Consider the following 115,343-nt stretch of genomic DNA (forward strand, 5'->3'; position numbering starts at 1 on the left):
CTTGGCTTCGTTGCGGTTTTCAGGGCCCATCTGCGGGATCGCCACCATAATCACCGTATGGTAGGCGCGCGCGATCGCCAGATAGTCCGCTGAACCAAGCGGGTTGGCGCACAGCCGCTTGAAGGAAAACACCGCCACGCCGCGCGCGGCTTTGGGCACGAAAAGCTTGCGGCCCTGAACGGTCAGCTCATCCGACGGTACCTTGTCACGGTTCTCGACATCACGGTCGGTCAGGCGGAAAAAGGCTTCCGACAGCAGGTCCGTCGTCTCGTCATTGATCGGCGTATAATAGGTAGCCACCCCCTTCAGCCGGTCATAGCGGTAGTCGGTCGGGCCATCCAGCGGCACCACATCGAACTGGTTTTTGATCATCTCAATGAACGGCAGGAACAGCTGCCTGTTGAGGCCGCCCTTATAAAGGTCATCCGGCACGCGGTTGGATGTGGCCACAATCACCACGCCGCGCTCCAAAAGCTCCTTATAAAGCCGCCCCAGCACCATGGCGTCAGCAATGTCCGTGACCTGCATTTCGTCAAAACACAGAAGCGTGGCTTCCATGGCGATCTGCCGGGCCACCGGCGGGATCGGGTCATCGGCGGTTGCGCGGCCACCGCGTGCCGCGCGTTCCTTCGCCGACAGACCGCGCCATTCCTTCAGCCGCGCGTGGATATCCAGCATGAATTCATGGAAGTGCACGCGTTTCTTGGCCTTCACCGGCGCCAGCTCGTAAAACAGGTCCATCAGCATGGACTTGCCGCGCCCCACGCCGCCATAGACATATAGCCCCTTCGGCACGCCCTTTTCATTGTTGCCCCATTTGAACAGGGTTGAAAGTCGCCAGCTTTTGATCGACAGGCTGCGGGCCTTCCCCGCCACTTCCGGATAGTCCAGAAGGTCATGATACAGCCGCTCGAAATGCTTCAGCACCCTGAGCTGGTCATCGTCTGCGCGCACCTCGCCCTCGCGCTCCAGGCGGCGATAGGCTTCCAGCGGTGTCTCGGTTGTGGCCACAAGTGTCTCCAGCCAATGGATGGTGTTTCTTCTTCCCTAGCACGGCAGGGAAAATCCTCAAGCCAAAATCCCACCATGGCCCACCGCCAAGAAAAAAGGCCCATCGACGGATCGGCAGGCCCCTTTTCAGTCTTTTGGTCGCGGCCTTAGAAGGCGGCGTTCACACCAATGATGATACCAGTGCTGTTGGCATCGATATCACTATGGGTCGTACCCGGTGCCTGGTTGCCACCGCTGATGAAGTTAAGCGGCGCATAACCGTTGGTGCGCACCAGTTCGGCAAAGCCCTTGATGCTTGGGCTCAGGAAATGTGCCAGACCAAGAACCCACTGGTCCTGACGCCTCCATGGTGAACCCTCCGGGCCAGAGATAAAGCTGCTGAACTCCAGCGACAGATCGGTCGGCTTGTCGTTCATGGCAAAGGAATATTTGCCGCCGATGCCGAAGCTCGTGACCTTGCTTGCTGCAAAGACGTCCAGTGGCGGGGTTGGGTTGAAGGTGCCCGGCCATTCCTTCGTGGTTTTGGCAAATTCACCCATCACAAGGAACGGACCTGACTTGAACTGGCCATAGGCAGCCCAGGCTGGATTGACCTCGTTACAGGCGGTGAAATGCACCACAGGGAATGGCTGGCAGTAAGCCGTGCCGCGCTGGTAGGAGCCACCAACCATGGCGAAACCGTCCGTGCCGAATTCATGCGTATAGTTGGCATCAATCACATAGTTGTTCAGCTTGCTTGGGACAGTTGTGCCATTGTTATGCACATTCGCACTGCGGAACTGCGCGCCACCCTGAACTGCTTCGAACGACATGTTCAGGCCATTGTCAGCGTAAGTAACCTTGGCACCATAGGCGAGACCGCCGAACGCGTGCCACACAGTTGAAGCCGTGAATGGGTTCACCGTGTCTGTCAGGCCAAATGGTGTCGCCATTTTACCGAGCGTCAGATAAACAGGTGACTTCTCAAGGTTACCGACAATCACATACCCCTTGCGGAGCTGAACCTGGTTGCGGCCAAGGGCAGTGATGGTACCGGCACCGAAGCTTTGCTCTGGGTCATAGAGCATTTCGGCGTAGGTGGTGATCCAGTCACCGAGTGTGGCGGTCACGCTCAGCTGGGCGCTGTGAATCACAGCTTCGCTCACGTCTTTTTGCTGCTGGTTGTTTGGTGTTGGATGGCGCATCAGATAACCGAATTTGTTCTCGGTGTTGCTGTGCCAATAATCAGCAATAGCCGTTACCGCGCCGCCAAGCGTAACCGTGTTGTCAGCCAGCTCACCAGAGCGGCGGGCTTCCAGAAGCAGCTCCTGCTTGCGGTTGATGTTGGTTGTTGGGTCCAGCATCTTGTAGGACAGATTGCTGTTGATGCTGACCACATCAACGTCAAGGATGTCGCCGGCGTCTTTGGACGCAGACTTTCTTTCACTTGCGTCGGCCACCACGACTTCCTGCGTGCCAGCAGCGTCACCGCCCTGTTTCAGCGCATTCACTTCACGCTTCAGCGCTGCGTTTTCCTGCTCCAGGCGCTCAAGGCGCGCCAGGATCTGGCCCAACTTGTCATCATCGGTTGCTTGAACCGATACCGTCGCCGTCATGGCGGTTGTTGCCATCAGGCCAGCCGCGAACATGCGACGGGCTATACCGGCAGAGGAGCTTAGGGGCTTCCTATCATTCGTAAATTTCATCAATTCTTGCCTTTTAGGATGCGCCATCAGACCAAGTCTTGAAAGCGCATTTATTTTCGCTTTTTTTGGGGAATACTCGAACTCGTGCCTAGTAAAGGCAAGTTGTACCTATTCCATCGCCCCTGTAAATTAAACCCTTATTTTTTATAATAAATTTAGGCGAATTGTATTTTGTCACCTATCCGAAAAAACGCGAATGCGACGCAACTTTATCAGGCTCTTTAGTGGGCAATAAAATTGGCCTTTTGCTTGACCGGGCGCCACTTCGCCTTATTCAACAAAGGGAAGGCCCAGCCGCTGAATACACTCTCTGCAGAATTGACAAAAGCTGGGCCGCACGACCAGTAAAGGACCGACCCGATGCCAGCAGCCTCCCGTATCATCCCCATGCCCGGCGTGAAGAATTTCCGCGACATGGGCGGCTACATAGGGGCGGACGGACGGACCATGCGCTGGGGCAAGCTGTACCGGTCAGGGCACTGGGCTGAATTCACCGGCAACAGGGAAACTGCTGCACCGGCTTATGGCATCACCACCGTTGTGGATTTCCGGTCTGACGCCGAAAAGAAACGCCACCCGGTGGGCTGGCCAGACGGCTGGGCGCCCACCTACCACGCCACGCCCATTGGCGGAAACGCTGCCGCCTGGGTTCAGGAACTGTATGAACGCCTGTCCACCAGCCCCTTCCCAGCGAAGGAGCTTCGGGACCAGTTCATTCTGGCGTTTGAAACCATCCCGGTCGCGAACGCGGACGGGCTGAAGCGCTTCTTCGACATCCTGGTTGAGGGAGAGACGAATGACAGCGTGCTGTTTCACTGCACAGCAGGCAAAGACCGCACAGGCATCGCAGGCGCCCTTCTGATGCGGGTACTGGGAGTAGCAGAAGCGGACATCACAGCAGACTTCCTGATGACCAACGACGCGGTTGATCTGCCTGCAGCAAGCGCCGTGATTGCACAGCGCCTTTCGGAAAAAGCGGGCCGCACCATCAATCCGGCTGACGTTCACCCACTTGTGGGGGTCGAGCCTGCGTTTCTGGACGCGGCACACAAAAGCATCGACAAGGCTTTCGGGTCGGTAGACGCCTATCTGGTAGATCGCCTGGGCCTGACGCCTGACCGCCAGGGCCGGCTGCGAGACCTATTTCTTGAAGGGTGAGCGGCTCTCGGCAGCCACTTCCTGGACAATCTCCTCAATCCGCCCCTCTGCCTTCAGGCGCGCAATCGCCTCATTGATTCGTGGTAACAGATGGGCTGCATTCCGATGCGCCCGAACACTCAAGCCCACTTCCACCCGCACGGGGCCACGCTCAAAAACGTCAGAGTCTTTCCCGATACGCACCTCATAATCGAGCGAGCCAAGAATGGCCGCATCTGCCCGTCCAGCCGCCAAGAGACGCAGCGTATCGTCAATATCCTGCCCTGGCACCCGAATCCCGAAGCTTTCCTGGTCATGAAAATCAAATCCCTGCACGGCGGCCACCCGCAACCGTGACCGGTCCTCGGGTGTCGCCACAGGCACGGCTTCGCCTTTCCTGAACACCCAAACCTCGCGCGACATATAGAAAACATCGCTCCAGCTTTGCACTGCCACTTCCTCGTCGCGCATTCGCCAGATTGGGGCGGCGCAACAGTCCAACAGGACACGGCCGCTTGCGAACATGCGGCGCTTTCGCGCCTGGGGTGCGTTCACGAACACGGCCTTGATACCAGCTTCGGCCAGAATTTCCCGCCACATGCGCTGAGTGCCAATCGTATCGCTGCGGCCCACCATCAGGACACCCGCGTATTCGCCTTTGCCCGCCTTTTCCACATCCGTTTCTTTCAGGATGTCTTCAATTCGGCCAGCATCTTTCAGTGCAGCAATGGCGCGGTTGATGCGCGGCAGAAGATCTGCCCGGGACCGGTGAACGCGCACCCGCAGGTCAGCAACAGTATGCACAGGTCCCAGCACAAGCGGCCGAGGTTTAAGGCGCATCCGGCGCTCAAAATCCTGCCGGTTGACGATAGCAACATCGGCTTCACCCGACGCAACATGGTCCAGGACTTCTTCAATGTCATGGACCTCAATAGCCGTGCCAAATGGTGCCTCAAGATCATAAACGAAGCCCTTCACCCGAACGAACCTGAGCTTCAACGCATTCTCAACCGGTGCGACCGCATGACCGCGCCTGAATACATAATGTTCGGTTGATCGGAAAAAGGCATCTGAGAACAATTGGCTGGCCTTCTCCTCCGGGCGCTGGCGCCAAGCCGGTATTGAACAGCAATCGAGCACAATGTCACCGCGAACAAACATCCCCCGCTTGCGCTCATGCGGGGCGCTGACGATTTCAGCGTCCAACCCAGCTTCATCCAGAATTGCGGACCAGACCCTGTCAAACTCAATGGAATCGCTTTGGCCTGCCCTGACAAGATCACTCGCCAGCGCGGGCGCTGCAAGCAGAGCCATCACAGCCAGCGCTGCTATGAACCGCCGGGCGAGACTTTCACCGAGCCCCGATTTCAGGCCTGACATCCTTGAAAGCTTTGACACTGCTGTCCCCTTCCCTAATTTCTCACCCCCAGTTTTTCCGCCTCAATTTCTGGACTTAATTTACAGACCGCAACCGGGCGCCCGTTAGCGCGGCAATCCGCCCCGAAGCCTGAAGGCGTTCGATCGCAGCATCTATCTTCACCAATAGATCCGGGCGGCTGTTGTGCACGCGCGCCCGAAGGATAAGTTCATAGTGCTCCGGCCCCAACACCAGCGGCCTGCGTTTCATTTTCTGAAGGCGCCTGAATTCCTGGCTGTTTACGATCGTTACATCGGCCTGCCCGGCTGCCACCGCATCCAGCACCTGGCTAATTGTCTCATACTCGACCCTGGGCCCGAACAGTTCTTCGCGCTGGTAACTGAACCCCCTCACTACTGCGACACGGTATGCCTTCAGGTTCATGGGGTCCGGCAAGTCATAAGTCCTGCCGCCCTGCAGTACCAGATGATCGATGGTATAGAAGATCGGCCGGCTCCAGAGCTGAACCGATATCTCTTCTTGCCTGTCGCGCCACGCTTTTATCGAACAGCAGTCCAGCAGCAGCTGGCCGGATGCGAAACTGCGTCGGCGATCTTCATGGTTGGCAACTTCGACAAGCTGCACGTCAATGCCCGAATCCTCAAGAATGGCGTGCCAGACATCCCGGAACACGCTGGCCTCCAGCCTGCTGGCCAGCACAGCATCGTCCGCTGCGCAGGCAACACCAGGCACAAAGGCGCCCAGCCAAAATGCCAGCGAAAGACGAACAAGGCTTTGATCGGAAAACCAGCGCCTCATTCGTTTTGCCCCTTGAGTAGGAGCAACATGTTCAATCTTTCATCCGCCTTCATGGCCGCGATAGCCGCATTGATGCGCGGCAACAGGTCAGGCCGCGACACATGAACACTGGCATGCAGATAGCCCTCCGCGCTGATGCCGCCAAGCTCAAGCGGCAGCGGATTGGTTGCCTGCTCAATTCGGTACTGGAGGCCGGTGATAATACCGATATCCGCGCGGTTCTTGGTCACCAGGTTAAGCACATCCCGGTGATCCCTGCCGTCCAGCCGTACACCGAAATGATCCTGCCAGCGGTAATCGAACCCCCGAATACCGGCAACCCTGTATGGCTCAAGATCTGCCGGTTTGTTGATAGGTACCACTTCACCCTTGCGGAACACATAATGTGCACGCGCGTAATAGATGGGATCGGAAAACAAATGGGTGGCGCGCTCTTCTGGAGTATCGCGATAGATTTTCGGATGGCAGCAATCAAGCACAAGATAACCGTCAACAAAGGACCGGCGCTTGCGCTTGGGCGGCAGCGAAGCGTAGCTCACATCAATCCCCGCCTCCGCTACAATGGCCTCCCAGACTGGCCCCAGCCCGCTGGTATAGGTGCGCCCTGCGCGCACCGGCTCATCAGCCCCGGATGCCGCACCAACTGAGGTGCCGGCAACAGCCACCAGCAAGAGACCGACAATGATTGCGATGGCGTCTTTCAAAGAATGCCCCTGGTTACCTGTTCCTCAGGACCATATTGTGCACCATAAGACCTTGCCCAAAAGTGAATATTTCCCGTTCCCGCAAAAAACGGTCGGTTTTCACCCTGTTCTCGGCCGTAAATATCACCCTCAAGTGGCCACCCGGTCTTTGCCTCGGTCAGGATGCCTGGATCGCCAAATGCAGGAAGCGCTTGACCCGTACGGCAAGGCGGGACGGACGCGAAGAAGGGGCAGGCCCCGCTCTTTTTACGGTCGGTGAAATCTCCAGCGGCGGCAGGCTTTCAAGCCGCCTGTCCCAGTCTTCATCACCGGCTTTTTTGAGCGCGCCTTCAAGGCCAATCAAGTCATCGGCAATTTCCAGCATCCGCCGCTGCGGCACGATACGAGGGCAAGCCTTCAGCATCGCGGCAAAATGTTCTGCCGGGCTTTTGTCCGGCTCCAGCGCGCAGGCTGCGATAATCGCCGCCGCCGCAGACCGGGTCATGCCCGATGCGCAGTGAATGAAAAGCCGGGCCTCTGCCGGTAACGCATAGACAAAATCAAGCAGCATCGAGATGTGCCTGGGATCAACGCGCTTACTGCTTTCGATATCCAGAAGCAGAATGTTTTCTGCCGGAAGGCGCCAAAATTTGAGCGCCCCTGTTGTTGTTGGCCCAATGCGAACAGCATGTGTCGCCCCAAACCCAGCCGCCATACGGGCAGCACCGATCTTGGATCCAATTCTGATTAGCATGTGTCTCTCTTGCTAGCTGAAGTCCCCACATTTCTGCGTAGCAGAACCCAAGAAATAGCAGTATATGCCGCCGCAACATAGCAAAAACGGCCCAAAACCACTCCCACAATGGAAAACGGGCCCCAAATTTGAGGCCCGCCCACCTTTGGCAATGAATTGCCTGACTGTATCAGTTCGCGCCGCGCAGAACCGGATAGGTCTTCTTCTCGTTTGGCGTATCGTCTTCGCCCGGCTTGTTGCCTGCGTTGTCGCTACTGTACCAATATTCGTAGGCAAACAGCCCGTCTTCCCTGTTGGTCAGCGCCGTCATATAGTTGTTGATGCCCTGCGACAGCTGAAGACTGTAATCAAGCGAAACGGCTTCACCCGGATTGAACGGCGTGGTGCACTGCACGTTGCGGAACCACAGCATCCAGTCATCCGGCGCTTCGGTGCCCACCGCAGGGATGGATACAGGCGGTTCATTCAGGAACGGCATGATCGCCGACACAGTCGGATACTGCGACGTGGAATGGCACGACATGCAGCTTGAATTGGGGTTATCCACCGGACCGTTCAGGCGCCCGCCCCAACCAAGATGGCTTGGCGGCAGCTCTGGTTTGCCGTCCACCATACGCTGGTTGATCACGGTTTCCTTCAGTTCCGGATTGATGATGGTTTTGGTTGGCGTCGCATTGTTGGAGCTCATGCGGTAGTCCGGGTCATTGCCCCACATCATGCCAACCGGGATCATATTATCCCACTTATTGTCGTTGCCGAGCGTGCCGTTATAGACAAACGTACCGAACACCCAGCCGCCGGTATCGTCCGCCCGCGGGTCGCGCACCATAATATCCATCTGGATCAGGTTAACAGTGGTAACGGATTGGCATTCAGGCTGGTTCTGGTTGCACTGTTTGCCCGTATTGCCTGGGATATCGCCATTATAAATATAGGCATTCCAGCTGACGGGATCTTCAAGATAAGGCACTTCGTCTGCGCCCAGCGTTGTAAACAGCACCTTCCCCACGACAGTGCCAATGGGGAAGCCGTTCCCCGCCTTCATGTAGGAAAGGTCGGGATAAGCGGGTGTCGGCCACACCTGCCCAATGGTGTAACCACCGGGCTCGTTATAGAAACCCACGGCATAGGCATAGCTTGGCGTTACCTGTTCAGGCGCCAGCATCTGCTTCAGGATCGGGCCCTCTTTTGTCAGGCCATGGAAGCCTTCGCGGCCGTTCGGGCCATAATGCTGCCAGGGAATGTGATACCAGTTCCGGACCTTGTTATCTTCGAGATTGAAGCTGTTTTCGATATCGTTCGCGTGGGCATTGCCTTCAAATACATAATCGCGCACCGCCATGGCATAGGCATACCAGTCTTCCTTGAAGTCGATCTTCAAAATCTTCTGGATCGCCTTGTCTTTCTTCATGTTCGGCTTTTTGCGCGGATAGTCCTGGCTCAGCCTGAAAACACGGCCATCATACACGCCGGGCGACGGCATCCGACCAAAATCCGGGAACTGCTGCCCCAGCCGGTCCGGGACATTCAGCCCCTCATAGCGTTTCGCGGTTTTACCGTGGTCATCTGCCACGCTGGCACCAAGGGACGCCCCCAAAAGCGCCAGTGCGCCCATGCCCAGCCCCAAGCTTTTCCTGAAATTTTGCATCATGCTCCCCTTCTTCGCAAAATCGATACAACCTTTATAAATGACTAACACAATTTCTGATATTGATTTTTCGCCAATTAGTATCTCAAATGGTTGTAAATGCCATTTATGGGAGACGCCTTATGGACACCAACCGCCATTCGAAAACCGGTTCAGAACCAACCCTGAACTTGCCAGACCTGCCCGCTGTGCCCTGGTCCAAATTTGGCGGTGAAGCGCCCAAATTGCTCGCAAGCGAAGCCGGCACGCTGCCGTCCGCCGATGTGGTGGTCATCACCTGGGCGGAAGCCGAATGGGCCGCCATGCAGCAGGTGTTTGTGGAAAGCGGCACAGCCATGCCCTATAGCGCCAGGAATACCAGCAAGTGGGACGACTGGTACCGGTACGACTGGGACATGCCGTCGGGCACCTGGCCGCAATATTGGGATTATTGGGGCGAATACCGCCTGGTGGAGGTGCGCGGCAAAAAGGTGCTGCTGTTCAAGTCGAACACCCACCTGGACTGGCCGGGCCAGAGTTATCTGGAGCAGATGACCAGCCAGCTTCTCTCCGCCACGGGCGCATCGCTTCTGCTGTCCATCGGCACGGCGGGCGGCGCGGAACTTGAAGATCATGAAGGCACGGTGCGCGTGGTCACAAGCGGACAGATTTATGACCCGAAATACCCTACCGACCCATCGAAGTGGGCCACCTATTACTGTGACTGGAGCGCAAACGACAGCTTCATCGGCAAGGCCGATTTTACAGACAGTCTGTTCCCGATCCCGACAACGAAAAGCGACCTTGAAAGCCTGGCAGGCGCGTTCGAAGGCGGTAAATACAGCCTGGGCGAGCTGGACGCAAACGGCCTGTGTTTCGGTGATGACAAGGTGAAGGTGTATGACATGACACCGGACAAACAGTCCCTTGTCACCACAGCCACATTCGTCGTGGCCACAAACGCCACGGATTCGCCCTTCAAGGACAAGGCCTGCGTGGAAATGGACGATGCCATCCTTGGCAAGGTCTGCTTTGAGAAGGGCGCCAAATTCGGCTTCGTGAGAAACGTGTCCGATCCGGTCCAGAATGCGGCCCTGCCGGTGAGCGTGCAAGGTGACTGGGGCGGCGTGATCTACCGCACCTACGGCCTATACACCAGCTACAACGGCGCGCTGGTGGCCTGGGCCGCGATCTAAACCTCTTGTGCTAAATAAGCCGGAGCCTATGCCCCGGCTAGACCATTAGGGTTTCGCCGTGAACAGGTCGAACATCTGCTGGCAGGTCAGTTCTCGGGTCTGTTCCGCAAAGCTATAATAGTCGGGTTTGTCGTCGATGCAGACCTGCGCGATCATGGTGAAACCTGTCATGTCATCCACCAGTCCGGCGGCAATCCCGGTACTGCCGCTTTCCTTGATCCGGTAAAACAGGTTCGAGCCGCATTTGGCGCAGAAGCCACGTTCGCCCCATTCCGAAGAGCTGAAAACAGAGATATTTTCTTCGCCCTTGAACTGGACGCTGGTGCCGCATTCAATTTCCATAAAAGGGCCACTACCCCACTTGCGGCACATGCCGAAGTGGCACACACCACAATGCCGGGATGCCGTTTGTGCCGTGAAGCTTACAGCACCGCACAAGCATTTGCCGGATATATCAACTGCTTCTGTCATGATGCTCCCCCACCAGAATTCATACGCACACCATACAATAAAAAAGGCCGGGGAAAACCCGACCTTTTCAGAGATTATTTTCGCGGCTTTTAACCCTTGCGCTCGACCATCATTTTCTTGATCTCTGCAATCGCTTTCGCAGGGTTCAAGCCCTTCGGACATGCGTTCGCACAGTTCATGATGGTATGACAGCGATAAAGCCGGAACGGGTCCTCGAGGTGATCGAGGCGGTCGCCCGTTGCTTCGTCCCGGCTGTCGATCAGCCAGCGGTAAGCCTGCAGCAGAATAGCAGGGCCCAGATACTTGTCGCCGTTCCACCAATAGCTTGGGCAGGAGGTGGAGCAACAAGCACACAGGATACATTCATAAAGGCCATCGAGCTTCGCACGGTCTTCGTGAGACTGAAGGCGCTCTTTCTCAGGCGTTGTAGACTGTGTCTGCATCCATGGTTTGATCGAGGCGTATTGCGCATAGAAGTTGGAAAGGTCTGGTACTAGATCTTTCACCACTTCCTGGTGCGGCAGCGGCGTGATCGCCACATCGCCCTTGGCGTCTTCAATCGCGGTCGTGCACGCCAGACCGTTCTTGCCGTTGATGTTCATGGCGCAGGAGCCACAAACGCCCTCACGGCAGGACCGGCGGAACGTAACCGTGCTGTCCATCTCGTTCTTGATCTTGATCAGAGCGTCGAGAACCATCGGGCCGCAGTTGTCCATGTCCACTTCGAATGTGTCCATGCGCGGGTTTTCGCCATCATCCGGGTTCCAGCGGTACACGTGGAAAGCCCTAGTGTTGGTTGCCCCTTCCGCCTTGACGGTCTTACCCTTGCCAACGCGGGAGTTTTTGGGAAGTGAAAATTCAGCCATTTGTCGTCTCCCTTCCCTTAATAAACCCGAGCCTTAGGCTTGATATATTCGACTTCCTTGGTCAGCGTGTACTCATGTACAGGGCGTTCGCCCAGCTTGACCTTCTGGCCGTCGAACCAGCCTACGGTGTGTTTCATCCAGTTTTTGTCGTCACGGTCCGGATAGTCCTCATGCATGTGGGCACCACGGCTTTCTTTCCGTGCTGCGGCACCGTGCATGGTCAGGACAGCCTGGCCGATCAGGTTCTGCAGTTCCAGCGTCTCGATAAGATCACTGTTCCAGACGAGCGAACGGTCGTTCGTCTTCAGGTCATCAAAGCCGGACGCTACTTCGTCGATCAGCTTCACGCCTTCGTCCAATACTTCCTCTGTCCGGAACACTGCACAGTTGTTCTGCATCACGCGCTGCATCTTCAGGCGCATGTCAGCGGTTGGCGTGGAGCCGTTCGCGTAGCGCGCCCCGTCAAGGCGGCCAAGGGCCATTTCCTCATAACCCTTCGGCAGCGGTGCCTGGGTCGCACCCGGTTTGGAGATCTCAGCGATCCGGTGCGCGGTTGCGCGGCCGAACACGACAAGGTCGATAAGCGAGTTGGAACCAAGGCGGTTCGCACCGTGAACGGATACGCACGCAGCCTCACCCACTGCAAACAGGCCTGGCACAACAGCATCAGGATCGCTCTTGCTCGGGTTGATCACTTCACCATGATAGTTGGTTGGAATACCGCCCATGTTATAGTGCACGGTTGGGATGATCGGAATTGGTTCCTTCGTCACGTCCACGCCCGCAAATACCTTCGCGGATTCGGAAATACCTGGCAGGCGCTCTGCCAAGAGCGCTGGATCAAGGTGATCCAGGTGCAGGAACATATGGTCCTTGTTCGCGCCAACGCCGCGGCCTTCGCGGATCTCGTTCGAGATGGAGCGCGATACCACGTCACGGGATGCCAGGTCCTTGGCAGATGGCGCGTAACGCTCCATGAAGCGCTCGCCCTCACTGTTGATCAGGATACCGCCTTCACCCCTAGCACCTTCGGTGATCAGAACGCCCGCACCGTAAATACCGGTTGGGTGGAACTGAACGAACTCAAGGTCCTGCAACCCAATGCCCGCCCGAAGCGCCATGCCGCCACCGTCACCCGTGCAGGTGTGGGCGGATGTGCAGGAGAAGTAAGCCCGGCCGTAACCACCCGTTGCCAGCACCACAGACTGGCTGCGGAATGCGTGGATGGAGCCGTCTTCCATATTCATCGCGATCACGCCGCGACACTCACCATTTTCCATGATCAGGTCGATGGCGAAATATTCGATGTAGAAGTCGCTATCATACTTCAGCGACTGCTGGTAAAGGCCGTGCAGCATGGCGTGGCCTGTCCGGTCAGCGGCTGCGCAGGTGCGCTGTGCTGGCGGGCCTTCGCCGAATTCGGTGGTCATGCCGCCGAACGCGCGCTGGTAGATCTTGCCTTCTTCCGTCCGGCTGAACGGCACACCATAGTGCTCCAGCTCATAAACGGCAGCAGGTGCTTCGCGCACCATATATTCGATCGCGTCCTGGTCACCGAGCCAGTCGGAACCCTTCACGGTGTCATACATATGCCAGGTCCAGTGGTCTGGGCCCATGTTGCCGAGACTTGCCGCAATACCGCCCTGCGCCGCAACGGTGTGCGAGCGGGTCGGGAATACCTTGGTGATGCACGCCGTCTTCAGGCCCGCTTCCGCGAGGCCCATGGTCGCGCGGAGGCCGGAGCCACCAGCGCCGACAACAACGGCATCATAAGTGTGTGTTGTAATGGGATATGCGCCCGTCATGTTTTATCCCCCAAACGCTATACGAAGAACGGAGAAGATGCTGAGCGCCGCAATGAGCACACAGGCGAAGGTGATCAGGACCATGGTCGCAACCTTGGTGCCCTTGTCGTGCACATAGTCTTCAACAATCACCTGCAGCCCTAGGCGCATATGATATACGAAGTTTGCAACGAACAGGATCACCAGAACGGAGACCAGCGGCTGCTTCAGCCAGGCCACCCATTCGGCGTGCCCCTTGCCGGCATTGCCGACGAATGAGACAACCATGAAGATCACCAGCGGGATGTTGGCAAGCGCGGTCAGGCGCTGAACCCACCAGTGGTGCGTGCCGTCCTTGGCAGAACCAAGGCCATGCACTTTGGCAAGTGGTGTTTTCATATCAGTCATGGCTTACATCACCCCCATTACTTTGTAGGCGGCAACCCAGATCACGATTGTCATGATGATCGAGAACACAAAGGTCAGCCGGGCCGATGAGGTATTGGCCTTCAGCTCATAGAGCTTGCCAGCGTCCATGAACAGGTGGCGGATGCCGCCTGCCAGATGCTGCATCAGAGCGAAGGTGATGCCAAACAGGACGATACGCCCGATGATAGAGCCTGCATAGCCCTGTACTTGATCGAAATAGTCGTGCCCTGTCGCCATAGCCACCAGCCACCAGGTAAGGAGGATAGAGCCAAAAGCAAGCGCCACACCGGTTGCCCGGTTGATAATCGACGCTGCCATGTGCCATCCCCAGCGGTATACCTGCAGGTGGGGAGAGAGCGGGCGTTTCACTTGCGCCATGTATAAATCCCCTGACAAATTATTCTTCCGGAAAATAGGCCCGGCAGAATGAACTTCGTTGGCCTCGCACGTGCCGGATGCTGCAGTGCGAAAGAATCAGGCATTGTTTTTAACGCCCCAGCCCCCGGTTTCGCAAGGAAGGAATTGGAGGAAAAGGGACATTTTTCCTGTTTCACGGCAATAAATAGGGTAACCCGCGCCCACGTCCAGCGCTGTCATCACCATCAGTGCGGAAGTTGAATGTAAAAAATGCCAAACCAGTTTTCTCCCACAAAGGCTTGTAGAAGACATCGCCCCTTGCTAACGTATAGGTGTAAAAAATACACCTATATCACTTTTATTGGGGGAAAACGTGATTTCATCTTCAAGTCTGATCAGGGCATGGTCCGCCATAGCCATCGCCTGCCTCGCCGCTACCGGCATGTGCATGGCCTCGCCAGCACACGCCAAGACATCGATAGAAACATTCGCTGCACTCCCGGACTTCTCTGGCGCCAAATTATCGCCTGGTGGCGGGTCTGTTGCCTACAGCATCCAATATGAAGGCCGCAAGGCCGTGATCTATCAGAATCTAGATGGCTCGGATCGTGGCCTTATTCCTGCACCCAAAGATTCCGAGATATCAAGTTTCTATTGGGCGAACGACCAGGTGTTGCTGGTAAAGGTAGGTGGCCTGGTGCGTCGGAGCGAGTTTCGCGACCAAACTTTCAACACCCGAATCTTTTCCTTTGATCGGGAGACCCAAAAATTCCTCTGGCTTGGCAAGCCGAAACGAAGCCTGATGGCCACCAAGTCTGGAAACGATCATGTATCCGTGCATGAGCGACTTGTCGATTTCCTATGGGAAGACCCGGACAATATCCTGATGGCGATGGATTTCGACCTCAACGGCGAAAGCGAAGTCTACAGGGTTAACGTAAGATCGGGCAGCCGAAGGCCCGTCAGGCGCGAACGCAATAATATACACAGCTGGTATGCTGACCATAATTCGGAAATCAGGCTTGGCATCGGTTTCCGGTCTGATGAATGGTTTACCATCTACAAGACCGAGAAGGATGGCTGGATCAACCTGGACAAGACAGACTGGGGCAAGAAATATGATTTCGAGGGCTTCTCACCAGACCCCCAGATCATTTATGTCAGTGGCCAGACAGACAGCGGCACCAAAGGCCTGTTTTCCATTGATGTGAAAACCGGCGAAATTGTCGAAAAGCTCTTCTCGCACCCGGAATATGATATTTCCGGTGTCACCGAGCACCCCATTACTGGCCATGTATCCGGCGTGGCCTATGTCGACGACCACTACAGGATCAACTATTTCGACAAGGATCTTGCGCTGATCAAACGCAGCATTGACAAAGTCCTGCCAGACACCATCAACTATATTGCCGGTCAGGCCAAAGAGAAGCGCCTGTATCTTATCTACAGCGCCTCTGACACCGTTCCCGGTGCTTATTATCTGTTTGACCGCGACCAGGGGCAATTGCACTTTATCACCAGCGCTTACCCCAATATCGACGTCGCCAAATCTGCGACAACGCGTCGGGTCGATATTCCTGTCCGGGATGGCAGCACCATTCCCGCTTATCTGACCATCCCACACGACACCGATACGCCAAGGAATATGCCAACAGTGGTGCTTCCACATGGCGGCCCGCACGCCCGTGACACGGCAGACTGGGACTATTGGGCCCAGTTCCTCGCAGACCGGGGCTATCTGGTCGTCAAGCCGAACTTCCGTGGTTCAACTGGCTTTGGGCAAGCTTTCCAGGAAGCCGGCGAAAACCAATGGGGAGGCCTGATGCAGGATGACGTCACAGATGCCACGCACTGGATCGTGGCAAAAGGATATGCTGATCCGAACCGCATCTGCATTGTGGGGGCATCCTACGGCGGCTATGCGTCACTCATGGGCGCAATCAAGGAGCCGGACCTGTATCAATGCGCAATATCCGTGAACGGCGTAACGGACATCCCAGCCATGAAAGCAAATGACCGCAACTTTATCGGCGGCAAGACCTGGGGCAAAAAATGGGGCCTCGAAGGCAGGAGAGACGAAGACATTTCACCCTATGATCGCGCCGAAGAAATCAACACACCTGTCCTGATCATGGCATCTCGGGATGACCGCCGGGTTCCCTATGACCAGTCGGCAAAAATGCATGACCGACTGGAAACACTGGGAAAGGAAACGCGGTATGTGAAAATCGAAAGCGGGGATCACTACATGTTGACTGCAGCATCAAGGGGAACCCTGCTGTCGGAGACCGAAAAATTCCTGAAAGCGCATATCGGCGGCGATTAAGTGTCTGACGGACATAAATATTACTTCAATCCGTTGCCGACAGCAAAAAAGGCCGCTATAGCTAACCTTTGGTTTATCAATGGTCTTTGGGGGACTTCATGAAAATCTTTTCGCGCCGCCTGTTAGGTGGCTTCGCGGCAATGGTGCTGTGCTGCTTTGTCGGCACCGCACAAGCGCAGCAGTCTTCTGTCGCGGAAACAGCTGAAAAATTTGCCAAACTGCCTGTTTACGATCAGCTGCAAATGTCGCCAAACGGTGCCTTTATCGCCTACCTTACGCCTTACCAGGGTCGCAAGGTTCTGATGATCCAGCACCGGCTTGGCGGCAGCAAAGTTGCCATTCCCTTTTACAAGAAGGCTGACATTTCCTGGTTTCGCTGGGCCAGCGACAGCTTTCTGATCATGGGCTATGCCCAGACGCAGATCGACCGCCGCTACGTTCGGTCAAAAAAGGAAAAATACATGCTGGCCGCAGTCCGTCGCGACGGCGAGAATTTTCATGTTCTGAAAGAAAGCGGTTTTGGCTTCTATGATCTTCTGCCGGATGATCCAAATCATATCCTGGCACCGTTTGATGGTGATGTCGTAAAGTTTGACCTTGCAACAGGCGACTATCGGGTGGTCCAGCATTCCCTCATGGACATCTATGCCTGGCAAGTGGACCAGCAGGCCGAACCCAGATACGGCATCGCTGAGAAGGACGGGGACATCATCCCCTATTACCGAATGCCGGACGGGGAATGGACTAACGTCTCAGGCCATGACTGGACAAACAAAGGCTTTGGCATCCTGGGCTTTTATGAAGACCCACAATTTGCCTTTGGGCGCGGACCCAGCCAACATGGCACACTCGGGCTTTTCAAGATCGATATGGTTTCGGGGCAGGTTCTGGAAGAAATCTTCTCTCATCCGAAAGTGGATATCGATGACCTGGTTTACGCACCCCATTCTCAGGCCCCTGTGGGCGTGTCCTATACGCTTGACCGTCGGGAAGTTCATTACTGGGACGATTACTTCCGCAAGTTCCATGCCTTCATCAACCGCATGATCCCCGACCGAACCAATGTCATTCTGGACAAAGCGGAAAATAAGAAAGCCTATCTGATCCTGTCAAAGAGCGACCAGGAGCCCGGCGTCTATTACTATTTTGACCTGGAAGCCAAGAAGTTAAGCCAGATCGCGGCAAAACGTCCAGGCATGGACCCTACAGCCCTTGCCGCAGTGAAACCTGTCACTTTCAAAGCGCAGGACGGCCTGGAAATCCCAGGTTATCTCACGTTACCGCCAGGCGCGGAGCCCAAAAACCTTCCCATGGTCATCCTGCCTCATGGCGGGCCAAGCTCCCGCAGTGACGCTGACTATCACTATATTGTACAGGCGATTGCTGCACGCGGGTTCGCGGTCTATCAACCGAACTTCCGGGGATCAACCGGCTATGGTCCGGCTTTCCGCCGTAAAGGCGACAACCAGTGGGGCGGCGATATGCAGCGCGATGTGACCGATGCCACCCATTGGCTGATTGACGAGGGCATCGCTGATCCGAACCGTATCTGTATCCTCGGGCTTTCCTATGGTGGCTATGCTGCCCTGATGGGAGCCGCGCAAAACCCTGATCTCTACAAGTGTGCTGTCAGCGGCAACGGCGTGGCCGACCTGCCCTTCTTCGCCGGCGACAAGAAATACGGTTACACTAATGGCGACGAATGGGCCGAGGACATGGAACCGAAAGAGGGTGACATTGAGGATGTCTCGCCGAAGCATCTGGCTGAAAAATTCAAGGCAGCGGTTCTGCTGGTGCACGCCAAGGATGATGCACGGGTCAACATCAACCAATCCTCGCGCATGTACGATGCTTTAAGAAGCGAGAAAAAAGATGTTGAATTCGTGAAAATTGACCAGGGAACCCATTGGTTGGTGACAGAGGAAAGCCGCCTGGAATTCCTGCAGGCATCCTTGTCTTTCCTGGAAAAGCACCTGAATACACGCGTGGCCGCCAACTAGGCGCGGCCCACCTATCCCGTGATGGCTTCGGCCACAGAGACTATCCAGCGATGGCTTCGGCCACAGAGACTATCCAGCGATGGCTTCGGCCACAGAGACTATCCAGCGATGGCTTCGGCCATCGCCACCATGCGCCGCGCCTCTTCAAGGTGCAGCTCTTCAACCATCCGGCCATCAAGCACTGCAACCCCCTTGCCTTCTGCCTTGGCTTCCTCAAACGCTGCCAGCATACGCCGCGCGAGCGTGAGCTCCTCTTCGCTCGGGGCGAAAATCCTGTTCGCCACATCAACCTGCGCGGGGTGGATGAGCGTTTTGCCGTCGAAGCCCATTTCCTTGGCCTGACCGCATTCGAACGCAAAGCCTTCCTCATCGCTGAAATTACCGTAGACACTGTCCAAAATCGTCAGGCCGTTCGCCCGCGCATGCAAAAGCGCAAGGCCAAGTGCTGTGATCACCGGCAGGCGGTCACGTGTGTGCTTGGCGCGCAGGTCCTTCACCAGGTCGTTTGCGCCCACAATCCACGTGGTTAGCCGGTCACTGGCGCCAGCTATCTCGCCAGCGTTCAGGAAGCCTTTTGGCGTCTCGATCATGGCCCAGATTTCCATGTCCGGGTTGGCAGCGTGCCAGGTGATTTCTTCCTCTACCCGGTGGATGGCATCCGGGCTTTCCACCTTCGGGATCAGGATGGCGAATGGATGGTTTGGCACCACGGCCTTCAGGTCGTCGCGCCACCAGTCGGTATCCAGCCCATTGATCCGCACCACAAGATCACGCCCACCATAGTCACCGGACGCCACAGCGGCTGCGGCCTGCATGCGCGCCTCCGCCTTTGCTGTCGGCGCCACTGCGTCCTCCAGATCAAAGATCAAGCCGTCAGCGGGCAGGCTTTTGGCTTTCTCCAGTGCGCGGGCGTTCGAGGCCGGCATGAAAAGTATGCTTCTGCGGGGGCGGGCATTTGCCATGTCATGGTCTCCAGATACAAAAGGCCCGGCATGATACCACACCGGGCCCGTTGGTCAGCTTGTTACCAACCGCAGGTGCGGTTCGCGTTCTGCTCGTCCAGCCAAGCCTTCAGCGGCTCGAAGTAGGCGATGATAGCCTCGCCGCTCATCTCGCGGCTGCCGGTGAAGGCTTCAAGCGCCTCCGGCCAAGGCTTGGATGCACCCATTTCCATCATGGCGTTGAACTTCTTGCCCACTTCCTTGTTGCCATAGATCGAGCATTCGTGCAGCGGCCCTGTCCAGCCTGCCTGGTCGCAGGCGGCCTTGTAGAACTGGAACTGCAGGATGCGGGCAAGGAAATAACGCATGTAAGGCGTGTTGCCCGGAATATGGTATTTCGCACCTGGGTCAAACGCGTCTGCCGGGCGATCGTTCGGGGCCTTGAGGCCCTGGTATTCCTCGCGCAGCTTCCACCAGACGTCGTTATACTGGTCTGGACCGACCTCGCCGGAGAAGACCTGCCAGCGCCATTTGTCCACCATCAGGCCGAACGGTAGGAAAGCAACCTTGTCAAGCGCCTGGCGCATCAGGGCCGGCACAGGATCGCTGCTTTCAGGCACTTCATCAATCAGGCCGATCTGCTTCAGGTAATCCGGCGTCATAGAGAGGGCAACCATATCGCCAATGGCTTCATGGAAGCCGTCGTTGGCGCCGTTCATATGCAGCGGGTCCTGCTTGTTGTAGGCGCGCTGGTAGAAATTATGGCCGAGCTCATGGTGTACGGTCACGAAGTCTTCCGCATTCACCTTGGTGCACATCTTGATGCGCACGTCTTCCTTGCCGTCAACATTCCAGGCAGAGGCGTGGCACTGCACCTCGCGGTCAGCGGGTTTCACGAACAGCGACCGGTCCCAGAAAGTGTCCGGCAGCGGGTCGAAACCAAGCGACGTGAAGAAGCCTTCAGCCTTTTCAACCATCTTGATGGCGTCATAGCCATTGTCTTTCAGAAGGCTGGTCACATCGATGCTGGCGTCAGAACCCGCGCCCTGCTGAACCACATCATTGATGTTGCCCCATTCCTGTGCCCACATGTTGCCCAGAAGATGCGCCGGGATCGGCCCCGTGTCAGAGACAACCCGGTCGCCATAAAAGTCAGACAGCTTCGACCGCACATGGCAGTGCAGCGCGTCATAAAGCGGCTTCACCTCACCCCACAGGCCGTCAACCATGGTGGCGAACTCATCCGGGTCCATATCGTAGCCAGACCGCCACATGGCGCCCACGTCCTTGTAGCCAAGCTCGCGTGCGCCCTCATTGGCGATATCCACCATACGGGCATAGTCGTCTTTCATCGGCTTCGAAATCTTGTGCCAGCCGTCCCACGCGGCAAGAAGGCGCTCGGGCGTGCGGTCAGACGCGATAATGTCGGAAACCGCACCAAGCGACAGCGTTTCGCCTTCCATCTCGACCTTGCCGGTCGCATAAGTGGCATCAAGGTTCGCCTTGATCTTGGCAAGCTCAGCCGTCTTCGCCGCATCATCCGGCGCGGGCAAAGTGAGTGCGCCCTTCAGGATATTCATCTTGCGGCGCAGTTCAGCGGGCAGCTCCAGGTCCTGGAAACGCTTGGTCTCGTTCGCAAGCTTAACACCCAGAAGCGTAAACTCTTCGTCTGCTTCAGCCACGATGGCGCTTGTGTCTACGGTAACAAAGTTGGCCTGCACCCAAGCCTTGCGTTCAAGGCTCGTGCCTGCCTCAAAAAGCTGCTTTTCCGCGTCCGCCATGAAGGCAGCCGCTTCTTCCACCGTTGGCGCTTTCGTCTCCTCGACAGATGTGTCGTTGCAAGCTGCCAACCCGAACGCCATCGCCGTTACCATCGCGACGGTCGAAATTCCTGATTTAAACTGTGACATGATATCCCCTTTCATGGCCCTGTCGGCGTCCCCACGCCAATAGGCCTTATCGGTCTGGCAAATCGCCAGTTGGAAGTCAACACGATTGGATCCAATCACTGACGATTCATTAACCATCTTGCCGCTATGATCAAAGCGCTACAGGTGCCTGCTTTAAGGAGGGTTGTTTTCGCATAAAGTGCCTAGCCACCTGGATGGGGGTCTGTTGGACATGACATGACCAAAAAGGCAGAAAAATCAATGCAGCCCGCAGGGGCAACCCTACTGGACAAGATCGCCATTCTGTCCGGCAAGGCCTATTTTGCGGCCCTCACCAAGCTCCTGTGCGAAGACCTTGGCGCAGACATCGCCTATGTCGGCCTCCTGTCCGACGACCGCAAAAGCATGCAAACCATCTCCCTCTATTGGGACGGCGGCCATATGGATGACCAGAACTGGCCGGTAGACGACACCCCCTGCTTTGAAGCCGTCAATCAGGATTTCTGCCTTCACAGGTCCGCAGTGCGGGACCGCTACCCCGCTGACAGTTTCCTGAAGAATGAGCAGATTGAAGCCTTTGTCGGGGTGCCGCTTCTGGACGAACAGAGCAAACCGATTGGCGCACTGGTGGCAATGAGCCGGATGGCACTGGAAGACGAGCGACTGGCCGAAGGTTTGCGCGCCGCGCAAAGCCGTACGCAGGTAGAGCTCAGGCACCATAAAACTATGGACACAATGCGTGAGACACTGAGCCAGGCGCTGCTTCTCAATTATTCCAAATCCATGTTCATGGCCAACATCACCCATGAGCTCAGGACACCGCTGGGGGCCATCCTTGGATACGCTTCGCTGATCCGTGACCGCCAGGTTGAAGGCCCGCAGATCGAAGAATATGCCGCTGAAATCTGCGCCTCCGGTGAAGGATTGCTGGCACTCATAGGCGACATCATGTCGCTCGCCATGCTCGAAATCTCTGACGAGACGGCAAAATCGGAAAAGTTTGACCTGACCGACCTTTCGCGCACTGGCAAGCGGATGATCCAGCATCAGGCGGCGCAGAAGCACTTGAAAGTGGTGGCTACCACGCGCACCGACCCGCTTTATGTCAAAGGCGATGCCGGCCACACCAAGAAAGCCCTGATGAACATGCTTACGAACGCTGTGAAATACACCAGCATCGGGCACGTAGCGATGGAAGTGGCCCAGCGCGAAGACGGCAGCGCGGTTTTGAGCGTGATCGATACCGGCATCGGCATGTCTGACGATGTGCTGACAAAAGCCTGCGAGCCGCTGACCAACTTCAAGAACGCCTATGACATGCATCAGGAAGGCTCAGGCCTTGGCCTGCCCACTACCATGGTATTGATGGACCGGCAGGGCGCGCGCCTGGAGATTGAAAGCGAGCTCGGCAAAGGCACCAAGGCCCATCTGGTATTCCCGCCCGAGCTGGTGGTTGAGGACAACGAAGGCTATATCTAAGCCCAGAAAACAAAAATGCCGGAGCGGATGCCCCGGCATTCGAACTTCTCGGTTCCCCGAAGGACCGCTTAGTCAGCCTTCAGAATGCCCTGATTGAGAAGCGATTCCGCGATCTGGACTGCGTTCAAAGCCGCGCCCTTCCGAAGGTTATCGGAAACCACCCAGATATTCAGGCCGTGCTTCACCGTCTTGTCTTCGCGGATACGGCTGATAAATGTGGCGAAATCACCCACGCATTCAACCGGCGTGATGTAACCGCCATCTTCCTGCTTGTCGATCACCAGGCAACCGGGTGCTTCGCGCAGAATAGCGCGCGCCTGCTTTTCCGTGATCTCTTTCTTGAATTCGATGTTGATCGATTCCGCGTGGCCCACAAACACCGGCACGCGCACGGCCGTTGCCGTCAGCTTGATGTCCGGATCCAGCATCTTGTGGGTTTCGGCCACCATCTTCCATTCTTCTTTCGTGTAACCGTCATCCATGAAGACATCGATGTGCGGGATCACGTTGAAGGCGATCTGCTTGGTGAAATTCTCCGGCTTGATCGGGTCATTCACGAAAATCGCACGGGTCTGGCTGAAGAGCTCATCCATCGCGGCGTTACCGGCACCCGATACGGACTGGTAGGTGGAAACCACCACGCGTTTGATCACCGCCGCGTCATGCAGCGGCTTCAGGGCCACAAGCATCTGCGCGGTCGAACAGTTCGGGTTGGCGATGATATTCTTCTTGATCTTCTTCAGGTGATGCGGGTTCACCTCCGGCACCACCAGCGGCACGTCCGGGTCCATGCGGTAGAAGCTTGAGTTGTCGATGACCATCGCACCCGCGTCGGCAGCCTTCGGGCCATATTCCTTCGATACACCGGAACCGGCAGCGAACAGCGCGATATCAACGCCCTTGAAATCGAATGTATCAAGCGCCTGGATCGTCAGTTCCTTATCGCCATAGTCCACCTTCTGGCCCATGGATTTTCGGGACGCGATGGCAATAATTTCTGTGGCAGGAAACTCCCGCTCATTCAGAATATTCAGCATCTCACGACCGACGTTACCGGTCGCACCAACTACAGCGACACGAAAACCCATGTTCTTACTCCTTGTGGGTCAAAAATTCGGGGATGGTTTCACACGTTCCCCGGTCAAAAAGCAAACGCTATTCGTTTGCGCAAATGGTTAGTATTTCTAGCGTTTCAAGATGAATCAGCCAAGCGCTGCCAATATGGCGTCGCCCATGCCAGTGGTGCCCACGCGCTCAAAACCTTCAGCCCAGATATCGCCCGTGCGCGCGCTATCGAGCGCCTTGGACACCGCAGCCTCTACCGCGTCAGCCGCGTCACCCATATCAAGCGAATAGCGAAGCGCCATGGCTAAACTGAGGATCGCCGCGATCGGGTTGGCAATGCCCTGCCCCGCGATATCGGGGGCGGAGCCGTGCACCGGCTCATAGAGGCCCGGCCCGCCGGAACCAAGGCTGGCGGAAGGCAGCATGCCCAGCGACCCCGTCAGCATCGCTGCCGCGTCACTGAGCAGGTCACCGAACAGATTGTCTGTCAGGATCACGTCGAACTGCTTCGGGTTTTTCACCAACTGCATGGCGCAGTTATCCGCCAGGATATGCTCAAGCTGGACATCAGAATATTCCGCCGCGTGAAGCTTGGTCACTTCCTCGCGCCACAACAGGCCCGATTCCATCACATTGGCTTTTTCAGCCGAATGCACCTTGTTGCCGCGCTTGCGGGCCATTTCAAACGCAACGCGCGCGATGCGGATGATCTCAGCGTCCGTATAGCGCTGGGTATTGATGCCCACGCGCCCGCCGCCCGGCAAGTCTTCAATGCCGCGTGGTTCACCGAAATAGACACCGCCCGCCAACTCGCGCACGAACAGGATATCAAGCCCGGCGACATATTCGCGCTTCAGGCTTGAAGCATCCGCCAGCGCATCAAAGCACATGGCTGGCCTGAGGTTTGCGAACAGGTCGAGTTCCTTACGTATCCGTAACAAGCCAGCTTCCGGGCGCTTGTCATAGTCTGTCTTGCCGTCCCACTGCGGCCCGCCCACGCAGCCCATCACGATAGCATCAGACGCTTTCGCTCGCGCCAGGGTCTCATCCGTTAGTGGATGGCCAAACTCTTCATAAGAGCAACCACCGATCAGGCCTTCGCTCACGTCAAAGGACACACCATAGGCACCCTCAATCCAGGTCATCACGCGTTTCACTTCCGCCATGATTTCAGGGCCAATACCGTCACCGGGCAGGAGCATTACTTTATGCGTCGTGGTCATAGTCGAACTCTCAATTTGTCTCAGCCGCGGAACAGCCACGGGGTCATGATTTTTTGCTTGTCTTCATAAGACTTGATCGTGCCTTGGGCTTGCAGCGTCTGGCCAATCTCATCAAGCCCGTTAAGCAGCATTTCCTTATGCGCCGGATTGAAATCAAACTCATACTTGGCGTTCTGGCATGTCACCGTCTGGTCATTCAGGTTCACATGAATCTCATGCCCGGCCTCAGCCGCCAGCACCAGTGCGTCCACCTCTTCCTGCTTCAGGGCGACCGTGAGGATGCCGTTCTTCACGCAGTTGCCCGCGAAAATGTCTGCAAACGATGGCGCGATGATACAGCGGTAACCCAGCTCGGCGATTGCCCAGGGGGCATGCTCACGGCTTGACCCGCAGCCGAAGTTGTCGCCCGCGATCAGGATCTTCGCGCCCTTGTAGCGCTCCCCGTCGAACACATTGTCCGGGATCAGCTTGCCGTCCACGTCATAGCGCACGGTCTCGAACGCATGCTCGCCAAAGCCAGTGCGTTTGATCGACTTCAGGTGCTTCGCCGGAATGATGATATCGGTGTCCACATTCACGCGCGGGAAGGGCGTGGCGATGGAGGTGACGCTGATGAATTTTTCCATGGGTCTTCTTCTCGCTTAAAAGTCACGCACGTCGACAAAGTGGCCGGCGATGGCCGCTGCTGCCGCCATGGCGGGGCTCACCAGATGCGTGCGCGCACCGGGGCCCTGGCGGCCCACGAAGTTGCGGTTCGATGTGGACGCCACATGCTCGCCCGGGCCTGCCTTGTCCGGGTTCATGGCAAGGCACATGCTGCAGCCCGGGTCGCGCCACTCGAAGCCCGCGTCGGTGAATATCTTGTCGAGGCCCTCTTCTTCCGCCTGCAGTTTCACAAGACCTGAGCCCGGCACGATCATCGCCTCAATGATATTGTCCGCCACCTTGCGGCCCTTGATGACGCTGGCGGCCTCGCGCATATCCTCGATCCGGCTGTTGGTGCAGCTGCCGATAAACACGCGGTCAATTTTGAAGCCTGTCATCGGCGTGCCGGCCGCGTATCCCATATAATCCAGCGCCTTCTCGACCGCCTCGCGTTTGGCCGGGTCCTTGAAGTCATCCGGGCTTGGGACATTCGCGGTTACCGGCACCACGTCCTCAGGGCTGGTGCCCCAGGTCACAAGTGGCACGATGGCGCTGCCGTCGATTACGATCTCTTTGTCGAAATGGGCGCCCTCATCGGACTTCAGCGACTTCCAATAATTCACCGCCGCGTCCCACTGCCCGCCTTTTGGCGCATAGGGGCGGCCCTTCAGATAGTTGAAGGTCTTCTCATCCGGCGCCACAAGCCCTGCGCGCGCGCCCGCCTCGATGGACATGTTACAGAGCGTCATTCGCCCTTCCATCGAAAGCGCCTCGATCACCGGGCCCGCATACTCGATCACATGCGCTGTACCGCCGCCGGTGCCGATGGCGCCGATGATGGCCATGGTCACATCCTTGGCGGAACAGCCCTTCGGCAGCTCGCCCGTCACTGTCACGCGCATGTTCTTGGATTTCTTCAGCTCAAGCGTCTGGGTTGCCAGCACATGTTCAACCTCCGACGTCCCGATCCCGAACGCGAGCGCGCCAAAAGCCCCGTGGGTGGAGGTGTGGCTGTCGCCGCACACCAGCGTCACGCCTGGCTGGGTAAAGCCCTGCTCGGGGCCCACCACATGCACGATGCCCTGCCGGTCATCCGTCATATCGATATAATCAAGGCCGAATTCCTTGGCGTTCTGTTCAAGCGCCGTCAGTTGCGCTGCGGACATCGGGTCAGGGTTCGGCTGGTCGCGGTCTTTTGTCGGCACGTTATGGTCCGGCACCGCGATGATGCTGTCCACACGGTGGACCGGGCGCCCGGCCGCACGAAGGCCATCGAACGCCTGCGGGCTGGTCACTTCATGCACAAGATGCCGGTCGATATATAGAAGGGCCACACCATTGCCGCGGTCTTCCACAACATGATGGTCCCAAATCTTGTCGTACATCGTACGTGGCATCGTTTTTGGCATCGTCAACTCCAGTCAGCATCCGCCGGTGAAAGAACCCTTCGCGCGCAAAGCCTTTTCAGCCATCGGCGCCAGTAAGTTCAGACCGGCCAAAATGAAAAACGGGGGCAAGACCCGCGTCCCGCCCCCGTTCTTTATATCCACCCTCAGCGCTTCGCAACAAATAATAAGCGAAGCGCCGAAAGTTTGAAATATTATTTCGCGTTCTTGCCGCGATTGAAGTCTTTCTTCTCGGCGATACGAGCAGACTTACCAGTACGGCCACGCAGGTAGTAGAGCTTCGCACGACGTACTTTACCGCGACGAACAACAGTGATGCTGTCAACAACTGGGCCATAGAGCGGGAATACACGCTCAACGCCTTCGCCGTAAGAAATCTTACGTACGGTGAAGTTGGAGTTCACACCTTTGTTGGAACGGGCGATACACACGCCTTCATAAGCCTGGATACGCTCACGCTCGCCTTCGCGAACCTTCACGTTAACACGCAGGGTGTCACCAGCACCGAATGCAGGGATTTCTTTGCCTTCGGTCAGCTTTTCAATCTGCTCTTGCTCGAGCTTCTGAATAATGTTCATCGGTCTTCAACCTTTTTTCTTGTTTGCCTGCTCATAGGTCGACCAGAGATCCGGCCGGCGTAAACGGGTCAACTCTTCTGCTTTTTCACGGCGCCACTGGGCGACGCGTTTGTGGTGCCCACTTGTGAGCACCTCGGGAATTTCCCGACCTTCCCAGACCGCTGGCCTGGTGTATTGCGGATACTCAAGTAACCCGCTTTCGAAGCTCTCTTCGTCGAGCGTCTCGGTCTTGCCCATGATACCCGGCAGCAAACGAACCACCGCATCCAGCATCACAAGCGCCGCGGGCTCACCACCCGAGAGGATAAAATCCCCAACGCTCACTTCTTCCACGCCCCGGGCTTCAAGAACGCGTTCATCAACGCCTTCGAAGCGACCACACAGTAGCGTGACACCCCCTGCTTCCTGCCAGCGCTTCGCTTCGGATTGATCGAAGCGTTTGCCGCGTGGGCTCATGTAAACCAGGGGCCATTCAGGCTTGGCATCCGCGCGTGCAGCATCGATTGCCTTGCCCAAAATATCGGCGCGCATCACCATCCCCGGGCCACCGCCCGCGGGGGTATCGTCCACCGAGCGGTGCTTATCGCTCGAAAAATCGCGGATGTCCAGCGTTTTTAGCGCCCACCGGCCCTCATCAAGGCCTTTTCCTGCGAGCGACTGCCCAAGGCACCCCGGGAACATGTCCGGGAAGATGGTCAGTATCTGTGCGGTGAAAAGCGGGTCCATTATTTGCCCCCCTTTTCAGCGTCATCCGAATCGCGTTCGCTGACCTGGGTTTTGACCCAGTCATCAAACAGGATTTCCACATAGCCCGCCTTCACATCCACCACCGGCACAAAGGCCTTGCGGAACGGGATGAAGGCGTGGCGGCCAAGACCCTTGAGCGGGGTCACAAGCACCAGTTCCAGCAGGTCTTCCGCGCCAAAGTTTTCAACCGCGCGCACAAGCCCAACCACATCGCCCGACGGATCACGCGCCTCAAGGCCAATGAGGTCTGCCAGATAGAACTCGTCTTCATCCTCGGCCTGCAGCGCATCGCGGGGGACATATATCTTGGTGCCTTTCAGCGCCTGCGCATCCTCGCGGTTCATAACGCCCTCAACCCGCACAATGAAGCCGTCTTTTGCTTCGCGCAGCAGCTTGAGCTTGAGGGCAGGGCCGCCCGCGCCTTTATGAAGGGCGGGATATGAAAACAGGGCTTGAGGCACATCGGTGAAAGACTTCAGGCGCACGTCGCCCCTTACCCCGTGTGAGCCCGCAAAGGCACCAACAGAGATCCAGCCGTCTTCCACGCCGCGCTGGCGGCGTTCTTCCGATGCGTTTGTCATGTCTATCGTCCTGACAACAAAAGTCAGCCGCGTGTCTATGTGGCATGGGGACGCGAGTCAAGAAATAGAAGCCTTGCCCACGCCTCCGGCTACTGCTCCGTGCCGTAGCCGTCGGCGCTATAGTCGCTCCTGAAATCAGGCTTGATGGCAAGCGCCTTGAGGAACTGCGCCTGCGCTTCTTCAAGCTGCCCCATGCGGCTGTAGGCGAAAGCGAGGCTGTCATAGACCTGCGGCGCACTTGGGAATGTGGCTTCAAGCGCCCGGAAAACATCAAGCGCCTGATCCCATTCCTTGTCAGCCAACAGCGACATACCAAGCTCATTCAGCGTGCGGCCGATGAACTGGCCATAGCCCGCTTCATCATAAATATCCCTGAAGCGTTCGCTGAAGGCCTGCGGCCCGAGCTTCTGATACTGGCGATAGGCAAAGACATGCGGCGGCAGCGTGACGGGCGCATGGCTGCCTTCGCGGATAACAGAAAGCACCCGGCCAGAGATCAGCTCTGCTACCAGGTTATCTGTGTTGGCCAGCACCACAATCTGATAGTCGCTCCCAAAGTCCAGCTCGACAGCTGTGCTGAGGCCCGCGCCACCACCGAAAGAGGCCCAATGGTCCCGCGCGCCACCGAAATAGCTTTTGAAGGCATCGCCTTTGCGCGACAGCAACTTGTCCGAATAAAACAGCCCCCGAAAGAAGGTGAGCACGTCACCCGCCGTCGCTTCAATGCCGCCATCCGGGCCGTGATGTTCCGTCACACCAACAAAGGCCTGTTCGCCCGCATAATTGAAGCTGTAGCGCAGGGACTGGCCAGGGTGGCCAGGTGCGTAAGGATAGACCGAATTTTTCAAGGAGAGCGGCTTAAAGATATTGTCGTGCAAAAGCACTTCAAAGCGCTTGCCTGTCACCTTCTGAAGCACGGCCCCAAGAACGGTATAGCCATAATTGGAATAACGGCTATCGCTGCCTGGATCGAACAGGAGCGGCGCGGTGCGCAGAAGCTCAAGCCGTTTCTCGATCGTGTCGAAAGCCAGCTGATTTTCCCTATATGCAGCGGTGAAGATATCCGGAAAGCCAGACCGGTGGTGCAGTAACTGGCTGATGGTGATACCCGCGGCCCGTGGGTCCGCAAATCCAAGGTCAAACTGGTCGAGTGTATCATCCAGGCTAAGCCTGCCCTTTTCCACCTGCTGCAGCACCAGCACAGCAGTGAAGTGCTTCATGATGGAGCCAAGGTTGAAGCGGGTCTGCAGGCTGTTGGGCACGTTCGCTTCCCGGTTTGCAAGGCCATAGGCGCGTTCAAACACAGGCGTGCCCGAGTGTGCCAGCACCACTACACCGTTGAACCAGCCAAGATCGGCATAGGCATCGGCGATTTCATCAACCTTGCTGGCAAGCTGCACTTGCGTGATTTCCGCGCTGCCTTCGGCAGCTTCAGCCGCAGCGAAGACACCCGCCACCGCCATGGACACTAGCATCGCTGCCGTCATCACCATCAGACCAAGTCTTTTCATACACCACCTTCGCAATTAGCCGTTTAAATTAGGGTATAGTCATAAAAAACAGCGCGCGAAACTTTTCGAAAATCGAAGTGACTAAAGCTCAATAAAAAACGGCGTGCAGGTTGCCCGGCACGCCGTCTTCTATTCGCAAGTAGCAGTTAAGCTTACTCAGCAGCAGCTTCTTCTGCGGCAGCTTCTTCAGCTGGAGCTTCTTCTGCAGGTGCTTCAGCAGCAGCCTTTGCAGCTTCTTCAGCTTCCTTCGCAGCTTCAGCAGCAGCTTCAGCTTTGGCTTTTTTCTCTTCGATCAGGTCGAGAGCTTTCTGGCCAGGCTTCGCTTTGTTCGGGTTGTTGCGAACTTTCTTTTCAAGAACGCCAGCAGCTTCCAGGAAGCGAGCAACACGGTCAGAAGGCTTCGCGCCTTTGCCCATCCACTCTTTAACGCGGTCCATGTCGATGTTCACACGGTTCTCGTCGTCTTTTGCGAGCATTGGGTTGTAGGTGCCAACTTTTTCGATGAATTTACCATCGCGAGCGGAGCGGCTGTCAGCCACAACGATGCGGTAGTAAGGACGTTTCTTCGCGCCACCACGGGCCAGACGAATTGCAAGTGCCATTTTATTTTCCTTTCAGATTCCCCGCCAACTGTGGCCGGGGAGTATTCTCAAGTTTCAGTGCGTTCTTGTTTAAGAGAACAGTTTGTCAAATCCTGGTGGAAGGCCACCGGGCATACCGCCGCCCATTCCACCTGGCATCATTGGCATCCGGCCCTTTTTGCCCATAGCGGACATCTTCTTCATCATTTTGGCCATCTGCATATGCATTTTCAGGAGCTTGTTAACCTCTGGCACGCTGGTGCCTGACCCCGCCGCGATCCGCTTCTTGCGGCTGGCGTTGATCATTTTTGGTTGTTTGCGCTCCTTCTGCGTCATGGAAGAAATGATCGCTTCCTGACGCTTGAATACCTTGTCGTCCATGCCTGCATTCATGGCGCCCTTCAGCTTGCCCATACCGGGCAGCATGCCAAGCACACCTTTCATGCCGCCCATCTTCGCCATTTGCTGAAGCTGGGTGCGCAGGTCATCAAGGTCGAATTCGCCTTTGGCCATTTTCTTGGCCATTTTTTCAGCGTCTTCTTTTTCAATGGTTTCGGCGGCCTTTTCCACGAGGCTGACAACGTCGCCCATGCCGAGGATCCGGCTTGCCACACGCTCGGGATGGAAATCCTCCAGCGCGTCCATCTTTTCACCGGTACCCGCAAGCTTGATCGGCTTGCCGGTAACAGCCCGCATGGAAAGCGCCGCACCGCCACGCCCGTCACCATCCATACGCGTGAGCGCCACGCCGGTAATCCCGACCTGCGCATCAAATTCTTTCGCCACATTGACGGCGTCCTGGCCCGTCAGGCTGTCTGCCACCAGAAGCGTTTCAAGCGGCATCGCTGTGTTGCGAACGGCGACAACCTCAGCCATCAGGCTCTGGTCGATATGCAGGCGGCCCGCAGTATCGAGCATGACAACGTCATAGCCCTGCAGCTTGGCGGCATCCATGGCGCGGCGGGTGATATCCACCGGCATCTGGCCCTCAATGATCGGCAGCGTCTTGACGCCGATCTGCTCGCCCAAAATCTTCAGCTGCTCTTGCGCGGCCGGGCGGCGTACGTCGAGGGACGCCATGAGAACCTTCTTGTTCTCTTTTTCCGTCAGGCGCTTCGCGATCTTCGCGGTCGTCGTGGTTTTACCGGAACCCTGCAGGCCCACCATCAGGATCGCCACCGGCGGCACACCCGCCGTGTTGATCGCGCTAGTCTCACTGCCGAGCATGGCGACCAGTTCGTCATTGACGATCTTGACAACCTGCTGGCCTGGCGTGACCGACTTCAGCACCTGCTGGCCAATAGCCTTTTCTTTCACGCGGGAGACGAAATCCTTGACGACCGGCAGCGCAACATCGGCCTCCAGAAGTGCCACACGCACTTCCCGGAGCGCCTCAGAGACGTCCGATTCCTTCAGCGCACCACGGCGCTTCAGGCCATCAAAAATACCACTCAGCCGGTCAGACAGGCTATCAAACATATGCAAAACCACCTTTGCAACGGTTCATAATTCACTTTTCCCAACAAAGACTTAGCCAAATGACTATCGCACCAGTGGGCGAAACTCGCTGACTGGTGGGCACCCCAAAGCTCGGGTCTTCGTAGGCGCATCTGGTTTGTCTCTTCCTGTGGGAAGCGCGCCTTTCTTATGAAGAACGGTGCTTTAAGTCAAGTAAAACAGGCATCTAATGGCTGCCGTTCGCGCCATCTGGTTTCAACACCGCCTGAATGGTTTCCAGCAGTTCATCGATTATGATGGGCTTGCCCACGCAGGCATCCATCCCGGCCTTGAGATAGCTTTCCACGTCCGCCTTCATCGTGTTGGCTGTCAGGGCAACCACCGGTGGCGGCGCTTTCATCTTTTCCTTGATGAGCCTGGTGGCCGTTGGCCCGTCCATGACCGGCATGCGTACATCCATCAGCACCAGATCAAAAACACCCCCTGTCTCTGTCGCTGCAGCCACCGCATCTTCGCCATTTTCCACCACCGTTATGTCCCAGCCACGCTGCTCCAGAAGTTTGCAGACCAGAAGCTGGTTGATCAGATTGTCCTCTGCCACCAAAACCTTCAGCGGCCCCAACGCGGCCAGACCATCGCCGGCAGACTGGACAGAGGCTTCCCGCAGCACCTTCTTCGCCCGTGGTAGGGTTACGGTCACACGGAACTCAGACCCCGCACCAAGCTCGCTTTTCACGTCGATATCGCCATCCATCAGCTCGATCAGCTCCTTGATGATGGCAAGCCCCAGCCCGGTTCCCGTCTGGCGGCGGGTATTGTCGTCCCCCAGTTGTTCAAAACGTTCAAACAGATTTGAAATGCGTTCCTTGGGAATGCCCGACCCGGTATCGCACACACGCCAGGTCAGGCGCGCGGCTTCGGCTTCCTGCTTGATCTCGAGATAAATATCGGCGCCACCCTTGTCGGTAAATTTGATGGCATTCCCCAGCAAATTGAACAGAACCTGGCCAAGCCGCACGCTGTCGGCTTCCACCCACAGCTCCTTCTGCTCGGGCACATGCACCGTAACCGATATGCCTTTTGCCTCGGCCTGCCCGCGCAGCATTCCCGCAATATCGCGGGTCATGGCGACGGCATCCATCGGGCCGACAACAAGTTCGAACTTGCCGGATTCAAGCTTTGAGTAATCAAGAATATCGCTAATGATGGCCAGCAGATATCCGGCGCTTGTTTTCGCCGTTTTCAATAGCTGCTTCTGCTCTTTCGTCAGCCTTGTGTCGCGCAACAGGTCCATCATGCCCAGCACGCCAGTCAGGGGCGTTCTAAGCTCATGGGTCATATTGGCCAGAAAGCGGTCCTTCGCCTTGATTGCATCTTCAAGTGACTGGGCCTTGTCTTCCAGTTGGAGCTGCAGCTCCACCCTATGCCGGATGGCCGGCGCCCGGGAAAGAAAGGCGCCAACCGATATTATGGTACAGGCACCCAGAACGGCAAAGGCATCCACGCCCACATCTGGCAGATAAAACAGAGAAATAACAAAGCAGGTAACACAAACGCCTACGAGCACAATCCAAACACGCAACTGAGCGGTGATCAGACCGAATACAATGATTGCCAGCCCAGCGCTGAGAAGTTGGTTCTTGTTTCCGGTAAAATACATATTGAAAAATATGTTGAACACCAACAGGAGACCGACCGAGATTGTCATCGACTCCACATACAGGGGCTTTAAATGCTCTCGACGGCACAACAGGAAGAAAACAGTGCAGACAGCCACAGCGCCCAGTGCGCCCGAGACAAGATAAGGAGCTGTTTCCGGCGGGAGCTTTACCAAGTAAGCCACACTGCGCAGCAGGTAATAAAGCGCAACGCCAATGGAGGCCACTTTCAGATAATTCTGGGCAACACCATTCATCTCCGCCTGAACACGTTCAGCCGTATAGCGTTGGTCCACCCCAATACCACCTGGCGGAATATTGTTGCTCACGGAAACCCAACCCCAATGTTGCGATGCAAGCATTTACCCACAGTCAGAGCAAATAGGCAAGCCGGGTCAGGCACTTTCTCCGCTTGCCTTTTTGTCGCGTGTCGTCAACACTCTAGCGATGGCACTTGTTAGGTCAGCCATATTGATCGGCTTGCCCACGTGGGCGTCCATTCCGGCTTCCAGATACCGCTCGACATCCTCTTTCATGGTGTTTGCCGTCAGAGCAATCACCGGCGGTGGGTTGACCATCTTGTCCTTGATGATACGGGTGGCGCTGAGGCCATCCATCACCGGCATCTGGACATCCATGAGCACCAGATCATAGGGCTGGTCTGTCTTGGTTACCGCTGCAACCGCCGCTTCGCCATTTTCCACGATCTGCACTTGCCACCCCTGTTTGGTCAACAGGCGTTGGATCAGCGTTTGGTTCACCATATTGTCTTCGGCCACAAGGATCCTGAGCGGCAACGACAACACGGCTTCCGGCTCTGACACAGTCGGTGCAGTTGCCAGCTGATCCGCATTCACTCGCTCAAGCGGCACTGTAAAACTGAATTCAGTACCCTTACCCACCTCGCTTGCAACTTCCACAAATCCGCCCATCAGCGCCAGAAGTTCACGAATGATGGCAAGACCAAGCCCCGTACCGTGCTGTTGCTGACGTGTTGCGGAAGCGTCCATCTGCTCGAATCGGTCGAACAGCTTCTCAATCCGGTCCTGCGGGATACCGGCGCCGGTATCAGCAACAATCCATTCAACGGACAGCCCGCTCGCATGATCATGCAGCTTCAAACTTACGGTCACACCGCCCTTTTCGGTAAATTTAATGGCATTGCCCACAAGATTGAAAAGCACTTGCCCGATGCGAAGGCCATCGCCTTTTACGGCGACCGGTTCTTCCTCAGGCAAATCAAGTGTCAGGGAAATATTCTTCACCTGCGCCTGCGCCCTGAGCATCTCAATAACATCACGGGTGAGGGCCACAGCGTCCATCGGGGCAGGCTTCAGCTCAAACTTGCCGGACTCAAGCTTCGAAAAATCCAGGATGTCATTGATGATGGACAAGAGATACCCAGCGCTTGTTTTCGCGGTATCCAGAAGGCGGGTCTGCTCTTTTGTCAGCCTGGTATCCCGCAGCAGGTCCATCATGCCCAATACGCCGGTCATCGGTGTGCGAAGATCGTGCGTCATATTGGCCATGAAGCGGTCCTTGGCCTTGTGCGCGGCTTCAAGCTTCTGGGCTTTGTCGATCAACTCGACCTCCAATTCCATCCGGTCCTGAATGACCGACAGCCGGGCCTTGAACGCCAGCAGGGAAAGCGCTGATCCAGTGAGTAGATAAAAGAAAAAGGGCTTGCCATCAGGCGGCCCAATCGTCGCCAGCACAGCAACGTAGGCCAGAACCACCAAAGTCCCTTGTGCGAGCCAGTTCCATAGCGAGATGGTTCCAAGGCCAACCGCCATCAACACGAACGACATGTTTGGCGTGATTTCACTGTTGAAGCCCTGGATATAGGCCCACCCGGTATTGAAGATCAGAATCAGGCAGATAATGAAGAAGTGTACCTCTACCACCGGTCGCGACAACACCAGCTTCTTGGCCTGCCGGGAAACCACCAAGCCATAGAGTGCTGCAGCAAAGGCGGGAACAGCAAGGGCCACCGGATCCACCTCTTTGGAGGTGACGAGGAAAGCAGCGCCCCTGATGCTATAGAAAACAGCAAGTATCATGGCCATGGCGCTCAGGTAGCGCTGAGAAATCTTGTTCAACTCAACAGCCAATAAGTCAGGCACCGCCGTGCGGCCATCTTCAGGGGGCCCGACATCATGCTTATCTGTGGCCAACTCGGTCACGCGCCCACCTGCTCCCTGTTCTGCCGCTCAGAAAGCACAGCCTGCACAGCCTGCCTGAGTTGATCTATCTGGATCGGTTTCCCAACCACTGCATCCATCCCAGCCTCATGATAGGCCGCAATATCTTCTGCCATCGTGTTGGCTGTTAGCGCAATGATCGGCACCTGAGAGCGCTGCCCGCCTGATTTCCGGATGGCCTTCGTTGCCTCGACCCCGTCCATGCCCGGCATGCGGACATCCATCAGGATCAGATCGAAATCACTCCCAAGCGCCGCTTCCAGCGCCTGGTTGCCGTCCTCCGCAAACGACAAATTCCAGTTCAATCGTCCCAGGAGTTTCTCAATCAACATCCGGTTGATGTTGTTGTCTTCCGCCACCAGCACAGACAGCCCTTCCGGTACTACATTAACCGCCAAGTCTGCGCCAGCATCAAAGGCATCTTGCCCTGCGCCCTCGAACGCCAGCGGCATCTGCACCTCAAAGACAAAGCGCGCACCTTTTCCTTCCGCCGCTTCGGCATACAGACGCCCGCCCATCAGAGCGGCGAGCTCGCGGCAAATAGCCAGTCCAAGCCCCGCACCGCCCTGCTTCTTTATCGCCGACCCATCGGCTTGCTCAAACCGCGAGAAAAGCCTCTCCAGTTCCTCATTCGAAAATCCGATGCCGGTGTCCTGCACCTCAAATATCATATGTCGCCGCCCAGCCCCCTCTGGGCCCAGACGCACACTGACATCCACCTTACCCTTGTCTGTAAACTTGATGGCATTACCAACCAGGTTGAACAGTATCTGCCCAACACGGACACTGTCCCCCAGCGTTTCCGGGAAAGGCTCAGCGCCTTCATGGAACTTCAGCTCCAGCCCTTTTTCAGTCGCAGTGGGCGTCAGCAGATCAACAATCTGCCGGGCGACCTCATCTGCCCTGAAGGCTTCCCCCATGAGGTCCAGCTTGCCCTCTTCCATGCGGGCCAGGTCCAAAATATCGTTGATCAACGTCAACAGTGTGTTCGCGCTGAATTGCGCAGCCTTAAGGAATTCCTGTTGCTCGTCCGTCAGCCGGGTATCCCCCAGAAGGCGCATCATGCCAAGCACACCCGTCAACGGGGTTCTCAGTTCATGACTGGTATTGGCAAGGAAAACACCCTTTGCTTCATTGGCACGCTGTGCCTCCAGTGCTGCTTTTTCCGCTTCCTTCAAAAGGTCACGTGCCTCGCGTGCCCGGGCGGCCAACGCCTGGGATTTGGACCGGTTGGATATCAACAGTCGCTCAACGTTGCTGAGCGTGCGGTAGCGCTGAAAGAAACACAGCCCACTCAGGACGATACTGGCGACCCCCATGAAGGCAATATGCATCGTCAAAGGCCCACCGATTCCTATGAGGCAACTGACGAACGTGACGGAACATAAAGCGACCAAGCCGATGTAAAGGATCGGCAGAAGGGTGATGAAACCAAATGCGAGCAGGACAAGCATGAAGTTCGTCAACTGCAGCAGATCGCCTGTCATCTCCACATGCACGAAGACCAGTATAATGACCGAAAAGGCAGACGGCAGGAAGGCAACATGACTGAGGCGCGCCGGTATCTTCTTAAGCTTCAGCAGCCACCATGTGGCCATACCAATGGCCGACGCCGAAAATGAAAGAAGTGCAAGCACATAGCGGATTTCGGCAGGCAGAACGATAAGATGGGAAATGCCGGTAAAAACATAATAGCAGGACATCACCAGCAGGATGGTAGGCAGTTGGCCCAGATAAAGACCGTCCAGCGCCTGGCGCACTTTAAGTGCACGGCTGGATTTTCGGCTGATATTTTCGCTCACCAATGATGCCACCTGCGGCGCATCCTCTTCCCTTCAGCAGAACCTGTCTCTCCCAAAACAGGCCATCCCCCAGATCGCGACTGAAGCCTGCACTATATCTCCGAAAAAATAAAGGGCAGGTAAACCTGCCCTTTAAAATCTGCTTTTGTTGCCGAAGCCTTAGGAATTGGCTTCGATAAAGGCGTCCACCTGTTCTTCCAGGATCGTCAGCGGCACAGCCCCGCCCTTCAGCACCAGATCATGGAATGCCTTGATGTCAAACTTGTCGCCAAGGGCGTCACGCGCCTTGTCGCGAAGCCGCAGCATGGTCAACTGGCCAATCTTGTAGCCCGTCGCCTGACCTGGCCATACAATGTAGCGCTCAATCTCGGTGACCACATCGCTCATGGCCATGCCGGTATTGGAGGCCATATAATCAATCGCCTGCTCGCGGGTCCATTTCTTGGCATGAATGCCGGTGTCAACCACCAAACGCACAGCCCGGAACAGTTCAGACTGAAGCGCGCCGATCTTGTCGTCGTTGGTTTTCATGAAGCCAAGCTCCCAGCCCACACGCTCTGCATAAAGCGCCCAGCCTTCCACATAGGCACCATAGTGACTGAACTGACGGAACATCGGCAGGTCTTCCTGCTCCATCTGCAGGGCGATCTGATAATGGTGGCCCGGCACAGCTTCATGGTAGGTCAGCGCGCGCATGCCATACTTCGGCGTGCCTTTAATGTCATAAAGATTGGCATAGAACTGGCCAGGACGGCTGCCGTCCATGGCAGGCTGGTTATAGTAACCACCGGGTGCGCCCTGCTCCATGAATTCAGGCACCCGCACAACCTCAACAGGCGCCTTTGGCTTCATGTTGAACTGGTCCGCGATACCTGCGTCAATTTCCTCGATCATGGCTGTATAGTCCGCCAGAATTTGTTCGCGTCCCTCAGCTGTGTCAGGATAATAGTGACGTGGTTCGTCTGCGTAGGCTTCAATCAGCTCAGCGAATGGGATCGATGTGTCATAGCCCATCTCAGCAAATATCCCGAGCATCTGGCCCTGCAGGCGCGCCACTTCGCTGAGGCCAAGCTGGTGAATTTCTTCGGCCGTCATATCCGTAGTGGTGAAATGCTCAAGACGCGTTTTGTAGAAACGCTCGCCGTCCGGGAATTTCCAGGCACCGGCATCGTTGTTTGACTTGGCTTTCAGCGTCGCCACATACTGCTGCAACTCACCCCAGATCGGGTTGATGACATCAGTAATCGCCGCTTCGATCTCACCCAGAATGCGGGCTTTATCAGCGTCGGATGCGTCTTCAAGGCCTTCGATCTTGTCTTTCACGCCCGCATAGAAGGCGTTTTCTTTCGGATCGTCTTTGACGAACGGTTTCAGCTGCGCTTCGACTTTTTCAAGAATGAAGGTTGGCGGAATAATGCCGATTTCCTCGCGCTTCTTCAGTTGCTCCATAAACTGGTCGAACTGGGTGCGGGCAGCATGCAGGCGCGCCACATAATATTCAGCCTCATCCAGATCCTGAATCGAGTGCGTCCCGGTCATGAAAGCGGGGAAATTATTGTGCCAGCCATAGAGCTGGGTCAGCGGATAATTGTAATAATCATATTCCGGATGCTCGAGGTCTTCCTTCAGGCTATAGGCCATCAGCTTCTTGTTGAAGCGTTGCTCGGCGTCCAGGCCCTCGTCCTCATAAGACATCAGGATTTCATAGTTTTCCTGGGTCCGAGCGCGCTGCACTTCATCGTGCGCCAGCGACAGATCATCCAGTTCGGCATTGTGGCCGGTGATGCCCCATGGCTCCAGCATACGAAGCGAGCTCATGGTCTGAGGGCTGTCGAGCCCTTCCTTGACAATCACGCGGGTCTGGAAATCGTCGAAACTGAACGGTTTGAACCAGACAAGTTTGGAGACGTAAACACTCCCGGCAAGCACGGCAACTACGGCTATGCCGCCTAATAGTTTTTTGACAGACATCCTATCCTCCCTGTTGTTTTGTGTCGGCAGAATAGCCCAATCCTGAAAAGTCTCAAGCCGGTTCTTTCTCTGCCCGCCAGCATTGAAAAGACATTAAGGCCTTCACAGCAATCGCGGTTGCCGATATGGAGATAGGCAAGGGACAAGGGAGGAAACGGCATGGCCAACCAGCAGGGCGAGATTCACACCAACACAGAGACAAGGGCGACCTATCAGACCATCGGTCTGTTCCTTGGGCCGTTGCTGTTCTTTGCGGTGCTCTTCAGCGCCCCCCCTTCGGCCCTTTCGCAGGATGCCTGGTCTGTCGTTGCGCTTGCCATGCTGATGGCCACATGGTGGGCCACCGAAGCCATTCCGGTGCCAGCCACCAGCCTGTTACCACTTGTCATGCTGCCGCTACTGGGCGCCGCAAGCTCCAGCGAAGCGTCGCTGCCATACGCCAGGCCTGTTATTTTCCTGCTTCTGGGTGGCTTCCTGGCCGCCATGGGCATGCAGAAATGGGACCTGCACAGGCGTATCGCGCTGAATATCCTCGCCCGCGTGGGTGACCATCCGGCGGCCCTGATTGCGGGCTTCATGGCGGCTTCGGCGCTCCTCTCCATGTGGATATCCAACACAGCCACCACGCTGATGATCGTGCCCATCGCGCTGACGGTGGCGCAAACCATCCTGAAGGAAAAAGCCACCGGTCACCGCTTCACCATCGCGCTTCTTATCGGCTGCGCCTGGTCGGCTTCCATCGGCGGGCTTGGCACCTATATCGGCACGCCGCCAAACCTGTTTGTGAAAGACTTCATCCAGCTCACCACCGGCCGCGAAATCCTGTTCATTGAATGGATGATGTTCGCCGTACCGGTGGTGCTTGTGATGGTGCCCCTGGCGTGGCTGGTGCTGACCAAAATCTGCTTTCCGTTCGAAGCCCATCTGGCGCGTGGCGGCAGCGAAGTGGTGCAAAGCGAACTTGAAGCTATGGGCAAAATCACCACGCCTGAAAAGCGCGTGGCTGTTGTAATGACCTGCATGGCGCTGCTGTGGAGCTTCCGCCAGGTCCTGGTGGACCTGGAATGGCTGACGAGCCTTCTGCCATTCGTCGCCCGCCTCTCAGACATGCATATCGCCGTGGCGGCAGGCCTTGCCATGTTCGTGATCCCCGCAGGCGGCGGCGCGGTCAACAAACACAAGGCGCTCCTCAGCTGGGAAAGCGCTGTTGAACTTCCGTGGGGCGTGATCCTGCTGTTCGGCGGCGGCCTTAGCCTCGCTGCTGCCATTCAGGCTACCGGTCTTGCCGTGTGGCTTGGCAACCATATGGCTGGCCTGTCGGGCGCCCATCTGTTTGTCATCATGCTGGTGATTGTAGGTATGGTGATTTTCCTGACGGAACTGACCAGCAACACAGCCACCACGGCGGCGCTTGTGCCGGTTCTTGGCGCCCTCGCGACCAGCGCGGATATCGACCCCATCATGCTTGCCGCCCCAACAGCCATGGCCGCCAGCTGCGCTTTCATGCTGCCGGTTGCCACCGGCCCGAATGCGGTTGTCTTTTCAACCGGGCAATTGCATGTGCCGGACATGATGCGCGCCGGACTTTGGCTGAATGTGATCGGAACTTTTGTTGTGGCGGCGCTGTGCTACAGCCTGCTGCCCATGATCTTTGGCTAGTGGTTCCAAACGTCTGCTGGCGCGTCCACCATCGGGTGTGCCAGAAAGGCGGTGTTATCCGCGGCATGCTGCGCCAGGAAAGCCGCGCGCTCTTCATCCGTGAAGCCTACCTGCTTTTGTGGGCCCAGCATCTCCAGCAGTTCCGTCTCTGACCGGCGGCGGTTACCGCTCAGCCTGACCTCTTCGCCTATTGCCACATCACCCAGCCCCAGGAAGTCCATGGCCCACCGGCCGCGCGCCGCTGCAGGCGCGCTTTCAAGCACCCCAAAACGGCAGCAGCCTTGCAGGCCAGCTTCTTCCACCTGCTGCAAAAGCCCCAGCCACGAAACATTTTCAAGCCCGATAGAGGCGACATAGTCTGGAAAGGATGCGCGCAAGCCGCGCGGCACGCGAAAGGCATAGGCGGATTCAAGGAAGCGGTCCTGCCGCCGGGCGATGAACCTGAGCTCAACATCAAAGGATTTGGCGAGCGCTTTCACGGCCGTCAGGAAATTGCCAAAGTGGGGGTAAAAGCCGGCGTCACGCACGCCGGGCATCAGGCCCAGCAACAGCTCTTCGCTGATCACCACCCGGTCGGCTGGGATGCGCGCCAGCATGCGCACAGCTAACTTCAACCGAAATGCGGACACCAGCGACCCGCGCTCGTACCGGTACAGAAGTCTGAGCTGGCGGCCCGAAAGCCAGCCTTCCAGGTCTTCGCGCAGCAACACAGTGGTTCCCAAAGCCTCTATGGGCGCCCGGTAATCCCGCAACATGTCCTGCACGGCGGTCGACGCACAGCGGTGAAACCCCGCATGGATGATGATTTTCTTGTGTCCTGGCACGAAAGCAGCCCCAAGCCCCCAGATTCTATGTGTAGCGCGCAGAAATCCATAGACTCTGCGCCCCCAGACCCCATATAAGCTGCCTCATGGAAAAAGGCCAGCATATGCGCCCGTTCCTGAAGATGCATGGACTGGGCAATGATTTCATCATTTTCGACGCCCGCGAAGACGACTTCGCGCTGGCGGACGATGAGGTGCGCGCGCTTTCCAACCGCAGGCGCGGCATCGGTTGTGACCAGCTGATCATCCTGCGCACATCAGGCAAAGCAGACATCTTCATGGAAATCCGGAATGCCGATGGCGGCCGCGTGGGCGCCTGTGGCAACGCGACCCGCTGCGTGGGCCAACTGGTGCTGGACGAGACCGGCAAAGATAAAATCTCGATTGAGACCGATGCCGGGCTTTTGTCGGCCGAGCGCGCAGACGCTGGCATCAGCGTCAACATGGGCCCAGCCCGCCTTCTTTGGAACGAAATTCCCCTCGCCCGCGAAACCGATACCATGAAGGTGGATTTCGCCATGGGCCCGCTTTTTTCGCCCACCTGTGTGAATATGGGCAACCCGCATGCTGTCTTCTTTGTGGAAGACGCTGATGCAGTTGATCTGGCCTATTGGGGCCCGCAGGTGGAAAAGAACGCCCTGTTCCCGGAACGTGTGAATGCCTCCGTTGGCACGGTAAAAGGCGACACCATCCGCCTGCGCGTGTGGGAACGCGGCGCGGGCATCACTGACGCCTGCGGCACTGCTGCCTGTGCATCCCTGGTGGCCGCCAGCCGCCTTGGCCTTGTGGACCGCAAGGCCACTGTGATGCTGGACGGTGGCCCGCTTGAAATTGAATGGCTTCAGGATGGCACAGTGCAGATGACTGGTGCGGCGACGCTTGCCTTCAAAGGTGAGGTCGCGCTGTGAGCAGTGACGTGAAAAAAGAGCCGGAAATCGTTACCTTCGGCTGCCGCCTCAATGCCTATGAGAGCGAAGTGATGCGCCGCCACGCGGAAGACGCGGGCCTTGAGGATGTGATCATCGTCAACACCTGCGCTGTGACCGCCGAGGCCACGCGCCAGGCACGCCAATCCATTCGCCGCATGAAGCGCGAGCGCCCTGATACGCCAATCATTGTCACCGGCTGCGCGGCCCAGATCGACCCGACACAATTTTCCAAAATGGATGAGGTCGCCACCGTTCTTGGCAACCAGGAAAAGCTGGAGGCCAAAAGCTTCGTCGGGCTTGGCCGTGCGGGACTGGACCTGTCGAACGCGCCGCGCGTGCAGGTGAATGATATCTTTTCCGTCAAGGAAACCGCGGGCCACCTGATCGACGGTTTCGGCGAACGCGCCCGCGCGTTTGTTCAAATCCAGAACGGCTGCAACCACCGCTGCACTTTCTGCATCATCCCATACGGCCGCGGCAACAGCCGATCAACCGGTGTGGGCGAGGTGGTGGACCAGATCAAGCGCCTGGTGGACAGCGGCTTCAAGGAAGTGGTACTGACCGGCGTGGATATCACCAGCTTTGGTGAAGACCTGCCGGGCGCGCCGACGCTTGGCACGCTGGTGCAAAAGATCATCAAGCTGGTGCCGGACCTGCCGCGCCTTCGGATTTCATCCATCGACAGTATCGAGGTGGACGAACCGCTTTATGACGCCATCATCCATGAGCCGCGCGTGATGCCGCACCTGCACCTGAGCTTGCAGGCAGGCGACGACATGATTTTGAAGCGCATGAAGCGCCGCCACCTGCGCGGCGACGCCATTGAGTTCACAAACCGCGTACGGGCCGAGCGCCCAGACATGGTCTTCGGCGCTGACATCATCGCCGGTTTCCCGACGGAGTCTGAGGAGATGTTCCAGAACAGCCTCAAACTCGTCGAGGAATGTGACCTGACGTGGCTGCATGTGTTCCCATACTCAGAACGCGAAGGCACACCCGCCGCAAAAATTCCGAACCGCGTGCCGAAGCAGGTGCGCAAGGAACGCGCCGCCCGCCTGCGCGCCGCTGGGGATGCGCGGGTCGCAGACCTGTTCAAGCGCGCTGAGGGCACAGCCGCCAATGTGCTGGTGGAACGCATCGACCCGGACGGAAACGCCATCGGCCACAGCGAACAATTCATCCCGGTGATCGTTGAGGGCGCCGCGGAACCCGGCGATATTGTACCTGTACGCTTGACGGCGAGCTCCGAGCACGCCATGTCTGGCATCAAGATATAGCCAACGAACAAATAGCAGCCTTGAGTGCGCTTCATGTGAGAATGGGCGAAGCCCATCGGAGCGGAAGCAAGATAAAAAAAGGAGCCCCTGGGCGTGAGCGAGAAAAGAAGCTGGTTCCAGCGCCTGACTGGTAAGAAATCCGAAACGGAAGCGCAGCCGGAAGCCAAGCCGGAAGCCAAGGTTGAAGAGCAGGTCGCAGAAGCCGCAGAAGTGGTGCCCACGCCAGTTGTTGCTGAGCCTTTAGCAGAACTTGAGTCTACGCCTGAGCCCGCGCCGGAACCTGAGCCCGAGCCTGTCGCTGAACCGGTCGCTGAAGAAAAACCCGCTGAAAAGAAAAGCTGGTTCCAGCGCCTGAAAGACGGCCTCAGGAAATCCACCAGCGCCATCTCTGGCGGCATTGCGGATATCTTCACCAAGGGCAAGCTGGATGATGACACATTAGAGGAACTTGAAGACCTTCTGATCACGTCCGACCTTGGTGTCTCTGTTGCATCCAAGCTCACCGGCACGCTGGCGAAAGACCGGTTCGACAAGGAAATCACCGGCGACGAGGTGAAGGACGTTCTGGCCGCAGAGGTTGAGAAAATCCTCACCCCCGTCGCCAAGCCGCTTGATGTGAACAAAGGCCACAAACCGCACATTATCCTGATGGCGGGTGTGAACGGCGCGGGCAAAACCACCACCATCGGCAAGCTCGCGAAGAAATTCCGTGAGGAAGGCAAGAGCGTGATGCTGGCGGCGGGGGATACGTTCCGCGCCGCAGCGGTCGAACAGCTTCAGGTGTGGGGCGACAGGAACGGTGTGCCCGTTGTCACGAAAGAGATTGGCGCGGACGCCGCTGCGCTGGCGTTCGAAGCCGTTGAGCGCGCGCAAAATGAAGGCACTGACGTGCTGCTGATCGACACCGCTGGCCGCCTGCAGAACCGTGAGGAACTGATGGCGGAACTGGCGAAAGTCGTACGCGTGATCGGCAAGAAGGTTGAGGGCGCGCCGCATGACACGGTGATCGTGCTGGATGCCACCACCGGCCAGAACGCGGTTCATCAGGTGGAAGTGTTTCAGAAGCTTGCGAACATCACCGGCATCATCATGACCAAGCTGGACGGGTCCGCCCGCGGCGGGGTGCTGGTGGCCTGCGCCGAAAAGTTCGGCCTGCCCGTGCATGCCATTGGTGTTGGTGAAGCGATCGAGGACCTGCAGCCTTTCGACGCGCGCGAGTTCGCCCGCGCCCTTGTCGGCATTGAAGACTAGGGTACCGCTTTGGGTGAGCTGATCTATTACGTCGCTTTTGGAGCCATAGCCTTTGCGCTTGGCTATCTGGTTTTCTGGCTGTGGGACCGCAAGCAATCTGCGCCGATCATCGCCGCGATCCAGAATGGCCGATGGCTGACCCCGGTTGAGGAAGAAGGCGATGCGCCCGAGCCCCTAAGCCCGCAGGCCAGTTTTGACTATGCCGCCAGCTACGCCTCAGCCCTGAGGGGTGCTTTCGCATCCGCAACGCCCGCAAAGCTTGAGCGCCTGAACGCGCTGCTCGCGTCCCACCACAATCTGGAAAACCAATTGTGGCGCGACATGCCGATGCGGCTTCGGGAAGTCTTCAAAAGCTACGGCAAGGAATATTTCGCGCTTCTTGAAGCAGTGGCCGATCATTCAGCCAACCCGGTGCAACTGTATGCGGCCTTTCGCCTGGCCACCTGCCTGCCGGAAGCCCCGCAACATGTGCGGGAGCTTGGATTTGAAATTGGTAGCAACCCGGCCATCAAAGGGCTGCCCCGAAAGAAGACAGCTGGTTAGTCAGCCGCCGTCTTTTCGCGCCCCATGCGGCTGAACGTGCCGTCCTTCAGAACAAAGGCGTGATAAAGCGCGCCGACAAGATGCAGCCCTGCAAACCCCGCCAGCGCCCACCAGCCATAGATGTGGATTTCCTCGAACAGATGGTGCAGGTCCATATCCCGCTCGAACGGTGTCGGCACCGCGAACAAGCTGAAGAAGGGCACATCCCAGCCAACGGTCATCAGCGTCAGCATGCCAGCGGCGATAACCAGGAACACGCCAAGATACAGCGCCAGGTGCACACTGTGCGCCAGCGCATTCATACGTTTGGCATCCGGTTGAAGCGGCGCCGGGCGCGCACTTCTAAGGCGCACACCCAGCCGAACCACCATGACCGCAAGCAGCAAAAGCCCGAAGGAGGCATGAAGGATGAGAAGCTCTGTTTTCTCATCCCCGCGCGGCATATCCGCGAAGATGAAACCCAAAACCGACAGCCCGACCATCAGCAAAGCCACTAACCAGTGCAGCCCTTTGGCAAGCCAGCCATATCCTTCAGCGCTATTCCACATGTCTCTAGCCCTCATGCCTTAAAATTTTCCGGTCCAGCCAACACGGACCTTCGCATTCCGGCCCGCGTCCACGACACCTGCGAACACGCGCTCGGCTGCTGTATCAAAGAGATTATCAACCCCAAGGTCGATACGCAGGCCGTCAAGGCCACCCTGCGGCTGCCACACCAGGAACACATCCACCGTTTCGTAAGCCGGGCGTTCTTCAGCCACGTCATCCACCTTGTCAAACCGGCCCGCGAGCGTGACCCGCGTGCCCAGCTTGGCGTCAATTTCCGGCAGCTTCAGTTCGGCAGACGTGAACAGGCGGTTTGGCGAAAGGATACCGACATAGTCGCCCGTATCCTTGTCCCGGCCATTTACGCTGGAATAGGACGCCGCCAAGCGCACGCGTGGGCTCGAATAAACCGCTTCAAGCTCAAACCCGTCCATGGTGGCGCGGCCCGTGTTGACATTGCGGCTGGTGCCCGCGTTGCAGGTGCCGGGAAACCCGGGCACGAAGCAGGCCATGGAAAATTCGAAATTCACTTCAAGGTCGATCAGGTCCGTGACATCAGACGTGAAGTAGGACCCCTTCATGGTGAGGCGGTCCCCACCTGTGAAGAGATCAGCGAAGTCCACACCCGCGCCAAACTCCCATGTCTTTGACCGCTCAGGCCTCAGGTCCGTGTTGGGTATGAAGAAGTTGGGTGCCTGAAGCGTGGGGCCAAGCGGGATGGTGAAATGCACATCGTCCGCGAAGATCTCATTGAAGGATGGGGCGCGGAACGCCTCGCCGTAGCTGGCGAACAGCATCAGGTTTTCTATCGGCTCCCACGTGGCGGCAAACTTGGGCGACGTGGCGCTTTCATCTGTCTCCAGCGTCTCACCCAAGGCCTTGTTCTTGAAGCTGTCATAGCGCACGCCGGGCACCACATAGAATGCCCCCACCGGCGTATCGAGCGACAGTTCGACTTGCGAAAACAGGCCGGTGGTGTTGGCCACCGCGTCCGGCACGCCGCCCCGGGTGCCGTCAGCTGTCATGTTGTCGCTGCCCACCTGTTCGTCGCGGTAATATTCCGCGCCGTAGGTGAAGGTGACATTCGCTTTTCGCCCAAGCGCGAAGCGGCTGCGGTTATCAAGGGTAAAACCCTTGGTTTCCACATCACGGCCGATGATGCGGTCCGTATCCAGGTCATCTTCATCCACCCGCGCCTTGTTGATATAGGCCACAGCCTGCAGGTCTATAAGCTGGCTTTCGGGGTTGAAGTGCGTGCCCAGACGGAAAGTGTCGCTGACAACACGCTTGGCCATCAAGTCACCTTCATTATTGCCCTGGCCATTGTTGGGTTCGATGGCGTCATTACGGTATCCCATCCAACTGGCGCTCAGGCGCAAGGCATCCGTTGCCTGGTAGCTGGCTTTCACAAGGCCTGAGCCGATCTCATCGTCGGCAGAGAGCGTGGTGCCGTCGCCAAGCCCAATGTCTCCGGACTGGCGGAAGGTCAGGCTGGCGATCCCGTCAAGGCGGCCATCCGCAGACTGGCCAAATACCGTGGCGCCGGTCATCCACTCATTGCTCGCGACCTGAAAGCCAGCTTTGAGCCGGTAGCCAGCCCGCTCGCCGTCCGAAAGAAGATCGGCAGCATCAAGCGTGCGCATGCTGATCACGCCGCCCACGGCACCGGAGCCATAAAGCGATGACCCACCGCCGCGCACGACCTCCGCCGCTCCCAGAAGGTCGGGTTCGATAAAGAAACGCCCATCGTGGCCAGAGAGGAAGCTTTGTCGCACGCCATCAAACAGCACAACGACACCTTCACCCGCGACGCCGCGGATCGTGGGCGTTTCGCCTGTGCGCCGGGGCCCGCCATCAAAGCTGAGGCCGGGGACGGAAACGAACAGGTCAGACACACTGGCGGCCAGAAGATCATCCATTTCCTCGCGCGTGACCACGCTGACTGACGCAGGCACGCTGAAGGCTTCCACCTCATTCTTGGTGGCACTTACCGAAATTTCGGTAATGTCGGCCACTGTCTCTGCCACTGCAGGCAGCGTGGCGAACATGGAAACGCCGGCGCAAAGCCCGGCCTTCACTTTCACAAACTGGTACATAGTCTTGCTTCCCTTGATCAAATATGCCCGCCAGCGCCGCCGCGACTGCCATCTCACCTGCGAAGCCCCCCTCAATTCGCTTGAACTCTCCTGAGTTCCTGCGAGCTCTTCTGATTGCTCAGAAGAACTCTCTGAAGATTTCTCTCGAGAGCTTTCTGCAGAGTTCTGTGGGGACCCGAGCGGTTTTGCCTGAGGCATGTAAATAGTTATTGCAAATGATTCTTAATTTCATTAATAGCCTCATAGGTGAAGCTTTTTAATAATGCAAGTCAGAATTATTATTATTTTATCAAGCAAGAGGAACAAGAGATGACCAACAAAGCGATCCAGAGCTGGCGGCCGGTCAGGCAAGCCATGCTGGCAGCCGGGCTGATGCTGCTGTCGGCCTGCGCGGCAAACACCCAACCAGCCATTACCGCAAAGGCCCCAGTAAAAACGCCCGCGGCGGTAGAGACTGACTTCAAAGCTGACCGGGCCGCCATTCTTGCGATGGCTGGCGACTATAAGGTGACGTTCGATTTCCAGGAGACTGTGTCCTTCAAGGAGGGTTACACCCCGAAGGAACGCTACAAGACCGGCGGCTATGAAATGGTGCGCGTGATCGAAGACCGTGGCGACTTCATCAGCCTGCAGCATATTCTGGTGGTGGGTGACGGCGAAAAGGTCCCCTTCATGCCCATCAAACACTGGCGCCAGGACTGGCAGTATGAGCCCGCCACCATCATGGCCTTCAAGGGCGCCAACACCTGGCAAAAGCAAGTCCTGACAAAAGCGGAGCGCGCTGGCAAATGGTCGCAAACCGTCTATCAGGTGGATGATGCGCCGCGCTATGCTGCCGTGGCTGCATGGGGCCATTCAGGCGGCACCTCCGCCTGGACATCGCCCCCAAGCTGGCGCCCCCTGCCGCGCCGGGATGCCACCAAGCGCGACGACTATCATGTGATCGAGGCCGTCAACCGCCATGCACTCACGCCGCACGGCTGGGTCCATGAACAGGATAATTCCAAATTGGTGCTCACCGGCGATGCACCGAGGCTACTGGTGCGTGAAATCGGCGTAAACACCTATGATCATTTTGCTGACTTCAAGACGGAAGTGGGGACGGAATACTGGCAGGCCACCCAGGATTTCTGGGCTGAAATCCGCGGCGAATGGGACACGCTTTTCACTGAGAATGATGTGGTGGCTCTGACGCTTCTGGGGGAACCGTCAGAGCTTTATATGCAGATTTTGGGCATCGCGTCTGACGTGGCAGACGGCAAGAGAGGCGCGAAAGATGCGGCAGAGGAAGCGCTGGCGGTCCTGCATGATTATGTCGACACCAACCCCGCAGCACCCCTCACGCGCCTGCGTGCCGAGGCGACGGAGCAATCAGAAGGCGGCTACAGCCGATAAAATCAAAGGGGTAGGCGACCTTGTTGCCTGCCCTTCCTTATGCCTGTTTAGGCAGCAGGGCTGGCGGTTAATGCTGGGGGTGGACCGACAAAAGATCACCGCTGGTCTTCAGGCTTTCGTATGCCTGGCGCACCGCTTCCACCAGCCCGGGCTGAACCTGCTTGCCCGCAGCCAGGTAGAAGCGCTGGGTATCCGGCAGCTGTTCCAGCTTCATGAAATCCGGGTCCATCACCAGCTTGCCGTCCTCCAGATGGTGAAGTTCCTGCGCGATAAAAACGTCCGCACGGCCAGAAGCCACCACCTTCATTTCGCCCCGATGGGAATCGGCGACTTCGAAGATTTTGTCTTTCGGCATGCCAAGGTCCCGCAGGATCAGGCAGGAGGCATCGCCCAGCATGCAGGCTGCCGTATAGCGCCCCTGCTTGAGGGCTTCGATGGTGATCGGACGGTCTTCACCCTGTCGGCCATACAGATAGAGCGGGGTCTCAAAGACAGGAAAAAGCCAGTGGAAATTCGGCTCTCGCTCGGACTGGCGCAAGAGCGCATAGATAAGCGCATTATCCAGCTTGGTCGCGAGTGTATAAGCCCGGTTCCAGGGCACCAGCTTGATGTCATAATCCAGCCCGGTTTCACCCATCACCTGGCGGATCAGGTCTGCCGCAGGGCCGACCACCTGGCCACTATCATCAACTGAATTAAAATCACCGTAATTTTCGGTATAGACTACGACATCCGCAGCCATGACTGGGCGCGCTACCCAAAGCACCCCAAGAACGACCATAGCTGCATAATATTTTATCAAACCATTCTCCATTACCACCTGGGCAGCATAGCAATCTAAATCCTAAGATTAGATTACAGATCTTCCTCCAATTCCGCCACACGGCGCCATGCGGCCATAACGTCATCTTTCGTGGTCTGCACCTGCCCCACCTGGAAACGGATCACTGGTCGACCGTTCACAAGCGTCCGCGTGAGATAGGTAAAGCCGTCATCATTCACCTTCGCCAGCAGCTTTTCTGTCAGGGCGTCCTGTTCTTCCTTGTCCATGCCTTGGCGGAGCACACGAAAGGTCAGCAGCGACAGGTTCGGCCCAGTGACCAGCTCAAACCCATCCGTTTCGCGGATTTTGGCCGCCAGGTCCAGCGTCCAGGCCACATGGTTTCGGAACATGGCGCGAAGGCCTTCAAGCCCGCGCAGGCGAATGACGAACCAAAGCTTCAGCGCCCGCATGCGGCGGCCCAGCTGCACGCCCCAGTCACGGTAATCCTTCACCCGGGTGCCTTCGCGGGTTTCAAGGTAGGCGGGCAGGATGGTAAGCGTGCGCACAAGCGTGTCGCGGTCGCGCACGAAGTGGGCCGTACAGTCGAACTGCACACCCATCCATTTATGCGGGTTGAAGACGAAACTGTCGGCGCTTTCTACACCGTCCAGCAGGTACCGGAATTCCGGGCACATCATGGCGCTGCCGGCCCAGGCGGCATCCACATGGAAATAGGCCTTGTTCGCCCGCGCAATCACACCAATGGCCTTAAGGGGATCAGCCGCCCCCACGCTGGTGGAGCCCACAGTGGCCATCACCATTGCCGGAATGATGCCGGCCTTGCGGTCTTCTTCCATCATGGCTGAAAGCGCCGTCGGCTGGATGGCGTGGTCTTTATCAGTCGGCACAAGGCGGATCGACACGCGGCCAAGCCCTGCCATCTTCACGGCTTTCTCAAGCGAACTGTGTGCTTCGGCAGACGTATAGAAAGCCATCATGGGCGCATGCTGAAGGCCGGTTTCATTCACCTTCCAGCCGGTCGCGCGTTCGCGGGCGGCGAGAACAGCACAGAAGGTGGCAGATGACGCCGTATCCTGGATGACCCCGTCCCAGGCGCGCGGCAGGTCCAGCATATCCTTCAGCCAGTCCATCATGGCTTCTTCAAGCTCCGTCGCCGCGGGACTGGTTTCCCACAGCATGGCGTTGATGCCCATGGCGCTGATCAGCATTTCGGCAAGCTGGCTCTCGGGCGTCACATTGGCAGGGAAATAGGCGAAGAAACGCGGGTGCTGCCAGTGGGTGACGCCGGGCAGGATGGTGTCTTTGAAATCCGCCATCAGCTGGTCAAAGCTTTCTGCCTCCTCGGGCGGGGTATCCGGCAACTTGGCGCGCACCTCGCCCGGCGCCACTTGCGAACGCACGGGATAGTCGCGCACGCCGTCCATATAGTCGGCGATCCAGTCGATAATATCGTGGGCGTTTTTGCGAAACTCTTTACTATCCATCTCGACTATCCATCTTGGGCGGTCTCCTGATCATGATCCCTTATGGGCAGACAGCACTATACATGGGGGAAATTCAAATGAAACAGCGTCAACGGGAAATTGCGACTTAGGCGACTAACAGGCTAATGTCACTCACGAAGCCAGGCGCGGGCGGCCTCCAGGTCCCTGAACACTTTGGATATCATCGCGCCGGGCTTCAGGCTTTCATAGTGGGCTGAGTAGGCCTCAACGATCTTTGCCATCTTCCTGTTGTCTGTGACCACAGCAAGCCGCATTCTGGGCCCTCCCTGATAGGCCATGATGTCCATCTCCGCGATGGTGCTCAGCAGATAGCTATCGGCATAGAAATGGTCGGCATCCAGCGCGTCAATAAGCATGCGGCTGATTTTCCGGTGACGCGGATCGCCTGTGATGGCCTTGTTGATAGCCACCATCTGGTTCGGGAAATCCCCGTCCACATGCACTTCAACGCTGTCTTCCGTCCATGTCAGCTTGATGGTCACAAACGCCCTCGTTTTCCAAGGATCATAGCCCTCACAGCTACCCGTGAAAAGACAAACTGTGGCTACCGCGCCTTTGTCGTCAGCATCTTGAGCGCGGCATCCAGCGCGCTGTCCCGCCCGGCGGCAAGGTCTTCATCCGTGAACACTGGCACACGAATGTGTGGCGGAATGCCCGACCGGTCATAGCTCACGCCGCCTGCGTCCAGATACCGCTCATTCGGCAGGGCAAACAGCCAGCCGTTCGGCAAAATGCGCGGCAGCATGTCCGCAAAGGCGCCGCGGGTGTTGTCGCCAATGCGGGTCGCTTCAGGCGTCCGGGCCATCAGTGCCATCAGGAAGGTTTCGGCGGCACTGATGCTGTCTGGGCCCGTCAGCACCACAACCGGCCCCCAGAAGCTCTCGCGGTCGCTGGGCTGTACCCAGGTGGCCGCCTCGTCCGTCCAGCCGGTGTCGCCCTCGACACCCAAGTAGGCCTGCTTGGTGTAGGCGACATACTCCTCTTCAACCAAGCGCTTCGCCAGCGCAATGGCCAGCGCGTCAGACCCGCCTACGTTGTCGCGCAGGTCGATCACCAGCCCGGCCAGGCCGTGGATGGGGTCAAAAAAGTCGTCCAGCGCACGCTCGAAGGCGGCCAAGTTGGCATCCGGTGTGCCCGCTGCGCTGAAATCGGAAAAACCGTGTATGCGAAGGTATCCGATGCCCCGCGCCAGCTCCGCATAGCCCAGCATGCCCCTGCCGTATGGTGCAAGCGGACTCCTCAGGTACCGGTTGTCGACAATCTCAAACCCGCGGGCGCGGTCTTCCTCCGGCACAGACCGGGATGCCCCTTCCGCGCCGAAATACATGGCATCAAGCGAAGGGGCCACAAGCGCGGTATGGGCATCCTCAAGGGGCGCCATCAGCCCTGTGAGATAGTCGAAAAGCTGCTGGTCGGTTGCGATATCGCCTGTATCCGGCACCTGCCAGCCACTTTGCCCTTCAGAAAAGAAGGGATAGTGCGCTTTGAAGGTCTCCATGAACACCGCCACGGTGTCTCCCGGCGCGGCAGGCGCATCAGCCGTGCACAGCTCTGGCAATTTAGTCAGCCTTGTGGCGGTCATAAAGGTGTTGGTGTCGGTCCGATGGAACCGTTTGCTCGCATCCGGTCCGGGCCAGACTTCCATGTCGGCGTCGATAAAGCCGGGAAGGGAAACCGGAAAACGGGCCTCGACCTCATCATCGTTCAACACCTCAAGAGCGCCTGGCACCAGGCCACTTCGCAGGCAGCTAATGGGCGTTGTTTCATAAATGGTGACGTCAGCGCCGTTCACATCAAACAGATAGCCATAGCCTTCCGTTTGCCATACGCCGTCTAGATCAGCCGCTGTTGCAGCTGCTGAGCACAAGATCACCATCATCAGAAACGGAATAAGAAACGCGGAACGCGACATAACAACTCCCAAAAAAATCGGAGCCATCTTAGCCAAATAAGCGTGGTTTCAAAGTGCTGTTTGAAAGAAAAAGTGCAAACTTGGAGGATGCTTGATCCTCAGGAAACCGGCACATTCCGGCGTCGGCGTGCAATCAACCGCAACCCGCCCCAGACAATGAACAGGCAATTGATCAACATAAGTGGCACCGCCACAAGTGCGCCAACCGCCACGCCCTGCCACAGACTGTCGATCTGCCGCCTATGCTCTAGCAAGTTGGCTTGAAATGTTGGCAGCAACCGCCCGCGGATGGCTTCAAAAGCCTCAACCGCCGGACCATCATCCACCTTCACCAGCTCATCAAGTTCATGGGCAGACAAGCCACGCCAACCCACTTCCTTTGCTCGCTCGAAATTCTTGCGATAAGCATCAACTGTCTGCTCGATCACCAGAACATCCTCGCGGTCCTCGGCCGACATGGAAAACTCCAGCATGGCCTCAATCGCCTGGTCAAGCTTCGCCAGGGACGCAGCCGTACGCTGTTCATAGACATCCGTACGCCGAAGCACATAGTTTTTGAAATTATGGATAAATTCGCCATAGCCGATGGTGCGCTCAATTTGCGCCAAATGGGCCGCACGTTCGATGGTTGCCTGCGATGACCGGGTCCAGGCGATATTCAACATCCCCATGTCACGGTACAGCGTCCAGTACCAATGGACCATTGCACCGTTCGCCACCAGAAGCAGTATCACGACTATCGCCGTACGGAGCCGGCTCGTCTCTGCAGAATTGGTCAAGTCTTTCTCCGCTGGCAATAAGGCCATCCCACCTGAAGGCGTTAAATATCTATATGAGACATATATTTAACGCCACCCTAAAAAGTAGATAAAACCTGATTTTAGTCTTGGCAGCTGCTATGGCGCAGCATTGACCTGCTTTTCAGCCAGTTCGCTTCTGATTGCCAGCACGGCAGAAATAATCTTTCCTGGCCTCTCCAGCGTGAAATTGTGGCTGGCGCCCTCGAGTGTTTCAATCCGGCCGTTGGTGGATATCCGGGCCAGTTCCTGCTGCATTTCGGCCCAGACAGCTTCTTGCCTCAAGTCGAGCGGCAAGCCGTCTGTGACATTGGTATCGCGTGACAATACAACAAGCGGCATGTCACCCAAGGTACCCGCGGAGACCGGGCTAAAGTCCCGCTCCAACACGTCCCTGAGCTCCGCGTTCACAGCCAGATGATACTCGGTGTGGACATAGAGCTCCATCAACTGATCGAATTCCTGGTCTGAGAGATAGTCGACGCCTTCTTTTGTTATCCAGAAGTCCGCAAGGAAGCGATAATATCCAACTGCTGCCCCAAAGCCCGCGATCAAATCAGGCTTGCCCGTGGGGAAGCTGTCGTCCTTTGGGAAGCGGCTGTAGCTCTGCTCATGGCTACTATCCAAAAGCACTAACCCAGCAACATGTTCCGGCGACTTGAGAGCATATTGGCGCACCAGCAGGCCGCCATAGGAATGCCCGACCAGGATAACCGGCTTGCCACCACCCGCCGCATCCACAATGCGCGCCAAGTCCGCAACGGCTATATCAAGGTCCAGCTCTCCGTCAAATGGGTCGCTCCAGCCGTATCCGGCACGGTCATAAAGGCAGGTTCTGGTTTCCTTCGAAAGGGGAACGGCAATATCGGGCCAGGCATAATAGGATATCGCCGACAGCCCAGACACCAGCACAACAGTAGGGCCATCACCATTGCCCCGGCACAGCATATGCAGACGCCTGTCGCCCACATCCACCATTTCACCCGGCGCGGGGTACTTTTCCGCGCTCCTGACAGTGGCGATCTGGTGATACAGGGCCCATACCCCAACAAGGAGCACCACCACCCCAACGAACCTTATCCCGTACTTCTTTATTTGCTGCATTGCTGGCTCCCCCATCCGGTACGCTTCGCGCTGGCAATTCCCCCAGAAACTCTGTATAAGCCGCCAAAATTATGACGCTATACAAGTTATTGCAGGATACACACTAAACCATGACCACGCATACTTCAAAAGTCGGTTTTGTGTCCCTTGGCTGCCCCAAGGCGCTGGTGGACAGCGAGCGGATTCTTACCAAGCTTCGCTCCGAAGGCTATGAGATCGCGACCGAATATGAAGGCGCCGATGTTGTGGTGGTCAACACCTGCGGCTTTATCGACAGCGCCAAGGAAGAAAGCTTCAGTGCCATCAAGGAAGCCATGAACGAGAATGGCAAGGTGATTGTGACCGGCTGCCTGGGCGTGGATGAAGGTGCTGTCAGGGAAGTGGTGCCAGGCGTGCTGGCCGTCACCGGCCCACACCAGTATGAGCAGGTGGTGGGTGAAGTGCACAAGGCTGCGCCCCAACCACATGACCCCTACACCCATCTGGTGCCTGAAAGCGGCCTCCGCCTCACGCCGCGGCACTATAGCTACCTGAAGATTTCAGAGGGCTGCAACCACCGCTGTAAATTCTGCATCATCCCGTCCTTGCGCGGTGACCTGGCGTCCCGTCCGATCCGTGCGGTGCTCCGCGAAGCCGAAAAGCTGGTTGAAGCCGGCACGCAGGAACTGCTGGTGATCAGCCAGGACACCAGCGCATACGGCCTTGACCTCAAGCACCAGACCGAGATGTGGAAAGACCGCGAGGTACGCGCCCACATGACAGACCTGGCGCGCGAGCTTGGCAACCTGGATGCCTGGGTGCGCCTGCATTATGTTTACCCTTACCCGCATGTGGATGACGTGATCCCGCTGATGGCAGAAGGCAAGATCCTGCCCTATCTGGATATCCCGTTCCAGCATGCGAACCGCGACGTCTTGCGCGCCATGCGCCGCCCGGCCAATGAAGCCAAGGTTCTGGAGCGCATTCAGAACTGGCGTAAGATTGTTCCGGAAATCGTCATCCGGTCCACCTTCATTGTCGGCTTCCCCGGCGAGACGGAGGAACAGTTCCAGTATCTTCTGGACTGGATGCAGGAAGCCAGGCTCGACCGCGTCGGCTGCTTCAAGTATGAGCCGGTGGAGGGTGCTGCTGCAAACGCGCTGCCAAACCCCGTGCCCGAGGAAGTAAAGCAGGAACGCTGGGAGCGCTTCATGGAAGTGCAGGCGAAAATCTCTGCTGAAAAGCTGAAGAACCGGGTCGGCATGGAAATGGCTGTGCTGATTGATGAGGTCTCGGACGAAGGTGCCGTGGGCCGCACATACGCCGACGCGCCAGAGATCGATGGCCAGGTACACCTTGAAGGTGCGACCGAGCTTTCACCGGGCGACATGGTCATGGCGCACATTGACGCCAGCGACGACTATGACCTTCATGGCCATGTGGTGGCCGACGAAGACGAGGACGACGACTGGGACTGGTAAGCCAGCCCCTCACGTCTAGCGCGGCGCTGTCATTTCGCCTGCACGCAGAAGCGCATCATAGGCCTGGCGAATTTTGGCGCGCACGCCCGCTGGCACTTGCCGCCCCGCCGCCAAATAGAAGCCGCCCTCATAAGGCACCCGCATGGCGTCCCGGAAAAAGGCGGCTGACAGGCCAGCCTGCTTCAACTGGGCCTGATGACCCTCCCGATCGTTGAAATAAACGTCAGCACGCCCGGCCAGCACCATCTGCAGGTCTAGAATTCCCTGGTTCGGCAACCGCGTGATCTTGTCTGCCGGCACACCCATCCAGGCCAAAATCTCGCAGCTGATATTGGCGGTAACGCAAGCCGTACGCAAATCCCCTGCTTTCAATGCTTCAAGCGTAACTTCACGGCTGTCTTCAGCGCGGGTGAACAGGTGGTATTCAGACCGCATGAGCGGCATCAACCAGTCATAGAAGCGGTCCCGCTCAGGCGTGCGGGCAAGCGTGAAGATCAGGGCATTGTTATCTGATTTCGACAGCTGAACAGCGCGCGACCAGGGTACCAGCCTGATCTGATAATCAAGTCCTGTCCGGTCAAGAACCTTGCGCACCCTTTCCGTAGACGTGCCTGTAACTTCACCGTCATGGCCACGATAGTTATAGGGTGGGAAATCTTCGGTGTAGACGACAAGGCCTGTCGCGCGCGCCAAGGGCGCCAGCAACAGCAAACCAACCACGAACCAAATTGCGAGAGAAAGAAATCTGAACACGCTATACTACTACCAAATCACTCAACTATTCGACCGTCTCCCAAACGCATCAAGAGCCTATATCAGCCCGTTTCAACAATTGGTTAACAGTCGGCCTAAGGGCTTCAGGAATCAAACTCAGCTGGCGCCGCTTCTTCGGCCTCAGGCAACATATACCCCCGCGCCTCAAGCGGCAGCCCCATGATATCCACCATGCGTTTATTTACCTGGCGAAGGAACGGAAACAATAGGGCCTCGGTCTGTTCGCTCAGGCTATAGTCAAGCGACACATCAGGCTCATGCTTCACCGCCTCCTTGGCGGCGCCGACAAGCGCCATGATACTGCCGACACGGACTTCTTCGGCCTGCAGCAGGTCGTCAAAAATTGGGCGATTTGCCTCCAGCGTCGTCATGTCATCGGCGCCAAAAATCAGGCTTCGGTCACCGCTCAGGTCGATACCCTGCCGCAGATACAGGCGCTGGAAATGATAGGCTTCGGCATCAGACAATTCATTTTCGACGTCGGTCAGTTCCGCATCGATCTCGATACCATGGCGCTCCAGAACGTCGTGAAGCGCCCGCGGGTTTGCCGCCAGATCTTCATAAAGCACGATTTCAAGTTTGTGGAAATGAGCCGCTGCCACGCCGGCCAGCGACACATGATCCAGGCATGACATCAGCCCCTTGCTGCCACGCAGCAGGTGATATTTGACGAAATTGTCGAAGCTGGCGCGCAGCCCGTCATGGACCAAAGCGTGCTTATAGGAGGCACGCAGAAAATCAAGCTGCTCACGAATTACAAGGACAACAACCGTGTCCTCGGGCATCACAGCCTTGAGGCGCACCATGTGGCTGTCGTAGCCGTCGCCCGACTGGCTGACGATATTGTCGTCACTGACAATCAGGACGTCGGCGCCGTTTTCCTCGGCGCTTTCAAGCCCGAGCCGGAAAACGGTAGCCACCAGGTCCGAATTATAATGGTAACTCGGGATTTGCAGCAGTTCGGTCTCAAGGGCGAATTGCACTTGGCTGGGGACATGGCTTGTTGGCCCCTTGCCCAGATAGAAATTATTGCTCTCATCTGCAAGGAACATGTCCCGAATGGCGGACGCCCGCGCTGTGGGCATCCCAATATGCAGCAAACCTTTCATGCCGGTCCCCTTTTTATCCGCTGAAAGGTTTTTATTGCACGGAAACCAATGGAAGCCAATGACCTTGGAAAATGAAAGGGGTGGCTTAGTACCCGCCTCCTGAGGACGGCTCGCTACTTACCAACTGATACTCGCCCGACGCCTTCAGCTTTTCGTAGGACGCCTTGATGCGGGTGCGCACGTCCGCTGGCACATTCAGGCCCGACGCCAGATAAAAGCCCGCGCGACTATCAAGCCGCATGACAGGTTTGGTCAGGTTCGTCGCGTAGCCTTCCGCTTTGCGGAGCCGCCGGTTCGCTGCGAAATCGCTGATATAGAGGTCAGCCCTGCCAGCCAGCACCATGCGGAAGTCGCCTGTGCCCATCTTTGCGATGGGGGTAATCTTGCCAACCGGCACACCCGCCCAGACAAGAAGCTCACACGACAGGTCCCCCGACACACAGGTGGCCGTAAACATGCCGGCTTCCAGATTCTCCCGGGTGACCGCACGGGTCTCGTCTGCCCGCGCATAGATATGGAAATTTGATTCCGCCAGCAGGACCAGCCAGTCAAAACCATATTCGCGGCGCGGCGTGCGGGTAATGGTGTAAATCAGCGCATCGGGCCTTGTTCGCACATAATTCATCGCCCGCGCCCAGGGAACGACCTTGATTTCATAGGTCAGCCCGGCAGCGTCCAGCACTTGCCGCACACGTTCTGTTGCCAGTCCGCCAACCGTCCCATCGGGCTTTGCATAATTGAAGGGGGGATAGTCTTCGGTATAGACGGTAAGGGTCTGCTCACCGGCAGAAGGCTCTGTTGCCCAAGCCGATGCTGGCGCAACCCAAAGCCCACCCAGAAGCAAGAACTTCAACAGCCAGAACTTGAATCCACGATGCATACCCACTCCGCCCAATACGGTTGTCAATACGCCCTACATAAACCGCCTCGCAATTAATCGTAGTCATTAGCCATCAATAATTGGTTAACAGCAGGGCCTATGAAGCCACCGCCTCAGCGGTCTATGACGCCTTCATGGCATCCATGGTGGGGCGAGTATGATGCTATGCCGTCACGCGCCTATTCAGGCAGGCTGTCAAGGTCGGCAGCGTCCAGCGTCATGGCAATGCCCGCCGCCTGCAGCCGGGCCTGTGCTGCAAGGACAGCGGCGCGCAGTTCAGGCTTCAAGCCAAGCCCCGACGCCAGGAACAGGTCCCCGCCCGCGTCCAGCGTCTTTACTGCCTTGAGGCTATCTGCCGGCACGCCAAGGGCCTTCAGCCGGTACAGATTGTGGATTTTCTCTGCCACATAAAGGTCAGCCCGCCCTGCCAGCACCAGCGTCACATCGGGCCGGTTCACTTCCGCGATCCGGTAGATGTATTGCTCAGGTACATTCAGCCCTTTTACCAGCAGGCATGAGATATCATCCACTAGGCAGGCAATGCGGTAGCCTGCTTTGTTCCAATTTATTTCGCTATCGAAACGATTATCTTCTTGCCTGGCATAAAGCTGAAATTTGATGCTGCCCAGCTGCACCAGCCATTCAAACAGGTCTTCCCGTCCCTCTGACCGGGCGATCGTGAAAATAAGCGCATTGTCTTCTTCAAGCGTAGCGCGGTAAGCACGGGTCCAGGGAACCAGCACGATACGGTACGTCAGCCCTGTCTCGTCCATCAGGCGGCGCACAAGGCGGGTGGACAGGCCATCCAGCTGTCCATCCTTGGTCAGATAACTATAGGGTGGGTAGCTTTCAGTATAGATAACAATGTCGGAAGCTGGAGGGTGGGCATGCACTGGCGCACCCAGCAGACCGTTGGCGCAAAATGTAGCCAGAACCAACGCCCGGCATCCGGCACTCGCATGTGCCAGCACTCGAAAAAACCTGCGCAACAAGGTTCAGTGGTCCTTTCACTCTGTGCCTCGCCGACGCTCAGCCTGGCAGGCAACCCCAACCTTTTGAAAGGCTGCCCCAGCATACCGACCACTGATTAATTAAATCATAACAGGGGAAAGCGCCTCAGGCCCCAAGCTGGTATGGGCCGCCGCGCTCCAGCGCGTGACCATAGGCCGGACGCGCCTGCATGCGTTCCAGATAAGCCTTCAGGTTCGGGAAGGCACCAATGGCCCCGCTGACAGCCGCCACTTCAAGCACGAACACCAGCATGATGTCCGCCCCTGTCAGTTGGTCCCTCACAAAGAAATCCCGGTCGCCCAGCCGATCCGACATATAGGACAGGTGGTTAGCAATCTCGCTCTGGATGCGCGGTCCAAGCGGTGCTGCCGCGTCCCCAAGCCGCCCGGTGTAGAGCGCCAGCATGAAAGGCAACATGGCAGAGCCTTCGGCAAAATGCAGCCATTCCATATAAGCATTATAGCCTTGCGCACCCGCCCCGGGGCCGAACTCCCCACCGCCATAGGTGCGGACCAGATAGTCCACAATCGCGCCGGATTCCGCGATCTTCAGGTCACCGTCTTCCAGCACCGGGCTTTTGCCAAGCGGGTGAACCTGCTTCAGGCTGTCGGGCGCAAGGCGGGTTTCCTTATCCCGCTGATAAGGCACAATCTCATACTCAAGGCCCATTTCCTCCAGTATCCAGAGGATACGCTGAGACCGCGAATTGTTGAGATGATGCACCCTGATCATGAGCTCTGCTCCCTCCTGCATTTTTCCTTATTTCAAGAAATAGGGCCTTTTGCTCCGCTGCCCAACCATATCTTGAGGGTCGCATTATTCATTTGGGCCTTCCCGCAATTATGGTATTTTACCCCTCCCCGGACGACCGGGCCGGCATAATGCCACCAATGCGCTTTACAGGAAGGCCCACGCGCCAATGAGTGCCCAAATCGAAGACTATTATTCGCCAGAGACGTTCAACCGCATCAAAGCCCTTGCCGACACACATGAGACCCCGTTTCTTGTGGTGGATACCGGCATGGTTGATGAGGCCTATGATGACCTCAGCCAAAAGTTTCCCACCGCAAAAATCTATTATGCGGTGAAGGCGAACCCAGCGCCCGAGATTATCGGCCTGTTGAAGGACAAAGGGTCAAATTTTGATATCGCCTCCATCTATGAGCTGGACCGCGTGCTTGAAGCCGGCGTATCCCCTGACCGCCTGAGCTATGGCAACACCATAAAAAAGGCGAAGGACATCCGCTATTTCTATGAACGCGGGGTACGCCTGTTCGCGACAGATTCAGAAGCAGACCTGAGGAATATCGCCAAAGCCGCTCCGGGCGCCAAGGTCTATGCCCGCGTGCTGACAGAAGGCACCCACACCGCCGATTGGCCCCTGAGCCGCAAGTTCGGTTGCCAGAACGATATGGCGATCGACCTGATGATCCTGGCGCGCGACCTGGGGCTGGAGCCTTATGGCATTTCCTTCCATGTTGGGTCCCAGCAGCGCGACATCGGCGCGTGGGATGCGGCCATCGCGAAAGTGTCCAATATATTCGAGCGCCTCAAACTTGAGGACGGCATTGAGCTGAAGATGATCAACATGGGCGGCGGCTTCCCCGGTGCCTACACCATGCGCGCCCATGAGCTTGAAACCTATGCCCAGGAAATCACCCGCTTCCTTCAGGAAGATTTCGGCGACGACATGCCTGAAATTATCCTGGAACCGGGCCGGTCTATGGTGGCCAACGCCGGTGTCTTGGTGAGCGAAGTGGTGCTGATCTCACGTAAGGCCCGCACGTCCCTGCACCGCTGGGTGTTCACGGACGTGGGCAAGTTTTCCGGCCTTATTGAAACCATGGACGAAGCCATCAAATACCCGATCTACACCGAAAAACAGGGCGAAATGGAAGAGGCGATCATCGCCGGCCCAACCTGCGACAGCGCCGACATCATGTATGAAGACGCGAAGGTGCCCCTGCCGCTTAATCTCGCGATCGGGGATCGGCTTTACTGGTTCTCAACCGGCGCCTACACCACGAGCTATAGCGCCATTGAGTTCAACGGCTTCCCGCCGCTGAAAGCCTATTATATCTAAGGCCTATTACATCTAGCTGGTTTTCGGGGTGGCCTGGGCCGCCCCGACCGCAACCCTTGGCGTAGCTTGCCGCCGCAACAGCCATTCCGCAAACAGCAGGTTCGGCACCCAGGAGATATAGGCAATCGCCGGATAGGCGACCTCGAACGACAGACCCATCATGCCAAGCGCCAGGAACAGGTAGATCCTGAGCGTTACGGCCCCGAAGGTCAGCGAAAAGGACCGCATCATCCAGACCTGATGGTCAGCGAACTGCCGCCCTCGGGCCCGCAAGTATCCGAAACCCGTGGTGATGATCCATGCAATACCGAGCAACAGGAACCCCAATTGCGCCACAGGGCCATTATCACTGCCAATCGCCAGCCAGATACCGCCAACGGCCGACAGCATGCAGGCCAGCACGTAGGTACGCCCGACCCAGCGGTGCAGCGCAGGCAATCGCGTGCGCAGCCGGGCAAAGAACTGTAAGCCGCCGATCGCCAAAGCGAGCGGCCCAAAGCCGAAATGCAGATACATGCCAACTGGCCGTTCAGCCAGATGGTGCGCCATGCCCGCGTTCTGGACCGGGCTATCCGGCCAGATAAGCGCCCAGCCATACAGGGCCACCAACACCGATAGAATTGTCATCAGCACAAGCATGCCAGTCTTCATGGTTTTCCCCTCGATCAGTCGCTCTATACCATTCATGCCATCACCTGTTATCCCCAGGGCACAAACGGTGCGGTACCGATACTACCGGCTTTAGTGTAAAAATACCGATAAAAATCAATCAGGCCTTGTCAAGCCACGCACAAGTTGCCAACACTTTATCCAGCTCCACATTACAGGCAGGCAATATCGGGGGCATCGATGAGGCAATCACAGCAGGCGATCACGCTTGTGGCAGGCAACGGGCTTTGGCGGCTTTTTGCCCTGGTCGTGCTTGCGTGCCTTATGGTGACGGCTTCCGCAGCAAGTGCCGCAGAACCACCGAATGGGCCCAACCTCCTGCCAACAGCCTGTCATTTCCGCACTGACACCCAGCCCAGTTTCGACAGCATGCTGCCAAGGTTGCCTGAAGCACAATGTGACAGCGCGCCCATGCCGGGCGAAGACGTTGTGTGGTTGTCGCTTGATGTAGCCAGCGTGACCCCGGAAGCGGGCACTGACTATGCCCTCCTGCTGTTCCGCGAGTGGACAGACAGGGCCATTGTCCAGATCCACTATGGCGACGGGCACATGATCAGCTATGACGTCGCAGACCCGGGCTTTGACGACTATTGGTCTGTCGGCAATTTCCTGCGTTTTGACGCGCCTGCGCGCACCGCGCCTGTGAGCCACGTTCTGGTTGGGCTTGAAAATACTGCGTCGATCAGAACTTTCCGGCAGATCAATTTCGTGGCCGCCCAGGACTGGGCAATGTCGGAAACTGACGGGCGGCTTCTGGCGGGGCTGATCATCGGCATCCTGATGGCTATGCTGTTCTACAACATCACCCTGGCGGCGGTGTTGCGGTTCGATTTTCATGTGCATTACTGCATTTTCGTGTTTGCCGTGGTTCTTTATAACTTCACTGCCTATGGGATGATGTCCCATTTCTTCCCCGGGGCCGTGGGGATCAGTGCGCAGATGAACCTCACGATCCTGACGCTGGGGCTGATCGGATTTTCCGGGCTGCAGTTCCTTGTCAGCTTCATTGAAAAAGGCATCCTGGGGGACCGTTGGCGCACGTCCGCCCACGTCCTGGCCTATGCCTTCATGGCCAGCGCCATTCTCTATGCCGCCACCCGCGGCTGGCACACAGACACCATCGACCTGATCTTCAACCTGATGTCCGGCCTTGGCGTGCTGTTCATCCTGGCAACACTGATCAAGTCGCTCATGGCGGGCAGCCGGGCCGCCATTTTCTATGCCGTGGGCTGGCTGCTTCCCATTGTCGGTGTGGCGCTTCGGGTCATGCGCGGGTTCGATGTCATCCCGCATTCTTCGCTGGTGGAATACAGCATGTCGATCGGAATGGCGCTTGAGACAATCGTGCTATCGATCGGTATCGCAGACCGGATCAGCACAATCCGGAAAGACCGGGACGAAGCCAAAGTGGCAGAAGAAAAAGCCCGGGCCGCGAGCCAGGCGAAATCCGATTTTCTGGCCCATATCAGCCATGAAATCCGCACGCCCATGAATGCTATCATCGGCATGACGGAACTTGTCGCCACCACCGAACTGACAGACAAACAGCGCGACTATGTCGGCAACATCCAGATTTCCGGCAATGTGCTGATGGCGCTCCTGAATGACATTCTCGACCTCTCGAAGATCGAAGCTGGCAAGGTGGACCTGGAGCATATCCCCTTCAGCCCCGCAGACATATTCAGGAATGTTCAGGCAATCGCCGCCCCGAAGGCGGAAGAAAAGGGCCTGACCTTCAGCCTTGAAGGCGTGGACGCCTTGCCTGACCAACTGGTGGGTGATCCAACACGGCTGAGCCAGATTCTAATCAACCTGTCGAACAATGCCGTCAAATTCACCGAAGAAGGCAGCGTAACCATCAGTGTTGCAGCGCGGGGCAAACGCGCAGACACACTGACCCTGACCTGCGACGTCAGGGATACCGGCATCGGCATGACGCCAGAGCAGCAGGGGAAGCTCTTCAAGGCCTTCAACCAGGCGGATGAGACTGTCACCCGCCGCTATGGCGGCACCGGCCTGGGCCTTGCCATCTGCAAGCAGCTCGTGGGCCTGATGGGCGGCAACATTGCGGTTGAAAGCACGCCGGGCAAGGGAAGCTGTTTCCGTTTCAGCCTACCGTTCACCAAGGTGCCAGAACAGGCAGAAAGCAAGGCAAAGGCTGCCCCGAATGCGATTGAGAAGGCGCACTATAAGGGCCGGCGCATTCTTGTGGCGGAAGACAATGAGATCAACCAGCTCTTGGCCCGGCGCGCGCTTGAGCCCACAGGGCTTGAGATCGATATCGCCTCGAACGGCACGGAGGCCTTGAAACTTGCTGACAAGCATGCCTATGACCTGATCTTCATGGACCTCAACATGCCGGATATGGACGGCATAACCGTCACCCGCACCATCCGGGAAAAGAATGGCGGCACAGTGGTGCCAATCATTGCCCTGACAGCCAGTGTCGCCGCCAAAGACATCGAAGCCTGCATCAGCGCAGGCATGAACGACCATGTCTCCAAGCCCTTCAAACCTGACGCGCTGCATCAGGCCCTGTCCCGCTGGCTGCCTGCCGCCAGCCAATAAACCTTTTGCCTGTTTGCCCAGCCGGACCGGGGTGCTAGAACCATCCTGACACTTTTTGTCAGCATGGTGATATAGGGTGGCTGCTATGAAGCGCGCAGACCGACTTTTTCAGATCGTGAGTTTCCTGCAGGGCCGCCGCATGGCGGTGACGGCGGAACGCATCGCGGACGAGTTTGATATCTCTGTCCGCACGGTTTACCGCGACATCCAGGATCTGATCACCACCGGCGTTCCCATCAATGGCGAGGCGGGCGTGGGCTATATGCTCGACAAAAGCTATTACCTGCCGCCCATGACCTTCGATGTGGAGGAACTTGAGGTGCTGATGCTGGGGGCCGCGATGGTTTCCAGCTGGACCGACCATGACATGAGCGTCTCCGCCCAGACGCTGATCAGGAAGGTCAGGAACGCGCTTTCGGAACGCGACCGCGAAACGTTTGAGGGCATCGCGCTGTTCGCCCCACCCTCACGCGCGCGCGTGCCCTGGAACATCAATTTCTCCGCCATCCGCCGGGCCGTCAGGAAGAAAGAAAAAATCCATCTGGACTATTCGGACGAACAAGACCGGTCGACAGAGCGCACCATCCGGCCGCTGTCTCTCGTGTTCATGGGTCCGATCTGGATGATGCTGGGCTGGTGTGAACTAAGGCGTGATTTCCGCAATTTCCGGCTGGACCGGATCAAGGAAGCCACCTTCACCGGCGAGTATTTTGAGGATACGCCAGAGACGTCGCTGCAAACATACCTCGATAGCCTTGGTTACTGCGACGGCCTTAGGCCCTAACTTCGTTTCCGCACCAAAAAGCAGGCGAAGGCCTGAGTGCTGCCCCATGGGGTGGTGTGTTCCTCGCGGTGTTCCTCCAGAAGCTCATAGCCATCTCCGAGCAACTCCATCAGGCGCGTGGCATCATATTGCCTGACCGGCAGGCCGCTGCATTTATCCGGCCCACCCAAGGCGAAGGTGGCGATGATGGCATGGCCACCCGGCTTCAGGTGGGCGTCAAGCACGGCTTTGTATCGGGCGCGCTCCTCCGTATCCGTCAGGAAATGCAGCACCGCCCTGTCGTGCCACAGATCCACTTCACGCCCTAGGTCAAGCTTCGTCACATCGTTTGTGATAAACCGAACATCCGCCGCCCCTGCGCCAAGGCGTTCGCGTGTGTGCGCCAGTGCGGCATCCGCCACATCAACCAGCGTCAGGTCGGTGAAACCGCGGTCTAGCAGACGGTCGGCGAGCACGGAAGCCCCCGCCCCTACATCCACAATCGCGGCATCAGACGGCAACTTGAGACCGTCAATGAGCTTAAGAGACAGGGCAGGGTCAGCCTGATACCAGGACACCGCATTCGGGTTCTTGGTTTCATAAACAGTCTGCCAATGATGTTCGCGTGTTGTCATGACTTACAAAAAGCAAAGCCCGGCCAAAAAGGCCAGGCTTTTATCTCGTTCCCACAGGTCCGGAGAAACGCTTATTTCACTTCCCAGGTTTGGCCCGCATACATCAGGTCCTTGAGCGTCGATTTGCCCTTGGCCGCCTTCACCTGCCCCAGCACCGCGTCAGTATAGCAGTGGTCAGCCTGTTTGGCGTAAAGCACACCCATGGCCACCGGCTCGCCCGGGTTCGCGCCCAGTTCGCCCAGCATCTGCGCCATGCGGCGGTTGGTCTCATCGTGGGTCAGGATATCATCTTCGGTGATGCCGTTCTCGCCAATCACCACCACTTCAAGGCTGAAGGTATCCAGGTTGAAGCGGATGCCTTTGTTGCCTTCCGCACCGAAGATCATCTTCTCGCCGTGCTCCAGCAGCAGCTGGCGATCAGGCGCGGCTTTCTTGTCCGTGATATCCGACCAGGCACTGTCGTTATAAACGATACAGTTCTGCAGGATTTCAACAAAGGACGCACCGCGGAATTCATGCGCGCGGGTGAACACGCCCGGCATATGCTTCTGCGCGGTATCGACCGTGCGGGCCACAAAATGCGCGCCCGAGCCCAGCGCGAAGCTGATCGGGTTAAGGGCCGGATCAACCGAGCCCTGCGGCGTGGACGGTGAGCGCGTGCCCACATCTGACGTTGGCGAATATTGCCCTTTCGTCAGGCCGTAAATCTTGTTGTTGAACAGAAGGATGTTCAGGTTCACATCACGGCGGAGTGCGTGCAGCAAGTGGTTGCCGCCGATCGACAGGCCGTCACCATCACCGGTGATCACCCACACGTCCAGGTCTGGGTTCGCGAGCTTGAGGCCCGTCGCAACCGCCGGCGCACGGCCGTGGATTGTGTGGAAGCCGTATGTGTTCATATAGTATGGGAAGCGGCTGGAGCAGCCGATGCCCGATACAAACACCGTGTTCTCACGCGTGACGCCCATTTCAGGCAGCGTGCGCTGCATGCATTTAAGGATCGCATAGTCACCACAGCCGGGGCACCAGCGCACTTCCTGGTCGCTGGTGAAATCCTTGATGGTGAGCTTCTCTTTAGGGGTGCTGAGGTCGTTCATGGCACCTGCTCCTAAACTGCCAGTTCAGCGCGGATCGCATCCAGGACTTCCTGGATTTTGAACGGCTGACCGGAAACTTTATTGAACGGCTTGGCATCGATCAGAAACTTGTCGCGCAAGACGGTCTTCAACTGGCCCGCATTCATTTCCGGCACCAGAACCTTATCATACCCCTTCAGAAGGGCTTCAAGGTTGGTCGGGAACGGGCTGATGTAACGGATATGAATGTGGCTGACATTCAGGCCTTCTGCGCGCGCGCATTTCACGGCCTCGGAAATCGGGCCATAGGTCGAGCCCCAGCCCACAACCGCAAGCGTGCCGCTTTCCTCACCCTGGTCCACATCCTGAAGCGGAATGTCGTTCGCGATGCCATTGATCTTGGCGGCGCGAAGGTCCGTCATCTTCTGGTGGTTTTCCGGGTCATAGGAAATATGGCCTGACTTATAGTCTTTCTCGATCCCGCCGATGCGGTGCTCGGTGCCCGGCGTGCCCGGTTTCGGCCAGTGGCGCGCCAGCGTCGTCTCATCGCGCACGAACGGGCTGAATTCCTCTTCGCCTTCAGGCGCTTTGGCGAACTCGACCTTGAACGGCTCCAGCGCATCCAGATCAGGCAGCTTCCATGGCTCTGCCGCGTTGGCGATAAAGCCGTCGGTCAGCAGCATCACAGGCGTCATGTACTTGACAGCCAGACGGCAGGCCTCAATGGCCACTTCGAAACAGTCGCCGGGTGAGCGGGTGGCGATCACCGGCATCGGCGCGTCACCGTTGCGGCCATAAACGGCCTGATACAGGTCAGACTGCTCTGTCTTGGTTGGCAGGCCGGTAGACGGGCCGCCACGCTGGCTGTTGATCACAACAACCGGCAGTTCCGTGGAAATCGCAAGGCCAAGTGCCTCACCCTTCAGGGCAATGCCCGGGCCGGAGGAGCTGGTAACACCCAAAGCCCCGCCATAGGAGGCGCCAATGGCAGCACAGATGGCGGCGATCTCGTCTTCCGCCTGGAAGGTCACGATGCCCTGCTCTTTCATGGTGGAAAGCGCATGCAAAATAGGTGACGCAGGCGTGATCGGGTATGAGCCCAGAACGATATCAAGGCCAGCAAGCTCACCGCCCGCGGCAATGCCCCAGCTAAGCGCCTGGCTGCCGGTTACGGTTTTATAGGTGCCTGGCTCGCTGTGCACAGTGCCAATCTGATAGCGCTTGAAGGCGGCCGAAAGCTCCGCGGTCTCACCAAAGGCGTGACCGGCATTGAGCGCTGCAACGTTGGCGGCGGCCACGTCCGGCAGCTTGGCGAATTTCTTCTCAAGCCAGCTGATCACAGGCTCGCGCTTGCGGCTGAACATCCAAAGCATCAGCCCCAGCGTCCACATATTCTTACACCTGAGCGCTTCCTTGTTCCCCAGGCCGATGTCCTTGACCGCCTCAAGCGTCATCTTGGAGATATCAAGCTCGATCACCTGATAGGCATCAAGCTCGTGGGAGCCGATCGGGCTATCTTCATAGCCGGCCTTCTGCAGGTTCCGCTTGTTGAAGGTGCCAGTATCGACAACCAAAAGGCCGCCGGGCCGAAGTGTCTTCAGGTTCACCTTCAGGGCTGCCGGGTTCATGGCCACCAGAACGTCCGGGCGGTCGCCCACGGTCTTGATCGCCTTGGCGCCGAAGTTGATCTGGAAGGCCGACACGCCGAAGGTGGTGCCAACGGGCGCGCGGATTTCAGCCGGGAAGTCCGGGAAGGTGGAAAGGTCGCTGCCCGAAAGCGCGGTGGATGATGTGAACTGGCTGCCGGTAAGCTGCATACCGTCACCGCTGTCGCCCGCGAAACGGACAACCGCAGATTCCAGAACCTGAACGTCAGAAGTCATCTAACTTAATTCCTCTGTCACGCAGACCTTCGCTTATTTTGGCCCGCTGTCAATGCTCACATATATATGCGCGCAACCATTACACCGCATCAAGCCCTAAGGCGACGTAAATTTTCTATCATCAGGGTGAAATCGATCTATTGTGAGAATTTCATTCTACAATAATTTCAAAAACAACCTGATCAATCTGCCCTTGGCGTCCGCATCAGGACAAATTCTTCCGCACTGGATGGATGTACCGCAACCGTGGCGTCGAACTGGGCTTTTGTCAGCCCTGCCTTCACGGCGATTCCGACACCCTGGATGATCTCGGCGGCATCCATGCCAATCATGTGCGCACCAACCACTTTGTCGCTCTCTTTGTCAACGATCAATTTGGTATAGGCGCGTTCTGACGCACCGCCCAAAGTATGCTTCATCGGGCGGAAGTCTGACTCATATATGTCGATTTCGCCAAAAGTCTCGCGCGCCTCGGCCTCAGACATGCCCACGGTGCCAATCGGTGGCTGGCTGAAAACGGCGGAAGGAATGGCGTCATGCTCCGGCGATGTGGGTGTATTGCCGTACAGCGTCAGCGCAAAGGCATGGCCCTCCTTGATGGCCACCGGCGTCAGTTGAACGCGGTCGGTCACATCACCCACGGCATAGATGCTGTCCACATTGGTCTTGCCGTAAGCATCCACTTTAACGGCACCTGAGGCATCCAGTTCAACGCCTGCTGTGTCGAGTCCCAGCCCCTTGGTGTTGGGCACCCGGCCCGTGGCATACATGACAGCATCAGCATCCAGCGTGCTGCCGTCCGTGAGCGTCAGGCGCACGCCGTCGTCTGTTTTCTCAATGTTCGTGACATTGGTGTTGGTGCGCAGGTCAACGCCCTTTTTGCGCATCTCGTCGGCGAGGCGGCTCCGCAGGTCGTCATCAAAACCGCGCAGAATCTGCTCGCTGCGGTAAAGCTGCGTGACCTCCGCGCCCATGCCATGAAAGATGCCCGCGAACTCAACAGCGATATAGCCACCACCCACAATGACGATACGCTTAGGAAATTTTTCCAAATGAAGAGCTTCATTGGATGTGATGGCGTGCTCGATACCGGGCACATCCGGCATCTGCGGCCAACCACCCACTGCCACCAGAATGGTTTTGGCAGTGTAGGTCTTGTCACCCACGCGAACCTCGTTCGGCCCGGTGACGACTGCACGCCCATCAATGATTTCCACGCCCGCGCCCTTTAGCGTCTGGATATAGAGCCCGTTCAGCCTGTCGATCTCAGCGTCCTTCCTGGCAATCAGGGTGTTCCAGTCAAAACTGGTGTCGCCGACCGTCCAGCCAAAGCCTTTGGCTGTTTCGAAATCCTCAGAGAAATGGGAAGCATAGACCAGAAGCTTTTTGGGAACGCAGCCACGGATCACGCAGGTGCCGCCCACGCGGAACTCTTCCGCCACAGCAACGCGCGCACCTAAGCCCGACGCGATACGGCTGGCGCGCACACCGCCCGAGCCTGCGCCAATTACAAAAAGATCATAGTCGAATGTCATAAATGCCTCCGGCCCAAAGGGGCCCAAACTGAAATCATGTTCTGGCAATATGGGCACCCACTCGGAGAATCCAAGGCAAAGCGCCAACGCGGGGCATCACAATAATATGATCGGGCTCAAGGTCCAGCCCTGATTGACCAGAGAAAGCAGGAAGAAAGTTATTCCACCAACTCCAGAGACAGAGCGACGTCTTCAAGCTGCTTGAAATCGGAAACCTCAGCCTTCAGGAACCGCCCGGCCCTGACAGAGCTCAGGACAGCGGCATGGCTTTCATTGGCGGGATCAAGGCTGAGAAATGCGGCCACAAGCTGATCCTGCCTCGCGGCGGGCATGTCGCGCTGCACCGCCCAGACATAGTCGGCATAGGGCGGCGTTTCCCAAACAACACGAGTCTTTCCTTCACGTAGGCGGCCATCCGCCAGCATCTGTCGGTAAATCAGGGAGTTTGCAGCACCCAGCGCCACACGCCCTGCTTCCACATTCTGGATCGTCTTGTCGTGCGCACCGGCATATTCCACCCGGCTGAAAAAGTTTTCCGGGTCAATAAATTGCGCCAACAGGAAATGTCGCGGCATCAAATGCCCGGATGTTGACCGCTCGCTGCCGAAGGAGAAGCTGAGCCCAACAAAATGCTTCAGCTCCGTCCCCACGGTATCAGGGCCTGCAAGAAAAACACTGGTGAACGCCCGGTCCACATCTCGGCTTGCAAGCGGCACGGCGCCGCTTTGACGATGCGCGTTTACATACGAAAGCCCACCGAAATAAGCCATGTCTATGGCACGGTCAGCAAAGAGGGCCTCAAGCGCCTCATAGCTTTTCGGCACTGTGATCTCAAACCGCAGGCCGGTTTCTTTTTCAAGGAATTTAAAAAGCGGCTTATGGCGCGCCATCACTTTCGAGGGCTTTTCATCCGGCAGCAGGCCAACACGGATGGTTCCAGGCGATGCTTCTGGCGGCTTGTCACATGCTGCCAGCAATAGGGCCAACACGGCCAGACAAACCAAGGGGAAAGATCCCAGCATGCGCAGAACCACCCTGCCACCCCATGCGACAGTCGGTTCCCCCATCAGGGATAGCCCAGACCTTGTCAATCCATCCTGCATTTGTCACCACTTTACTTCTTTTTTACGGCGCAGGACACCCATTGGATTTCCGGCCCAGGCTTGCGCGTTGCGTGCATGTCTCTGCTTTCCCAAACCACAGCTGCGTGCTATGGGTTGGCCAAACAAAAACAGACAGCAGGAAACAAGATCATGATTCTGGAAACAGAACGCCTTCGGCTGCGCGAAGCTAACCTGGACGACGCAGCCTTCGCCCTTGCCATATACAATAGCCCTGGCTTTATCGAATTTGTTGGCGACCGCGGCCTCAGGACCATTGAGGACGCCGAAGCTTACATTGAGAAGAATGTGATGGGGAGCTACCGCGACAACGGCTTTGGCCTTTATATCGTGGAACTCAAAGATAGCGGCGAAGCTGTCGGCATGTGCGGCCTTGTGGACCGCCCGGGCCTGGACGCCCCGGATATCGGCTTCACCTTCCTGCCCGACCATATGCGCATGGGGTACGGTTTCGAGTCTGCCGCCGCTGTGCTGAAATTCGGCCGCGAGACACTGGGCATGGAGCGTATCCTGGCGATCGTGAACCCGGAAAACGCCAAATCCATCGGCCTGATTGAAAAGCTCGGGCTGGTGTTCGACCGCATGATCCAACTGCCGGGCGACGAGAAGCGCATCAACCAATATACCACCCCATAATCAGCCGTCTCCAAACTTGATTTCGCATATGCGAGGCCCTATGCTGCACCGCAACATTTCAGGTTTGGAGATTTCTCATGGAATTTAAGGGTAAAACCGCAATCGTGACGGGCGGCGCATCCGGCCTTGGCCGCGCCACGGTGGAATATTTCGTATCCAAGGGCGCGAATGCCGTGATCCTTGACCTCAATGACGAGATGGGCAACGAGCTCGCAGGCAAGCTAGGCGCAGCCGCTACGTATGTGAAAACGGACGTTACAAACGAAGACGATGTGGCGAACGCCATTGCCACTGCCAAAAGCACATACGGCAGCGTTGATATCGCTGTGAACTGCGCGGGGATCGGCACACCGCAGAAAGTGCTGGACCGCGAAGGCAACCGCTATGGGATGGCGCACTTCAATAAAGTGATCGCCGTTAACCTGATCGGCAGCTTCAACGTGCTGGCACAGGCCGCAGAAGCCATGCAGCATAACGAACCGGGTGAAGACGGCGAACGCGGCGTGATCATCAACACGGCGTCGGTCGCGGCCTATGAGGGCCAGATCGGCCAGGCGGCATACTCTGCTTCCAAAGGCGGCATCGTTGGCATGACCCTGCCGACCGCACGTGAATTCGCCCGCCAGGGTGTGCGTGTGATGACCATCGCGCCTGGCTTTATCCATACACCGCTGTTCGACGGCCTGCCGGAAGCTGCCGTCGAAAGCCTCACGCAACAGGTTGTCTTCCCCAAGCGCCTTGGCAAACCACAGGAATATGCCAAACTGGCTGGTCATATCGTGGAAAACACCTACCTTAATGGTGAAGTGATCCGCATGGACGCCGCCGCACGGATGGCGCCGAAGTAAGCGGGAGACACCATCAAGGGGGAAAATATGGGGCCGTTAGCTGGCGTACGCATTCTGGAACTTGTTGGCATCGGGCCCGGCCCGTTCGCCGGTATGATGCTCGCGGACATGGGCGCGGAGGTGATCGCCATCGACCGCCCAGGCCATTCCCCCCTTGATATGAAGGGTGATATTAACCGGCGCGGCAAACGCTCTATCGCCCTCGACTTGAAGAGCGAGGAAGACCGTAAGATCTTCCTCAAGCTCTGCACCACCGCAGATGCCCTCTTTGAGGGCTTCCGCCCCGGCGTGATGGAAAAGCTCGACCTTGGGCCCGACGAGGTGCTGAAAGCCAACCCGAAAATCGTTTATGGTCGCATGACCGGCTGGGGCCAGACCGGGCCGCTGGCGCACGCTGCAGGCCACGATATCAACTATATCTCGCTCTCCGGCGCCCTGCACGCCATGGGCCCGAAGGACGGGCCACCAAGCGCGCCGCTGAATCTGGTCGGCGACTATGGCGGCGGCGGCATGATGCTGGCGTTCGGGCTTGTATGCGGCATCCTGGAGGCCCGCACATCCGGCAAGGGACAAGCCATTGATGTCAGCATGGTCGAAGGCTCATCGGCGCTCATGGGCATTTTCCACACGTTGATGGCCAACCACCGCTGGGCACCGATGCGCGGGGTGAACCTTCTGGACGGTGGCGCGCATTTCTACGGCACGTTTGAGACCAAAGACGGCAAGTATGCGAGCTTGGGCGCGATTGAGCCCCAGTTCATGCAGGCTTTCATTGATAAGACCGGCCTTGATGAGACATGGATGCAAAAGCACCTCAACCCCGGTGAATGGGGCGCACTGAAGGAAGAGCTGAAGGTCTTGTTCAAAACCAAAACACTGGATGAATGGAATGACCTGTTGGGCGGCACTGACGCCTGCTTCGCGCCCATTCTGCCGTTCTGGGAAGCACACACCCACCCACATAATGTAGCGCGCGAAAGCTTCATTGAAGTGGACGGCACACGCCAACCCGCGCCCACGCCGAAATTTTCCCGCACCGCCCCCGAGGTGCGTCATGGCCCGATTGAGAAAGACGCCGACCGCGACGCGATCCTCGAAGAACTGGGAATGTAACATTATAACGCAAGCGAAGAACGGTTCGTCGCTGCTGCATTGAAGGCGCCCGTGCCGCTTCCTATATGCCAGCCATCAATCAAGGCGTTCTATGGGGGACAATATGAAACGCATCCTTAAACCACTTTTGGCGCTGGCTTCTTCACTGGCTTTCGGCACGACAGCTGGAACGGCTGCGGACTTTCCCGTCATCGAAGGGCCGCTGATGGGCCAGACACCGCCCGGTAAGGTCGCGGAAGTATTCGCGCCCGGCCTGATCTCCAGAGACGGCTGGGAGCTTGAAGGCGTCTTTGCGCCCGGCATGGAAGAATTTTATTTCGTGACATCCAAAGGCTATGAAAAGCCGCATGTGGTCGGGTTCCGTTACCAGAACGGCCAGTGGCATAAATTTTCTGAATTTGTGCGTACGGGCGAGCCCTTCATCACATCCGACGGCAAGACCATGCATCTGGCAAAAGGCTACCGTACACGCACGGCAGAAGGCTGGTCTGAAAAGAAGAGCCTGGGCCCGATGTTCGACCGCAAGGATTGGGGCATCATGCGCCTGACGGCGTCAGACGCCGGCACCTATGTGTTTGATGACTACAAGAGCGGCGATGTGATCCGCATATCGCGTGTCGCCGGTGGCGTGCGGCAGGAGCCGGAACTGATGGGCGACCAGTTCAATTCGGGCAAGATGACAGCCCACCCCTTCATCGCACCGGATGAAAGCTACCTGATCTGGGATAGCGAGCGCGAGGGCGGCTTTGGCGAGTCTGATCTTTACATCAGCTTCCGGCAGAAAGATGGGTCCTGGGGCCCTGCCATCAACATGGGGCCGGAAGTCAATTCAGAGAAAGACGATTTCTGGGCCAGCGTCACGCCAGACGGCAAATACATCATGTTTGACCGTACCATCGGCGGTGAATGGCCCAACCTGAATGTGGATATCTACTGGGCAGACGCCGGAATCATCGAAGACCTGAGGCGGAAGCACGCCAAATAGACTTGCCTGCCTCCTAGTCTTTCAACAGCTCAAGCCGGACGATGGGTTTCTTGCCGTCCGGCTTTTCCATGAGCGGCAGCACCACTTTCACCAAACGGTTCGGGGCCACGCCCTCGGCCACCAGATATTGGTAGACCGCATCGGCCCGCATGTTGGCAAGCTTCGTCAGCCCCTGCTGGTTCACCGGCGCTTCGCCTTCCGTTGGCTCTGTCGGCGCAAGGTCTACCCCTTCCACGGCCACACCGTCGATCTGCAAACGAATTTTCGGCCGCTCATTCAGCGCCGTCGCAAGAGCTGTCAGCCGCGCCTTTTCAAGCGGCGCCAGTTCGGCACTTGAAGGCTCGAACCGCACCTTGTCGAGGTCGATATCATCTTTCTTGCCGCCCGGGATCAGCTTGCCGATCAGGCGGAAAGGCGTGGTGATCAGGTTGCCGACAAATTTGTTGGTCGCCCGGCGCACCAGGCCGTCCACTCGGAAATTCGGGTCCAGATATTCGCCGTCAACCGGGATTTCCATTTCAACCCGGCCGCCCTTGCCTTCCAGAAGGTTAAAGGCTTTCTTCAGCGGAATGCTCTCGCCCTCATAATCCGGGTTCTTGTCGCCCCATTCCCAGCGGTCGAACAGGAAACTGTTGGTGCCGTCCAGCTGGTTGTCCTCGATATAATAATCGAACTGCAGGTAGGCCTCCCCGGCGCTGCTGGCACGGCCAAGCGTGCGGTACAGGTAGGGCTGCAGCACGCTGTGATCCAGCTTGTTGATCTCAAGCGATACTGTCGCGCCAACCGTGTCGCGAATGTCAAAATAGCCTGCCGTACGCACCGGACTGTTCTGGCCCAAATAGCCGTCACCCTGGAAGGCAAACTCCAGCGCGTCCGTCATGCTGAAATCAGAGATCACAGCGCCAATGCCGTCGATAGCGATTACCGGCGGTGTCTCAAACGTCCGGTCCTCGAACACCAGTTTGCCGCCGCTTAGAAGCGCCTGATTGATGACAAGGCCTGTGCCGGTTTGGGCTTCCACTTCACCCGTTGCTTCCGGCGCCTCTGCCGCGGTCGCCCGCACGATCTCGGCCACCCCGCCGTTCAACCTCAAGGCTTCCAGCGACACCTGGTCGCTTGCGCGGTCATAATCAAACCCTGTGAGGTTCGCGTACGGCACCTGTATGCGGCGCACAATGCTCTGTTCCGTCTCGGCGGCGAAATCCGCCACACTGAAATCACCTTTCAGCGTCAGATCATCCGCAAGTGACAGGGTCGCTGGCCCGGTCGCAAGGCCACCGGTTACCGTCAGGTCATCAAGCGGGATAAAGCCCATGATGGCCTTCAGCGGCACCCTTTTGAAATCCAGCTTCAGCTCCGCCGACAGCGGCGAACGGCCAAGCTCGCCTGTCGCGGTCACCTTGCCGCCACCAAGCGCGAAGGTGAATTCCTTGAAGCCGATGGCGTGCCCTTCCGCGGTTGAGAAACCGTCAAGCGCCAGGTCAAGCGGGCCAACAGATACCTCATGCCCAGTATGGTTCAAAAGCGCCACCGTCAGGCCTTTTGTCGCCAGCTTGTCGATGCGGACATTGCCGCCACCACCACCCTCGCCTGAGGCGGGCTTGATCATAGCCTCCAGGGACGTGCGTCCGGCTTCATCAATCGCCATATCAAGCGACGGATTTTCAAGTGTCACCGACTGCAGGTGCAACCGGCCAGACCATATCGTCCGCCACGACATATTCAGGTGTGCGGCGTCCATTTTCAAAACTGGTTTACCTGCCGCATCTTCCACATTAACGTCGCGCACAAGAAGCGTCAGGCTGATGGGGTTGAAGGCAATATGACTAAAGCTCACCGTGCCGTCGATGCGCTCCGCAAAAACCACGCGCACCTTCTTCTGCACGTACCAGGGCACAACAAAAGGCGAGGCTATGAAATACACCCCGGTCAGGACCAGAAGAATAACAAGGATACGCCGGGTGTTTTTGGACATGGGAAATCTGCCGCTGATGGTTTGCCTTCTATATATGGGGAGCCTACTCCCCAGCGCAATAAAAGGCCACAAGTGCGGCAGATTTTAGGCTGCCTTTTTGATGCTCGCGAGTGCGGCCAAAGCCCGTTCGCGACAAGCCTTACGGTCCAGGATCGGCTTTGGGTAAGTCTCGCCAAGGCTGATGCCGGCCATCTTCAGCACACCCGCCGGCGCTTCGAACGGCTTGTGGATATAGTCATTCGGCAGGTCCGACAGCTCCGGCACATAGGTACGGATATAATCACCCTCCGGGTCAAACTTCTCACCTTGCGTGATGGGGTTGAAGATGCGGAAATAGGGGGCAGCGTCCGCGCCGCAACCCGCCACCCACTGCCAGCTTGCCGCATTGTTTGCCAGATCAGCGTCCACTAGCGTGTCCCAGAACCAGTCCTCACCCGTGCGCCAGTGCCACAGCATGTCCTTGACCAGAAAAGACGCCACAATCATGCGCACCCGGTTATGCATCCAGCCCGTTTGCCAAAGCTGGCGCATGCCCGCGTCCACAATCGGAAAGCCAGTGCGCCCCTGCTGCCATGCCTCGACCTTGTCGTCCATGCCTTCGCGCCAGGGGAAGTCCTCAAACTGGGCCTTCAGCGGCCTTACCGGTAGCGTGGGGTTGTTGAACAGCAGATGGGTGGAAAACTCGCGCCAGCCCAGTTCGCGCAGGAACCAGTCGCCGCCCGTTCGGTCCTGCTCATTTGTCATCACATGAAGCTGGGTTTCGGCCCAGATGCGGCGCGGGCTGATCTCCCCATTCGCCAGATAGGGCGACAGGCGCGATGTGGCCTCCACCCCCGGCACGTCTCTCTTTGCCTTATAGTCACGCGCCGCTTCCGCCAGGAACTTCGCGAGCATATCGTGGGCCGCGTCTTCGCCCGGCACCCAGGTGGCCGCGATCGGTTCAGCCCAGTGCGCGGGCTTTGGGTCCAGCTTGAGGTCGTCAAGGTCGTCACTTTCAGGCCAGGCGTCCGGCGCGGGGATACGGTCGGGTGCGCCCAGGGGCGGTGACCCGTCAATCAGTTCCAGCGCCCGGCGCCAGAAGGGGGAAAAGACCTCATATATGCCACCGGTTTTGGTGCGCACGTCTTCAGGCTCGAGCAACAGGTTGCCTGCAAAACGGCGACAGTCCACATCATGCACTGTGCACTGCTGATGGATTTCCTCCTGCACCCGCCGACCGATTGGACTATAGGACCGGGTCATGTAAACCGCGCTCACATCCCCAAGAAGGCCCGATACCATTTCTGCGGTGTTTCCTGAGCGCAGGATAAGGCGGCTGCCTTTCGCTTGCAGGCTCTTTTCAAGCCGCTTGAGGCTTTCCCGAAGCCACCAGCGCCGCGCACCACCCAGCTTCCAGTCGCCCGCGCCCGCGTCGTCCAGAATGAAAAGGGGGATGACCGGCGCGCCGGACTCGCAAGCAGACACCAGCGCCATGTGATCATCCAGCCTGAGCGTTTCGTTCATCAACAGCAATATGGGCTTCAAGGGCACACTCCAAAACCATGGTTTTGAAGTCTATACGCTAGAGATCCATCACCCGATCAATATCCTTGGGCAGCGGCTTCTGCTTTTCCATCATGGACACCACGATAAACAGGATCATGGAGGTCAGCATCGCCAGGAATCCACCGGACATCTTGTATGGGATTTGTATCTGCCAAAGCTGGATCGCGAAATTGATGGCAAGCGATGACGTGATCGCCACAATTGCCGCACGGGCCGTCGCGCCCTTCCAGTTAAGGCCGATAATCACAACAGGCACCAGGGCCGCCGCGAAGGTGCCCCAACCGAACGCCCCCAGAAGGCCGACGAGCTTATCCGAATAAAGCGCAATAGCGGCCGCAACCACAGACAGTATGATCGTGGCCGTTCGCGCCCAGAAAAGCTCATTATTGAGCGACCGGCCCCGGATGGCCTTCGGGATATCATGGATGATCGCCGCCGCGCCAATGTTCAGGAACCCGTCGGCTGTTGACATGATGGCGGCAAACAGCCCCGCGAACACAATGCCCGCAAGAAGAGGATGCGCATAGGTTGACAGGAAGGCCGGTGCGGCCTCATCCGCAGCGCCAAGCGGCAGCGCGATATCGCCGATCACAAGCGCGCGCATGATCACGCCAATCGACACCCACAGCATGGCCGCCACCACATAGCCCAGCACCGTCATAGGCAGGATCACCCGGTTATCCGCCAGCTTCCGGTTCATCATCATCTTGGTGGCCACATGCGGCTGGCCCGCAAGGCCAAGACCAAAAAGGAAATACCAGCTGAGCGACGCCATGGACCCCAAGGTGCCGAACGGCATGACATCTTCACCGTCATTGGCCAAGAGGATGCCGGTGGCTTCCGCAAAGCCGCCGTCGAACACACTGGCCGCCGTGATCACCACCAGGGCGCCAGCGAGGATCATCACAATGCCCTGCACCAGGTCCGTGTATACAGACGCCAATATGCCGCCGGTGACACAGTAGAAAATCAACACAGCGGAGGAGATCACCACACTTGCCAAAAGGCTGATATCCGCGAACATCTCGGTCGCAGACAGGATCGACTGCAGCACCAGCGCCATCGCCAGAATCTGCGTCGCCAGATAGCCAAGTACGCCGAGTAAGATCGTCCCGGCCGTCAAAAGCCTTGCTGTTTCGCTTCCGTAACGAGCGAACACGACATCAGGCAGGCTCATGGTGTCCCTAACTTCCGCGACCATACGGATGCGTTTGGCCACCAGGTAAAAGCCCGTGGCATAGCCAAGCGCGGAACAGACCGCCATCCAGATGGAGGACATGCCGGTGGCATACACAAGGCCCGGGCCGCCCACGAAGCCGAAGCCCGAAAGGGTTGAGGAAAAGACAGCAAGGCTGACAACCACAGGCCCCAAGCCGCGCCCGGCAACGAAAAAGTCACCGGCGGATTTGGTGCGCCGCATGGCCCAGATACCTACCCAGATGCAAAGGCCCATATAGGCCGCCACGCAGCCAAGGATGATTGGTTGGCGAAGCTCTTCCATCAGGCGTCTCCCCGCTCTGACTTCAGCTCTTCCACAAGCGCGTCGAACTCTGCCTCTTCATCAGGCGTGAAGAAATAGCGGCGAAAGAAGATCACATAGAAAAGGTCAAAGGCGGCGAAACTGCCCCAGATGCCCCAGAACATCCAGTTGGTTGGCATTGGGAAGCCCAGGAACACGGTGGTCTCGCCCGTCAGGATATAATGCTCATAGCCTGTGAACAGCATCACCCACACGAAAAGCGCGAAGCCAACGCCGCCGGCGAAAAACAGCAGCAGGGTCCTGTCCCGCTTGTGGGGCGCGACGCCCATGTATAGAAGCGCACCGGCCAAAAGGATCACCGCAATCTGGAAATAGAAGGGCGCCTTGCCAATGGTGGCCAGTTTGGAGGCCCCGTCCCCGCCCACGGACATGGCCGGGATGGTTGCGTGCGCAACACCTGTGGCGTCCACAGGTGGCTCGCTCATCAGCACAAAGCCGGTGATGCCCGCAATCACAAGCAGCAACAGCAGGACGATATGAATCGGCTCCACCGATTTCAGGAATTTCATGGGCGGCCTCCCCTCCGCTTTCAGGTGCGGAGCCCGCACCAGTTTGGGAGGGAGCCTAGTGGCCTTTGACCTGATCGGTCAAGAGACCAAAACCAGGGCATTCAACATTCGTTGAACCTAAAAGGGCGTCCTGTGCGCTATCCGGTGATTGCTGCCGCACGCGCCAGTTCACGCACCACGTCCAGATGGATTTTGCCGTCACGCCCGCGCGGGGTTATCCAGCTGCCGCCTACTGTCGCGACGTTTTTCAGCGCGCGATACTCGGGCGCTGTATTTGCGGAAATGCCACCTGTTGGGCAGAAGGTCAGGTCCGGCAGCACGCTGCCCACGGCCTTGAGGAACCCGGGCCCGCCAGAGATGGAGGCCGGGAAAAACTTGAGCGCCAAAAAGCCCCACTCGCGCGCCTGCATGGCTTCACTGAGCGTGGCGATACCGGGCAGGAACGCCCAATCCAGCGCCTTTACGGCACCCGCAAGCTCTTCCGTCAGACCCGGGCTGACACCGAATTCAGCGCCCGCGTCCTTGGCGGCCTTCGCCAACGCTGGCGTGATCACCGTGCCCGCGCCCACGATAGCATCCGTCGGCAGGTCCTTGCGGACAGCCGCGATGGCATCCAGCGCACTCTCATGACGGAGCGTGATTTCCAGCACCTTCAGGCCTTCTTCGAAAATCGCGCGGCAGACATCCACCGCTTCTTCAGCACTTTCGAACGCGAGCACCGGAATGACCGGCGAGGTTTCAAGAACTTTCAAAACATCAGACATGGTATCGACCCCTGAAAACTTACTGGAATTAAATAAACGATCCGCCCAGCCCCGCCGGGCCGACAATGCCGCGCACACCAGCAAACAGGTTGCGGCCGAAAGTATCTGGCACCACGGGGCCAATTGAGGCCTCGCGGGCTTTGAACTCGGCCTCGTCCACCAGCACCAACAATTCACCCGTTGTGGCGTCCACGCGGACGATATCGCCGTCTTTCACACGCGCAATCGGGCCGCCGCTCGCGGCCTCGGGCGTTACGTGGATGGCGGCAGGCACCTTGCCCGATGCGCCGGACATGCGCCCGTCTGTCACCAGCGCCACCTTGAAGCCCTTGTCCTGCAGCACGCCCAAGCTTGGCGTCAGCTTATGCAGCTCCGGCATGCCGTTCGCCTTCGGCCCCTGGAAGCGGATCACCGCGACAAAATCTTTTTCAAGCTCGCCTGCTTTGTAGGCCTTCAGGAGATCATCCTGATCTTCGAACACCACGGCAGGCGCTTCGATCACCTGATGCTGCGGCTTGACCGCAGAGGTTTTCATCACCGCTTCGCCCAGCGTACCGTTGAACACCGTCAGGCCGCCTGTTGGCTGGAACGGATTGTCGATCTTCCGCAGGATCATATCATCGCCCGGCACGTCGGGGGATAGGCGCCAGACTGCCTGACCTTCCACCAGCGCAGGCATCTCGGTGAACGGTTTGAGGCCCTCGCCCATGATGGTGTGAACCTCTTCATTGAGGAGCCCACCCGCCAGCAGTTCCTTGATGACAAAAGGCGTGCCGCCTGCATCCTGGAAGGCATTCACATCTGCCGTGCCGTTCGGGTAAACGCGCGCCAGCAGCGGCACAGCGTCAGAAAGGTCTGAGAAATCCTGCCATGTCACCCGGTAGCCCGCCGCAGCCGCAATGGCGACAATATGCAGCGTGTGGTTGGTGGACCCGCCCGTGGCCAGAAGGCCGACAATGCCGTTCACGATGGCTTCCGCCGTGACCATCTCAGCCATGCCGATGTCATTTTTGGCTTCAGCAAGTTTCACCACCTGCTTCGCCGCAGCCGCGTCTAACTTGCCGCGCAGGCCGTCAGATGGGTTCACAAAGCTGCTGCCCGGCAGCTGGAGGCCCATCATTTCCAGCATCATCTGGTTGGTATTGGCCGTGCCATAGAATGTGCAGGTGCCTGGGCTGTGGTAGGCGCGGCTTTCGCTTTGCAGCAGTTCCTTCTTGCCCACCTCGCCGGTGGCGAACTGCTGCCGCACCTTGGCTTTTTCGCTGTTCGATATCCCGGTCGGCATCGGCCCCGCGGGCACAAACACGAACGGCAAATGGCCAAACGCCAGCGCGCCGATAAGAAGGCCCGGCACGATCTTGTCGCAGATGCCGAACAGCAGGCCGCCGTCGAACACATTGTGGCTCATGGCGATGCCGGTGGCCTGCGCGATCACATCGCGGCTGAAAAGAGACATCTCCATGCCCGGCTGGCCTTGGGTTACCCCGTCGCACATGGCTGGCACACCGCCCGCCATCTGGGCCACGCCGCCCGCGTCCACCACCGCCGCCTTCACTTCATCCAGCTTCTGGTGATAGGGCTGGTGGGCGCTGAGCATATCATTATAGGCGCTGACAATGCCGATATTGACCATGCCGGCCTGCATCAGCTTCTGCTTTTCAGCTTCCGAGCAGGCCGCGATGGCGTGCGCAAGGTTGCCGCAACTGAGGTGCGGGCGCGCTGGCCCCGCATCGCGCATGGCTTTCACGCGCGCTTCATAGGCCGCGCGACTATCTTTTGATCGCGCCTTGATGCGGTTGGTGACTTCAAGAAGCCTTGGATGGGTCATGATACGCTCCCATGCATAAAGTTGGGGCTGCCCGAAACGTCAGGGCGCCCAGTAAACTGTGATAGTGACATGCTCAGCCAGCTTTGCTATCGGCAGGTGGGTATCCACCGCAAGGGCGCGTTCGAGCACCGCCTTTTTCTCATCGCCCGTAATCATCAACACCACATGCGGCGCCTTGGCGATGGCGCTAGCGGAGATGCTCATGCGGTCGACCTCGTCGCCTGTCACATCGCTTCTCTTGGCCCTCAAGGCCACGCAGGTCTTGTCGCCATTGATATCAAGCGCGGCGTCAAGGCCTTCTGCGTCCGGGAAGAAGGAAGCGGTGTGGCCGTCAGAGCCCAACCCCAGCAGTACACTGTCGAACGGCTGCTTTACCTGGGCGTAGCGCGCGTTCACTGCCTCCACCGCTTCGAACGGCGTCGCATGCGGGGTTTTCATGCCGATATACATGGCCTCAGCCGCATGGCCTTTCTGGAGTGCCGCGCGCATGAAGGCTTCATTGGAGCGCGGGTGACCCAAGTCCACCCAGCGTTCATCCACCAGCGCCACCTGGATATTCTCCCAGTCGATTTCGGCCTGGCTCATCGCGTCAAACAGCGGCTTGGGCGTGGACCCGCCGGAAACCGCCCAGCTGGCTGTGCCGCGCTTCCGGATGCCGCGCATCAGCGCCTCGCAGCAGGCTTCCGCCAGTTCATCCACCATCTGCTCGCGCGTCTCAAAACAGCGCCACTTGATCTTATGGGCAGCCTTGTGTGCCTTTGCCATCACCGCGCTCATTTGCCGCTCCGCTTGCCGCTGGTTTCATGGAACCATTCGCGGCGGTCGCGCGTCATGAGGTCATGGGCCTCATATGGGCCCCAAGTGCCTGCCTGATAACTTTCAGGCGGCTCGCTCGAGGTTTCCCAATGGCCGATGATGCGGTCCACCCAGCGCCAGGCGTGCTCAACCTCATCGCGGTGCACAAACAGGCTCTGGTCGCCGCGCACGGCATCCAGGATCAGGCGCAGGTATGGGCCAATCCGCAACGCGTCGTCACCCGCCACATCCAGATTCATCTCTACTTCCTTCAGCTTTTCGTCAGCCGAGGAATGGTTCTTCACCATCATGCGAAGCGCCAGATGGTCTTCCGGCTGCATGCGGATGATGAAGCGGTTCGGGTTAATGTTGGTACCCCAGCCCGGGTGCGGCGAATGCGGGATCTGCTTGAACTGGATCACGATTTCGGCGAAGCGGTCCGGCAGGCGTTTGCCTGTACGCAGGTAAAAGGGCACACCCGCCCAGCGCCAATTTTCAATGTGCGCCTTCAGCGCCACGAAAGTTTCGGTGTTTGACGGGCTGTCGAGCTCAAGGTCATCGGCATAGCCCTTCACTGCTTCCCCAAACATGGCGCCTGCCTGATACTGGCCGCGCACCACATTGCGGTCGATCTCCGCGCCTTCAAGCGGCTTCAAGGACTTCAGCACCTTCAGCTTTTCTTCGCGAATGCTGTCTGCCTCAAGCCGCGCGGGCGGCTCCATCGCGACCAGACACAGAAGCTGAAGCAAGTGGTTCTGCACCATGTCGCGCATCGCCCCGGTGCCTTCATAAAAGCCCTTACGGCCCTGCAGGCCCTGGTTTTCGGCGATGGTGATCTGGATATGGTCGATGGTGCGGCCGCTCCAGAGCTCTTCGAACAGAATGTTGGAAAAGCGGAGCGCCAGCAGGTTCTGCACCGCTTCCTTGCCCAGATAATGATCAATCCGGAAAGTCTGGCTTTCCTTGAAGAAACGCCCCACGTCAGCGTTGATCGCCTGCGCGGTCGCCAGGTCGTGGCCAAGCGGCTTTTCAAGCACCACGCGGGCGCGGTCGTTATTGAGGCCATAGGCGCCCAGAAGCTCACAGGTGCTGGTGAAAAGGCTGGGTGGGATCGCCAGGAAATGCACCAGTGGACGGTTTTCATCATCTGCCGCAAGCGCACCCTTGAGGGCTTCCCAGTCCGCGCCGCCTTCAACAAGGCCGAGCTCGACCACATGTACCATGCCTGCGAAGTCCTTGAGCGACTTGGCGTCCATGTCGCACGCGGGCGGCGTTTCCTTGAACACGTCTTTCAGCCATGGTTCGGTGCTGCCCTCAAGACCCTTCCGGCTGGTCAGGAAGATACGGCTGTCCTTTGAGACTCGCCCTGCCACAAAGCCGGAAAACAAGGCCGGCAACAGCTTCCGCCGCGACAGATCCCCGCCGCCACCAAAAATGACCAAATCGAACACATCTTGCATGGTTTTCTTCCCATAAATTACTTGCCTCGGACCCTACGCCCAATTGACAGCGGTGTCAAATCGAATAGAAAAATGATTGGAGCTATATTTTTAATGTTTATTTTCAGTGTATTATGATAATTAAATGAATTACAGGTATGTAATTGGCATTATATAAAAATACCAATATGAACCATCGCCCAGGAAGGCCCCCACATGCAGCTTTCAGACATCATTGGCCCGCTGGATACCAAAGCGACTGCCCCAAAATACCAGCTGCTGTCGAACGCCATCAGGCAGGCGGTGGAGCGCGGCGCGCTCAAGAGCGGGCAGCCCCTGCCCGCCGAACGCGACATCGCCGAAGACATGGGCGTCTCCCGCGTGACCGTACGAAAGGCGCTCGACAGCCTTGCTCAAGACGGATTTCTGGAGCGTAGGCGCGGCGCGGGCACTTTCGTTTCCGGCCCGGTTTCCCTACCCACTGCCAGGCTGGCATCTTTTTCTGAAACCATGGCCGGTCGTGGCCGGAAGGTGCGGAGCGAGTGGATCGACCGGGCCGAGGGCGTCGCCACGCCGGAAGAATGCATGGGGCTTGGGCTGGCACCCGGTGCGCGAGTGTATCGGCTGACCCGCATCCGCTATGCAGACGACAGCCCCATGGCACTTGAGACTGCCACGGTGCCCGCTTTTGCCCTTGCGGGCGCAGGGCCCGTGGCCGGGTCGCTCTATCAGGCGCTTGAGGAAACTGGCCACCGCCCTGTGCGGGCGCTTGAACGTCTTCGCGCCGTCAACCTGAACGCAGAGCAGGCCGCGCGACTGGGTGTGCCTGTTGGCGACGCCGGCCTGTTGGCTGAGCGCCGCGGCTTTCTGGCAAACGGAAAGACCGTGGAGATGACCCGGTCATACTATCGCGGCGACGCCTATGATTTCATCGCTGAACTGAAGACGTGAGGGTTCAAAAGACGCCAGTGTAAGCTATTTTGCAGCCTTCCCCATCCGCCGGACCAGGAAACCAGTTGCCAAAAGAACAACAGCAGACAAGAAAATCGCTACCTGCCCGACAAAAATAGGTCCCACAATAAATGGCAACGCGCCACAGATCATCAGACCAGACAACCAGTCATATCCACTGGGGGACTGACCTTTTTCGCGATCAGTCAAAACCATACAAGCGGTGTGGGCCAGCACCAAAGCTATGGATGCCCCAATCCAAGCTGCGTCACGTATGAAATAGGCATAGAAATAGACATAAAGCCCTATCGTACCCACCAATGTTTCCAACCACCCCATAGCAATCTCCTAAACTACCATCTGGGGCTTGGGGGCCAGCCTGCAAGGTCTTTAAGTCTTCTTCACGAACTGGGACTTCAGCCCCATCTGGCCGATGCCGGGGATTTTGCAGTCGATGTCATGATCGCCGTCCACCAGGCGGATGCCCTTGACCTTGGTGCCCACTTTCACAACGGAAGACGAGCCCTTTACTTTCAGATCCTTGATCACCGTCACGTCGTCACCGTCCTGAAGGATGTTGCCCACGCTGTCACGCACTGCTGCGGCCTGAGCGGCTTCCGCATCCGCGCCCGGCGACCATTCGTGTGCGCATTCAGGGCATATCAGCAGCGCGCCGTCCTCATAGGCATAGGGGCTGCTGCATTTCGGGCAGGGTGGCAATTCGCTCATGGTGGTAATCCTTAAACTAGAAAGGCCTTTCTATAAGCCCCTGAACTGGAAACCCCAAGAAAAAAGGCCGCCTCACACGAGGCAGCCTTTTCCTGAGCTTCAAATCGCGTCAGCAGGCTTATGCTGCGGCTTCGCCCTGCTCGCTCTTGAGCTTGCCGAGGCGACGGATCTGACTGATGGAGTTCAGGTGCGCATAAATCACGGCCAGGACGCCACGCTTCCTGAGATCGAGGAACTTCTCGTCATCAAGCTCGTTCAGCTTCTGCTCGTCCACCAGATAGAGACCGTTGAGGTTGATTTTCTGGTCACCTACTTCAACCGTCAGGTTCCGCTCAACCAGCAGATCAAGCTCGGACAAAAGCTGCACAAAACCCTGGGTGACCTGGCTGTGCTCGAAATAGGCTGTGATGGCGTTCTTGCGATTTGCGAGATATTCGGATTCCGCACCGTCCTGGAAAAGTGCCATGCCTTCGTCTGTGCCAACCTGCTTGGCATCGGTATCAAGCGCGAGAACGAGCTGTTGCTGGTCCTGATCGGCTGGCATCAGGCGGAACGGGAAGGTCGCAATAATGCCCGGGATATACATGCCCTGCCATTTGCCGTCTTTCACCAGCAGGTTTTCGCCCGGCTGCAGGCCCAGCATGGCCACAGGCTGGAACTGGCCGGTTTCGGCATGCTTAACGAAAACAACAGGGACATCGCTCGCCACCTGCGTAAATTCGTGCGCTACAATCGGCACAACATGCTGGTTGGAAACATGGTCGAAGCCGACGTTGTCGTTGACTTTGAGGTCAGCGTGTTGCTCAACACTCAGGGCTACAAGATTGGTCACGTGTTACGCTCCACAATTAAATGCAATTAAACGATTCGGCCCCTTATATCGCATTTGCGGAAAAAGGGGAGAAAGACTCCCCTTTTTTGTGATTTTTTCCTCTGACCAGTGCCTTAACGGCACCAACACACCATCTTGATACACGCCGACAGTGTCAACCAGCACCTGGCCTTAGCCGAACGCGCCCGCCTTTAAGGCAATCAGGCCGCTGATTTCCAGCACCTGGGCATAGGCCTGCTCGATCTTGTCGAAGATATTGCGGTGCGCGTCCTCATAGCCTGACGAGGCGCTGCCTTCATAGGTGGTCTCTTCGCCGAACTGCTCATCGTCGTTCCGGACCGGCGATTCCGGGAAGATTTTCCTCAGCTGCGTGACTGTATCGTCCACCTCAAGGTGCAACAGTTCCACCAGCACATCTTCAAGCGACACATCGAAGCGGCTGCTGAAGCGCGGGATTTCCATGGCCTTGAGGAAGATATACTGGATGAGCCCGATCCTGATCTGGTGCAACTCGAACAGTTCCGCGTCCGGCGAGGCGCTATCAAACGCGGCCATCACGCCTTCGTCCTGCACGCAGTCCGTGAGCGTGCCGGCATCACGCCTGAGCTTGCGGATACAGGCGTCAACGCTGTCGCTTTCGAACAGCCCTTCCAGAAGGCGGGACAGGCGGCGAAGCTGCTCGCGCCTGCCCACATCCGCCACTTCATCAGCGCGGTCAAGCCAATAGCCAGGGCTGAGGAGCTTGGCATAAGCCTCGATCACCCCAACATCTGACCGCGCGAGCGCGTTCACAGCCAGGCTTGTAACCATCTTGAGGCGGTCGGATTTGTTGTAGATTGCCTCAAACAGGTCAGGCGAGCGCGCGATAGCCGTGCCGAAACCGCCACAGCTGTTGGCCAGATATCCCAGTTGCTGCAGAACCGCATTGTTCGGAATGGCCCTGATCTGGCTGATGCGCTCAAGCCGCTGGTGCACCGCCCCGCCGCCTTGCCGCCTCAAGGACCGCGACCCGGTCGGGAACAACAGGCTTCGGCCGATGCTGTCGATCAGGCGCACATAGCCTTTATGGTCCGTCAGATGGTTTTGGTATTCCACCAGCGTCAGGAAGAAATCTAGCGCCCAGCCCTTTTCTTCATAAAGCTTGTCATCGCTGGCGTCATAATCCGCGAAGCGTACTTCAAGGAAATCGGTGAAGGAGGCCAGCGCCGTGTCTTCGGCCAGGAACCACAGATAGCCCTCCCCGCCCTGGAAGCTGACTTCATGCTTTTCAGGACGGTTCAGCGTAGCCAGCTGTTCGCGCACCCGTGGCGGGTGGGTATAAAGGAAGCGCTTCTTCAGGCTTTCAGGGTATGCCCCCCGGCCCACGCTTTCGCCGTGGGTATCGAAAAACAGAAGCTGCACGTCCTCAAGGCCGCGCGCCTTCCAAAGCCGGATCAGGCGAAGCTTGAAACGCTCAATCGCCAGCGTCGCGGCAGGCTGGCCGATATAACGGCCACTATCCGAGAAACCAAGCTGCAGGCAGAAGCGTCCCTGCCGGCGGATATAGGCCAGGAAATGCGGGTTATCAACCAGTTCCGCGATCACCCGGTCGCCGCGCTCCAGCCCCACGGCAGTTTCAAACAGCGGGCTGATTTCCACATGGTCTTCCACGCCAAACAGTTTGGCATAGTAAAGCGCCGTCAACAGCGTGAACGGCGTGTCCGATTCCGCCACCAGCATGCGAATGGGGGTGGTGGCATCAAAGTGCTTCTGGAACTGGGCCGCCAGCATGAACACGCGCCGCGCTGTGGTCTGCTCGCGCGACAGCGTCCCATAGTGGATAGTCTTGGTTTCCACCTTGTCGAGCTTGTCGGAAATCGCGGCCAGGAAATGGCGGCGCATGGCCGACTGGTCAGGCGATTTTGTCAGCTGGATTTCGGCCGAGATGGCGTTATGGAGCTGCGCCGCGTTCAGGCGGAAATGAATGTGCGACAGGCCCATGCCGATCGCGCGCCATTCGCTATAAAGCGTTGCGGCACCGCACCAGGCATCGTCCGCCAGATCAAGCGCCAGAAGGGCTTCGAACGCCTCGCCGATACGCGCCACAGCCGCTTCCTTGCGGGAGTGATTTTCAACCGCCAACTGGTTCAGCTTGCCCAGGCCCTTGCTGCTGCCCTCGGGATTGCTTTGGTGTTCCTCCAGCGTGCGGGCGCCCAGTTCAAAACAGGCGCGCAAGTCTTCAAAACCGGCACGGATGGTTGTCCAATGTTCGACCGCCCCACCCTCAAAGCTTACCCCACTAGTTTGCCCAAGGCAGGCATCAAGCCCGGCCAGCGCCGAGCGGTAGCGGAACAACAGCCCCAGTGACCAGTCAATGTCGGTGCGACCATCAAGGTCAAACCCCACCCAACTGGCGATAGTGGCAAGGCGCGGGCGCAAGCTCCGGTACTCGCCCGGGTAAAGCTTGGCCGCTTCAGTGAAAATAACGCGGTACAGCGTGCGCACAGACCGGCGCATGTTGCCAACCGCAAGGCCCGCATAATCCAGCTCCTGATGCAGCGTCGGTGATTTGGTCGGATGCACAATGCCAACATCCATATTGGCCGTGGCAGTTTTCACGGCCTGTTCGCCGTCCGCCACCGCGCCCATATAGGCCTTGGCATAGGTCCAGGCGGTATCTGAAAGGGAGAAGGTCGGGTGCGCAGTCACGACAAAGCCTGCCACCTCGTCTTCCACCAGCGCGCGAAACTCGCTGAACGGTTTTCGGCTACCGTCAGCGTTCGTTGCGATTTTCTCCACGAGTGCCGCCAGCCGCGCCAGATTGTCTTTCCTGGGCACCGCTGACCACTGGCGGGCGAGCCCCGCAAGCCGACCGTCCAGGCAGCGCTTGCCGCGCGCCGACAGGTCTGCGGATAGGTCTTCCAGTGTCTGCTGTCCTTCAAGCAAGGAACCGGCAATTTCGAACGCCGCAGAAAGGTGTTCCCGTCTTGCTTCGCCCTTACCCTTGGATGGATGATCAAACATGCTGAAATCCTCGTTTTTGAATTTTTGACACCGCTGTCAATTGCCGCCTTTGTAACAGAATTGGCCGGAAAGTCACGCCACAAAGTGTCCGAAACAGAACCCGTTTAGCAAACTTTATTACAAGCCGTTGTTCCGCAGTACGAATTCAGGTCGGGCTCAACGCCTCTGCCTGCCGACCAGAACCAGCCGGGCGGCAGGCGCTCTCCCTACTCCTCTTTGTGGAACAGGAGGAAATAGGCTGCGGGCACAAAGAAGAGCGTCAGCACAGACGCGAACGCCAACCCGAACATCATCACAGCTGCCAGCGGTTCCCACAGCGGCCCACCGAACAGGTAAAGCGGCACAAGGCCGATCACCGTTGTGATGGACGTCAGCAGAATGGGCCTCAGCCGCATGCCGGACGCCTTGATGATGGCGTCCATCAGGCCCTTGTCCGCGCGTTCGATATCAATCTGGTCCACCAGCACAATCGAGTTGTTGATCACGATCCCCGCGAGGCTGATGAGCCCCAGCATGGCGAAGAAGGAAATCGGCTGGCCCAGGACCAGAAGCCCGATGGGCACGCCCACCAGCACCAGTGGCACGCTCATGAAAATGATGGCGGTGCGGCGCACGCTGTTGAACTGGAACATCACGGCCAGCACCATCAGAAGACCGGCGTATGGCAGGCCCGCGCCAAGGTCGCCGTATATTTCCTGGCTTTCCTCAATCTCGCCGCCGACCTTCATTTTATAGTCGCCGCTGATGCCCAGCTTGGCGATATCGTCCTTCACATAGTCATACAGATGACCAGCGGTGAACTGGGCGCTTTTGCCGGTCACGGTGATGGTGCGCTCCTGATCCTTGCGCCATGTCTGGCTGTATTCCAGCGTGGGGCGAAGGACCGCCGTCTGCTCCAGCGGCACCACATTGCCGCCTGCCGGCAGGATGATGTTCAACAGGTCTTCAAGGCTGTCGCGGTCTTCCTTCAAGGCGCGCAGCATGATCGGGATCGTGCTGTCCTCATCGCGGAAGGTGGAGACTTCAAAGCCGTCAAAATAGGCATTGAGGTTCTGGGCCAGCGTCTGGGACGACATGCCTAGGCGGCGCGCCTTGTCCTGGTCCACATCGATGACCATTTTTACCAGCTTTTCGCCCCAGTCGGTCTCATTCTGCATGATGCCGGGCACGCGGGCGAAAATCTCCTCAACGCTGCGCCCAAGCCCCAAGAGCCTCTCATGGTCAGGGCCGGAAATTTCAATATCCACAAGGCCGCTTTCGCTGGCGCCCATCGCAAGCCGCTTGATGGTAAAGCGCGCGTCCGGGACATTTTCAAAGAAATAGCGCTTGGCCCTTTCGGCGAATTTGATCGACTGATCCGGCGTATGCGCATTGACCAGGATGAAAGCTTTTGAAGGCGACGGATTGATCGGGTTCAGGCTCAGGTAAAAGCGCGGGCCACCTTCGCCAATATAGGCGATCTGGTCTTTCACTTCCGGGTTGACGCTTTCGTCCGCGATCCAGTCGGTCACTTCAAGCGCGATATGCTCCGTGGCATCGAAATGCGCACTTTTCGGCATATCCAGATAGATCAGCACCTCAGACCGGTCGCTTTCCGGGAACATCTCATTCGGCAGCGTGGCAAAGAGCTGCATCATGACAAAGACAAGGCCGTACACACCAATCATCACCAGCGCCGACCCCCTGAGCACAGGCCCTAAAAGCTTTTCATAGAAGCGCGCATAGCCGGGAATGACTTCATCGACCTCAATAGGTTCGCCTTCCGGGCCTTCGGTGCGTTTCTTCAGGAACTTGGCGGAAATGAGCGGCAGGAAATACATGGCCGAAATCCAGGAACCAATCAGCGTCAGCGCCAGCACAGCACCGAGCGAAAAGGCATATTCACCCTTGGCCCCGTCGATCAGGAAGAAAGGCGTGAAGGCGAAAATGGTGGTCAGCGACGAGACCATCAGCGGCACGGCATATTGCTTGCCCGCCTCAAGTGCGGCATCGCGGCGCCGGGCGCCCGCGTCCACGCGGGTCAGGATGTCTTCCACAATCACCACGCCGTTATCCACCAGAAGACCGAGCGAGATGATCACCGCCGCGATCGACACTTGCTCGAGCGAGATATCCAGAACGCTCATGCCCAGAAGCGCGAACATGACCGCAAACGGCACGATGGAGGCGATCACCATGCCGGACCGGAACCCCAGGAACAGCAGCACCACCAGAAGCACAACGGCGAAGGTTTGCCCCACGTTCGAAAGCGCGCCTGCGACCGTTTTTTCCACCTCTTCCGGCTGGTAGGTGGCAAAGTTCAGCTCATAGCCGATGGGCAGGCTGTCCTCAAACGCCTGCACGGTTTCCTGCAGCCGCTCGCCCACATCGCCGATGTCATAGCCGGGCTGCATCTGCACGCTCACAACAAGCGCCGGGCGGCCATTATAGTAGGTCTTGCTGCTGGCCGGGCTTTCATACCCGCGCCGGACCTTCACCATGTCTTTGAGGCGCACAAAATCTTCCGACCCCTGCGCGCGGGTCAACATATTCTCAATCTCTTCAACGCTTTTGAAATCGCCCGTGGCTTCAAGAAGGATCGACGAGCCTTCGGCGTTGATCTCACCCGCCGGCAGCACCACATTCTGGTTCTGAAGGTCATCAATCAGCACGTTGATCTGGCCGCCGATGGCGCGCAGGCGGCGGCTGTCCAGCTCCAACCAGATGCGCTCTTCCTGGACCCCAAAAAGCTCCGCCTTCGAAATGCCGTCCACGGTATAGAGCCGCCGCTGCAGTTCCTTGGCGCTTTCTTCCATCTCGCGGTAGCTGAAGCCTTCCGCCGTCATGGCGATGGAGGCGATCGATACTTCGCCGAATTCCGTATTCACGAATGGGCCATAGGCGCCTTCGGGCAGATCACGGCTGACATCTTCCATCTTGTCGCGGAGCGACTGCCAGATGGGTTCAAGGTTGGTGACCTCATCCTTCAGGTCCACATAGGTGCGCATGCGCCCGGTTGTCAGCACCGTGCGGATTTCGTCCACCTCCGCGATTTCACGGATTTTGCGCTCCACCTTTTCGGCGATCAGGTTTTCAACGCGGATGGGTGACATGCCGGGATAAAGCGCCTCAACGATCGCAGTGCGGATGGTAATTTCCGGCGCTTCCCGCTTGGAAAAATCCACATAAAGGAGGATGCCGGAAGCCACCAGCGCCAGCATCAGAAGGGCGGTGAAGCGGCTTCGGGTCAGGCCGAATTTGGTCAGGAATGACATGGCCGCCCCCTAGTTTTTGTGATTTTCAAGAAGCCGGACTTTCTGCCCGTCATGCAAATAGGAAACGCCAGCCGCTGCGATGATATCACCCGCCTCAAGCCCATCGATCACGATGATCATATTCTCGCGCACGCCGGCTGTCTGAACCCGGCGGGTATGCACGGTGGAGGTTTCGCTGTCAAACACGAACACCTGGGCAAAGCCGCCCCGGTGATCCTGGATCGATTCCCCGCGCTTGAGCGTCTCAGACCCTTCAAGCACGAAACAGTGGACCGGCACCAGGAAGCCTTCTTCTCCGATCAACAGGCTGATATCCAGCGCCACCTCCGCCGCCATACCAGCCTTCAGGCCCGGATGGCTCTCCTCAAGCTGCACAACAGCCGGGAAGGCAGACACCTGCCCCGCGCGGGAGCCCAGTTCCTTGATCCGCCCCTTTAGAAAGGTATCGGGGATATCGGTGATTTCCACCGTCGCTTCGTCGCCGGTATGCAGCGCATTGATCACGGTGGCAGGCACGCTGAACTCAACCTCAAACGCATTTTCGCTATAGAGCGACAGCACGGTCTGGCCCGGCGAGATATTGGAATAGGATTTGGCATCCACGCTGGAGATCACGCCGTCAAACGGCGCTTTCAACACCGCCTTATCGAGCCGTTCCTGGCTGATGGCATATTGCTGGCGCGACTGTTCGGCCTGGGCCTCCGCGCTCTTGAGGTTGGTCTCCGACGAATCATACGCCGCCTTGGTCACATTGCCGCTTTTAAGGAGCTCTTCCTTGCGGGAAAAATCCGTGCGGGCGTTCTTGAGCGATGCTTCGGCTTGCTCCAGCGCGGCGCGCGATTGCTGCAACTCATACTGCAGCGTTGTTGGGTCAAGCTTCAATAGCGTGTCACCAGCCTTCGCCTGCTGCCCCACCTCCAGCGTCACTTCCGTGAGCTGGCCGGAGATTTCAAACGACAGTGGCGTCTCGTCTGCGGGCTGCACCACGGATGGGTAGCGACGGGTCATGGTGGCCGCGCTTTCCGTTACCTCGAAAACCTTCAGGCCGCGTACCGGCGGATCGCGTTCTTCCGTCGCAGCGTCACCGCAGGACACGAGAAGAAGCGAGGCGGCAACAAGGCCAGCAAGGGAAGCGGGGCGGTTCAGGGCAGCGCGGATAAGCATGGGCCGGACCTTCTTTAAAGCGTGAATCCAACGGCAGGCGACATCATAGCACACCCGCATGACAGCTCTCATATAATTACTGGACCCACAAGTCCAGTAATTGATTCAATTAATTTCCCGGGGAACGCACGCACTAGACACAGGGGCCGGAAACCCAAGCGCCGGAAACCACAACCAACCATGAAGGGGCCTACCGATCAAGAATGAAAACCTGCGGCAGCTGCAGGGACACGGGCACTGACCAAGCTGCCTTGTCAGTTTCCCAGAAGCACCAATTCCAGCCTTTGACGGAAAACATCAATCGACAGCGCGGGCTGTATAAGAACTTCGAGCTCCAGCCCGCGAATGAGGCTGATCACAACCCTTGCCGTCAAGTTAGGCTTTGCATATCCTAAACGCTCGAGTGCTTGCGCGAGCTGAGCCTGGGCCTTGAATTCCCAATCAGAAAACAGCCTTGCCAGTTCTCTGTCCTTACGGGCGTATAATATCAGCTCATATTCGGCTGGGATGCAAATGGGGTCGTCCATGTCACGCTGAACAATTTCAAGCAGCAGGTCGATCAGGTCTTGCCGCGTATTCACCCCTTCAATTCGATGAGAAAAGTCCGGGTGAAGCTCTTCAACTTCGCCCAGATGATATTTGAAGGCTTCCTGTATCAATGCCTCACGCGTTTTGAAGTGATAGCTTGCAACACCGTTGGAAACACCCGCTTCCCGCGCAACACATCGATGGGTGACTGCATCTACGCCACTGCGGGCGATCACCTTTAGCGCAGCTTCCAAAACCTTGACCCGAGTGGACGCACTTTCACCCATAAATCACCTTAACGCTCTGAATAACAGAGCCTGCATTTAGCACATAAGGGCACAGCCATCATAGAACAAAATATCTAATTTTCTTTGACATATGTCCAATTTATGTGTTTTCTGCGTCTAGCACCATCAAGGAGAAGACTTTTGAAAAAGCCCATAAGCAGGCGGGATTTCATGGGAGGTGTTGCAGTATCGGCTGTGGGGCTTGGCGTTATGGCTTCCCCTGCGTCCGCCGCTTTCTCAGCCAGCTCAAGGCCGGAATCCCCACCCCAAAAAGCCTATCCGCCAACAAAAACAGGCATGCGCGGCAATCATGCCGGCTCATTTGAAGTTGCCCACCAATTGGCCTGGGACGGGGAAAAACCAGCCAGCTACAAATATGTCGACGATGTCTATGACCTGATTGTGGTCGGTGGCGGCATCAGCGGTCTGGCAGCAGCATACCTGTTCGACAAACATTCGGCCGGCAACCAAAGAATGCTAATCCTGGACAACCACGACGATTTCGGCGGGCACGCTAAACGCAACGAGTTTCACTATAAGGGTAAAACCTATCTGGGATTTGGCGGCGCCATCAACCTTGAACGTCCATCCGAATATAGCGAAACGACGGTTCGGTTGCTTGAAGAGATCGGCGTCGACTTCAGCGCCCTCGCAGATTCGGTACAGGGAAACTATCTTCTGGCTGGCGCGGGAGACAAGACGGCTGGGCTGTATCTACCGCACGACCAATATGACCACGCGTGCATTGTCCCAACCAAATTCATTCATGATTTTTCCGGCACAGGAGACTATCAGTCATTCGTTGAGGCTCTCCCCCTGACACAAGAGGAAAAAGCCGTCCTGGTATCCTTCATCGGTGGAGAAAGGGACTTCCTGGAAGGGATGTCACCAGGCCAAAAATATGACTATCTCAGCTCCACGCCCTACCGAGATTTTCTGGAACAGAAAGTTGGATTGTCGCGCCGGTGCACAGCCTTGTTCGAGCCTGCGATAAAAGTAAATGAAGGGCTGGGCATAGACAGTGTGTCGGTTATCGCGGCCTGGGCGCAGGGTGCGCCCGGCCTTGCTGCCGTGGGCACCCTTGGTCGCTGGGCTAACGACCTGTTTCTGAGCAGCGCGGACTATAAGGCCAATGTATTCGCCGATGGCAACAGCAGCATCGCGCGTCTGTTGGTGGCTGCGCTCATTCCTGGCGTTGCAGGCGCGCTGTCGACCGGTTCAGTAACCTCAGCACGCTTTCATTACGACCGACTGGACAGACCAGAGAATACTGCACGCATCCGCCTGAACAGCACGGCCGTTGGCGCACGCAACACCGACAGCGGCATTGAAATAGACTATGTGCAAGATGGCCTGGCACGCAGGGTCAAAGGCAAACGGTGCATCCTGGCCTGCAACAATGAAATCATTGCCCATATGTGCGATGAGCTTCCGCCACACCAGAAAGAGGCGCTGTTGTTTCCCGAAAAGACCCCTCTGGTCTGGGCCAATGTCCTGCTCAGAACCGGTGAGGCTTTCTATCAGGGCGGTTCAGAAACCTACCTGTGTCCCGGAAGTTTCTTTTCTCTGGTGTGCTGTGCACCGCCTGTGGCCATGCCTGATTTTGTCGTCTCAAGAAATCCTGCCGACCCAATGGTGGTCTTCATGGCTCATGCTGCAGCGCCCGAGAACGACGGCGACCAGAGCGCACGGGATCTGTTCCGCACTGGCCGACACGGCATCTATGCAGCCTCGTTTGATGACTACGAACAACAGATCAGGGAGCAACTGGATGGCATGTTCGCACGCTTTGGATTTGATAACAGCAAGGACATAGAAGCCATCACCGTAAATCGGTGGCCCCACGGCTATGCATATACTTATCGCGATCTCTACGACCCTGCATGGCCCAAGGGTGAAGCCCCGCATGAAATCGGCCGTAAACGGTTTGGCCGAATCTCTATCGCCAACTCAGATTCAGAAGTAACGCCCTATATCAACGGGGCGATCGATGCAGCATGGCGGGCTGTAAAAGAACAGCTTTTTTTGATCGGAAGGGAGGGAGCATGAAAGGCTTCTTTACCAGTGCAATCCTCATTGGCTGGCCGTTAGCCAACGTCCTTTATTTCGTCAATCTTGGGCTGGAAGCAGCCGCAATCAGCCCCGAACAGGCTATTGGCGCAGGCGTCGCCCCGGCGGTTTATTCAGGCCTCATTTATACAAAGGCGTCCATGGCGTTTTGCTGGGCGGTTATTGGATGGAGCGCCTGGAAGGGCAATAAGTTGAGCTGCCTATCCAGCAGCTGGCTGTTTGTCGGACTTTTCACATCTGACTTTGCAATATCACACAGGATGGCGATCGAAGCCAACGACCCACTTTTCCTCCCCGTTGCCGTCTCTTTGGCCATCCTTGATACGTGGTACCTGATATGGGCAGTGCGAAACAGCTATCCAAAAGGGCCAATGACCTGGCGCGAAAGCTAGGGCCTAGCGCGCGGTGGAGCCGCGGAGCTGCAGCTCAAAATCGATAACCGTTTCGCCCGCTTCCGCGAGCTTTTCGCGACCTTCGGGATTCATGGCATCCATCAGGGCTTCAGCGGCCTGACGGCCCATGGCGCGGATTGGCTGCCTGACCGTGGTCATGCCCGGCCACACCTGGCGCGACAGCGGGGTATCGTCAAAGCCCGCGACGGCCAGGTCACCCGGCACATTCAGCTTGCGGCTGTGAGCTTCATAGATGGCAGCGGCGGCCATATCGTCGTTCGAAGCAAAGATTGCCGTTGGCGGCACTGGCAGCGACAGCAAGTCAGACGCCGCCTTGCGGCCTGACGCGAAATCGAAATAGCCCTGGGCGAGATAGCCGTCCAGGATATCCAGGTCCGCTTCCTTCATGGCCTTGAGGAAGCCTTCCTCGCGGCACTTGCTGGAATAGTGGTCCGGGTGCCCCTTGATCAGCGCCACGCGGGTATGGCCCATCCCGATGAGGTGACGGGTCATCTGGAAGGCGGCCTCGACTTCATCGATCAGCACGGCGGGCGTGCCGAGCGTGCTTCTGGACGACAGGATCACCACCGGGATGTCCTGCGCCTTAAGGGCTTCAAGAAGCGGTTTGCTGTCTGTGAGCGGGGGCGTCAGCACCACGCCGTCCAGGAATGCCTGCCGAGCCCAGTGGATAACCTGATCCACCATGTCAGGGGCGTGATAGGAAACGGGATTGAGCGCCATGCCGTAATGGCTTTCGCGGCAGGCTTCGATCATACCCGCCTGCAGGTTCGCCAGATAGTTGGGGCTGGGGCTATCGTATACCAACCCGATCATATAAGAGCGGCGCGAGGCAAGCCCGCGCGCGCTTTGGTTCGGGCGGTAGTTCAGTTCCTTGATGGCCGCATCGACCTTGTCCTTGGTTGCCGCCCGTACGTTTGGCTCCCTGTTCACCACCCGTGAAACAGTTTTGATCGAAACGCCCGCCGCTTTCGCAACGTCATCAATGGTAACTGACCGCATCTTCAACATCCTAAGCTGTAGCTCCGGTCACGAGTGTTTGTCCAAACGTCATGCCGGCAGCTCCCTACCACCATGTTCCATAGAGCGCTGCAAGGATCAGCACAACAAGAAATGCCGCAAAGTTGAAGCCCTTGGTGGTGTGGAATTCCACGTCATGCAGCTCAACCGCGCCCTCCTGGTCATGGCCGTTACCCATAACAGAGAAGACCACAGCAAGGCCAACACACAAGAGGAACACAATGCCAACCCGGTCGATAAACGGCAGTTCAGGCCAGACCTGCATAAAGAGGAACGACAGCACGGCAGAGCCGATCGCGGCCGCCAGCGCGCCTGTTGCCGTTGTCTTTTTCCAAAAGATACCCATCAGGAAGATCACAACAATGCCTGGCGTGAAAAAGCCGGTGAATTCCTGGATATACTGGAAGGCCTGGTCGAAGTTGCCCAGAAGCGGCTTGGCCGTGATCATGGCCGTGATCATGGCCAGAAGCGCCACCACCCGGCCCACGATAACCGGGTCCTTGCGGTTCTCTTCCTTCACAAAACTTGGGTAGATATCCATGGTGAAGATGGTGGAGATGGAGTTGGTCATGGACCCCAGCGACGATACAATCGCCGCGATGAGTGCCGCGAACACAAGGCCCAGAAGGCCAGACGGCAGCAGCTTCATGGCAGATGGGTATGCCTGGTCAGGCGCGGCCAGATTTGGCTCCAGCACGAAAATGGCGATACCCGGCAGCACAACGATGATTGGCATCACCAGCTTCAGGAATGCCGCGAAAACGATACCCTTCTGGGCTTCCTGCAGGCTTTTGGCCGCCAGCGCGCGCTGGATGATATATTGGTTGAAGCCCCAGTAGGACACATTCATGATCCACATGCCGCCCACAAGCACCGAAATGCCGGGCAGCGCGTCATAGAATGGGTTGTCAGGCGTGAAGATCATGTCGAACTTCTCAGGCGCACGCTCGACCAGCATATCGAAGCCTGCAATCACGCCCGCGCCATCAGACACTTTGTTAAGCATGATGTAGGCAATCACAAGGCCACCGAACACCAGAAGCACCACCTGGATAATGTCAGTAAAGGCTACTGCCTTCAGCCCGCCATAAAGCGAATAACCCGCCGCGAAGATGCCAAGGGCCACAAGGCCGTAGACAAGATCAAAGCCCGTTACGGCTTCGATCGCAAGCGCACCCAGCCACAGGATGGACGTGAGGTTCACGAACACATAAACGCCCATCCAGAAGAAGGCCATCACCATACGCACCCGGTGGTCATAGCGCTGCTCCAGGAACTGCGGCATGGTGTAGATGCCGCGCTTCAGGAACACCGGCAGCAGGTATTTGCCCACAATAATAAGCGTGATCGCCGCCATCCATTCATAGGATGCGATCGCAAGTCCCATGGCATAGCCCGAACCGGACATGCCGATAATCTGCTCGGCCGAAATATTGGACGCGATCAGCGAGGCACCGATGGCCCACCAAGGCAGAGTCTTGCCCGCGAGGAAATAGTCAGATGCGTCTTTGTCGTGGCCAGCGCGTTCGCGCGAAACCCACTGGGCCAAAGAAAACAGCGTGACGGCATAGATGGCCACAACGGCAAAATCGAGTGTGCTAAACAAGTGTCCCTCCCCAGATACAGAACGATCGGGTCCATTCATTCAAATTTGAAAAGCCAGACGCCCTTCCCGACGTCATGGCATTCCCTTTCCCAGTTTGGACCATAGGCGCAATGTGACAGCGCTGTCAACAGACAAGACAGTGCCGAGGCAACCAATCAGGGCAAAAATTGACAGCGCTGTCGAATGGCGCTACCGCTTCTGAAGGGAAAAACAAAAAACAAGAAGGGAGAGAGCATGCGGGGGATCAAACCAGCCCTGATGGCTGCCACAGTATTCCTATCGGCCTGCGGCGGCCCGGCACCAACCGGCGAGGAACGCGGCGCCAAGGTTTCCACTGGAACGCTGGAAACATATGAAGATTTCAAAGCCACAGGGCTAACAAGCCGTGACCTGCAGGTGTGGCTGCCGGACGGGTACGCGGAAAATGCCGCAAACGGCCACAAATATGCTGTTCTTTATATGCATGACGGGCAGATGCTCTATGACGCGTCTGTCACATGGAACAGCCAAGAATGGGGCGTGGATGAAGTGGCTGGCAAGCTGATGGCAGAGGGTAAAGTGCGCAACTTTATCGTTGTGGGCGTTTTCAATGGCGGTGACACGCGCCACGCCGACTATCTGCCTGAAAAGCCCTATCATTTGCTGCCTGAAAATGTGCGCCAAGGCTATTACGGCACCCATGCCCCGGATCTGAAGGCCGACGAATATATCGCCTTCCTTGCCGATGAGCTAAAGCCCTTTATCGATAGCAAGTACGCCACCCTGACCGGGCCTGAGGACACCGCGGTAATGGGCTCGAGTATGGGTGGGCTCATTTCCATGTATGCGATTGGCGAACGGCCAGACGTGTTTGGCATGGCTGCCTGCATGTCCACCCACTGGCCGGGGTTCGACCCTGGCAAAACCCCGGAAATGCCGGACACTTTCATTGCTTACATGCGTGAAAACCTGCCCCCGCCGGAAGGCCACAGGATCTATTTCGATTACGGCGACCAGACGCTGGATGCCCACTATCCACCACTGCAGAAAAGGGTGGACGCCGTGATGACAGAGCTTGGGTATACCGCGAGCAATTGGCTGACGGTCTATGACCCAGGCGCCAACCACAGCGAAGACGCATGGAACAAGCGCCTGCCCGGCGTGTTTATGTTTCTGTTTGGGAAATAGGCTATCCGGCATCAAAAAAGCGGGCCTGAAAGCCCGCTTGCATACAACCGGCCTGACCTTCAGATCAGGCGTCTTCGTTTTTCTCGGTTTTGCTTGGGACGCGGTGTGGTTCGCCCAGAACCTGCCTGACGGCCTCACGCCCCACAGACTGTTCCAGCTCATGCACGCAGGTGACAGCGCTTCTATAGGGCTCTTCCACATGTGGCAGGTCTTCCGGCGTTACGGTAACGCGGATGCCTTCGCCGTGCACACGCCAGGCATTCGGCGTGCAGAAAATCTGCAGCGGCCGCTTGGGTGTGGACACGGAATAATAGGGCACGCTTGAGACAATCGGGATATGGCGCGAATACCGCGGGCTCACAAAGCTGCAGCTTTCAAAGTCACGCGGGCCAACCATGCCACCGATGATACAATCGGAAAAATTGCTGTCCTGGACGCAGGAGCCTTCAAAGTCCGTGCAGGTCATGTTGCAGGCAACAAATTCGGTGCCGTCGATATCGCAGGCGGTAAACACCGCACCGGCAAAATCGCATTTGAAGAAAATCGCCCCCTGCAGCATCAGAAGATGAAATTTTGTCTCAGAGAAATCGCAGTTCACAAAGATGGTATCGGACCAGCGCAGGACGCTTTTGACCTTAAGGGCACTTACGCTTTCCTGGGCAAACTGTTCACCCATCACAAGTTTGTGCGACGGGAACATATTTGTCAGCGTCTTTAGGTCCATATTGCCAGTCACTTCTGCGTCTCAAAAGAAGGGTAATTCATGATTCGTTGAAATCATAATGAGCCGGAATGATGAATCGGTAAACATTTGCATCAAATTTTAATTAATATTTTCCTCTGGCCCACTTCCTGGTCCAGCTCGCCCCCCAGACAAGGCGCCTAGATGGCTTTGGCAAGCCAATTGTGCAGTGCATGGATTGCTGCCAGCCCCCTGTCTGAAAAAGATATTTTTCTAAATTTCATACAAATGCGTGCGATTGCACATTGGATACAGTATAAACCGAAACATATACCGGCCCAGGATGCCTTCGGGGGCTGACAGCAGTAAATTTGGGAAGATATTTTTATGGCAAAGGTGCAGGCGGTAAAACGAAAATCGCTGGCGATACAGGTAGCGGATGCGCTGAGAGACTTGATCCTTTCTGGCGATTACGCACAAGGTGAACAACTCAGGCAAGATGACGTGGCCAAGAAACTAGGGGTCAGCCGTATTCCGGTGCGCGAAGCGTTCCAGCAGCTTGAGGCGGAAGGCCTGGTGGTGAACGTGCCCTACAAGGGAGCCATCGTCTCGCGCCTTTCGATTGAGGAAATTGACGAATATTTCGACATTCGCACATCGCTCGAGGGTGACCTTTTAGCCCGCGCCATTGATCATATGACGCCTGAAGTCATCGCCCGCGCCCGCAAGATCATTGATCGCATGGATAGCGCAAGCCCCACCAAATGGGGGGAAATAAACTGGCAGCTCCACGCCGAGATTTACGCAATTGCAGGCCGCCCGATCACGCTTGAGATGGTCAAGAAAATCCATGACAACCTGGACCGCTATGTGCGTACCCAACTGAGCTTGAGCGAAGAAAACCGCGAACGCGCCAACCAAGAACACCGCCACCTGGTGGACCTGTGCGAAAAAGGCCGCAAGGATGAAGCCATCGGTTTGCTGCATGACCATATCAACGGCGCGCGGCACGACCTGATCAAGCACATGCAAGAAAACGACTAGTTCAGAGGAAACACCACGATGCTTGCCACCAGCCCCCTTGCCGCCCTGCGCGCAGAAATGGAAAAAGAAGGCGTGGATGCCTTCCTTGTGCCGCTCGCAGATGTCCATCAGGGCGAATATATCGCTGAACGCGACAAGCGGCTGAAGTGGCTGACAGGTTTCACAGGCTCTGCCGGCATGGCGATTGTGCGCAGGCATGACGCCGCCATCTTCGTTGATGGCCGCTACACGGTTCAGGTGGCCCGGCAGGTAGACCTGGAGACTTTCTCCCACCAGCATCTGCATGACCACCCACCCGCCAAGTGGCTGGGTGAAAAGGCATCAAAGGGCGACCGCATCGCCTATGACCCTTGGCTTCACACGTCCGCCCAGGTTGACGCGATCGCGGGCAAGCTTGAAGGCACGGGTGCGGAGCTGGTGCCAGTTCAGGAAAACCTGATCGACCGGGCGTGGGATGACCAGCCAGCCGCCCCCCTTGGCCGTGTTATCGCCTACCCGGAAGACATGGCGGGCGAAAGCGCGAGCGACCGGCGCGCAAAGATCGCGAAGCTGCTGAAAGCCGCAGGTGCAGACGCGCTGGCGATCACCCTGCCGGACAATATCGCCTGGCTGATGAATGTGCGCGGCGCGGACGTGCCCTATAACCCCATGCCGCATAGCTTTGTTCTGCTTCGCGCAGACGGCCGCGCCGACTGGTTCATCGACGACCGCAAGTTCGGGCCAGACCGTGCAGACATCGACATGAAAGGCGTCACGGTGCGCAGCATGGACAGTCTCAGTGATGCCCTGAAGGCAGCGGGCAGCGCGCGAAAAACCGTGTGGATCGACCCGAACTGGAGCCCGGTTGCGGCAAACCAGATCGTGGAAGCCGCAGGCGGCAAAGTGCACAAGGCGGCAGACCCGGTGACCCTTGCGAAAGCACACAAGAACACGCACGAGCGCCAGGCCATGCGCGCCGCCAACAAGCGCGACAGCGTGGCCTGGGTGAAGTTCCTTTCGTGGCTTGACGCCAACGCCCACAAACGCGCCAAGGCCGGCAACCCGATCAGCGAGATCGAAGCTGCCGACAAGATCCTGGAGCATAGGAAGGAAGCCAACCAGTTTATGGAGCCATCGTTCGAGAGCATCTCGGCCGCCGACGGCAACGCCGCCCTGTGCCACTATGCGCCCGAGCCGGGCAAGGAAGGCAAGCTTGAAGCAAACACCATTTACCTGCTGGACTGCGGCGGCCAGTATCTGGACGGCACGACGGACACCACGCGCACCATCGCCATCGGGGATGTTTCAGACGAAGTGAAAGACCGCTATACCCGCGTGCTCAAGGGCCATATCGCCCTTGCCACCGCGCGTTTCCCCAAGGGTACAAAGGGCCACCAGCTGGACGCGCTGGCGCGCATGCCGCTGTGGCAAGTGGGGCTGGATTATGACCACGGCACCGGCCACGGCGTGGGCGTGGGGCTTTCGGTTCACGAGCACCCGCAGCGTATCGCCAAACAGGTGAATGATATTGAACTGGTAGCAGGCATGACGATTACCAACGAGCCCGGCTATTATGAAGCCGACCGCTTCGGTATCCGCATTGAAAACCTGTGCGAGATTGTGGAGGGCGAGGACGGCTTCCTGGAGCTGCACGACCTGACGCTCGCACCCATCGATACACGCCTGATTGACTTCAGCCTGCTGACGAAAGCAGAAGTTGACTGGCTAAACGCTTACCACGCCCGCGTGCGCACCGAGATGGCGCCGCAGGTGGACGGCGAGGTAAAGGACTGGCTGATGAAGGCAACCGAGGCGGTTTAGCCCGCTCGCCGCCGGACCCAGGCCAAAAACTCAAAAAGGGTGGCAGCCCCGAAGGCAATTGCCACCCCCAAAAATACCGCGAAATAATCCAGTGCGTCCGTGGCTAACAGATCCACCATCAAATATCCGGCCAGGGTCCCCAAAAGAGTGCCCAAGAAGGCACGAAAGATTGGATTCAGGTGCCGAAATGGCCCCGTCAGCCAAAGCATAGCCTGCGAACCCGCACAAGCCAAAATTAAAAGCAAAAGCCCCATCTATGCCCCAAACAAACTGACAGCCTCCAACTGCATCACAAATCCGAAATAAAGTGAATAACCTAATTCAACTTTTTGGTTGCCACAGCGCCCCATAGCTCAAGCGAGACCGCCCCATCATCGCCGCGAAGAAGCTTCATCGGCTGCCCGTCCTCGCGGAAGATGAAACTGCCGTCGCCCGTGGGGTAGGCCAGATAGCGGGAGCCGCGGCCTGTGGTGACCACATAACCGTCGCCTACTTGTTTGAGCGTGAAACCGAAGCCGTATTTCTCGATCCAATAGTTGCCCTCAATCACCGCCGCGTCGGCGTTTGTCAGGGCCGCCATATCGGCTGTCTTGGGCGCCATATCAGGCCAGCCAAAGTGGGCTGCAAGCGCCCGGCCCACTTCAAGCTGCAAATGCGTGCCGCCGTCACCGTTAGTCATCAACACAAAGCCCTGATCGCGGTCCGGATAGGCGAACATAAGCGCCTTGAAGCCCTTGTTCGATCCACCATGCGACAGGCGCAGGTTTTCGCCCTCCCCGTCTGAGGCGAAGCCAAGCCCCATGCCTTCCGTTTGCTGTTTGGCCATCTCAGTCGCCGCCTCTGACGTCAGGATACCCTTTTCCCCACGCACCGACGCCATCACATCAATCAGAAGGCGCGAAAGCTCGGTCGGTGTGGTCCACAGGCCCGCCGGTGCTTCTTCCGGATAAACATGCGTCGGTCGTTCACGCCCTAAATGGTCATGCGCCTTGGCCTGCAGCTGCTGCTTAGGCGCGGGAAGCAGCTGGGCGAAGCTGCTGCCGGTCATGCCTGCCGGGCTCAGCACTTCCGCCTGCATCAGTGCACTGAAGTTCTCGCCAGTCACATCTTCAAGCAGTTGCTGCAGCACCACATAACCGCCCCCTGAATAACGCCAGCTTTCGCCCGGCGTCTTGTCGATGAGTATTGCGCCAGAGTTGGCAGGTGCAACGCCGGACAATATCTGAACCATTGTCGGCACCGGCTCACCGGGGGCATAGCCGTCAAATCCATGCACCGTAAAGCCCGCCGTATGGGCCAGAATGCCGCGAATCGTCGCCGGTTTTTCCGCCGACTGGACACCGCCCGGTAAGGTCCAGGATGTGAGGTAGCGCGTGATATCCGTGTCGAGATCAAGCTTGCCCTGGTCAACAAGACGCATCACACCCACGGCCGTAACAGGCTTGGAAAGCGACGCGGACTGGAAAAGCGTATCTGTGGTCACGCTGTCACCATAGGCCCGGGCGAACACCACCTTCCCGCCATCGATCACCGCCAGAGAAAGTGCGGGCACATGGTACCAATCCATGCGGTCTATCAGGTCAAAACGCTGAGGCGTACCGCTTACATGGACCGCAGGGACCAGGCCATATTCCACTGCCTGTTCAAGTGTTTCCGCCTGGGCAGGAAGGATAGACAAAAAGAGCGCGCAGCCAATGGCTGCGAGGCGTGACAAACATGGCATAAGGCTTCCCCCATCATTCTTGGACGCGGGGACCCTAGCCATAGTGGGCCGCCATTACTACAGCCTGTGCGCACATGTCGCACAAAAATCTTTATGCTGCAGAAATCAGATCGTCATAGAAGCCGCGCCAGTCTTGGGGTTCCGGGTGAGCGCTCATGAATGCCTGACGTGTTTCGTCGTCGAGCTCTTTGAACCAGCTCGTGAACCGGTGCCAGTATTCGGCACCCGTGCCCATGACCCAGCCAATGCTGTTCCTGGGCGTATCGGGTTCCTGTTCCCATGGCGGGACTTGGCTGTCGGTTGATTTCGGCTGTTGGATGCTGGCCGAAATTTTGGCCATGACATCGTCAAGACGTTCTTCTTCTGGACTGGTGCCTACTGGCGCATTTGGCACCGTGCAAACGGATTTGATAAAATCGACATCGGTCATTTTCCACCCCCTGGTTTTGACCGTTTCCCCGAATCGATAAAATTTTATCTATCACATGTGACGCGGGAATGACAGCGGCAGACAAGGGACCGACAGCGCGAGACCGACAGGCGGTTGCATTTGTCCTGCGCGTCCAATGCGTTGGCTAAAAAGAAAAAACAGCTGCCAGCCCCAAGAATACTCAAAACATATGGGGCATGGCAGCTGAGTCAGCTCAGAGAGGCCCCGCTATGTGACCGGCAGGGCTGCTCTGGGGTTCTGAGTCGGTTATCAGGCCGACCGCGTGTAAGCGGTCTTGACCGTGGTATAAAACTCCTTGGCGTAAGCGCCCTGTTCGCGGCTGCCGTAGCTTGAGCCTTTCGTGCCGCCAAACGGCACGTGATAGTCCACGCCCGCGGTTGGCAGGTTCACCATCACCATCCCGGCTTCGGACCGGCGCTTGAAATCGGTCGCGTACTTGAGCGAGCTGGTGCAGATACCGGAGGACAAACCAAACTGGCTGTCATTCGCGACTTTGAGCGCCTCCTCATAATCCTTCACCTTCACCACGCTGGCGACCGGGCCAAAGACTTCCTCGCGGTTGATCGTCATCTCTGGCCTCGTGTCGGTGATCAGCGCCGGGGCCATATAGAAGCCCTCGGGTTTGTCCTTAATTCGGTCGCCGCCGCACACAAGCGTGCCGCCCTCGACCAACGCCTGCTCGACATATTTGAGGTTGCTCTCAAGCTGGCCCACGTCGACCACTGGCCCGATCTGGGTCGAGCTGTCGCGCGCGTCACCCACCTTCAGCGCCTTTGTTGCTGCGGCCAGGGCATCAACGAACGCGTCATGGATGCCTTCGGTCACGATAATCCGGCTGGAAGCGGTGCAGCGCTGGCCGGTGGAAAAGAAGGCGCCTTGAAGCGCGCAATCCACCGCGATATCAAGGTCTGCGTCATCCAGCACCACCAGGGGGTTCTTGCCGCCCATTTCCATCTGTACCTTGGCGCCGCGCGCCACCGCCCGGTTGCGGATGTCACACCCCGTCGGCACACTGCCGGTGAAGCTGATGGCTTGCACATCATCCGACATGACAATGGTCTCACCTACTTCGCGGCCGGAGCCATTTACCAAATTGAAGGTGCCTGCGGGCAAGCCAGCGCGGGAGATGATCTCCGCAAGCGCCCAGGCGGACCCCGGCACCAGCCCCGCGGGCTTGAACACCACCGTGTTGCCATACGCAAGCGCCGGCGCAATCTTCCAGGCCGGGATGGCGATGGGGAAGTTCCACGGCGTGATCATGCCGATGACACCCACGGGTTCGCGCGTCACTTCCACGCCGAACCCGGGCCGGGTGGACGGCAGCACGTCGCCCGTGATCCTGAGCGTCTCGCCCGCGAAATATTTAAAAATCTGCCCGGCCCGCGCCACTTCGCCAATGCCTTCAGCGAGCGTCTTGCCCTCTTCGCGGGACAGAAGCTCACCCAGCTCTTGTTTGCGTGCCAGCAGTTCGGTGGCGATGAAATCAAGCGCATCGAACCGCGCCTGGATGCCGCTCATGCCCCAACCGGGCGCCGCGTCCTTGGCGACCTTGATAGCCTCCAGCGCCTGGGCGCGGTCCGCCACCGCATAGTCGCCGATGATGTCGCTGGTGTTTGACGGGTTGACGTTCGGCGCATAGCTCGCGCCCGCCACCCATTCGCCACCGATGAAATTATCAAATTTTGTCATATGTCCCTCCCGATACTCAGACCAGCTGGAACCCTTCTGGGAAGGGGTCCTGCTCATCTACAAAAATTGTGTTCAGCCCCGTCACAAAGGCCCGGCCTTCTATAGACGGGATGATGCCCGGATTGCCACCCACATCTGTCAGCTTTTCAACCCGCCCGGTGAAACGGCTGTGGATGATGCTTTCGTGAATGAAAGTGTCGCCCGCCTTCAGCTTGCCGCGCGCCACCAGCTGAGCCATGCGGGCTGACGTTCCGGTGCCGCAGGGCGACCGGTCAATCGCCTTGTCGCCATAGAAAACGGCGTTCCTGCCGTCCGCTCCCGCACTCGGCGCGCCAGTCCACAGCACATGGCTGCAGCCCCTGACAGTCGTATCAATTGGATGCACAATATCGACAGCCTTATTCACCGCTTCGCGCACCAGCGGACTGAAGCGAATGATGTCTGCTGGCGACATGCCTTCAAGCCCCTTGAAACCCGGCTGCGGATCGACGATGGCATAGAAATTCCCGCCATAGGCCACATCCACCATGAGCGGCCCAAGCCCCTCAACCTCAATCGCCACATCCCTGTGCGCAAGGTAGGACCCGATATTGCGGAGACGCACGCTGGTGACCTTGCCCCCCGCGCGGGTGTAGCTGACACTCACACGTCCTGCTGGCACGTCCAATTCCAGCTGCCCTTCCCCCCGCGGCGTGATCAAACCATGCTCCAGTCCAATCGTTACAGTTCCGATAAGACCGTGACCACACATGGGCAAAGCGCCTGATGTCTCAATGAACAGGATGGCTGCGTCGGCATCGTCCGAGCAGGGCGGATAAATGATCGCGCCGGACATCATATCGTGCCCGCGCGGTTCAAACATCAGCGCCTTCCTGATCCAGTCATGGTTCCTCAGGAAATCCTGGCGCTTTTCGCTCATGGTCCGGCCCTTAAGCACAGGGACCGCGCCATGCACCACACGGACGGGATTACCGCCCGTGTGGCCGTCGATGCACAGAAACGTGCGCCGCATGGGTATTACGCCGCGGCCTGCAGGTCGGCGGGTAAAGCCGGGCGTGTCTCAAGCGCCCGCCGGGTCACGGCTTCAACATAGGCACGCTCGTCGCCTGTCAGCTTCAGGCGCGGCGCCCGCACCATCTCACTGCCGCGGCCCATGATCTCCTCCACCAGCTTGATGCACTGCACCAGCGTCGGGATGGTATCCAGGTCCAGAAGCGGCATGAACCAGCGGTAAATCTCAAGCGCCTCTTCGGTGCGGCCCGCTTTCATCAGCTTGTAGATAGCAACCGATTCCGCCGGGAATGCGTTCGTCAATCCTGACACCCAGCCCTGTGCGCCGAGCGCCAGCGCCTCAAGCGCGATATCGTCCACACCGCCAAAAATGGCGAAGCGGTCCCCGAAGGCATTCTGCAGGTCGATAATGCGGCGGGTGTCCTCGGAGCTTTCCTTGATCGCCACCAGATTATCGATCTTGGCTAGATGCTTCATCGCCTCCACACTGATGTCGATCTTGTAGGACACTGGGTTGTTATAGATCATGATCGGCAACTCGGTCGCCGCCGCAACTGTCTGGTAATGAGTGATCACCTCCCGCGGCTGCGCCTGATAAACCATGGCCGGGAGCAACATAAGGCCATCAATGCCGATACGCTCCACATCCCGGGCATAACCCGCCGCCAGCTTCGATGTATATTCCGCTGTACCGGACAATAGCGGCACGCGGCCATCCACAACTTCTTTCGCCGCTGCGATTACCTGGCGCTTTTCATCTGCAGAAAGCGATACATTCTCACCCACGGTACCAAGCGCGATAATGCCGTGAACGCCGTCCTTGATAAGGCCATCGATCACGCGCTGCGTGCTTTCGATATCCAGGCTTTCGTCATCTTTGAACTGAGTGGTTGTTGCAGGGAATACTCCAGACCAATCAATCATCTTCTTGTCTCCAGACTAGGGAACGCCTGCATTTCGGCGTTCTATAGGGTTTTGTTGACGGCCGGTTTTTATGCGGCCTGTTTCAGATTTGAATTGTGTATATTGTATACAATATGCTATTTCAAGCCTGTTTCTTATGCCCTGGTATGTTTTTTCGAAAGGCCTCCGATGGACAATCCCGCCCCCCTTAGCCAAAAGGTACTCACCCACACGTATGGGCTTGATTGCGAAATTGCCGTCATCGGTGCCGGGATCATTGGCGTATGCATAGCCATTGAGCTGCAGGCGGCAGGCCATGATGTCTGGCTTATTGACCGCAAAGGCGTGGCCGAGGAATGCTCCTATGGGAACGCGGGCCATATTGCGGTCGAACATATCTTTCCGCTGTCTTCCCCCGCCACGCTCATGCAAGTGCCGAAAATGCTACTTCAGCCCAACGGGCCGCTTTCTATTCGAGCTGCCTACCTGCCACAGCTGATGCCGTGGCTGATGCGCTTCCTTTGGGCGGGGCGACCTGTGCAGGTGCGGCGGGGCACAGAGGCCATCGCGGCCTTGAACGCCCGCGCACTGCCGGCATACAGAAGCCTGGACGCA

General features: G+C 57.7%; 98 protein-coding genes (2 of these 98 cut by a window edge). 26 read left to right on the forward strand and 72 right to left on the reverse strand.

What is annotated here, in order from left to right; genetic code table 11:
• Positions 1–1,011, reverse strand: the 5' portion of a protein-coding gene (zapE, locus tag ACFO5Q_RS16030; RefSeq protein WP_197421000.1) for a cell division protein ZapE. Its footprint begins 186 nt before the window's first position; 1,011 of the gene's 1,197 nt are visible here — the first part of the coding sequence; it begins with the start codon at positions 1,009–1,011; the stop codon falls past the left edge of the window.
• Positions 1,012–1,157: 146 nt separating this feature from the next.
• Complete coding sequence (locus ACFO5Q_RS16035) at positions 1,158–2,696, reverse strand: hypothetical protein (RefSeq protein ID WP_156431922.1); 1,539 nt, start codon at positions 2,694–2,696, stop codon at positions 1,158–1,160.
• 360 nt (positions 2,697–3,056) lie between these two features.
• On the opposite strand from ACFO5Q_RS16035, the gene ACFO5Q_RS16040 reads away from it, so the two are divergent.
• Positions 3,057–3,854 (forward strand): tyrosine-protein phosphatase, encoded by a 798-nt coding sequence (locus tag ACFO5Q_RS16040; RefSeq protein WP_068146295.1) that lies wholly within the window; start codon positions 3,057–3,059, stop codon positions 3,852–3,854.
• Here the strand turns inward: ACFO5Q_RS16040 and ACFO5Q_RS16045 are convergent.
• The 5 genes from ACFO5Q_RS16045 to ACFO5Q_RS16065 form a co-directional block, all read right to left on the reverse strand.
• On the reverse strand, positions 3,837–5,231 hold the full coding sequence (locus ACFO5Q_RS16045; RefSeq protein WP_156431923.1) for a substrate-binding periplasmic protein: 1,395 nt from the start codon (positions 5,229–5,231) through the stop codon (positions 3,837–3,839). The two genes, ACFO5Q_RS16040 and ACFO5Q_RS16045, sit on opposite strands and share 18 nt — an antisense overlap.
• A gap of 55 nt (positions 5,232–5,286) precedes the next feature.
• On the reverse strand, positions 5,287–6,009 hold the full coding sequence (locus tag ACFO5Q_RS16050; protein WP_068146302.1) for a type 2 periplasmic-binding domain-containing protein: 723 nt from the start codon (positions 6,007–6,009) through the stop codon (positions 5,287–5,289).
• Positions 6,006–6,713, reverse strand: coding sequence for a substrate-binding periplasmic protein (locus tag ACFO5Q_RS16055; RefSeq protein WP_068146305.1), 708 nt, complete (start codon positions 6,711–6,713; stop codon positions 6,006–6,008). The genes ACFO5Q_RS16050 and ACFO5Q_RS16055 overlap by 4 nt, the downstream gene beginning before the upstream one ends.
• Before the next feature lie 157 nt (positions 6,714–6,870).
• Positions 6,871–7,446, reverse strand: a complete 576-nt coding sequence (locus tag ACFO5Q_RS16060; RefSeq protein WP_068146307.1) for a hypothetical protein — start codon at positions 7,444–7,446, stop codon at positions 6,871–6,873.
• Between the two features lie 169 nt (positions 7,447–7,615).
• A complete protein-coding gene (locus tag ACFO5Q_RS16065) occupies positions 7,616–9,097 on the reverse strand; it encodes a hypothetical protein (RefSeq protein WP_156431924.1) in 1,482 nt (493 codons plus the stop codon).
• Positions 9,098–9,216: 119 nt separating this feature from the next.
• On the opposite strand from ACFO5Q_RS16065, the gene ACFO5Q_RS16070 reads away from it, so the two are divergent.
• A complete protein-coding gene (locus ACFO5Q_RS16070; RefSeq protein ID WP_068146315.1) occupies positions 9,217–10,269 on the forward strand; it encodes a hypothetical protein in 1,053 nt (350 codons plus the stop codon).
• 45 nt (positions 10,270–10,314) lie between these two features.
• On the opposite strand, the gene ACFO5Q_RS16075 is transcribed toward ACFO5Q_RS16070, so the two are convergent.
• The 5 genes from ACFO5Q_RS16075 to sdhC all read right to left on the reverse strand — a co-directional run bounded on the left by ACFO5Q_RS16075 (position 10,315) and on the right by sdhC (position 14,197).
• A complete protein-coding gene (locus tag ACFO5Q_RS16075; RefSeq protein ID WP_068146317.1) occupies positions 10,315–10,740 on the reverse strand; it encodes a GFA family protein in 426 nt (141 codons plus the stop codon).
• A gap of 89 nt (positions 10,741–10,829) precedes the next feature.
• Positions 10,830–11,606, reverse strand: a complete 777-nt coding sequence (locus tag ACFO5Q_RS16080; protein WP_068146319.1) for a succinate dehydrogenase iron-sulfur subunit — start codon at positions 11,604–11,606, stop codon at positions 10,830–10,832.
• Between the two features lie 17 nt (positions 11,607–11,623).
• Positions 11,624–13,411 carry a succinate dehydrogenase flavoprotein subunit gene (gene sdhA / locus ACFO5Q_RS16085; protein ID WP_068146325.1) on the reverse strand — a complete coding sequence of 596 codons (1,788 nt, stop codon included), beginning with the start codon at positions 13,409–13,411 and terminating at the stop codon, positions 11,624–11,626.
• Positions 13,412–13,414: 3 nt separating this feature from the next.
• A complete protein-coding gene (gene sdhD / locus ACFO5Q_RS16090; RefSeq protein ID WP_068146328.1) occupies positions 13,415–13,798 on the reverse strand; it encodes a succinate dehydrogenase, hydrophobic membrane anchor protein in 384 nt (127 codons plus the stop codon).
• 3 nt (positions 13,799–13,801) lie between these two features.
• Positions 13,802–14,197 carry a succinate dehydrogenase, cytochrome b556 subunit gene (gene sdhC / locus ACFO5Q_RS16095; RefSeq protein WP_068146331.1) on the reverse strand — a complete coding sequence of 132 codons (396 nt, stop codon included), beginning with the start codon at positions 14,195–14,197 and terminating at the stop codon, positions 13,802–13,804.
• A gap of 352 nt (positions 14,198–14,549) precedes the next feature.
• Between sdhC and ACFO5Q_RS16100 the strand changes: the two genes are divergently transcribed.
• Together ACFO5Q_RS16100 and ACFO5Q_RS16105 are read left to right on the forward strand one after the other, a co-directional pair.
• Positions 14,550–16,502: a S9 family peptidase gene (locus tag ACFO5Q_RS16100; RefSeq protein ID WP_068146335.1), complete on the forward strand. Its 1,953-nt coding sequence runs from the start codon at positions 14,550–14,552 to the stop codon at positions 16,500–16,502.
• Positions 16,503–16,600: 98 nt separating this feature from the next.
• Positions 16,601–18,502 carry an alpha/beta hydrolase family protein gene (locus ACFO5Q_RS16105; RefSeq protein WP_068146338.1) on the forward strand — a complete coding sequence of 634 codons (1,902 nt, stop codon included), beginning with the start codon at positions 16,601–16,603 and terminating at the stop codon, positions 18,500–18,502.
• A 98-nt stretch (positions 18,503–18,600) separates the two neighbouring features.
• On the opposite strand, the gene ACFO5Q_RS16110 is transcribed toward ACFO5Q_RS16105, so the two are convergent.
• Together ACFO5Q_RS16110 and ACFO5Q_RS16115 are read right to left on the reverse strand one after the other, a co-directional pair.
• On the reverse strand, positions 18,601–19,464 hold the full coding sequence (locus tag ACFO5Q_RS16110) for an HpcH/HpaI aldolase/citrate lyase family protein (protein WP_068146341.1): 864 nt from the start codon (positions 19,462–19,464) through the stop codon (positions 18,601–18,603).
• A 62-nt stretch (positions 19,465–19,526) separates the two neighbouring features.
• Positions 19,527–21,353, reverse strand: a complete 1,827-nt coding sequence (locus ACFO5Q_RS16115) for a M2 family metallopeptidase (RefSeq protein ID WP_068146689.1) — start codon at positions 21,351–21,353, stop codon at positions 19,527–19,529.
• Positions 21,354–21,569: 216 nt separating this feature from the next.
• On the opposite strand from ACFO5Q_RS16115, the gene ACFO5Q_RS16120 reads away from it, so the two are divergent.
• Positions 21,570–22,811: a sensor histidine kinase gene (locus tag ACFO5Q_RS16120; protein ID WP_068146343.1), complete on the forward strand. Its 1,242-nt coding sequence runs from the start codon at positions 21,570–21,572 to the stop codon at positions 22,809–22,811.
• A 68-nt stretch (positions 22,812–22,879) separates the two neighbouring features.
• Here the strand turns inward: ACFO5Q_RS16120 and ACFO5Q_RS16125 are convergent, their stop codons facing one another.
• The 14 genes from ACFO5Q_RS16125 to ACFO5Q_RS16190 all read right to left on the reverse strand — a co-directional run bounded on the left by ACFO5Q_RS16125 (position 22,880) and on the right by ACFO5Q_RS16190 (position 40,238).
• Positions 22,880–23,899, reverse strand: a complete 1,020-nt coding sequence (locus tag ACFO5Q_RS16125) for an aspartate-semialdehyde dehydrogenase (RefSeq protein ID WP_068146348.1) — start codon at positions 23,897–23,899, stop codon at positions 22,880–22,882.
• A gap of 114 nt (positions 23,900–24,013) precedes the next feature.
• On the reverse strand, positions 24,014–25,099 hold the full coding sequence (gene leuB / locus ACFO5Q_RS16130; RefSeq protein WP_068146351.1) for a 3-isopropylmalate dehydrogenase: 1,086 nt from the start codon (positions 25,097–25,099) through the stop codon (positions 24,014–24,016).
• A gap of 20 nt (positions 25,100–25,119) precedes the next feature.
• Entirely contained in the window at positions 25,120–25,725 is a 606-nt protein-coding gene (leuD, locus tag ACFO5Q_RS16135; protein WP_068146354.1) for a 3-isopropylmalate dehydratase small subunit, read from the reverse strand.
• A 15-nt stretch (positions 25,726–25,740) separates the two neighbouring features.
• A complete protein-coding gene (gene leuC, locus ACFO5Q_RS16140; protein WP_068146356.1) occupies positions 25,741–27,153 on the reverse strand; it encodes a 3-isopropylmalate dehydratase large subunit in 1,413 nt (470 codons plus the stop codon).
• Between the two features lie 191 nt (positions 27,154–27,344).
• A complete protein-coding gene (gene rplS / locus ACFO5Q_RS16145) occupies positions 27,345–27,728 on the reverse strand; it encodes a 50S ribosomal protein L19 (RefSeq protein WP_068146362.1) in 384 nt (127 codons plus the stop codon).
• Between the two features lie 6 nt (positions 27,729–27,734).
• Entirely contained in the window at positions 27,735–28,454 is a 720-nt protein-coding gene (gene trmD / locus ACFO5Q_RS16150) for a tRNA (guanosine(37)-N1)-methyltransferase TrmD (protein WP_068146365.1), read from the reverse strand.
• A complete protein-coding gene (rimM, locus tag ACFO5Q_RS16155) occupies positions 28,454–29,056 on the reverse strand; it encodes a ribosome maturation factor RimM (RefSeq protein ID WP_068146367.1) in 603 nt (200 codons plus the stop codon). The genes trmD and rimM overlap by 1 nt, the downstream gene beginning before the upstream one ends.
• A gap of 89 nt (positions 29,057–29,145) precedes the next feature.
• Entirely contained in the window at positions 29,146–30,567 is a 1,422-nt protein-coding gene (locus tag ACFO5Q_RS16160) for a serine hydrolase (protein ID WP_068146369.1), read from the reverse strand.
• A 152-nt stretch (positions 30,568–30,719) separates the two neighbouring features.
• Positions 30,720–31,169: a 30S ribosomal protein S16 gene (rpsP, locus tag ACFO5Q_RS16165; RefSeq protein ID WP_068146371.1), complete on the reverse strand. Its 450-nt coding sequence runs from the start codon at positions 31,167–31,169 to the stop codon at positions 30,720–30,722.
• 69 nt (positions 31,170–31,238) lie between these two features.
• On the reverse strand, positions 31,239–32,627 hold the full coding sequence (gene ffh / locus ACFO5Q_RS16170) for a signal recognition particle protein (protein ID WP_068146693.1): 1,389 nt from the start codon (positions 32,625–32,627) through the stop codon (positions 31,239–31,241).
• A gap of 205 nt (positions 32,628–32,832) precedes the next feature.
• Positions 32,833–34,593 carry an ATP-binding protein gene (locus ACFO5Q_RS16175; protein WP_068146373.1) on the reverse strand — a complete coding sequence of 587 codons (1,761 nt, stop codon included), beginning with the start codon at positions 34,591–34,593 and terminating at the stop codon, positions 32,833–32,835.
• Between the two features lie 66 nt (positions 34,594–34,659).
• Positions 34,660–36,447, reverse strand: a complete 1,788-nt coding sequence (locus ACFO5Q_RS16180; protein ID WP_068146377.1) for an ATP-binding protein — start codon at positions 36,445–36,447, stop codon at positions 34,660–34,662.
• Positions 36,444–38,267, reverse strand: coding sequence for an ATP-binding protein (locus tag ACFO5Q_RS16185; RefSeq protein WP_068146380.1), 1,824 nt, complete (start codon positions 38,265–38,267; stop codon positions 36,444–36,446). The genes ACFO5Q_RS16180 and ACFO5Q_RS16185 overlap by 4 nt, the downstream gene beginning before the upstream one ends.
• 159 nt (positions 38,268–38,426) lie before the next feature.
• Positions 38,427–40,238, reverse strand: a complete 1,812-nt coding sequence (locus tag ACFO5Q_RS16190; RefSeq protein ID WP_068146383.1) for a DUF885 domain-containing protein — start codon at positions 40,236–40,238, stop codon at positions 38,427–38,429.
• A gap of 159 nt (positions 40,239–40,397) precedes the next feature.
• Between ACFO5Q_RS16190 and ACFO5Q_RS16195 the strand changes: the two genes are divergently transcribed.
• Positions 40,398–41,897, forward strand: a complete 1,500-nt coding sequence (locus ACFO5Q_RS16195) for an SLC13 family permease (protein ID WP_068146388.1) — start codon at positions 40,398–40,400, stop codon at positions 41,895–41,897.
• On the opposite strand, the gene ACFO5Q_RS16200 is transcribed toward ACFO5Q_RS16195, so the two are convergent.
• Entirely contained in the window at positions 41,894–42,721 is an 828-nt protein-coding gene (locus ACFO5Q_RS16200; protein ID WP_068146392.1) for a hypothetical protein, read from the reverse strand. The genes ACFO5Q_RS16195 and ACFO5Q_RS16200 overlap by 4 nt on opposite strands.
• 86 nt (positions 42,722–42,807) lie before the next feature.
• Here ACFO5Q_RS16200 and dapF point away from each other — a divergent pair, with 86 nt between their 5' ends.
• The 4 genes from dapF to ACFO5Q_RS16220 all read left to right on the forward strand — a co-directional run bounded on the left by dapF (position 42,808) and on the right by ACFO5Q_RS16220 (position 46,721).
• Positions 42,808–43,629: a diaminopimelate epimerase gene (gene dapF / locus ACFO5Q_RS16205; RefSeq protein ID WP_068146395.1), complete on the forward strand. Its 822-nt coding sequence runs from the start codon at positions 42,808–42,810 to the stop codon at positions 43,627–43,629.
• On the forward strand, positions 43,626–44,927 hold the full coding sequence (gene mtaB / locus ACFO5Q_RS16210; protein ID WP_082719801.1) for a tRNA (N(6)-L-threonylcarbamoyladenosine(37)-C(2))-methylthiotransferase MtaB: 1,302 nt from the start codon (positions 43,626–43,628) through the stop codon (positions 44,925–44,927). The genes dapF and mtaB overlap by 4 nt, the downstream gene beginning before the upstream one ends.
• Positions 44,928–45,020: 93 nt before the next feature.
• A complete protein-coding gene (gene ftsY, locus ACFO5Q_RS16215) occupies positions 45,021–46,178 on the forward strand; it encodes a signal recognition particle-docking protein FtsY (RefSeq protein ID WP_082719802.1) in 1,158 nt (385 codons plus the stop codon).
• A gap of 9 nt (positions 46,179–46,187) precedes the next feature.
• On the forward strand, positions 46,188–46,721 hold the full coding sequence (locus tag ACFO5Q_RS16220) for a hypothetical protein (protein WP_068146398.1): 534 nt from the start codon (positions 46,188–46,190) through the stop codon (positions 46,719–46,721).
• Here ACFO5Q_RS16220 and ACFO5Q_RS16225 read toward each other — a convergent pair.
• On the reverse strand, positions 46,718–47,269 hold the full coding sequence (locus ACFO5Q_RS16225; RefSeq protein ID WP_068146401.1) for a cytochrome b: 552 nt from the start codon (positions 47,267–47,269) through the stop codon (positions 46,718–46,720). The two genes, ACFO5Q_RS16220 and ACFO5Q_RS16225, sit on opposite strands and share 4 nt — an antisense overlap.
• Positions 47,270–47,287: 18 nt before the next feature.
• Complete coding sequence (locus tag ACFO5Q_RS16230) at positions 47,288–49,363, reverse strand: TonB-dependent receptor domain-containing protein (protein ID WP_068146405.1); 2,076 nt, start codon at positions 49,361–49,363, stop codon at positions 47,288–47,290.
• Positions 49,364–49,672: 309 nt separating this feature from the next.
• Here ACFO5Q_RS16230 and ACFO5Q_RS16235 point away from each other — a divergent pair, with 309 nt between their 5' ends.
• Entirely contained in the window at positions 49,673–50,758 is a 1,086-nt protein-coding gene (locus tag ACFO5Q_RS16235) for a DUF6607 family protein (protein ID WP_068146704.1), read from the forward strand.
• Positions 50,759–50,825: 67 nt separating this feature from the next.
• Here the strand turns inward: ACFO5Q_RS16235 and ACFO5Q_RS16240 are convergent, their stop codons facing one another.
• The 6 genes from ACFO5Q_RS16240 to ACFO5Q_RS16265 all read right to left on the reverse strand — a co-directional run bounded on the left by ACFO5Q_RS16240 (position 50,826) and on the right by ACFO5Q_RS16265 (position 56,860).
• Positions 50,826–51,560, reverse strand: coding sequence for a substrate-binding periplasmic protein (locus ACFO5Q_RS16240; RefSeq protein WP_197421001.1), 735 nt, complete (start codon positions 51,558–51,560; stop codon positions 50,826–50,828).
• Between the two features lie 53 nt (positions 51,561–51,613).
• Positions 51,614–53,026 (reverse strand): pyridoxal phosphate-dependent decarboxylase family protein, encoded by a 1,413-nt coding sequence (locus tag ACFO5Q_RS16245; RefSeq protein ID WP_068146411.1) that lies wholly within the window; start codon positions 53,024–53,026, stop codon positions 51,614–51,616.
• 128 nt (positions 53,027–53,154) lie between these two features.
• Positions 53,155–53,529, reverse strand: a complete 375-nt coding sequence (locus tag ACFO5Q_RS16250; protein ID WP_068146414.1) for an STAS/SEC14 domain-containing protein — start codon at positions 53,527–53,529, stop codon at positions 53,155–53,157.
• A 62-nt stretch (positions 53,530–53,591) separates the two neighbouring features.
• A complete protein-coding gene (locus ACFO5Q_RS16255; protein WP_068146417.1) occupies positions 53,592–54,959 on the reverse strand; it encodes a S41 family peptidase in 1,368 nt (455 codons plus the stop codon).
• Between the two features lie 98 nt (positions 54,960–55,057).
• On the reverse strand, positions 55,058–55,738 hold the full coding sequence (locus ACFO5Q_RS16260; protein ID WP_156431925.1) for a hypothetical protein: 681 nt from the start codon (positions 55,736–55,738) through the stop codon (positions 55,058–55,060).
• A gap of 117 nt (positions 55,739–55,855) precedes the next feature.
• On the reverse strand, positions 55,856–56,860 hold the full coding sequence (locus tag ACFO5Q_RS16265; protein ID WP_068146421.1) for an alpha/beta fold hydrolase: 1,005 nt from the start codon (positions 56,858–56,860) through the stop codon (positions 55,856–55,858).
• A gap of 110 nt (positions 56,861–56,970) precedes the next feature.
• Here ACFO5Q_RS16265 and rimO point away from each other — a divergent pair, with 110 nt between their 5' ends.
• On the forward strand, positions 56,971–58,320 hold the full coding sequence (rimO, locus tag ACFO5Q_RS16270) for a 30S ribosomal protein S12 methylthiotransferase RimO (protein ID WP_068146424.1): 1,350 nt from the start codon (positions 56,971–56,973) through the stop codon (positions 58,318–58,320).
• A gap of 15 nt (positions 58,321–58,335) precedes the next feature.
• Here rimO and ACFO5Q_RS16275 read toward each other — a convergent pair whose 3' ends face one another.
• The 5 genes from ACFO5Q_RS16275 to ACFO5Q_RS16295 form a co-directional block, all read right to left on the reverse strand.
• Entirely contained in the window at positions 58,336–59,073 is a 738-nt protein-coding gene (locus ACFO5Q_RS16275) for a substrate-binding periplasmic protein (protein ID WP_068146427.1), read from the reverse strand.
• Between the two features lie 104 nt (positions 59,074–59,177).
• Positions 59,178–60,203, reverse strand: a complete 1,026-nt coding sequence (locus tag ACFO5Q_RS16280; RefSeq protein ID WP_068146429.1) for a hypothetical protein — start codon at positions 60,201–60,203, stop codon at positions 59,178–59,180.
• Positions 60,204–60,288: 85 nt separating this feature from the next.
• On the reverse strand, positions 60,289–61,083 hold the full coding sequence (locus ACFO5Q_RS16285; RefSeq protein ID WP_068146432.1) for a substrate-binding periplasmic protein: 795 nt from the start codon (positions 61,081–61,083) through the stop codon (positions 60,289–60,291).
• A 179-nt stretch (positions 61,084–61,262) separates the two neighbouring features.
• A complete protein-coding gene (locus ACFO5Q_RS16290) occupies positions 61,263–62,054 on the reverse strand; it encodes a substrate-binding periplasmic protein (RefSeq protein WP_197421003.1) in 792 nt (263 codons plus the stop codon).
• Between the two features lie 145 nt (positions 62,055–62,199).
• Positions 62,200–62,826, reverse strand: a complete 627-nt coding sequence (locus ACFO5Q_RS16295) for a glutathione S-transferase family protein (protein WP_068146439.1) — start codon at positions 62,824–62,826, stop codon at positions 62,200–62,202.
• A gap of 187 nt (positions 62,827–63,013) precedes the next feature.
• Between ACFO5Q_RS16295 and ACFO5Q_RS16300 the strand changes: the two genes are divergently transcribed.
• Positions 63,014–64,177, forward strand: coding sequence for a type III PLP-dependent enzyme (locus tag ACFO5Q_RS16300; protein WP_068146442.1), 1,164 nt, complete (start codon positions 63,014–63,016; stop codon positions 64,175–64,177).
• Between the two features lie 12 nt (positions 64,178–64,189).
• Here ACFO5Q_RS16300 and ACFO5Q_RS16305 read toward each other — a convergent pair whose 3' ends face one another.
• Complete coding sequence (locus ACFO5Q_RS16305) at positions 64,190–64,828, reverse strand: DUF2306 domain-containing protein (RefSeq protein ID WP_068146443.1); 639 nt, start codon at positions 64,826–64,828, stop codon at positions 64,190–64,192.
• A 198-nt stretch (positions 64,829–65,026) separates the two neighbouring features.
• On the opposite strand from ACFO5Q_RS16305, the gene ACFO5Q_RS16310 reads away from it, so the two are divergent.
• Together ACFO5Q_RS16310 and ACFO5Q_RS16315 are read left to right on the forward strand one after the other, a co-directional pair.
• Positions 65,027–67,414, forward strand: coding sequence for a hybrid sensor histidine kinase/response regulator (locus ACFO5Q_RS16310; RefSeq protein WP_068146451.1), 2,388 nt, complete (start codon positions 65,027–65,029; stop codon positions 67,412–67,414).
• Positions 67,415–67,499: 85 nt separating this feature from the next.
• Complete coding sequence (locus tag ACFO5Q_RS16315; RefSeq protein WP_082719810.1) at positions 67,500–68,198, forward strand: helix-turn-helix transcriptional regulator; 699 nt, start codon at positions 67,500–67,502, stop codon at positions 68,196–68,198.
• Here ACFO5Q_RS16315 and ACFO5Q_RS16320 read toward each other — a convergent pair.
• From ACFO5Q_RS16320 to phnD, 5 genes are all read right to left on the reverse strand, one after another.
• Positions 68,195–68,812, reverse strand: coding sequence for a class I SAM-dependent methyltransferase (locus ACFO5Q_RS16320; RefSeq protein WP_068146453.1), 618 nt, complete (start codon positions 68,810–68,812; stop codon positions 68,195–68,197). The genes ACFO5Q_RS16315 and ACFO5Q_RS16320 overlap by 4 nt on opposite strands.
• A gap of 71 nt (positions 68,813–68,883) precedes the next feature.
• Positions 68,884–69,909 (reverse strand): 2-oxoacid:ferredoxin oxidoreductase subunit beta, encoded by a 1,026-nt coding sequence (locus ACFO5Q_RS16325; RefSeq protein ID WP_068146454.1) that lies wholly within the window; start codon positions 69,907–69,909, stop codon positions 68,884–68,886.
• Positions 69,910–69,920: 11 nt separating this feature from the next.
• Positions 69,921–71,771 (reverse strand): 2-oxoacid:acceptor oxidoreductase subunit alpha, encoded by a 1,851-nt coding sequence (locus ACFO5Q_RS16330; protein ID WP_068146456.1) that lies wholly within the window; start codon positions 71,769–71,771, stop codon positions 69,921–69,923.
• Positions 71,772–71,953: 182 nt separating this feature from the next.
• Positions 71,954–73,306: a glutathione-disulfide reductase gene (gene gor / locus ACFO5Q_RS16335; RefSeq protein WP_068146457.1), complete on the reverse strand. Its 1,353-nt coding sequence runs from the start codon at positions 73,304–73,306 to the stop codon at positions 71,954–71,956.
• Between the two features lie 158 nt (positions 73,307–73,464).
• Positions 73,465–74,328 carry a phosphate/phosphite/phosphonate ABC transporter substrate-binding protein gene (gene phnD, locus ACFO5Q_RS16340; protein WP_197421005.1) on the reverse strand — a complete coding sequence of 288 codons (864 nt, stop codon included), beginning with the start codon at positions 74,326–74,328 and terminating at the stop codon, positions 73,465–73,467.
• Positions 74,329–74,559: 231 nt separating this feature from the next.
• Between phnD and ACFO5Q_RS16345 the strand changes: the two genes are divergently transcribed.
• The 4 genes from ACFO5Q_RS16345 to ACFO5Q_RS16360 all read left to right on the forward strand — a co-directional run bounded on the left by ACFO5Q_RS16345 (position 74,560) and on the right by ACFO5Q_RS16360 (position 78,009).
• A complete protein-coding gene (locus ACFO5Q_RS16345; protein WP_068146462.1) occupies positions 74,560–75,063 on the forward strand; it encodes a GNAT family N-acetyltransferase in 504 nt (167 codons plus the stop codon).
• 77 nt (positions 75,064–75,140) lie between these two features.
• On the forward strand, positions 75,141–75,911 hold the full coding sequence (locus ACFO5Q_RS16350; protein WP_068146466.1) for a 3-hydroxyacyl-CoA dehydrogenase: 771 nt from the start codon (positions 75,141–75,143) through the stop codon (positions 75,909–75,911).
• A 27-nt stretch (positions 75,912–75,938) separates the two neighbouring features.
• Positions 75,939–77,024 (forward strand): CaiB/BaiF CoA transferase family protein, encoded by a 1,086-nt coding sequence (locus tag ACFO5Q_RS16355; protein WP_068146469.1) that lies wholly within the window; start codon positions 75,939–75,941, stop codon positions 77,022–77,024.
• A gap of 103 nt (positions 77,025–77,127) precedes the next feature.
• Entirely contained in the window at positions 77,128–78,009 is an 882-nt protein-coding gene (locus ACFO5Q_RS16360) for a TolB-like translocation protein (RefSeq protein WP_068146473.1), read from the forward strand.
• Positions 78,010–78,022: 13 nt separating this feature from the next.
• On the opposite strand, the gene ACFO5Q_RS16365 is transcribed toward ACFO5Q_RS16360, so the two are convergent.
• The 8 genes from ACFO5Q_RS16365 to zwf all read right to left on the reverse strand — a co-directional run bounded on the left by ACFO5Q_RS16365 (position 78,023) and on the right by zwf (position 88,425).
• On the reverse strand, positions 78,023–79,984 hold the full coding sequence (locus ACFO5Q_RS16365) for a DUF748 domain-containing protein (RefSeq protein WP_068146476.1): 1,962 nt from the start codon (positions 79,982–79,984) through the stop codon (positions 78,023–78,025).
• 84 nt (positions 79,985–80,068) lie between these two features.
• Complete coding sequence (locus ACFO5Q_RS16370) at positions 80,069–81,514, reverse strand: cryptochrome/photolyase family protein (RefSeq protein ID WP_380084422.1); 1,446 nt, start codon at positions 81,512–81,514, stop codon at positions 80,069–80,071.
• 31 nt (positions 81,515–81,545) lie between these two features.
• Positions 81,546–83,030: a sodium:solute symporter family transporter gene (locus ACFO5Q_RS16375; protein ID WP_068146478.1), complete on the reverse strand. Its 1,485-nt coding sequence runs from the start codon at positions 83,028–83,030 to the stop codon at positions 81,546–81,548.
• On the reverse strand, positions 83,030–83,578 hold the full coding sequence (locus ACFO5Q_RS16380) for a hypothetical protein (RefSeq protein WP_068146479.1): 549 nt from the start codon (positions 83,576–83,578) through the stop codon (positions 83,030–83,032). Before ACFO5Q_RS16380 ends, ACFO5Q_RS16375 begins: the two co-directional genes overlap by 1 nt.
• Positions 83,579–83,715: 137 nt before the next feature.
• On the reverse strand, positions 83,716–84,342 hold the full coding sequence (locus ACFO5Q_RS16385; protein ID WP_068146481.1) for a bifunctional 4-hydroxy-2-oxoglutarate aldolase/2-dehydro-3-deoxy-phosphogluconate aldolase: 627 nt from the start codon (positions 84,340–84,342) through the stop codon (positions 83,716–83,718).
• Between the two features lie 28 nt (positions 84,343–84,370).
• Positions 84,371–86,170 (reverse strand): phosphogluconate dehydratase, encoded by a 1,800-nt coding sequence (gene edd, locus ACFO5Q_RS16390; RefSeq protein ID WP_068146484.1) that lies wholly within the window; start codon positions 86,168–86,170, stop codon positions 84,371–84,373.
• A gap of 39 nt (positions 86,171–86,209) precedes the next feature.
• On the reverse strand, positions 86,210–86,947 hold the full coding sequence (pgl, locus tag ACFO5Q_RS16395) for a 6-phosphogluconolactonase (protein WP_068146487.1): 738 nt from the start codon (positions 86,945–86,947) through the stop codon (positions 86,210–86,212).
• Positions 86,944–88,425 carry a glucose-6-phosphate dehydrogenase gene (zwf, locus tag ACFO5Q_RS16400; protein WP_068146490.1) on the reverse strand — a complete coding sequence of 494 codons (1,482 nt, stop codon included), beginning with the start codon at positions 88,423–88,425 and terminating at the stop codon, positions 86,944–86,946. Before zwf ends, pgl begins: the two co-directional genes overlap by 4 nt.
• Positions 88,426–88,620: 195 nt before the next feature.
• Between zwf and ACFO5Q_RS16405 the strand changes: the two genes are divergently transcribed.
• Positions 88,621–89,355: a GntR family transcriptional regulator gene (locus tag ACFO5Q_RS16405; RefSeq protein ID WP_068146494.1), complete on the forward strand. Its 735-nt coding sequence runs from the start codon at positions 88,621–88,623 to the stop codon at positions 89,353–89,355.
• Between the two features lie 24 nt (positions 89,356–89,379).
• Here ACFO5Q_RS16405 and ACFO5Q_RS16410 read toward each other — a convergent pair whose 3' ends face one another.
• From ACFO5Q_RS16410 to ACFO5Q_RS16440, 7 genes are all read right to left on the reverse strand, one after another.
• On the reverse strand, positions 89,380–89,694 hold the full coding sequence (locus ACFO5Q_RS16410; RefSeq protein WP_068146497.1) for a hypothetical protein: 315 nt from the start codon (positions 89,692–89,694) through the stop codon (positions 89,380–89,382).
• A 51-nt stretch (positions 89,695–89,745) separates the two neighbouring features.
• Positions 89,746–90,084 (reverse strand): zinc ribbon domain-containing protein YjdM, encoded by a 339-nt coding sequence (locus ACFO5Q_RS16415; RefSeq protein ID WP_068146500.1) that lies wholly within the window; start codon positions 90,082–90,084, stop codon positions 89,746–89,748.
• Positions 90,085–90,202: 118 nt separating this feature from the next.
• A complete protein-coding gene (locus tag ACFO5Q_RS16420) occupies positions 90,203–90,916 on the reverse strand; it encodes a SapC family protein (RefSeq protein WP_068146503.1) in 714 nt (237 codons plus the stop codon).
• 171 nt (positions 90,917–91,087) lie between these two features.
• Complete coding sequence (locus ACFO5Q_RS16425) at positions 91,088–93,919, reverse strand: phosphoenolpyruvate carboxylase (RefSeq protein WP_068146506.1); 2,832 nt, start codon at positions 93,917–93,919, stop codon at positions 91,088–91,090.
• Between the two features lie 206 nt (positions 93,920–94,125).
• Positions 94,126–97,173 (reverse strand): efflux RND transporter permease subunit, encoded by a 3,048-nt coding sequence (locus ACFO5Q_RS16430; protein WP_068146508.1) that lies wholly within the window; start codon positions 97,171–97,173, stop codon positions 94,126–94,128.
• A gap of 9 nt (positions 97,174–97,182) precedes the next feature.
• A complete protein-coding gene (locus ACFO5Q_RS16435; RefSeq protein WP_068146511.1) occupies positions 97,183–98,337 on the reverse strand; it encodes an efflux RND transporter periplasmic adaptor subunit in 1,155 nt (384 codons plus the stop codon).
• Positions 98,338–98,591: 254 nt separating this feature from the next.
• Positions 98,592–99,152: a TetR/AcrR family transcriptional regulator gene (locus ACFO5Q_RS16440; protein WP_068146514.1), complete on the reverse strand. Its 561-nt coding sequence runs from the start codon at positions 99,150–99,152 to the stop codon at positions 98,592–98,594.
• A gap of 141 nt (positions 99,153–99,293) precedes the next feature.
• On the opposite strand from ACFO5Q_RS16440, the gene ACFO5Q_RS16445 reads away from it, so the two are divergent.
• Positions 99,294–101,201, forward strand: a complete 1,908-nt coding sequence (locus ACFO5Q_RS16445) for an NAD(P)-binding protein (protein ID WP_068146517.1) — start codon at positions 99,294–99,296, stop codon at positions 101,199–101,201.
• The gene (locus ACFO5Q_RS16450; RefSeq protein WP_068146520.1) at positions 101,198–101,614 is read left to right on the forward strand and encodes a hypothetical protein; all 417 of its coding nucleotides are present in this window, start codon (positions 101,198–101,200) and stop codon (positions 101,612–101,614) included. Before ACFO5Q_RS16445 ends, ACFO5Q_RS16450 begins: the two co-directional genes overlap by 4 nt.
• A 3-nt stretch (positions 101,615–101,617) precedes the next feature.
• On the opposite strand, the gene ACFO5Q_RS16455 is transcribed toward ACFO5Q_RS16450, so the two are convergent.
• Together ACFO5Q_RS16455 and ACFO5Q_RS16460 are read right to left on the reverse strand one after the other, a co-directional pair.
• Positions 101,618–102,634: a LacI family DNA-binding transcriptional regulator gene (locus tag ACFO5Q_RS16455; protein WP_068146709.1), complete on the reverse strand. Its 1,017-nt coding sequence runs from the start codon at positions 102,632–102,634 to the stop codon at positions 101,618–101,620.
• A 64-nt stretch (positions 102,635–102,698) separates the two neighbouring features.
• Complete coding sequence (locus tag ACFO5Q_RS16460) at positions 102,699–104,258, reverse strand: sodium/sugar symporter (protein WP_197421007.1); 1,560 nt, start codon at positions 104,256–104,258, stop codon at positions 102,699–102,701.
• Positions 104,259–104,492: 234 nt separating this feature from the next.
• Between ACFO5Q_RS16460 and ACFO5Q_RS16465 the strand changes: the two genes are divergently transcribed.
• Positions 104,493–105,425: an alpha/beta hydrolase gene (locus ACFO5Q_RS16465; RefSeq protein WP_197421009.1), complete on the forward strand. Its 933-nt coding sequence runs from the start codon at positions 104,493–104,495 to the stop codon at positions 105,423–105,425.
• Between the two features lie 64 nt (positions 105,426–105,489).
• Here ACFO5Q_RS16465 and ACFO5Q_RS16470 read toward each other — a convergent pair whose 3' ends face one another.
• Positions 105,490–106,161: a pentapeptide repeat-containing protein gene (locus ACFO5Q_RS16470; protein WP_156431926.1), complete on the reverse strand. Its 672-nt coding sequence runs from the start codon at positions 106,159–106,161 to the stop codon at positions 105,490–105,492.
• A 333-nt stretch (positions 106,162–106,494) separates the two neighbouring features.
• Between ACFO5Q_RS16470 and ACFO5Q_RS16475 the strand changes: the two genes are divergently transcribed.
• Together ACFO5Q_RS16475 and ACFO5Q_RS16480 are read left to right on the forward strand one after the other, a co-directional pair.
• Positions 106,495–107,151, forward strand: coding sequence for a GntR family transcriptional regulator (locus ACFO5Q_RS16475; RefSeq protein ID WP_068146527.1), 657 nt, complete (start codon positions 106,495–106,497; stop codon positions 107,149–107,151).
• Between the two features lie 18 nt (positions 107,152–107,169).
• Positions 107,170–108,951 (forward strand): aminopeptidase P family protein, encoded by a 1,782-nt coding sequence (locus ACFO5Q_RS16480; protein WP_068146529.1) that lies wholly within the window; start codon positions 107,170–107,172, stop codon positions 108,949–108,951.
• On the opposite strand, the gene ACFO5Q_RS16485 is transcribed toward ACFO5Q_RS16480, so the two are convergent.
• The 6 genes from ACFO5Q_RS16485 to ACFO5Q_RS16510 form a co-directional block, all read right to left on the reverse strand.
• Positions 108,948–109,205: a hypothetical protein gene (locus tag ACFO5Q_RS16485; protein WP_068146530.1), complete on the reverse strand. Its 258-nt coding sequence runs from the start codon at positions 109,203–109,205 to the stop codon at positions 108,948–108,950. The genes ACFO5Q_RS16480 and ACFO5Q_RS16485 overlap by 4 nt on opposite strands.
• A gap of 62 nt (positions 109,206–109,267) precedes the next feature.
• Entirely contained in the window at positions 109,268–110,674 is a 1,407-nt protein-coding gene (locus ACFO5Q_RS16490) for a serine hydrolase domain-containing protein (protein WP_068146533.1), read from the reverse strand.
• 91 nt (positions 110,675–110,765) lie between these two features.
• Positions 110,766–111,104: a hypothetical protein gene (locus ACFO5Q_RS16495; RefSeq protein ID WP_068146536.1), complete on the reverse strand. Its 339-nt coding sequence runs from the start codon at positions 111,102–111,104 to the stop codon at positions 110,766–110,768.
• Positions 111,105–111,374: 270 nt separating this feature from the next.
• Positions 111,375–112,814, reverse strand: coding sequence for an aldehyde dehydrogenase family protein (locus tag ACFO5Q_RS16500; RefSeq protein WP_068146539.1), 1,440 nt, complete (start codon positions 112,812–112,814; stop codon positions 111,375–111,377).
• A 16-nt stretch (positions 112,815–112,830) separates the two neighbouring features.
• Positions 112,831–113,826, reverse strand: a complete 996-nt coding sequence (locus ACFO5Q_RS16505; RefSeq protein ID WP_068146541.1) for a 4-hydroxyproline epimerase — start codon at positions 113,824–113,826, stop codon at positions 112,831–112,833.
• Between the two features lie 5 nt (positions 113,827–113,831).
• On the reverse strand, positions 113,832–114,749 hold the full coding sequence (locus tag ACFO5Q_RS16510) for a dihydrodipicolinate synthase family protein (protein WP_068146544.1): 918 nt from the start codon (positions 114,747–114,749) through the stop codon (positions 113,832–113,834).
• A 168-nt stretch (positions 114,750–114,917) separates the two neighbouring features.
• Between ACFO5Q_RS16510 and ACFO5Q_RS16515 the strand changes: the two genes are divergently transcribed.
• On the forward strand, positions 114,918–115,343 hold the 5' portion of the coding sequence (locus ACFO5Q_RS16515; protein WP_068146547.1) for an NAD(P)/FAD-dependent oxidoreductase. It continues 861 nt past the right edge of the window; 426 of the gene's 1,287 nt are visible here — the first part of the coding sequence; it begins with the start codon at positions 114,918–114,920; its stop codon lies beyond the right edge, outside the window.

It is taken from the genome of Kordiimonas lipolytica, from assembly GCF_042651265.1.
Classification (GTDB): Bacteria; Pseudomonadota; Alphaproteobacteria; order Sphingomonadales; family Kordiimonadaceae; genus Kordiimonas; species Kordiimonas lipolytica.

Coding starts and splice junctions, on each gene's coding strand:
- ACFO5Q_RS16485 (WP_068146530.1), bottom strand. CDS start 109,205: ATGGGGCTTTTGCTTTTAATTTTGGCTTGTGCGGGTTCGCAGGCTATG.
- ACFO5Q_RS16255 (WP_068146417.1), bottom strand. CDS start 54,959: ATGTCGCGTTCCGCGTTTCTTATTCCGTTTCTGATGATGGTGATCTTG.
- ACFO5Q_RS16495 (WP_068146536.1), bottom strand. CDS start 111,104: ATGACCGATGTCGATTTTATCAAATCCGTTTGCACGGTGCCAAATGCG.
- ACFO5Q_RS16160 (WP_068146369.1), bottom strand. CDS start 30,567: ATGAAAAGACTTGGTCTGATGGTGATGACGGCAGCGATGCTAGTGTCC.
- ACFO5Q_RS16065 (WP_156431924.1), bottom strand. CDS start 9,097: ATGATGCAAAATTTCAGGAAAAGCTTGGGGCTGGGCATGGGCGCACTG.
- ACFO5Q_RS16040 (WP_068146295.1), top strand. CDS start 3,057: ATGCCAGCAGCCTCCCGTATCATCCCCATGCCCGGCGTGAAGAATTTC.
- ACFO5Q_RS16475 (WP_068146527.1), top strand. CDS start 106,495: ATGGCAAAGGTGCAGGCGGTAAAACGAAAATCGCTGGCGATACAGGTA.
- ACFO5Q_RS16345 (WP_068146462.1), top strand. CDS start 74,560: ATGATTCTGGAAACAGAACGCCTTCGGCTGCGCGAAGCTAACCTGGAC.
- ACFO5Q_RS16120 (WP_068146343.1), top strand. CDS start 21,570: ATGACCAAAAAGGCAGAAAAATCAATGCAGCCCGCAGGGGCAACCCTA.
- ACFO5Q_RS16195 (WP_068146388.1), top strand. CDS start 40,398: ATGGCCAACCAGCAGGGCGAGATTCACACCAACACAGAGACAAGGGCG.
- ACFO5Q_RS16310 (WP_068146451.1), top strand. CDS start 65,027: ATGAGGCAATCACAGCAGGCGATCACGCTTGTGGCAGGCAACGGGCTT.
- rimM (WP_068146367.1), bottom strand. CDS start 29,056: ATGACAAACGCATCGGAAGAACGCCGCCAGCGCGGCGTGGAAGACGGC.
- dapF (WP_068146395.1), top strand. CDS start 42,808: ATGGAAAAAGGCCAGCATATGCGCCCGTTCCTGAAGATGCATGGACTG.
- ACFO5Q_RS16325 (WP_068146454.1), bottom strand. CDS start 69,909: ATGAACGACCTCAGCACCCCTAAAGAGAAGCTCACCATCAAGGATTTC.
- ACFO5Q_RS16425 (WP_068146506.1), bottom strand. CDS start 93,919: ATGTTTGATCATCCATCCAAGGGTAAGGGCGAAGCAAGACGGGAACAC.
- ACFO5Q_RS16265 (WP_068146421.1), bottom strand. CDS start 56,860: ATGCAGCAAATAAAGAAGTACGGGATAAGGTTCGTTGGGGTGGTGGTG.
- ACFO5Q_RS16050 (WP_068146302.1), bottom strand. CDS start 6,009: ATGAGGCGCTGGTTTTCCGATCAAAGCCTTGTTCGTCTTTCGCTGGCA.
- ACFO5Q_RS16320 (WP_068146453.1), bottom strand. CDS start 68,812: ATGACAACACGCGAACATCATTGGCAGACTGTTTATGAAACCAAGAAC.
- ACFO5Q_RS16115 (WP_068146689.1), bottom strand. CDS start 21,353: ATGTCACAGTTTAAATCAGGAATTTCGACCGTCGCGATGGTAACGGCG.
- ACFO5Q_RS16295 (WP_068146439.1), bottom strand. CDS start 62,826: ATGATCAGGGTGCATCATCTCAACAATTCGCGGTCTCAGCGTATCCTC.
- ACFO5Q_RS16510 (WP_068146544.1), bottom strand. CDS start 114,749: ATGATTGATTGGTCTGGAGTATTCCCTGCAACAACCACTCAGTTCAAA.
- ACFO5Q_RS16245 (WP_068146411.1), bottom strand. CDS start 53,026: ATGGATAGTAAAGAGTTTCGCAAAAACGCCCACGATATTATCGACTGG.
- ACFO5Q_RS16105 (WP_068146338.1), top strand. CDS start 16,601: ATGAAAATCTTTTCGCGCCGCCTGTTAGGTGGCTTCGCGGCAATGGTG.
- ACFO5Q_RS16285 (WP_068146432.1), bottom strand. CDS start 61,083: ATGCATCGTGGATTCAAGTTCTGGCTGTTGAAGTTCTTGCTTCTGGGT.
- ACFO5Q_RS16280 (WP_068146429.1), bottom strand. CDS start 60,203: ATGAAAGGTTTGCTGCATATTGGGATGCCCACAGCGCGGGCGTCCGCC.
- ACFO5Q_RS16500 (WP_068146539.1), bottom strand. CDS start 112,814: ATGACAAAATTTGATAATTTCATCGGTGGCGAATGGGTGGCGGGCGCG.
- ACFO5Q_RS16430 (WP_068146508.1), bottom strand. CDS start 97,173: ATGTCATTCCTGACCAAATTCGGCCTGACCCGAAGCCGCTTCACCGCC.
- rplS (WP_068146362.1), bottom strand. CDS start 27,728: ATGAACATTATTCAGAAGCTCGAGCAAGAGCAGATTGAAAAGCTGACC.
- ACFO5Q_RS16405 (WP_068146494.1), top strand. CDS start 88,621: ATGCAGCTTTCAGACATCATTGGCCCGCTGGATACCAAAGCGACTGCC.
- sdhC (WP_068146331.1), bottom strand. CDS start 14,197: ATGGCGCAAGTGAAACGCCCGCTCTCTCCCCACCTGCAGGTATACCGC.
- ACFO5Q_RS16440 (WP_068146514.1), bottom strand. CDS start 99,152: ATGGGTGAAAGTGCGTCCACTCGGGTCAAGGTTTTGGAAGCTGCGCTA.
- rpsP (WP_068146371.1), bottom strand. CDS start 31,169: ATGGCACTTGCAATTCGTCTGGCCCGTGGTGGCGCGAAGAAACGTCCT.
- ACFO5Q_RS16060 (WP_068146307.1), bottom strand. CDS start 7,446: ATGCTAATCAGAATTGGATCCAAGATCGGTGCTGCCCGTATGGCGGCT.
- ACFO5Q_RS16435 (WP_068146511.1), bottom strand. CDS start 98,337: ATGCTTATCCGCGCTGCCCTGAACCGCCCCGCTTCCCTTGCTGGCCTT.
- zwf (WP_068146490.1), bottom strand. CDS start 88,425: ATGCAAGATGTGTTCGATTTGGTCATTTTTGGTGGCGGCGGGGATCTG.
- ACFO5Q_RS16070 (WP_068146315.1), top strand. CDS start 9,217: ATGGACACCAACCGCCATTCGAAAACCGGTTCAGAACCAACCCTGAAC.
- ACFO5Q_RS16190 (WP_068146383.1), bottom strand. CDS start 40,238: ATGTCTGTCAAAAAACTATTAGGCGGCATAGCCGTAGTTGCCGTGCTT.
- ACFO5Q_RS16410 (WP_068146497.1), bottom strand. CDS start 89,694: ATGGGGTGGTTGGAAACATTGGTGGGTACGATAGGGCTTTATGTCTAT.
- ACFO5Q_RS16300 (WP_068146442.1), top strand. CDS start 63,014: ATGAGTGCCCAAATCGAAGACTATTATTCGCCAGAGACGTTCAACCGC.
- ACFO5Q_RS16225 (WP_068146401.1), bottom strand. CDS start 47,269: ATGTGGAATAGCGCTGAAGGATATGGCTGGCTTGCCAAAGGGCTGCAC.
- ACFO5Q_RS16465 (WP_197421009.1), top strand. CDS start 104,493: ATGCGGGGGATCAAACCAGCCCTGATGGCTGCCACAGTATTCCTATCG.
- rimO (WP_068146424.1), top strand. CDS start 56,971: ATGACCACGCATACTTCAAAAGTCGGTTTTGTGTCCCTTGGCTGCCCC.
- ffh (WP_068146693.1), bottom strand. CDS start 32,627: ATGTTTGATAGCCTGTCTGACCGGCTGAGTGGTATTTTTGATGGCCTG.
- ACFO5Q_RS16230 (WP_068146405.1), bottom strand. CDS start 49,363: ATGTACCAGTTTGTGAAAGTGAAGGCCGGGCTTTGCGCCGGCGTTTCC.
- ACFO5Q_RS16125 (WP_068146348.1), bottom strand. CDS start 23,899: ATGGGTTTTCGTGTCGCTGTAGTTGGTGCGACCGGTAACGTCGGTCGT.
- leuD (WP_068146354.1), bottom strand. CDS start 25,725: ATGGAAAAATTCATCAGCGTCACCTCCATCGCCACGCCCTTCCCGCGC.
- phnD (WP_197421005.1), bottom strand. CDS start 74,328: ATGCTGGGATCTTTCCCCTTGGTTTGTCTGGCCGTGTTGGCCCTATTG.
- sdhA (WP_068146325.1), bottom strand. CDS start 13,411: ATGACGGGCGCATATCCCATTACAACACACACTTATGATGCCGTTGTT.
- leuB (WP_068146351.1), bottom strand. CDS start 25,099: ATGACCACGACGCATAAAGTAATGCTCCTGCCCGGTGACGGTATTGGC.
- ACFO5Q_RS16080 (WP_068146319.1), bottom strand. CDS start 11,606: ATGGCTGAATTTTCACTTCCCAAAAACTCCCGCGTTGGCAAGGGTAAG.
- pgl (WP_068146487.1), bottom strand. CDS start 86,947: ATGAGCGCGGTGATGGCAAAGGCACACAAGGCTGCCCATAAGATCAAG.
- edd (WP_068146484.1), bottom strand. CDS start 86,170: ATGACCCATCCAAGGCTTCTTGAAGTCACCAACCGCATCAAGGCGCGA.
- trmD (WP_068146365.1), bottom strand. CDS start 28,454: ATGGACCCGCTTTTCACCGCACAGATACTGACCATCTTCCCGGACATG.
- ACFO5Q_RS16490 (WP_068146533.1), bottom strand. CDS start 110,674: ATGCCATGTTTGTCACGCCTCGCAGCCATTGGCTGCGCGCTCTTTTTG.
- ACFO5Q_RS16375 (WP_068146478.1), bottom strand. CDS start 83,030: ATGGAAGAGCTTCGCCAACCAATCATCCTTGGCTGCGTGGCGGCCTAT.
- ACFO5Q_RS16415 (WP_068146500.1), bottom strand. CDS start 90,084: ATGAGCGAATTGCCACCCTGCCCGAAATGCAGCAGCCCCTATGCCTAT.
- ACFO5Q_RS16035 (WP_156431922.1), bottom strand. CDS start 2,696: ATGAAATTTACGAATGATAGGAAGCCCCTAAGCTCCTCTGCCGGTATA.
- ACFO5Q_RS16450 (WP_068146520.1), top strand. CDS start 101,198: ATGAAAGGCTTCTTTACCAGTGCAATCCTCATTGGCTGGCCGTTAGCC.
- sdhD (WP_068146328.1), bottom strand. CDS start 13,798: ATGACTGATATGAAAACACCACTTGCCAAAGTGCATGGCCTTGGTTCT.
- ACFO5Q_RS16360 (WP_068146473.1), top strand. CDS start 77,128: ATGAAACGCATCCTTAAACCACTTTTGGCGCTGGCTTCTTCACTGGCT.
- ACFO5Q_RS16330 (WP_068146456.1), bottom strand. CDS start 71,771: ATGACTTCTGACGTTCAGGTTCTGGAATCTGCGGTTGTCCGTTTCGCG.
- ACFO5Q_RS16355 (WP_068146469.1), top strand. CDS start 75,939: ATGGGGCCGTTAGCTGGCGTACGCATTCTGGAACTTGTTGGCATCGGG.
- ACFO5Q_RS16385 (WP_068146481.1), bottom strand. CDS start 84,342: ATGTCTGATGTTTTGAAAGTTCTTGAAACCTCGCCGGTCATTCCGGTG.
- gor (WP_068146457.1), bottom strand. CDS start 73,306: ATGACATTCGACTATGATCTTTTTGTAATTGGCGCAGGCTCGGGCGGT.
- ACFO5Q_RS16110 (WP_068146341.1), bottom strand. CDS start 19,464: ATGGCAAATGCCCGCCCCCGCAGAAGCATACTTTTCATGCCGGCCTCG.
- ACFO5Q_RS16315 (WP_082719810.1), top strand. CDS start 67,500: ATGAAGCGCGCAGACCGACTTTTTCAGATCGTGAGTTTCCTGCAGGGC.
- leuC (WP_068146356.1), bottom strand. CDS start 27,153: ATGCCAAAAACGATGCCACGTACGATGTACGACAAGATTTGGGACCAT.
- ACFO5Q_RS16380 (WP_068146479.1), bottom strand. CDS start 83,578: ATGAAATTCCTGAAATCGGTGGAGCCGATTCATATCGTCCTGCTGTTG.
- ACFO5Q_RS16235 (WP_068146704.1), top strand. CDS start 49,673: ATGACCAACAAAGCGATCCAGAGCTGGCGGCCGGTCAGGCAAGCCATG.
- ACFO5Q_RS16480 (WP_068146529.1), top strand. CDS start 107,170: ATGCTTGCCACCAGCCCCCTTGCCGCCCTGCGCGCAGAAATGGAAAAA.
- ACFO5Q_RS16350 (WP_068146466.1), top strand. CDS start 75,141: ATGGAATTTAAGGGTAAAACCGCAATCGTGACGGGCGGCGCATCCGGC.
- ACFO5Q_RS16075 (WP_068146317.1), bottom strand. CDS start 10,740: ATGACAGAAGCAGTTGATATATCCGGCAAATGCTTGTGCGGTGCTGTA.
- ACFO5Q_RS16305 (WP_068146443.1), bottom strand. CDS start 64,828: ATGAAGACTGGCATGCTTGTGCTGATGACAATTCTATCGGTGTTGGTG.
- ACFO5Q_RS16505 (WP_068146541.1), bottom strand. CDS start 113,826: ATGCGGCGCACGTTTCTGTGCATCGACGGCCACACGGGCGGTAATCCC.
- ACFO5Q_RS16455 (WP_068146709.1), bottom strand. CDS start 102,634: ATGCGGTCAGTTACCATTGATGACGTTGCGAAAGCGGCGGGCGTTTCG.
- ACFO5Q_RS16365 (WP_068146476.1), bottom strand. CDS start 79,984: ATGTCCAAAAACACCCGGCGTATCCTTGTTATTCTTCTGGTCCTGACC.